Origin of the sequence: Pseudoalteromonas phenolica (assembly GCF_001444405.1) — a bacterium.
GTDB classification, from domain to species: Bacteria; Pseudomonadota; Gammaproteobacteria; order Enterobacterales; family Alteromonadaceae; genus Pseudoalteromonas; species Pseudoalteromonas phenolica.
On record NZ_CP013188.1, the window covers coordinates 346,029 to 461,371 of the forward strand.

A 115,343-nucleotide genomic window follows, 5' to 3' on the forward strand; every position below is an offset into this window, starting at 1 on the left:
TCAATATTGTCTTTGGTGCCAAGCGGGTAAGTAATGCGGCCAGTTTCAATATCGTAATTAGGTGTGTTGTCATACTCTTGGTTTGATACATCGTAATCAAAGGTAATGGTGTTTTGCTCGTTTGGCGTGAATACGAATGTGGCACCTAATTGTGTGTTGGTGTTATCAACGGTTTTACCACCACTACCAAAACCAAGTTCACGGTGATGTACTTTGCCATTAGCATCGACAGCTGGCGCAAATTCAGGATTTGACGCTTGGCGCTCGTAAATACTACCGCGTGCAGAGAAGTTAACTAGGCCTTCAATTAGCGGGCCGAAAACACTGAAATCAGTGGTAATGTCGTCACCAAATTCATCATTAGTTTGAAAGCTGCGGCCAAAATCAATGCTGCCAGTCCATTCGTTTAGCGACTTTTTAGTAATGATGTTAATGACCCCACCCATAGCATCAGCGCCATAAAGCGTAGAAGCTGGCCCTCTGATCACTTCAATACGTTCAATGGCACTTTTTGGTGGAATGTGGTTAAACGCGTTGCCACCAAAGTTGTTTGGATAAATATCACCATGGTTGTTTTGGCGTTTGCCATCAATAAGCAATAAGGTGTATTCACCGGTTAAACCACGCATGCTCACACTACCTTGACCTGTTTTGTCGCGCGTAGTACCCACATCGACACCCTCTTGATACTTAACGGCATCAAGTAGCGTGGTGTAAGACTGACCTTGAATGTCTTCAGCGGTAATCACAGAAATACTTGCTGGTGCGTCAGGTACTTTTTGCTCAAAACCCGTAGCAGTCACAACGATGCGTTCCATGTCATCTTGTTCAGCTTTAGGTGCTTGTTGAGCCAGTGCAGAAGTGCTTAATGTCGCTGCAATAAGCGAAGAAAGTGCGCAGAGTTTAAAAGGTGTGTTCATCTTGAGAGAGCCTGGTTTATTGCTATTAATGAAATTTTTTGGGTACTGTATAGACTAAATATTTCAAAGTAAAGCTTATTGATAATTATTTTCATTATCATTTTTGAATTGTTTGATGAGTAGTTAGATTGCTGTTTTAGTTGTTATTTCGAAGTTAAATAATAGAGGTGGAGTGTTAAGAAAGCTTAGGGGGGAGCCTCAAAGCTTTCATAATGTTGATTTAGATTATTTAATACACATCTTTTCGGTAAAGACCTTGCCTTTCTAATCTTGATAATACAGGTTGACCTAATATATCAAGCAACATGCTTTCAACGTCTTTTGCCATACCTTGTAAGCTGCCACAGATAAAAATCGCCGCTCCGTTATTGACCCAGTCTTTTAATTTTGCCTGTTGCGCTAACAAGGCATCTTGTACATAGCCAGAATGACATCGACCTACTCTTATGTTGCTATCAGCGGTCTGCCGAGAAAAAGCGAGATCGATTTCAGTTAAGTGCTTGGCATTAAACCACTCTGTGAGTTCTAGGTGCCAAGGTAAGTCATGCTCTGCGCAACGTTCGCCGTAAAGCAGCCAGTTTTCATGATGTTGCTTTAGTTCTCGATGTTTTAAATGGCCCCTAAGCCCAGCTAAGCCACTGCCATTTCCGATCAATATGAGCTTTTTATGCTCGTCCAATGGATTAAATTTAGGGTTCGCTCTGATTGAGAATGCTTGCGTACTGTCTAAATCTGCGTGATGGCATAGCCAACCAGAGCCGAGACCAAGCTCACCTGTTGGATGTTTTTGTTCTCGCACCAGCAGCTTTAAACTTTGCTCTTGTGGCACACTGGCAATACTGTATTCACGAACGGTATTTTCAATATGTAAACGGGCGATGTCACCGGCTTGCCATGTTAAATCACTTGGCACAGCGAGATTTATCTCAAATAAAGGGGCGCCAGGGCTATTGAGATTTACTTGCTGACGACCAGTGAGCTTGAAGTGCTGAATAGGTAGCTGAGTAGACGACAGCGTTGAACGAGGCACAGCTTCTTCAAGCAAACCCTTGCTTAGTAGGTTTGAGTACCATTCATGGATACTGTTTTCATCAAGCTTATCGACTAAAATTGGTTTAAACAAGGGGGTGCAGTGTTTGCATTGTAGTGCTTGATTGAGCATAAGGCCAAATTGACAATACTGGCCATATGCTTTGTCTCCAAGCGCAAGTACTGCGTAATTTAGATGAGCAAGTGTGCTTTTAAATGTGTCTAACTTGCCCAGAAAATGCCTGCCATTATCAGGGGCTTCGCCTTCGCCATAAGTGCTGGCGATAATTAATAAGGTATCGGCTTGTTTTAATTGTTGCTCAGTGACTTGGTTTAGCGAAATACAAATTGCTGGGTCGCCCTGACTTTTTAGTTTAACATGTAACTCACGAGCTAGTTGCTCACCAGAGCCGCTTTCACTTGCATAGGCAATGAGCGTTTTTGCATGGCGCTGTTTATGGTTTTGAAACTTTGTAACTATGACTTTGCGATAGCAAAACAGCGTAAAGACAAAATAGCCGACCAAAAGCAGGCCGGCTTGTATAAAGGGAGATGCGTTTAGCATTTTAGTCAGGTAGCACTTCTAAAACAGCAATGTAAGTGCCATTTCTTACCATCGCAGGGGCTTTGGCTTGATTATCTTCATATTCCGCTTCTAAAAAGTAACGACCAGCACCATTCCATTTTAATGTTACTATGCCTTCATCATTACTTTTTACTTTAATTTCTTCTTGCGCATTACGGAAACGAGTTCCTTCTTGAATTGCTGTAATTTCAGCACCTACAGCTGGTTTACCATCAATCAAAAATTTGAACTGTGCTGTTTCACCAGCATAAAGTTCATTTGGGTGAGTAATAGCAACCAGTTCTAAACCTTTATTCGTTGGCTCTAGTGTTTTGTGAGTGGGTGCCCCTAAAGTTACAAAGGTTTCCATACGGCGTGTATATTGGCTAATATTTAAGTCGTCAGCTTTTTTAGGCACACGCTTTTCAAATTCAGCCATTGAGAAAGCTTCACCACGCCCAGGGTACCACTTTCGTTTTCCATCGACTTTCCAGCTTGCATATAAGCCACTTGTAGACATAAACACTTTATATGTCCCTTCATCAGTTAAAGCTAAATCAAACACATGGCGGTATTTGCCTTTGTGCATATTTTCAACTTCAGTTGCTGAGCCGTCAGGTTTATTTACTTTCACTCCAGTGAATCGACCTGCATTATAATTTGAAACGAAAATATCGTTTGAAACGGCCGCATCAAAACTTACCCAGCGGTTTTCACCTGATAGCTGTGTTTCTTGTGGCACAATCCAAGCTCGGTGAGCGTTAACGTTAAAGCAGCTAGCTGCTAAGCCCGCTAACAATAGCGACTTAATAAAGGTTACTTTCATGGGGGAGGGTCCTATGGATTAATCGTGAATGAAATGGCGCCAAGCTCGGTTTTACCCGATTTGTTAAATGTTTGCGTATTTGCTTGCGGCCAATTGAACGGAATATTAATGAGCTCTCTGCCACCGACTTCGCGAGCAGCTTCAACGCGTAGGCGATATTTTCCAGCAGGTAGATCTGTTAACTTGGCTTCTGCTAGTGAAAAGTTCAGTTGGTGAGTACCAGGGCCTTGAGTTGCCCCGCTCATACCATCAATAGGTAGCTCTAAGCTTCGACCGGTTCTTCTCCACCACTGACGCATATCTTTTAGCCACTTCTCGCCTTCATTGTTGCGCATATCAACGTCGTACCAGACAGCTAAATTGCTCACTACTTTGTTTTTGCTGTTTTCAATCCAGACTGCGACGTAAGGTTTATGGTATTCCGCAACATCAAGCCTTGGGATCTCGACCGAGACATTAATATCACTCGCTAAAGTTGGTGCAGCAACGACAGCCAATAAGGCTGAGGCTATAATTTGTTTCATATTTGTTCCTTAATGTGCACTGAGTATTAAAATTAGAACTGGAAAGATCGCTCCAGCAACAACTAAAGGCCAAGTGCTTGGACGTTGATTTGCATAGCGAATAAGCAGCCATAAACCACTCAAAGAAAACACAATGCAAAGGATTGAAAAAAAGTCGATAAACCAACGCCAAGCGTCGCTGGTATTTCGTCCTTTATGTAAATCGTTAAGGTATGAGATTACTCCGCGGTCGGTGTTCTCATAGATAAGCAATCCACTTTCAAGCTCAATGGTTAACCAAGCATCACCGCCAGGTTTGGGCATGCCCAAATACACTTCGTAGTCATCCCACTCTGCATCTGTTTTTGGTGTGGCAATATTGTGTTCATTTATCAAAAACTGCCTAACTGCTTGAGGAAGAGGGCCGCTTTCTCGATTGCTCAGCGTTTGTTTAATACCCTCACTAAGCTCAACTTCTAATGTGGTTACCACTGGTGTCGCTTTGATATCAGCTGCATGATTTAGGGTGATCCCCGTTACTGAAAATAACAACATACCGACAAGGCATAATGCAGATGTGATCCAGTGCCATTGTCTGACAGTGCCAAGCAAATTTGAAAGTTTCATTATTAATTACAACGGGCTGACGACTATTTTATCCAAGGCAATTATACATATGAAATTTTAAATGAGAAGGGTTTTTATTTGCATTAATTGAAGTGGGAAAATGTACGAATCAATACTGTACAGGGGATTGCATATGAAAAGAGTTAACAGGTAACCTAGAAGGAAAATTTGCCTTCTAGGTTAAGAAAATACTGGTTACTGGCCGCTTAAACGCTTACCAAATGAAATTGCATAAGCCATTGAACGCATTTTCAGTACTGGGTCGTCACTGGCCGTAAAGCCTTGTGAAATCACATTTGGGTCAAAGTTGATTGGCGTACAAGCAACTCCGCCTGATTGTTTAAGTACTACTTTACCAAGTGCGACTTGTGTTCTGTCTGCAGGCCATTGAACTGAGGGGTCATTTACCACATCTTGCTTTTCACCAATGACAGCATTAAGCGTAAAAGATACAGTACCTTGAGTAAGTTGATTAGTGAGCTTGTCAGCTAAAAAAGCGGGCTTAAGCTGCTGGGCTTGTTCTTTTGATAGTGTTTTTACACCTAAATCAGGTGTAAGTTGCCAGCGGAATTTTACTTGCTCAGCAGCATTACCGTAAAAGAAAGTATGTAAACCAAAAAACTCGGTGTTAGCGTACGAAGCGGGTGTTTTAGCTTGTGCATTCCAAGCCACATTGCCTTGCACACTTGGATTATTCTTTATGTATTCTTGTGTTTTCTTTGGGTCGCGTTTGCCATTTTCATCGGGCAATAAGGTTGATAAAAAGCCAAAGAAGGTTTCGGGATCTTTTCCTGCAAAGACCGGGAAGTTATTACCGGTAAAAATATGTCGTGCGCCACCTGGCAAATTAATTTGCATACCCATACCACGCGTGCCAGTTGTGCGCTCGTCAGCGATTGGGTTACCGCCACCCATTGAAAATCTTAGGGTGACTGGGAGGTTTCCGTTACTTAAAAGTGGCGCATTTTTGAATAATGCAGATTGAGTATTGGGCTGAAACTCTCCAGTAGCACATACACCTGAAGCATGAGCTTTGCGAAACCCTGGGTGCTTACCGTTTAATTTTTCAAATAGCTGAATAAACTCGTTGGCAGATACGGGCTGTGAAGAAGCGATAACTTGGTTTGAAAATGTTATTCCTAAAGCGATACTAATTATGGATAAGTGTCTGAACATTAAGAGAAGTCCTCTGTCTTTTATGAAGTACAAATTATCATTAGCCCTTAATCGTTTTTAGTCTCTCAAGAGAGCGTTTAAATTAGATAATTGGTATAAATAATAGTTGTACTGTTAAAGACAGCAATTTGTTCAAAAATATTTCACAAAGAAGTAAGTATTAACTCAAAGAAAGCAATATATTATTGCTGGGAGTTGTTATTTGACTTCGGGTGAATATAGACTTTTTGTAGTGTGTCTTTGAAATGCTTGACACAATTTTTACCATGTTCTTTAGCTAGGAATAATGCTTTGTCAGCACCCGTTAGTAGGCGTTTTGCAGATATATTTTCATCCGCCATTGATGTATGTATACCTATGCTTAGTGATTGATATTCAGGCCATTTCGATTCATCATCAAAGAATAACTTACGAAGTCGTTGAGCAAATCTAACAGCATCTTTAGGCCCTAAGTTAGGACATATTATAATAAATTCGTCCCCACCCCAGCGAACAATATGATCATATTTTCTTGAATGGCTTTTTAAAAAGTTAGCCAAGAAGACCAGTGCTTTATCTCCCATTTCATGTCCATACTCATCATTGATTAATTTGAAGTTATCAAGATCGAGCAAGATCAACGTTAAGGGGTGCTGCCTATGTTTGCATTGTTGCAATTCAATTTCTAAAGTACTGTCAAATGCTCTTCTGTTAAGCAAACCTGTTAAGTGGTCGGTCGAGGCCTCGATAGCCAGTTTTTTATGTGCTGTTTTGTCTTTTATCATGCACACAGTGTGAAAGTGTTTTCCAATCAATTTATTTGCTAAGGAAATTGCGACTTCAATCTCGCCTCTATCTTTGGTTTTACACAGAAGATTTTCATGCCTTTGGGACATATCCAAAGATTGGGGTTTAGACATAAATTTCTTTCTATTATCTTGATGCGCCTCTTTCAATTCATCAGGAACGAGCTCTTCGACACTCATTTGGCAAAGCTCTTCGGAGGAGTAGCCTAAAATAGCTGATGCTGATTCATTACTACTGATAATCTTACCTTGTGAATCAATATATAAAATACCATCTGGTGATAGATTTAAGATGGTATTCAGTTGCCTTGAAGAGCGAAACTCTTTTCTTAGAAACTTGAAGGTTAATAGACTGGAGAGCAGCATCAAAGGTAATAATATGGTCAATAGAATAATATTACGTTGACTGATTTTTTTTGTTTCTTGCGCAGTTTGAGTCTTGAGCGTTTTTAGTTTAGGTAAAATAGCTAACCGTAGAGTTTCTAGTGCGGCCTGAGCTTTACTATCGTCTACTTTTACTCGCTCATCTAGTTGTAAAATATCTAGCTGCGGATTATCTCGAGCATACAGAAGCTTTTGGTAATATAGCTCGAGGGTTTCAAGAATTACGGCAATGTGTTGATGCGAAGTTGAATCTTTGAGCGTGTTTTTTAATTGAGATAATGACGTTTTACTTTTTATATAGCGCCTTTCAGCTTGCTGAAAATATTGTTGCTCTCTGCGAATAATATAATTTTTAAAGTGATGGATAAAACCAACATAACCTAAATTTCTTTCAAGCTCGGCCAATTCAATCGCATTGACAACTTTCATGGTGGCTTTACCATCCCAACTTTTTTGCAGGTCATCGGTGCTATTAATTTGTAGGATCGTAAAAACAACTAAAGACAGGTTAGCGAAAAGAGTAAGTAATATAACTAGAATAAAATTGAGATTGAGCTTTTTCATAGTCATCCATGAAGAATCGAAAAATATAAAAAGAAAGACCCACAAACCTTAGTCCACAGCCCAATTTTAGTAAAAATTACGGCTAATGAAAATTATAAAATTTGTTCTCACGTTTATTTCGAATAATTTAATGAGCCGAAAGAGAAAAGCAGGTTTCACCGAAGCTGAAACAGCTAAGCTTGAAGAAATGAGTGCAATTGCAGCGTCAAATTATAAGTATAAGGTGCTACATCGATTACCTGTCAGTGACTGAATTATTTATCTGAATAAATTAGTAATTTTAAAGACGGGTAATCGATTTAATTAATTTTAAATTTGGGTTATTTGGCGTATTTTTAGCTGGTCTTATTAACTACCCCCTCCGCAGCCCCCACCAGAACAGCCTCCAGAGTCACCACCTCCGTCGGCAGCACCGCTTGAGCCACATGAAGCAGAGCAACCTATATGTGTCGCACAATAACCCTCTTTACCGACCCCTTGGCAATTAAGTTGATACTTAAATCCATCTTCGATATCAAGCAAGGCATCTATTGCGAATAAAAGTGGTAATCGGGTAGGTTTTAGAGGAGAAATTCTTTCTTTCGCACATGCTAGTTTCCAAGCGGTCTTTATGCCTTGTTGAGCTGATTTGGGAGAAGACATGGCTTCGGCTGGATGGTGGTGTAAAAAACGGCCAAACGCTTTTTGGCAAAAGTCCTGATAGAACTTGGTAAATAAAATGAGTTCATGCCATGCCACATCAACAACCTGCGAAGGCATTGAAACAGGCTTACCTTTGGCTAATAAATTTACATGGAACCATTCTCTCAAGCCCCTTTCTACTGTTTTTAACTGATCGTCAGACAGATGCGGATAGCGGTTCTTAACCGTCTGCAAAACTTTTGTGGGTACTTTAAAATTTATTATGTGGGCTTTTCTTTTAGCTAATCGTTTTGATTTAAATTTGAATGCAGTAAATAGCAATACCAGCACTGCAATAATGCCAATTAAAATATATGCTTCCATAGCGTGTCCAGAGATTCATTATTTTTATTTATCAGCACTGTACCAGAATAGTGTACCTATTTGGCAGTATTAATTTTTGTGAGAAACCGCACAAAAAGCTGTTCTGTAAATCACCTTTCTTATATGTTTTAACTCTTATAAAAAAACGGGATGATAAAGTGGAAAGGTTATTTGTATATGGGACGCTCGCCCCGGGCAAGCCAAATGAGCATATTTTGCAGGCAGTTGAAGGTGAATGGTTGCCTGCGACTGTCAAAGGAGAACTGCATCAAGCCGGGTGGGGAGCTGAACTCGGCTTTCCTGCAATTAAACTTGATGATGCAGCTGGTGAAGTCTCAGGGCTGTTATTTTGTTCTCATACATTGAAAGAACACTGGGCCATGCTTGATGAGTTTGAGGGTGAACAATACGAACGCGTTATTGTGAATGCAACCCTTGAGAGTGGCGAGCAAGTTGAGGCATACGTTTACTCACTGGCTTCATCGAAAAGTGCGTAATTAAACCTTAAATAACGCGGCTAATAAAAACGGGCGAATCAGAGTTCGCCCATGATTTTAAGCACGTTTTAGTTTGCCTAGCTTTTTCACATAAGCTTGAAAGTCATCAAATCCACCTATGTGCTGGTCATTAATGAATATCTGCGGCACGGTTCTTCGCCCGCCGCTCAGCTCAACCATATTGTTAAATGCATCTTGGTCATCTGATACTTCAATTTCTTTGTATTGCCACTCTAATTTGGCTAGTAACGCTTTGGCTGCTTTGCAATAAGGGCAGTAGTCTTTATGAAACAATGTGATGTTGGCCATGGGGTTGGTATTTGATCCGGTTTGCTTAATTTGTGCAAGCAAGTTTAAATAGAGCCCATTCATTGCACTATGTCATAATATTCGAAAATCATGTCCGAAAGTCCAAATATATACTTAAATGACCCCGATCCTTTGAGTGTGCTGTTGAAGCGCTTGTCACTTAACGCTGAGGTGTATGTTAACGGCGATTTTTGTGGCACATGGGCCGTTGATACATCAGGTAGTCGTCGTATTCCATTTCATTTAATTGGTGATGGTGAGGCTTGGTTGCATATTAATGGTGAGGTTACGCAACTACAGAAATGGGACTTGGTGATTTTTCCGCACGATCATCAACATATCATTGCCAGCTCTGCGGATAAGCCTGATGAACAGTTAATAAACGCCCCAATGAGCAATGATGGCGCAGTAACCAATATGGTCTGTGGCTTTTTTGAATTTAAGCATGCTCAGATAAATCCGCTATTAGATGCAATGCCTGAGGTGATCCATCTACAAGCAAGTACAAATACTGATGATGCTAAAACTCGCAGGCTGATTGAAATGATGATCAACGAGTTAAAGCAGGCTAGGGTAGGATGCTATACCGTGGTTGATCAATTGGCTTATCTGCTTTTTATTGAAGTTTTACGACAACAAGTTGAAACAAGTGCATTAAATTCAGGACTATTAGCTGCGATGTTTGATACGCGAATAGGCAAGGCATTGAATGCGATTCACCAAAACCCACAACGCAATTGGCAGCTACAAGCATTGGCCGACGAAGCGCTGATGAGTCGCTCGAACTTTTCCGACAAGTTTACAAGTCTGGTTGGTTTAAGTCCTATGAAGTATTTAGTTAAATGGCGCATGGTCGAGGCATATCGTTTGCTTGTGAATACCGAGAAAAGTGTTGCCGATATAGCACAGCTCAGTGGCTATGAATCAGAAGCGGCTTTTCGTAAAGCATTTAAACAACACCAAGGTGAAGCACCGGGTGCGGTAAGAAGTGAGTCTAATAGGATTTAGCATGACAACAGTTCAAATAGCCCGTTATGTGATTACTTTTGTGTGGTTGTATCACGGTATTTTTCCAAAGCTTATACATATTGCACCACTCGAACAGCTCATGACGGGCAGCATAGGTTTTTCAGATGATATTTCTTATTTAATAACTAAGGCGGCGGGTATTGGCGAAGTGATATTTGGTTTGCTATTTTTCGTTTTTTATAAAACTAAGTTCATGAATATCTTAAATATACTCGCACTGGCTTTTTTATTACTCTCGGTTGTTATGCTTCAACCGCAATTGTTAATTGAAGCTTTTAATCCAGTGACCACAAACTTGCCAATCATGGTATTTAGCTTTGTACTCTTAAACGAAATCAAGCAAGGTAAGTTGTAAATTAAGGAAAAGATAAACATGAATAACCCAATAGAGAAGTTCAATGATTTATGGCGACAAGCATTACTGGATTCGCCTTTACAGCAGAAGAGCGCAGTTTGTGTATCGACCATAAACGCAGAAGGGTTTCCTGAAAGCCGCTTTGTAGATCTAAAACAGGTTGATGAACAAGGTTTTGTATTTTGTACTTATTATGATTCAAACAAGGGTCAAGAAATCAGTTGTAACCCAAAAGTTTCATTGACTGTATGGTGGGATCACATCGGCCAGCAAGTAAGAGTTGTCGGGCTAGCAGAACAGATCTCGGAGCAAGCTGCAATACAGTTTTGGCAGACACGTTCGCGTTCAGCACAACTAACCACATTAAGCTGCGAACAAAGCCAGCCGCTATCGTCAGAGTCAGCTTTAGTTGAGCAGTTTGATAAAACTCAACAAACATTTGAAGGGAAGGAAGTAACAAAACCTGAAAAGTGGGGAGGGTATCGTATTCGACCTGTCTCAATTGAGTTTTTAGCATTCGCAGAAAGCCGCTTACATCTTAGGACTCGTTTTACCAAAAAAAATGATGTTTGGACAAAAATGTTGCTGCAACCTTAAAGCATAAAAATGAATACCCTAGCCTAATCTAGGGTATTCAAATTACTCATTAGAAAGTAAAGCGAACTGTCACACTGTGGTGACCATCTTCTTTTACTTTAACTAATACTTTTGCACCCTCAGGAATAACAATATTAGCTGACATTTTGTTACCGCCAGCCGTAGTCAGTTCAACATCAGATTTCTTACCCTTTGCAAGTACTGTAATGTCACCTGTTACTTTTTCCGTTGGGTAAGGCTTACCATGGTCACGAAGGTATAAGCTTGCACCTGATTCTTCGCGAACAAGTTCAAACACCATTTCGTGCTCAACTTTCACTACGCCACCATGAAGGGGCTTTGTATCACCATGTGCTGATGCATTTGGTGCAAAGAACAGGGCGCTAAACGCTACGAACGCTAGTGTAATAAATGTGTTTTTCATATTTTATTTCTCTTTATGTTGATATTAAAAAGGTCTCTCCCTTCATACATAGGTAAAGGGAAGCGAGTTATTAAATAAGTTCTTTTGAGTTACTGCTCAGCCATTTTTCAGTCGGTTTTTTACCAAATTTCCAATACAGCAAAGGGGTTAACAAGGTATCTAACAAAGTCGAGCTCATAAGGCCTGAGAAAATAACAATTGCAACAGGGTGTAAAATCTCTTTACCCGGTTGATCGGCCGCCCACAACAAAGGTATTAACGCGAACGCTGTTACCATTGAGGTCATCAGAACGGGTGATAAACGCTCTTTAGCACCGCGAATAATCAAGGCTTTATCGAATGACTCGCCCTCAAAGCGAATTGAGTTTAGATAGTGGCTAATTTTTAAAATACCATTTCGTGCAGCAATGCCCGTTAGGGTAATAAACCCAACCACAGAGGCGACCGACAGCGAAGTATGGGTTAACCACATTGCAATCACTGCACCAATCAAGGCCATAGGTAAACTACACATAATAATGGTTGCAAACACCATGGATTGATAGCGCAGATAAAGTACTAAGAAGATCAGTGCAAATGACAAAACTGACAGCACAATCAATAAACGCATGGCTTGTTCTTGCGCTAAAAATTGCCCTTCTAGACTAATAAAACTGTCATCGGGTAGCTCATGCGCAGCCACGATTTCGCGAATATCTGCAAGCAGCGTTTTTACATCGACATTTTCACTGTTGGCATATAACACTAATCGACGTCGTCCATTTTCACGAAGCACCTGATTCGGGCCATCAAGCAATTGAATATCGGCAATATAGGAAACTGGAATTGCACCCGCTGGCGAATCAATTAGGGTCTTTGCAATGGCTGCAGGCGTTCGGTTTTGATCTTCTAAGCGAAGTACCAACTCAAAGCGTTTTACCCCATCTATCACATCGGTTACGCTGGTGCCTTCAGTAAGCATATTTAACTGGCGAAGCGCTGAGCCCGGTGTTAAGCCATATTTAGCTAAGTCTTCATACTTTAAACGCACACTCAACTGCGGAATAAGCACTTGCTTTTCAATGTTGATATCGACAAGACCTGGAACGCTTTCAAGTTTTTTACGCAGACTTTCTGCACTGATACGTAAGCCCTCTAAATCATCACCAAACAGCTTAATCGCAAGCTGCGCACGCACACCCGATAATAAGTGGTCGAGTCTATGCGAAATTGGCTGACCGATAGCAACTTGCCCTGGCAAAACAGACAATTTGTCACGAATTTCAGCAAGCACTTCATCGCGACTTCGTTCTGACGGGATTAAGTCGACATCTACCTCTGACGAGTGAACGCCTTCAGCGTGTTCATCTAATTCCGCGCGCCCTGTGCGTCTTCCCACTTGCGTGACTTCTGGCACTGACAGTAGTAATGATTCTGCTAAATGCCCCATTTTATTCGACTCTTCAAGCGATGTACCTGGCTCAAAAATAATACCAAGCACCAAGGAACCTTCATTAAATGCAGGTAAAAAAGCACGGGGAAATTGCGAAATACTTGCCGCCGAAAGCAGTGCTACAACACCTGTTACCGCAATCAGCTGTTTTGACTTAGGCAACGCCCAATCAATCCAAAGGCTTTGTAAGTGCTTTAATTTTACTACCAACCAACTATCGCCTTGGTGGATCACTTTGGCATTCGGTAATAAGTAGTAACACAGCACAGGGGTCACCGTCATCGACACCAATAGTGAGCCTAGGATCGCAACAATATAGGCAAGCCCTAACGGCGAGAATAATCGGCCTTCAATGCCTGGTAGCGCAAACAGTGGTAAAAATACCAAGATAACAATCGCGGTCGCGTAAACAATGCCTGAGCGCACTTCTACACTGGCTTGCCACACCACATCAAAGACAGATTTTGGTGATTGCGATTGCGCGTTTTGTTTTAAGCGCCTGAGAATATTTTCAACGTCTACTACCGAGTCATCCACTAATTCACCAATGGCAATTGCAAGACCGCCTAAGGTCATAACGTTAATGCTTTGACCAAGCCATTGAAAAATCAATACCGTCACCGCTAAAGAAAGCGGAATAGCAAACAGTGAAATCAGCGTTGTTTTTGCAGAAAGTAAAAACAAAAACAGCACGATAGTCACCATAATGGCACCGTCTCGCAGCGCTTCTGTCACATTATCAATGGATGATTTAATAAAATCTGCTTGGCGAAACAATACTTGTGGCTGAGCAATGCCTTTTGGTAAACCTGCATTGAGCTCAGCTAAAGCTGATTCAATTTGCGTAGTTAATTGCACTGTGTCGGCATTGGGTTGTTTCTGCACATTAATCACCACCGCTGGCTTGCCATTAAAGCCGCCATCACCGCGTTTTTCAGCTGCGGCATAACTCACAGAAGCAACCTGTGATAGAAGTACAGGACGGCCATCATGCCAACCAACCGCTAAGTTTTTCAGGTGTTCCACATCGAGCGTGCGGCCTTGGTGGCGAATTAAATATTCTTGATTGTTTAAATCAACAAAGCCACCACCGAAATTAGCAGCAAAGTCATTTAGCGATGCTTGCAGTGACGCTAAATCCACATTTAGTTGGCGCATGCGCATTGTATCGGGCGCAACACGGAGTTGACGCACTTCACCGCCAATTGGGATCACTTGTGATACACCAGGAATGGCTAATAAGTGTGGGCGCAAAACAAAATCGGCGTATTCACGGGCGGCCATTGCATCGGTGTCACCATCAGCATCAATGGGCAGCGCAATCAACATCACCTCACCCATAATCGACGACACAGGCCCCATTACAGACGTAATGCCAGTCGGTAGCTGCTCTGATGCTAAATCTAATCGCTCAGAGACCAACTGACGATTGCGATAAATATCGGTATCCCATTCAAACTCAATGTAAATAATGGATAAACCAATGCCAGAAGTTGAGCGAATACGGGTAACACCAGTCACTCCATTAAGTAAATTTTCAAGGGGAAAAGTCACTAATTGTTCAACTTCCTCAGGGGCCATACCTCCTGCTTCAGTTAACACAGTAACAACCGGTTTATTAAGGTTTGGAAATACATCCACTGGCAGCTTTTGACCTTGCAACACACCGTAAGCCATCATGACAAAGGCAAGCAAGAGCACAACCAAACGGTTTTTTAAGCTGCTTTTTACTAATAAATTAAACATTTATATTGCCTATCTCACTTGGTTTAACAGTGATGCACCTGTCACCACAACGCGATTATCAGCACCGAGTCCTTCAGTGACTAACACAAGCCCTGGTTCAAGATGTTGATAGCGAATTAGTTGAGGTAAAAAACGCTCTGCCGAGAGTTTTATCCACACTTGCGGCAAATTATTTTGACTCAATACAACGGCATCCGCAGGGATCACAATGCCTTGTTGCTTTTCATTAATAGGCGCTTGTAAGCTAATGTTTTGATTGATAAATAAGCTGTTTTCAGCTTGCTCTTGTGCCAACTCAAAATTAACATGCACTAAGCCATTCACAAGCTCGGGTGAAAATCCCAAATAGTTAAGTGAGATTGCTGGCTGCTCAATCACTTTTGCTGAGGTTAATTGCTGAGTAAGCGATAAATCACTGGTGCTTGCTTCAATGAGATATTGGTTTGGCGCGATTATCTCAAACAAGGCTTCACCCGCTTCAACCCATTGCCCGCGTGAAACTGTGTGGTTAATAAGCACCCCCGAGATTGGGGCAATTAATACCTCTGGTTTCTCTAGACCTTTTTGCAACGCTTGAGCCTGTTGCTTTAAGCTTAAAAGCTCAGTTTCTAGCTGCTCTAATGCTTGTTTTGAGGCTAAATCTCCAAGCTTCTTTAAACGCGCAACATCGCGATTGGTTTGCTCAATACGATTGCGGATCGCGATTAACTCACTGGTTTGACTGGCAAGTTCATAGGCGGTGTCTTGATAACGAATAAGGCCAAGCACATCGCCTGCATTCACTTTTGCACCCGTTGGATAAATACCAGTTTCAGGTGCGTCTAATCGACCATGACTACTTGATTGAATTTTTGCGTAACCATCTGGGTGCGGCTTAACAATAGCGTCTAAACGAACATGTTTTTTTACTTCTGACTCAGTAACAAATTGAGTGCGTATATTAAGTAAAGCTTGGTGCTTCATCGGCATAATAACAGAGCCATCTGCTTGTTTGCCGAGCGCACCCTCAACTTTGTTAGACTTTTGATCTAAGTGTTCACCGTTAGGGCCATGTGCACCAGGCGAGGCAAATAAACTCAGCGAGCATAAACTTAGAGATAACAATACCGCGTTTTTAAGCTTCATTATTTACGCTCCTTAGATAAACGACCAACAAACAAACCAATCACAAATACCCCAATACACAGCAAAACAATTAGCCATGGGAAGTCATGGTGATGGTCATCATGTTCGGCATTTTCATGTGTATCAGTTGTTTCAACTGCTTGGTGGTTTTCTAAATTTGCCACTAATAAATCGCCATTGTCTTCGGTCAAGATTGTCATGACGATTTCGTGTAACCCCGCTTGTTTTAGCTTCTTGAGTAGCGTTTGCTCGGTAACAATATAGGCTTGTTGCTGCGCTGAAAATTCAGCACTTGTGGCCATTTCGCCAAGCTCTAAATCGATTGATGCATCAGAAATTGGGGTATTGGTTTTAAAATCATGGAGGTAAATAACCAGTTGGTTTTCAAGCAACTCACCAGCCAATTCAAAGGTTTCGGTGAAGCTTTCAAACTTCGGATTGATTGAAGCCGCGACTTTAGTTCGCGTATCTAAATGTTCACCATTTGGGCCATGGGCACCAGGAGACGCTATCGCTTTAGTGATAAAAGCAAGCGATAACACAAGTACAACGAAGATAAAACGTGCACTAAACTGCTTTTGATGCAGTGCATAAAATGTAACAGACATAATTAATCCAAAAAAACAAAAACACTAGCCGAGCGACAAAAGTCACTGACTACGAAACGTTAATTTGAATTAAGCCCGAGGGGGAGGTGTGGTATGTTTTATAAAGGGCGGTGACCAATTATTATTAATTGATACAATTGAGCCCATTGGTTTTATTTCGGCTTTGGAATAAGGGAAAGCATCTAGAGCAACCGTTGCACAGCAATGTAAGTCTTGATTAATGTGTTTTACGGCGTCTTTAGTGAATGAAATTTCAAACTCGCTTTCGTTGTCATGATCATGACTATGCGGCTGACCTATTTCATGAAGTAATTGGTGAACATCGCCTTGAGTATGGTGCTCTTCTCCATGCGCAATACTTCCGAATACCTGAGTACTCAGAATGCAAAGCATCATTATAAGAAGAGTTAATTTACGCATTAGGCGACTGTTTTCATAAAAATTTTGCCTGATGCTAACACCGAAATTCCACAAGCTCAATTTTTAATTATTAAAAATGTCTTCGTTTTTTTGATTAGTAACTGAATCTAAAACTAATCAAATAGACAAAAAAGTCAGGCTAAGTTCCCTGAGATAAGGGCGTGTTTATCTTTGAGGTATGAGTTTTGTTCAAATCAAAGGCTTTCGATACGCGAAATGAGCAGCGCAGCATAATGGGTTATGTAAGTGGCGAATGACAAAGTAGTGGAAGCCTTTGGTTGAACTCTTCGAGCAGCGCGAGTTGAACATTTATTCGGCGTTATCGGCTAACTTACATAGAATAACTATGCTTCGCAGCCTCTGCCTTGCCTAAATATCCAACTCACAGCTGCAAAAACACACAACAAAGGTCAACACGCCCTAAGCCTGACAAACAAACTTAGCCGCTTAGCGGTTAAAGTTTGTTAGGGTCGACCTCTTCTACCTCGGGCCATTCTGAATTAGCTTCAATAATGTGCTTAGGTACGTTTTCAGCCCAAGCTTTATAAACGTCTAAGTTTTTGTTTACATATAGCTTGCCGTCAACGACTTCAAATGCCTTACCGTCGATGTCGAATTTTTTACCGAATGTCATACCGTAAGCGCAGAAGCCGCCATATTGAGGGGCGTACTTAGCTGGGTTTGTGTTAAATAAGTCTCTATTTTCAGCTGATGCGAAACGGTAAATTGCGTCGTTATATACGGCGGTAAACTTTGCGCTACCAAGAACAGGTTTACCTTCTGTGAAGTAACCAATTACATCGTGACCCGCTAAAATAACGCCATTTTGATCTGTTTCAGTATCGTGACCTGCATGGGCGATTGATGAAATACCGATTAAAGCCACGGCTATTGCAGTTTTGAAAGAAGTGAATAAAGCCATCAGATTTGCTCCAAATGTTCAAGTTGTTGATAGCTTAACCAGTGAGCAAATTTGCAGATATATCCAAACTGCCAGAATATATGTCGAAAAATCCGAATCGTTTAAACCCAGTGCTAATGGATATTAAGTGCTTTTTTAAACTTATATTTTACAGAGCGCCAATGCGTCATTGGGGTGGTGGGCGCTGACTCTATCAAACTGTCGAAGTCTATATCAGCAAAGTCTAACTCGCCGTCGTGCGCCAAAATAACAGACTTGGGCTGAAGTAATTTAATTGCCAGCAACGAATTGCGGTAACGTCGCGGATAAAACAGTGGAAATGGTGGTATTAATTTACCTTTAACTTTAACCATTAAATCAGCCACATAAACACGCTCTGATGGAATATGATAAGCGGCAATGTCTCGATCGGTGTGACCAGGAATGTGCATGACTTGCCAGTCATCAAACCCAGGTATGGTCATGCCGTCTGCGAGAAAATGGTCGGCTCGCAACTTTCTTGGGTAAAATAGATTCTGTTTTTTCTTCCCTTTTCGACCTGCAACATAAAGCGCGAGTAGCATATCAGTCCAATGCATTAACATGCCATCTAGGCCGCGATACCAGTGCCCTGGTGCATTACATGCAGCAATTTTTGCCCCTGTGGTTTTAGCAAGTTTATGTGCGCCACCTGCATGATCAGGGTGCATATGAGTCACGAGAATGACTTTTAAGTCGCCAATGGCACGATTGAGTGTTTGCGTGATAAAGCTCAGGACAATGTCATGATCTGCACGACAGCAACCATCAAGCAGCATGAGTTTATCTTGATATTCAACAAGATAAATTGTTTGTATATAACCTTCTATTTGATGAATTTTCATTAAGATACTCCCCAACGCGCTAAGCATTTTTATAACTCATCTGACCACTTTGTGCAAAATTTAGTGCTCATCTAATTCAGCATAATCTTGCTCTTTCTGTTCAGAGTGTTCAGTGACACATGAAAATGTCTGCAAAGGTCGAGTAAAGTCATGCCATAAATGGTGTTCGGTTTGCTCAAGAGAATTTGGTTGGTAATTGTTATCTAAGTTAACCCTTTTGGCGACACTGTGGTGCACCACAGGCGTTAAGCTAGAGTCGATTTTATTGTCTTTCATCACACAACAAATTCGGTCATCTAAGGTTAACCAATCAATAAAAAAAGTGCGGGTTTGTTGATGGTTGAGGCCTAACGCATTAGGAGATAGAGATAAATCGTCGTGACTGATGGTACCTTGAAGTGCATCAGGGCAAGCTTGTTTGAGACAATCGCTATCGGTGATGTCTAAAGTAAAGTGCGGTAAGTCATGCAACTGTTGCATATGTTTGAGCCAATTAATGGCATAACCAAGTGCCACATCAGCGAGGCCATCCATTTTATATCCGCCCCCAACATCTGAATGAGCACCAGCAAACCAAATTTCTGTGATCCTATTTGGATCATGGTTCATCAAGGTTGGCTGAAAGGCTTTACGCTTTTCATCAAGGCTGACTAAATGAGTGGCGTGTTTGACTAGGTTTGAAATAGTGCGGCCATGCTCAAAAACGACTGAGAATTTAGGGCGTTTGCGAGTGCTTAAGTCGGGCAGACCGATGCTGGCAACGGTATCAAATACACATAAGAATATGAAAGGGGGCATGTCGTCATTGCTAATGGCATGCTCAATCAAAGAGACAAATCGCCTTGCTAAAGCTGCGCCGCGAGAGAACCCAGTGATTAATACGATGTCACCCGTTCGATAGTGGTTTAAAAAGTCATTTCTCGCTTTATTGAGAATGTATGACACATCCCATGAATTAAACGCTAAGCCTTGATTAATAAAGCGGTTAAACCAGCCGCCATACGTACCCACTCCTTGATAGTAAAAGCAATGTGCGATGTTGTTGCGATTTGACAGACCATAGTGCTCACCATCACGGTGTAGGTTACCACCCATTAAAAAGTGCAGCTTTAAGATATTACTGATGCTGGCATCTTTTTGTTCATCATATTGTTTTGCATCTTCAGGCTCATTACCTGTGCCATCAAAATTAAAAACGATCAGCCTACTCATTCTCTTCCTTAGACAATGTATTTTTGGCAATAAAGGCTAGTAAGCGCTTTATTTCGGATTAAGTCTCTAGAGTAACCCCCACAGCATGCAAGGTCATTGCTCTCCTAGGTAGCTGATTACTATATCAATTGTCTTTTTTCATTGCACTATTTGCTTATTCATAGCTGAAATAGTTTTTATTTTTGCAATTGATTTTGCAAATTAGTCTCATTTGCATTATATTGCGTCGCGATTCAATAATAACCAATTTAGGCTCTCTTATGACAAGTCGTGTATTTAAGTTAAGCGCTCTATTCGTTGCTACTTCGGCAATTCTTTCTGGTCACGCTTTTGCGGATGATGGCAAAAAAGACATTGAGAAGATTCAAGTATTAGGCGACAAGCACAGTAACTATCTGGCAGTTGAAGCAGAAACAGCCACTAAGCTAGGTATTTCAATTAAAGAAACACCGCAATCTGTGCGAGTGGTGACGCGTGCGCTGATGGACGACTTTTCATTAGACGATGTGAATCAAGTACTAGAAACGACACCAGGTGTGTCAGTTGAGAAGATAGAAACAGACCGCACTTACTACAAAGCTCGTGGTTTCGATATAGTGAATTTTCAAGTAGATGGCTTAGGCTTACCGCAAGAGCGAGGCTCACTTCAGGGCACACTAGATACTGCGATTTATCAACGAATTGAAGTTGTGATGGGTGCAAACGGCATGATGACAGGCGCTGGTAATCCATCAGCAACAGTTAACTTTATTCGTAAACGCCCAACGGCCGATTTACGTGCTGATGTGTCAGTAACAGCAGGCTCTTGGTCAAATAAACGTGTTGAAGCAGATGTGTCAGGCAGCTTTAATGATATGGTTTCTAGCCGCGCTGTTGTGGTTAAGCAAAAACGTGATTCTTACTTAGACCGTTATGCGGTAGATCGTGAAGTATTTTATGGCATTACTGAATTTGCTTTAACAGATACAACGACATTAACGACCAGTTTAACCTATCAAAGTAATGATGCTGACAGCCCGCTTTGGGGCGCATTAGCGTTATTTGATAACAAAGGTCAACCAACAAACTATGATGTTTCTACTTCAACAGCAGCAGATTGGGCGTATTGGAACAACACCTCAAAACAAGCATTTGTTGAACTTGAGCAATATATTGGTGACGAGTGGAGTGTCATTGCACGCTATGCACATACGCAAAACGAGCAAGACTCGAATCTATTTTATGTGTATGGCACACCAGATGCAGAAACAGGCTTAGGTCTAACAGGTTATGCCAGCGATTATCAACTACGCGACAGATTAAACTTATTCGATGTGTATGCGCGCGGTAGCTTTGAGCTGTTTGGTCAAGAGCATATTGTGGCTTTTGGTGCTAGCGAAGCCGATATGTATTACTTTGATCGCTCTTTATATGATTATCAAACCGGTAATGGTTTCCCGCCAATGCCTAACATGAATGAGTGGGATGGTGTTGCGCCGGTGCCAACTTTGGTTGATGTAAACCCAGCAGCCCCGGGTTCTGATGTACACAGTGAACAAAGTTCTCAATATATATCTGCGCGTTTTTCTCTTACTGATGATTTAAAATTACTCGCTGGTCTTAGATACACAAATTGGGAAACACAAGGGTTATCATATGGCAATAATAAAGGTCGAAAAGATAGTGATACAACTCCGCATATTGGTCTAGTGTATTCAGTCAATGACGATATTAATGTATATATTTCAGACACAGATACTTTCGCGCCTCAAACCGAGACTAACGCTAATGGTTCTCAGTTAGCACCAATTATCGGTGATACACAAGAGTTAGGTGTAAAAGCAGAACTATTCGATTCGAGGTTGATGCTAAATGTAGCGTTATTCAACGCAGAGCAAGTGAACATTGCTGTTGCAGATGTGGATAATTCGACACCAGATAAAACAGTTCACAAAGCGGCTCCAGGCATTCAATCGAAAGGCTATGAAATAGAGCTAAGCGGTGAGCTTGGCTATGGCTTCAGTGCTAACCTAGGTTATACCAAAACAGACATTGATGTGTCTGACACGTTCAATGCTGGTAATGTAGAAGCACAACTTGTGAAAGATTACACACCAAAGCAGGTATTCAAGCTAGCGGTTAAACATGATGTTGAATCCATTGAAGGGTTAAGCTTTGGTATGAACATGCGCTGGCAAGATGAGATCAGCCGTATACAAAATGCCACTGAAAATTTCGTTACTAAACAAGACGCCTATGCGATTGTTAATTTTATGGCAAGCTACGAAATCAACGATCAAGTTAACCTGACCTTCAATGCCAATAATGTATTTGATGAGAAGTACATTAACTCATTGTATTGGGCACAAGGTTTCTATGGTGCACCTCGTAACTATGCATTGACTTTAAATTGGTCATTGTAAGTTTATAAAAAATTTAAGGCCGCTTATGCGGCCTTTTGTGGTTTATAACCATATGAGGGGCAATCAAAAATGAAAAAAACACTCCATTTATGGCATCACTATCTTGGATTAGTCGTCGCCATTCCACTTATCATTATTTCTTTAACAGGCAGTATTTTAGTTTTTAAAGAAGAATTCGATCATTGGTTAATGCCAGAACTTGCGGTTGTAGAGGGCGAAACAGGTAAAAGACTAAGTTATGACGAGTTAAGAGCTGAGCTAAACAACCAGCTCCAGGGTTATGAAATTGGCAGTTGGGAAGTATTTGATGATGGTATAACAGCAGATCGTGTATATGTGCTCAAGCACGGTACGAGTGAATGGTTTAAAGTCTATCTTGATCAATACCAAGGGGTTGTGCGCTCTGAGCCTGTTGCGGTCAATCATTACCTAACAGACTGGCTGCTTGATTTGCACTATAAGTTTTTGATTGGTGATACCGGGCTGTGGGTTACAGGGGTCGCATCACTCATTTTGCTTTTTATGGGCATTTCCGGGCTAATTATTTATCGCCAGTTTTGGAAAAAGTTTTTTACTCTGAGGCTAAAGGTAAAGCGCATTGCATTATTTAGCGATATTCATAAGCTAGTTGGCATTTGGTCAGCGCCTGTTTTATTGGTGATTGGTTTCACAGGGGTATATTGGAATATTTCTGAGATCATTCATCATGAGCTTGAGCATGGTGAAGAACATCAAACTGTGATAACTGAAAGACTCTACAATCACCAGCTTTCACTCGATAAAATGATTGCTGAATCAACTCAGCAAATGGGTGGGTTTAGGCCAACTTATTTACTTTTTCCATATGAGCCTGAACTTCAAGTCACATTCTTTGGAGAAGTAAGCAACACCAGTTTTGTCACCAGCGAATATGCTTCTATGGTCACCTTTAATAAGCAAACAGGTGAGCGTATGCCGAATTATGATATTCGTGAAGCGCCGTTTTTTTTAGTCGCTGTTGATAGTTTTCGTAAGCTCCACTTTGGATATTTTGCCGGCCTGCCTAGTCGGGTTATTTGGTGTCTAATTGGTTTAACGCCACTAATCTTTGCTATTACAGGCTGCTATTTGTGGCTAAAAAGAAGAAGACCAAAGAAACGTGCGATGAAAGTTGCACAACCAATTTGAGCTGGCTTGAGCCCTACACAGAAAGAGATAAAATTATAGATAAAGTAACAATTAAGCCTCTTCAATAAAGAGGCTTAATTTTTTTGGAAGGACTAATTTATCCAGAGCTCAGGTTAATTTAGGCTTGTTGAAGTGCAATAAAGGCCGGCTCTTTGCGTAAGCCACTGAAGTAAGACTCTCTATCAAGCTCTTCTTTTAGCGTGTTCGACAGAGTCAATGCTGTACGAATATCTTCAAGGGCTTCTTGAAACTGTGCCAGTTTGGATTTAGCGCAGGCTCTTTGCCAGTAGGCAAGTGCATAATTACTATCTAGCTCAATAGCTTGATTTACAAGCGATAATGCCCAAGCATCATCATTCATATCTAATAATAAATCTGCTTTGTAAGTCAGTGCTTCAACGTCATGTGGATTAATCTCTAAAATTTGGTCGTAAATATTAAGCTTTTCTTGATCGCTCTTTTCAAGACCCGCTCGCATCCAAAGTGAATGCACCATGTTGCTTTCGGATATGACTTTTTGCGCTTCAACAATCTGATTCGAACGCTCTTTAATGGTGTCTTCAAGTTGATTTAAGCGCTCTTCATATTTGGCCGTCAGCTTTTCAATACGTCGTGTCGTTGATGCTTCCATACTTTCTTTGATGTCGCGGATCGACTTCCATCCTAGCAACACCAAAATAGAAGCCGCAGCAGTAATGATGTAAAAAATAGTATTGGTGGTGTCTGCAGTATAACGAATGGCTCGATCAGATGACTCTAATTTAGCATTGACGACTTTCTCTATTAGTTCCGCGCGCGTAGCTTGTTGGTCTTGGCGCAGTTGTTTGAGTTCATCCAAAATATAGCGTTCAACGAGAGGTTTATAGAGCGGGGACTCGATTTGTTGAACGGCTTTATTTGCATCTTTTTCTGCATTCGCATTACTAAGAAACGAAATTGATGTAAGAAAAAGCATGGTTAAAAATGTACGACAATGCATGCGAGAGTGAACTCCTATGAAGGAAAAAATAAAACTAATACCAACCCTCTTAATTAGCGATCTATTTTGAGGCAAGGAAAACCGGTGATAGCATCACTTTTGTGTCCTGCTAACGCTGACGTACCTTCATCTATGTAGGCAAGGCTAAAATTTTGCTATTTAGTTATTCTCGGCAATTGTTCCTGCATTGCTCTATCTTCCGCATCCATGCAGTCGCAAATAAGAAATTTTTAACCAAGCTAGCGTCAGTTTTAGTCCCTCAAAATGATTGAGTATTATTGAAGATTAGTATAACCACACTTTAGAGCTAGTCACTCTGGTATGAGTAACATGTGCTTTCATTGTTGGTTAACAACTTAAATAAGTAACCACTGGAGATAGATTGATTATCCAGAATTCAGGTTAATTAATACTGATGGTATCAAAAGCTGTCGCGCTTTTCTTTTAAATAGTTGAAACTATTTTCAAATCTAAATAAATAGAGGCTTAAATTCTTATATTTAATATGGGGTTGGAGATTTTTTTCGGTTTTTTTAGTAAGAGCTGTAAGTATGTTTGGCAATGAAAGGGGTTCTTCTTTTACTGCCAAACACCAACAAAGTGGGCCTAACTCTTTTGAAAATCGTATACAGAACCTAAGTTCATAATTTGTGTTAATTCATCTAACGCTTGTTGTGACTCTAGCATCAAGCTTGGATCAGCCAAGTCAGCTTCTACTAAACGATCTCTATAATGCTTATTTACCCAAGTGTTCAGCGTGTTATAAAGCTTATCGGTCATTAAACAATTAGGGTTAACTGCGTTTAATTCATTTTGTGATAATGCGACTCTTAATCTCAGGCAAGCTGGACCGCCACCATTTTGCATACTCTGTTTTAAGTCCATGTAAATGACTTCGTCAATTGGGTTACTGGCTTGGCGTAGTGATGCCAAATAGCGTTCAACTGAATCAATTGCTTGGCATTCGCTAGGAGCAATTAATGCCATCCCTCCATTTGGTAAGCTTACTAATTGACTATTAAAAATATAGCTTTTAACGGCTTCATCAACACTTAAATCAGCATCGGTGACTTCAATTAAATGTAAGGGGCGTGTACCAGTGTAGTTTTGTCTTATTTGCGCGATGACTTTCTTTTGCTGATAAAAAGCTTGTTCATGGAATAAAAATACATTCTCGTTACCAATGGCAATGACATCGTTATGAAATACACCTTGATCAATTACATTTGGATTTTGTTGGATATAAAGAGTTTGTGCAGGGTCGAGTAAATGGCTTCTGGCAATTGCTTCACTGGCTTGGCGTGTTTGCCTAGCAGGGAATACCTGTGGCTTCACTTTGCTATTCATATCTTCACCATACACAAACAGGGCTAAACCTGAATGACCATAACTGTCAGCCAAGCGCGTATAGTTTGCTGCTCCTTCGTCTCCAAAAAGAGTGTGTTGTGGAAGTGGTGCATGGTGGGTAAACACGGATTCATCAGCAAAGGTGGCTTTTAAAATATTGCCAGTGGTCTTCGCCTCAATGGCACGATGGATTTTATTGTTCAAATTAGCTGGTGTGAAGTGTACTTTACCATCACCTGTGTCACTACTCGGCGAAATTGTTGCAGCGTTGGCAGTCCACATTGAAGATGCAGAATAGCAAGCTTTTAGAAATTGGGGAGCAGCTTTTGCTGCTTGTGATATAACATTTGAATCTGAACCAGAGAAACCAAGAGCACGAAGTGTTGTTAAGTCTGGTCGAGCATTTGGGGCGAGCACGCCTTGATGTATGCCCATGTGACTCAACGTTAGCATTTTTTCTAACCCTTGCAGGGCTGCTTTTTTGGGATTAGCGACTTTGTTGGCATTCGTTTTAGATGCAACGTTTCCATATGATAATCCTGCATAATTATGGGTTGGCCCTACTAGGCCATCAAAATTGACTTCTGTGTAATTCATTGTTGCCTCTTTATGGTGCAGTGCTGCACTAATACGGTGTTGTGATGATTCGGTTAGCCAGCTATTAAATTAAAAAGCTAATTATTTCAAAGTTTTATTTTTTTGATTAAATACATTTGGCTATAATCAGTTCAAGCAATGTGCCAAATGGTTATGTGGATCTGAATAAAAGCCATAAACTGAATATAATTCTATAGCCATGACTAACTAACAATAGTCAATAAGTGGAACAAATAAAGAAGGAAAAATAATGCTAGCTCAAATAAGTGCGCTACTAAATTATACAATTTTCACATTCAATGAGGAGCCTCTCACGGTTGGTGAAATATTGATTGTTCCGTTTTGGCTATTTGTGAGTTTCTGGCTAGTGCGCTTTGCGGTCAAATCAGTCGAGAAACAACTTAAAGCCAAACAACGAGACCCTAATATCATTCAATTAGTACGTAGAATAATTGTTGTTGTGTCTCTTGCTGTGATTTTTTTAACAACGTTATCTATGTTAAATGTACCTATTACAGCGTTCGCATTTTTATCTGGTGCAATTGCTATTGGCTTTGGTTTTGGTGCACAAAATATCATCAATAACTTTATCAGTGGTTGGATTTTAATCGGCGAAAAGCCTATTAGAATTGGCGACTTTCTTGAGGTTGAAGGTGTTAAAGGCATAGTTGAAGAAATAAATACCCGTTCAACTCGCATTCGCCGTGTTGATGGTGTGCATATGCTGATCCCAAACAGTAAGCTGCTTGAAAATACGGTTGTTAACTGGACACTGCGCGATCGGCTTGTTAGAGGAACCGTGAGAGTTGGTGTGGCTTATGGTTCTGATTGTGAATTGGTGGCCAAGTTAATGATCGAAGCAACAAAGGGACATGACAACGTACTTGCTGACCCTGAGCCTTCAGTCTTTTTTCTAGATTTTGGTGATAATTCTTTAGTATTTGAATCGTACTTTTGGATCAACTCGAGTGTTGAGGGGGGGCTGAGACTGGTGTCGAGTGATATTCGATTTGCCTTAGACAAAGCGTTTAAAGACGCGGGTATTGTCATTGCTTTCCCGCAAAGGGATATTCATATAGATGGTGAATTGAAAATCACGAAATAATTGATTTTCCAGCATTAAGTTTTTTAAGAATAAATAAAAAGGGCTCATAATGAGCCCTTTTGAGGATGAGGAGGTTGCCAAAAAGTGCTGGAGATTTTAATACCAGCTCTCAATAATAGACTCTAAGCTTCATACGACTGGTATTAGGCATCAGTGCAAAGTAGTTCTATTACTCTGCCTTTTCGATATATGCCAATACATCCGCTAGAGTTTTAAATGTATTGTACTCACCCGCGATCATTTCTTCATTGACGCAATCAAGTAGTTGTTTTTCATCTTTATCACCGTAAGTCTCAACACAGTATAAATACGCGTCTTTTACTTCCCATGGAGAAGCATTTTCAGACTCTGCTGCATTGACTAAGGTCATTGCAGATGCAAATAAAAAGACAACACATAAAAGGTATTTCATCGTTTTTCCTAGTGGGGTTATTTCCGATGTAAATCTATGGTGGAAACTTAAAAAAGAAAAACTAAAAAATTTTTATTTCACGACAATTATTATTTGTTTTTCAAACTTTAAATCTTCTTTTATGTTTGCTTTGTCCCTTGCTTGTTAGGGCTTACATTTTGGAGACAGTTATGATTGCGGATATTCGTCCAGGAAGTAAAAAGTTTTATGCTGAAGAGCACTTCTTTGGAGGTATTGACCGTTCTGGGTTTTTTACAATCTCAGAGGCAAATTATTTAATTCATTATGGGCATACTTTAAAAGGCCTTTATGACGGTTCGCTAATGCCAGAAACTGAAACAGAACACAAATTTGTGGCTGCATTGGAGTCTGAAGAGCCTGTTATGTTGTACGAACATAAATTATGGCAGAAGTTTTTATATGCTGTATATCGAGCTTCTCATCGTTCAAGCGCTGTGAGTAATAGTAAGGGGTCGATGAGCCCAACTGATTTCTATAATGAGATGTTCCATGATGCGTACTAGTTGTGATTCACTTAGAAATGATAAACAAGAAAGACGTGCTAAGAAGATGCGTGATGAAAAACGCAAAAAACAAAAGCGACATTACGTCGAAGCTGACAAACCAAAGTGGCGTTAAAATCACGAAATAAAATTTAAATATCTCCATTGCCCTTGATAAATGACTATTCGGATGTGGTTATTTATGCAAGGGCAATTTTTATTCGCGTTATGAAAATGTCCACGCTAATATTTTAGAAATATCTTTAACTGTAAAAAATAAAACTAATTACAACCTACTCGGAACCTGTAATGGAAAAAACCAACACCACACAACGCGTTTTTAATCTAAAATCACAGACCCAAGTGTCACTTGACGAACTTGATCAAAGCCAACCATTTTGGGTGCATTTAGATTATAGTGAAGCGCATGCGGTTGAGTGGATAGAGCAAGCTGCGTTTTTGTCTGAAACAGTAAAAGAAGCATTAATCTCTGAAGAAACACGACCTAGGGCGCAGTTTTTTGGTAGTGGTTTGTTTGTATCTTTACGCGGAATAAATCTAGCAAAATCAGCCAAACCTGAAGACATGGTATCTGTAAGACTCTACATAACTGAGAACTGTGTTGTTTCGACGGCACATCGACGTATTTTCTCAGTTTCAGAAATTGCGGCTTTGCTCAACCAAGGTGAAGGCCCAAAAACGAGCTCCCAATGGCTCGTGAGTATGATTGAGCACCTAACAGATAACATGTCTGATACGGTTCACTTTATTGACGACAAGTTAGGAGAGTATGAAGACTCAGTCTTGACGGGTGAACAAACAAGCTTTCAATCTGAGCTGGCAAATTTACGTAGACAAATTATCGCAATTCGTCGCCATTTATCTCCACAAAGAGAAGCTTTACAGTCCTTACTTCATGACAAAAATATGTTGCTAACGAGTGAATGTAAACATCAAATTCGTGAATCGTTAGACCACATAACGCGTTATATTGAAGAGTTAGATTCATGTAAAGAGCGTGCGGCTGTGTTGCAAGAAGAGATTAATGTGCGAGTTGGTCAGATCATGAATGACCGTATGTATGTGTTGTCTATTGTAGCTGCGATTTTTTTACCACTTGGTTTTTTAACCGGGTTGTTAGGTATTAATGTGGGCGGGATACCTGGCACAGATAATCCGATGGCTTTCTATATATTTAGTGGCATGTTGTTTGTTTTAGTGGTGGCGCAAGTGATTTATTTCCGCCGCAATAAATGGGTGAATTAAACGAAATAGATATATTTCCTAAATGCTGATCATCTATGGCCGATCAGCATATTACTGAATAATACTAAGGCATAGCCAAAAACAGCACCAAGCGGAGGCCCCCAATGTTTTTTGAGCTTAGACTGCGGTGCTATATCTTGGAATATTAAGTATAAGATCCCGCCAGATACAAAGAGCATGATGGCGCCTAACATGGCTTGATGTCCTGCCAACACATAATACCCAAACAATCCAGCTAAAGGGCCCAGTGGCGCCAGTAAAAACATAATCATCAAAGTGGTTTTAGTACTTTTATTTTGTTCTTTTAATTCGCGAAAAGCGTTAAAACCCTCTGGCAAATTTTGCAAACCGATCAGCAGAGCGAGCATTAAAGCGGTCGATGAGCCAGATGCGACCAAACCACCTAATGCAATTGCTTCGGGCACAAAATCTAAAGTCATACCCATTAATTGAGGCGATTCACGGCGTTTGATTCCAAGTTGTCGCTCTATAAAGAAAAAACTCAGCGCGCCTAATAACAAAATCGCAATTGCAATGAACTGACTTGGTAAATTATGCATGCCTTCAGGCACTAATACAGTCGTTACTGCGCCAAATAAAATGCCACCGCCAAATGCGATAAGAAAATGTCTCAGCTCTTTTTCTAACCAATAAGGGCGAATAGATTCGATACTTGCAATTAAGCCACCAATAGGGATGCATAATCCTGCCAGGCTAGTGAGAAGAATAATGTTTAGATATTCGGGCATATTTGCACAGCCATTTAAATAACCTATCAAAGCAAAGCTTCTTCAATATAGAAGATAAGTTCAGCTCTGTTAAGGGTTTTATTGCAAATGTTTAGCGTTACATTATATTGTTGTCGATTAACAAAATCATCGAGATAAATTGGCAAGGAGTTACTAATCTTCAGTAAGATGACCCCGTTAAAGCTCAGTGATTTATTGTTGCTACTTTTTGAGTCAACTGCTATCAATCTCGCGTTTGCGATTATGGTGGGTGAACTAAGAAATAATAAAAACAAATCAGTCCAAAGATAGCTTATTAGTGCCAATGAGGCATTGGGGCTTGAACAAGTCTGAGCATAGAAACATTCAAAACTCAAATTCGAATTCTTGGCAAACATGAGTAATGAGATCAGAACGCCCAAAAATAATTCAATAAATTTAGCCAGTGTGACGCATCATCAACTAGATTGCATGGTGGAACAAGGTTCGGGCTAGTCATTGTAAAGCGCTTATGTAACTTGATGAAAGTTGGTGCGATACTGATATCAAGTTCACCCGAAAAAGGCACTGAATTCGCTTTTTCTTTAGTTGCCATGCAGAACGGATCCAAGGTAAGTGATAACTGTGAATTGCACATACCTTAGTCTGTTGGCTTATGCCCGATCTCTACTTTTGCTGAAATTATAGGTAGTAAGTGTGCCTCAAAAGGCTTATCCCTTAATTTTCTGACATCTAAATCTTTGCAGCAATTCTCTCATTTTTAGCAGTAACGAAAAAAGGCAAGGTTAACCTTGCCTTTTGTGTAAGTTCAGGGAGATTAGAACTTATAAGTTACGTTAGCAAATACTCGACGGCCCCAAGGATCGTAAAGTGATGAGCCAGAACCATTACCAGAAACGTAGTCAGGTAGTAGCTTATCGAAGACGTTACGGAAACCTACTTCGATTGTCGCATTGTCAAGGTTGTATCGCGCAGAAATATCATGCGTGAAGTGGCTACCAATATATGAGTGTTCTTGGTCTTCTGTAGTATCACCGCGAGGCTCGCCATCAGCAGTCAAAGTGTCTTCTAAGTCAATTAGTGCTGAACGGTCAATAAAGCGTGTTGACCAAGTTACAGATAGATCATCTAAGCGGTAGTTAACACTGAAGTTACCCTGTAATTCAGGGTCACCAAGCTCACCATGCTCTCTACTAATTAGCTCTGGACGGTTTTGGAACTGATATGTGTTGAATTCTAAAGTATGACTTAGGAATAAGTTAACTCTTGCTTCACCTGGCAGGTTGAAGTCAGCAAGGTCAAGTTTATATTTCAGGTCAAAATCGATACCTTTTAATTCAAGCTTCGCTGTATTTAACTCACCTGATTCAACTTGTGTAATTTCTAAAGTGCTCGGGTCACGTGTTACTTGGCCACAGAAAGTCGGGTCAAGATCAGGACCATCTACACAGTTATCAGCTACAGTTTGTACTGAAAGACTATCGATCGCATCGGTGATCTCGATATCGTAATAGTCAATACTAAATGTTAAATCATCAATCGGGTTCATTACCAAACCAACCGTTAATGACTCTGATGATTCAACTTCAAGATTTGGGTTACCACCGCTGATAACACGCTTACTTACCGCATCATCTGGCTGGAAGTCTGTAGGAATACCCAATGCCGCACAGTTTTTAGCACGGTTTGGTTGGTCACCAATATTATCAGCATCACAAGGATCGGCAACTCGGCCAAAGCCAGGTGAACGAGGTGAGAAAGCTTCCGCAATGTTTGGGGCTCTTACTGCTTCACCATATGTACCACGAAGGCTATAGCCTTCGATTGGCGACCACATAAAGCCTGTTTTCCAAGAGTCAACTTTACCTGCATGTGAGTAATCGGCTTTACGGTATGCAGCATCTAAAGTTAGCTCGTGTGCTAAGAAAGCATCCGCTAATATAGGTAAACTTGTTTCAATAAACGTTTCAGATACATCGTACTCACCATATGTATTAGGTGTTGCAGCGTTCGCCATTGCACCTGAACGAGTTAGTTCATCAGTGATAGTTTCTGACGATTCCCAACGTTTTTCATAACCTACAGCAACGCCTACAGCGCCACCTGGCAATTCAAAAAACTCTGCTGTATCAAAAGATACTGAACCGCCAAAGTAACGTTGCTTGATAGTATCGTTACGTTGTACGTCAGCTGTTACCCAGTCTTGCGCTGCTTGCGAAGCTAAGCCATTACCGAATGGGTTGTAAGGTACACAAGCATCACGATTCACAGTTGCAGGGTTTGAGTAGCCATCAGGTTGAGCTGATGCTACGTTTGCTCTACATGCTGCTTTACCTGTTTCTGGGTCGATTACAGCATCAATCGCAGCAACATAGTTGCCTACAATTAGGTCATTTTGAGTGATACGGTCATTCTCTGTGCGACCATTTGAGTAGTAAACGTCGTAGTCGAACGGTGTTTCACTCAGCTCAAAAGCACCTTTTGCACCAAATACCATTCTAAATGTTTCACGTTTGTTATCTGCAGAACGGTTACCAATTTCGTCAAAGAATTTGTTTGCGAAAGCGGTTTCAATACCTTCAGCAGCAAAAAAGTCTTTTGTTGCTTGAGGAATGAATGGGTTCTCTGCAATATTTACTCGGTCTCTGTTGAAACGGAAGCTTGGTTGGAATTGCTGAGCAATATCAGCTCTTACATATTTCACATCAGAGTAGAAGTTTAGTTCTTCAGAAACTTCATAGTTGAAGGTAGTAGCAACAGTTACTTTTTCTCTCTGAGGAAGGAAGTTTTCATAATCAGATGGGTTGAAACAGTATTTACAGCCATCAGGGAAAGAGCCAAATGCAAAGCTGCTTGTAAGATCACGAGTAGGCATTAATTCACCCACACCATCATTAGAGAAAGTGTAGTTGTAAGGGCCTGCTAGTAAAACACCATTAGGACTAATTCGTTCTGAAGTAACATTCTTAACCCAGATACGGTCTAAAATACCATCTTCTTCACCCGTGTTTTCTGGGTTTGGAACGTGACCATCAGTATTATAATTTCTGATGTCTCTTGCCATTACTTCATCAATAACATCTTTACCAACGAAGAAAGTTACATTACCTTTGCCGTCTGAAGTCGTCGCACCAGCTAGTAAACTAGTTGTAAGGTTTCTATTACCCACACCTTCAGTCGAGTTGGAGTAACTAGCTTTAACTTCTAGACCTTCAAAGTCATCGCGTAAAACAATGTTAACAACACCTGATACAGCATCAGAACCATAGATTGCAGATGCACCACCTGTGATTACATCAACACGTTTTATTAGAGAGCTAGGGATTGTAGATAAATCGACTGTTGAGCTACCAGCAGAACCAGCTACATGTCGCTTGCCGTTTACTAGAACAAGAGTACGTGCCGTACCTAGACGACGTAAGTCGATGCTACTTGAACCTGCTGCAGAGTTGCTACCAGAGTTTGCACGGATTGTCGCAGTTGCACCAATGGCCGGAAGTTCAGATAGAACAGATGCAAGATCAGGAATACCTGCTCTTTCAATTTCTTCCCCAGTTAAAGTGATTGTTGGTGCTGGTTGAGAAAATTCATATCGCGCGATACGAGAACCAGTGACTTCTACACGTTCAATCTTACTAGCTTCATCTTTTGAATCAGCTTCATTTGCAAAAGCTGGAGCAGCAACAAAGCCAGATAAGGAGGCCGCAAGAGCTGTACTTATTGCTATATTCAATTTATTTTTTTTCATTGTTTTCCCTTTATGATTTTATTCAGCTCATTTCAAAAGCCGAAACATAATAATAAAGAAAGTAAACATTTAATAAACATTGGTTGTAAAATTGCGTTATTTGCATCAATTGTTTATTTTAAAAGTGTTAACTTTTGTACCTCTTTAGATTTTTCACAGGGTTAAGTGTAAATTTTTTGTAAAGGTATACAGTATACAGGTTGTGGGGTGGGGAACTTGTAAATAAATCAATACAAAATTTGTTTTTTAAATGTTAAAACAAAAAACTTCTTTCTAATTAAAGGGAAAAATCAAAGTAGAGAACATAGAAACAAGGTGGTAATCTGAATACTCATTAAGAAAAGGAGAAAACATGGATCCAGTTAGTCAAATTGTAGAGTTTGTATTTCAAATCGAATTCTTTCTACTACTTTTTGTGATTATTGTATTAAAAAGTAGCATCAAATTTGTACCACAAAACCGAGCTTGGATGGTTGAGCGCTTTGGTAAATATCAATCCACCAAAGAAGCGGGTTTAAACTTTATTGTCCCTTTCATAGATCGTGTCGCTGCTGATAGAAGCTTAAAAGAGCAGGCGGTCGATGTACCTTCTCAGTCAGCCATTACCAAAGACAATATCTCTTTAATTGTTGATGGTGTTTTATATTTCAGAGTACTAGATCCATATAAAGCGACTTATGGCGTTGATGACTATATTTTTGCGGTAACCCAGTTAGCGCAAACTACAATGCGTAGTGAACTGGGTAAAATGGAGCTAGACAAAACTTTTGAAGAACGTGATTTGCTCAATACCAATATTGTTGCAGCGATAAACTCTGCCTCGGAGCCTTGGGGTATTCAAGTTTTACGTTATGAAATTAAAGACATTGTGCCACCTAACTCTGTAATGGAAGCAATGGAAGCGCAAATGAAGGCTGAGCGTGTTAAGCGTGCGCAAATTTTAGAGTCTGAGGGTGATAGACAAGCTGCTATAAACGTTGCAGAAGGTAAAAAGCAAGCACAGGTTCTTGCTGCTGAAGCTGATAAAGCAGAGCAAATATTACAGGCTGAAGGTGAAGCAAAAGCAATTTTAGCCGTTGCAGAAGCGCAAGCAGATGCGCTTCGCAAAGTCGGTGAAGCGGCAAATACAGAGCAGGGTCAAAAAGCGATTCAGCTCGACTTAGCAACCAAAGCGATTAGTGCCAAAGAAGCGATTGCTAAGGAGTCATCGGTTGTGCTTTTACCAGACAGCGGCACTGACGCAAGTTCTTTGGTTGCGCAAGGTATGTCTATTATTAATTCGTTAAATCAAAAGCAAAAAGGCTAGCTTATGGCATTTTTGACAGACAATATTCCTCAAACATTGCTTATATTAGGTGTTGTGGCACTGATTATTGAAGTCGCAGTACTTGGTTTTGCCACTTTTGTATTGTTCTTTGTGGGCCTTTCATTGGTGTTTAGTGGCGCCTTGATGTATGCGGGTTTACTCGATGTAGATTGGATTACCGCCCTTTGGGTGAATGCCATCATAACTGCCGGCTTAGCAGCATTACTTTGGAAGCCGCTTAAAAGATTACAAGAAAGCCGAGAATCAACTGATGTGCACAGTGATTTTGCTGAGCTTGCTTTCACTTTAGAACAAGATGTTGATGAGCATAACGGCTATAAATATGCTTATTCAGGCATAGAGTGGTTAGTTAAGAGTAAACAACCTCTAAGCAAAGGCTGCCAAGTCAAGGTCGTGAAAAAAGAGGTCGGTGTGTTTTGGGTTGAGCAGGTTTAATTACTCATTTAAGCTTAATGCTAAAATACATAACGGGTTTAAGTTGCTCAACTTAAACCCGTTTTTTGATCTGGTAAGATGCCCTAAATAATGTCGCTATTTTTGAGTATTTGATGCATTGGGTTTCATCAATTTTTCATATTTAGCAGATCAGTCCCCCTCTAATTTCGAGCTCTCTCTATTTAACTACTTCGTCAGGCTGTAATGGCGAGTAATGTTTTTATCTGTATTGGTTGATTACACTAATTTTGCGAATTAATCGTTTATTACGTGCACAAACACATGGTGTAGTGAAGGTAAAGTCCATCATTAATGCCTAACTAAGTTGGAAAATTGATTCAGTTTTGAATAGGCAAGTTCAAGTTCGTTTGTGCCATAGAGTCATCGACAACAGCAATTGAGCGGAGTAAAAAATGTCTAACTGTAAGGAAAGTAACAATAACGACAATAGCGCTGGTTCTCGCAATCAAAAAGCCATCAAATGTTTAAAGCATATTTTTATTGATATGGTGCAAAAAGAACGCGTGGAGCAGGGGCAGTGCCCTGTTCGTCGTCCAGTATTTTTAAGAACACATGGCTGTATGCGTGGTGAAATTGAAATACATGACAATATTAGTGACGACTTAAAGCATGGTATGTTTGAACAATCTGGTACTCATCCCGTTTATGTGAGGTATTCATCAGATTTAGATGATGGTCGCCCAGATTGGAAAAGCACGATTGGTTTGGGGATCAAGATATTTGGAATAAAGGGACTAAAAGACCCATTTGATAAAGAAAATCCAGATTATGATAATGTTACTGATTTAATTTTACAAAATGTGCCTTACTTTTTTGTCGATAATGCTGAAGAGTTTTGTCAGTTCAACAAGGCAAGTTTTGAAGGTTGGGGCGAAAAATGGGTGCAGCAAAACTCTCCAGATACCGACATACTGCTAGATGAGATGGAAAAACCAATACGCTCTGTGTTTGGTACGTCTTTATGGAGTGTGATCCCGTTCAGATTAGGAAATGATAATCACTGCAAATATATTGTCAGGCCGGGTAAGTCTACATTTGCTGATGAAGTTAATACCGATGATCCAGATTTTTTAGGAAAAGATTTAGCTGCTCGGATGAAAGCAGGTAAGGCAACGCTCCATTTATATATACAAAAACGTCCGACCACAGCACAATTTGAACAAACCTATCTTGATAAGTATTTCCCGCTTGATAAAGCCAAAACGGTGTGGGATGAAACGATTGCAAAACCTGAGTTGGTTGCGACGATCACCTTGCCTAAACAAGATATTAGTAACTTAGAGCAACAGACTTATGGGGATTGGCTTGACTTCAATGTTGCTCGAGTACCTGAAGAGAATGCGCCTGTAGGCTCTATTGCAGAGGCAAGAAAAGCCATTTATGCGGCATCGGCAGCATATCGCCATGAGAAAAATGGTCAACCTAATACACAACCGAGCAGTCCTGATCAGCCAAAGATTATAAATCCATCTTGTCCATTTCCACATAAACCTAAACCAGATCCCAAGCCTGAGGCTTTAACGCCTGAGCAAATTGACCGCATTACCCAAGTGAGAATTCACCCGGGGATCGGCATTGCCCGAGTTGGCGATAGTAAAAAATTCACCATTGGCCCTGAAGTATTAGAACCTAAATTAACAAAGTTTGGTGGTACCCGTGATAAGTCAGGCGCAATTAAGCGTCAAGCAGCCCGTTTTCGTGTGTATGGATACGATGCTGATGGCAATGTGGTTGCTGAGATACAACAGTCAGATAACTCTACTATTGAATGGTCTGTGCATGTTGCGAATAGAAAAGCCCAGTGGTACGAATTTCAAGCTGCGATGGACTTGCCGCAAACAGCCAATGTGTCAGTTCCTCTCAGAAACCCAGACGTGAAGGAGCAGTATAGAAACGCGCTAGCAATAGATCCCGGAGAGTGCAAAATTCAAGGCTTGAGCATGAAAGATGCAAGCTTTGCTATGACGGGAGAGTTCCAAGGTACTGCCGTTTATTTAGGTGAATTACGAACAGATTCAGTTGGTCGCTTATTGGTTTTACCTGGTTTTGGTAAATCAGCCAGTCCTACAAATAAACCGGTTTATCGCGAAGCTGTACCGACAAGCTTTAACAATGCGGCTGGTTGGTACGATGACATAGCAGATGGCCCAGTTCATGCCAAAGTTGTGCTAGGAGATAAAGTTTTTGAAGCCGATCCAGCTTGGGTTGCTTCTGCACCACCAAATTATGGACAGAACTTGGTGGGCTGGCGCACTATGGATGATTTAATGCGTGAGGTTTGGACCAACGCAGGTATGTTAAAACAGCCAGAGAAGGTTGAATTCCAAAGAGATATTTTGCCTATTTTAACGCGGCTAAACGAACTACAATGGGTTAATAAAGGCTTTTTTGCGACCTTTGGTAAAGGTGCGCCTTATGATTTTTCTGACCAAGCATTATTAGAAAAGCTTGCAACAGCGCCATTAAGTAGTGATTACCCAGATCCATATGCAGAATTACGTCGCACTGTTTTTAACAGCTTTAGAAGTGCCAATAGTGTGGTTATTTCTGATGGTACACAAGGACCTGCAGTCAGTAGCCAAATTACACAGTGGCCAATGATTTACGGTGATCTTTATGGTGAAACTGTTAATGCTGGTGACAATGCTGCTTCGACTTACTTAAAGCTTCCAGCTTATTTTGATTATGTTTTGACGTGTTGGGTAAATGGTGAGTTTGTGAGCGACTATCAACTGAAACCAAAGTCGGAACATCAGCTTTCTAAGTTATCCCTTCAAGAGCAGCCGAAGATGCTCGACAAAGCCAATATGCACTATTGTTTAGCAGATGCGTTTCACCCAGGATGTGAATTAACTTGGCCGATGAGACATGCGTCTATGTATCGCGCACCGTATCGGATCCGAGAACGAGCTAAAGGTAAAAACGCACCTTATTATGGCACTAAATTAGATCAACAGCGGGTACTTGCTTTCGGTGGTCCACTGTATGAACAAGGACCAGGAGATTTAACTAAATGGATGGCATTGCCATGGCAAGGAGATACTGCATTTTGTCGCTCAGGCTATGACAAAGAATATGATCCGTTTATGCCAACTTACTGGCCAGCAAGGGTTCCTAACAATGTACTGACCCTATCAGATTACAACATTGTGGCAGATAAAACTCAGCCGATGGCTCTGCGTATTGCCGCATTTAGAAATCGACCAAGTTGGTTTAGGCAATTACCTGATGGGGTAGAAAATGCAATGAACTATATGGTGGCTCACTTCAATGAAATGGGGATTTTAGAGGCGAAAGACAGACCGGATGACCTTGATTGGTTGCCTGAGAAGTTATGGGTTGAAAACCTGACAGGCTCAAAACAGGCTGAACTGGATGAGGCGTATAAAGTGTTCTTGAAGAAATATGCCAAGTTAGGTGCCACCGACAAGCTACTGCAAGAAGCGGGGTGGTTTAATGAGGAGCAGCGTGATGAGTACGCAACCATAGTCAAAGGTGAATAATTGAGAAGGAAATGAATTTGTATTTTGACTGTGTAATTGCAGGTACAGGCCCCGCTGCTTGTGCCTGCGCTTTAGTGCTAAAAAAGGCGGGTCTTAATGTTGCGTTAGTCGCAAAAAAGAGTAACAAACAACCCGCCTTTTCAGTAGGTGAGTCACTTCCAGGAGCGGCTTTGCCATTACTGAATAGAATAGGTGTCTCTGATTTGTCTGAGTTGCTTACTAAGGGGCAATTTAGTCGCTGTACAGGCAATGCATCAGCATGGGGCTCGGAGCAATGGCATAAAACGGATGCCATTCAAAACCCACAAGGAGGAGGTTGGCACATTGACAGAGCTGCATTTAATCATGCACTTTTGAAATTTACTGTTTCTCAAGGCGTTACTTTACTTTATTCGCAGGTATTATCGGCAGAGTATAAGTCTTGCTGGCACGTGATGCTTACAGAGCAAACAGATGTATTGCGCTGTGATTATTTAATAGATGGCACAGGAAGGGCATCGTCGCTCGGTAAACTAATTGGTCGCAAGAAGATTCATTTAGACAAGCAAATGGCAATAGTGGCTTGGTTTGAATCTAGTGACGATGACCAAGAAAAAATGACCAGAATAAAGGCTGTCAGCGATGGCTGGTGGTACAGCGCGAGGTTGCCAAACAAATCAACAAAAGGGTTACCTATAAGGGTGGTTGCTAAATTCATGTTGCCTGAGCAATCAAAAAGCTTAAACACGCCACAAGCGTATTTGATGCAACTCAATAATAGTGGCCTTTTACCAGTAGATTTTAACGAGTCACAAATACTCAGTGGTCCTTATTTTACTGATGCCAGTGTGAGTAAATTAGATGAATTAAGTAACAATACGTTGTCATTTTTAGCGATTGGAGATGCCGCGCTAAGTCTAGATCCCCTTTCATCGCAAGGTATGTTTTTTGCACTTTATAGCGGTATTAAAGCTGGTGAACAGATTATTGAAGCAAGAGCCAATCAAATTAATCAATTCGAAAATTATGATAACGACATAAACGCGGTTTTAAATGCTAATCAAAAGGCAAGAAAACACTATTATGTGAGTGAGCATAGGTTCTCTGAAAGTGAATATTGGCAGAGCAGGGTGTTATCGTAGCTTAAAACTTGCCGACGTTTCTGTTAAGGATTAGCGCTTTGCACCAAAATGCTAATCCCTGCAGTAAACATGATGTGTAATTCTACATTGTGCTTACTCGCCTAAGTTGAAATATCTCTAAAAGAACGAACAGTGCACTAAATAAGCAAAGTTACAAAGTAAGCTCAAACTTACAGACTCATACCTTTAGACTATTTTTTTAAGTTATGTGACTCGAGCTGAGAGAGGTCAACTTACAGCCCTTGCTCAACCATTTCTTTAACTTTGACCGCTTTTTCGAAGTGATCTAATTGATGAGTGTGTATCCACCAAGTAGCGGCTTCCATCAGTTGTTCTGGGTCATCGTTTTTATTAGAAAAGAAAGCGTAAAACGACACACCGACGGTCTCTCCCTTTTTAGTTATCTTTTGTTCACATACAGATATGATTTTATCTCTTAAGCTTTGACGCATTGATAGTCCTTGTCGTTATTCTAATACCTTGCCTGAAATTAAATCTCTTGATTAATAGGGGTATAAATTTCACTGACATAGTAACTTATAGAACTATGTTTATGAAAGTAATAAGGTTTATAGAAGGTGGGAATTTTACGAAAAGTGTATGGAAATAGAAAATAACCGGCTCAACATCCTGTAAGAGCCGGTCATGACGCATTTAATTTTTATTATTATTGTTATGGCTCTGCATTTTGCAGAATGTATTTTTTAGCAAGTAATTATGAATTGATTATGGAGAAAATATGGACGAATTCATTTATAAGCCATAGAGTTACTGCAATTCCAAAACGCGATAATAAATTAGAAATCTGGATGTAAGCCATACGATGTCAGAACGGTCACAATCTATCGGGGTTAAATTAGACAATCACTTTGTGCTTGGGAAGCGTATATTTAAAGCGCCTATGAGCTATCAAGATAGTCTAATCGACGAAGCTCGTTTGATAATTATACTCAAGGGTCACTCTACTTTATTTTGCGCGGGTGAAACAATAGAGTTGCAAGCAGGTGATATTCTACTAATGCGTGCCGATAATTTTATTAATCAATGGCACAAAGATAATCAAGACAGCATCGTGGAGTTTATAGGGTTCAGGTTGACTTCTCAGCTATTAAATCAATTATATCCAAAAGGCATTTTAGGTGTTGAAAAAGGTGAACATACTTCGATTGAAGACTCTGCAATAGACCAATGTAGTGCAGTTAAGCTCTCAAGTGATCAATTAAAATGTTCGATGTTATTGGCGAATTATATTCAATCAATCGAAGCTTATATGGCCGAGGTAGAGATATTTAACAATAACTTGATACGTTTAAAGGTAATAGAGTTAATTGAGCTGGTGTTAGCACTAGATAAGACTAGAAAAGTAAAAGCACTGCTTGAGCGGTTATTTTCAGCCAATCAGCCTCAATTACAAAAAGTGGTTCAGGCACATTTGTTCACACCAGTAAAATCGTCTGAACTTGCCTTTCTTTGTCATATGAGTGAAGCGACGTTTAACCGAAAGTTTAAGCAGATTTATGGAACGAGTGCGAATAAGTACTTAATGAATAAGCGGCTCGAAAGAGCCCACCATTTGGTTATGAATAGTTCTAGGAGTCTGACAGAAATAGCACTTGAATGTGGGTTTATAGAGCAAAGTTATTTTTCTCGAGTTTTTAAACAAAAATTTGCTCAAACACCGTCAACACTCAGAAAAGATAATGAGCGAAAACTTCAAATTGATGAGTGATATTAACAAGTTTAATGCCAAAAATATCAATATATTTAGCTTCAAACAATCGTTGATTTATTAAAGTTTGGAGAATTTGCTATGTTAAAATTTGCTCAATTTTTAAGTGCTGTATTTGTGCTTGTACTAGGCTCTGCTGCAGTGACCACAATGTTTTTTCCTGAGGTGATCAATACCCCAAGCGGTTTTAATGCTGTGACGAATTATGGGTTTACCAATTTGCGAACACTTGGTGCGCCAACATTGAGTCTAGCAGTGATCACTGTCATTGCATTATGGCGTAAAGACTGGGTTTTACTTTTGCCCGCATCTCTATATTTTCTTTTTAATTTTTCAGCCAGGGTGATTTCTGTTGTCGTTGAGGGTTATGAACCTGTTATGCTGACCGGTTTACTATTCACTTTTACACTGTTTTCATTATCTCAAGTCGCACTTCACAGTTTTAGAAAATTAAGTAACCATCGGGCACTTTAGAAATACCGAATGTATGAACACACAAAGTTGTGATATTGTATCATTTTTTCAAGCGGGCTGCTTTGAGCAGCCTTCTTACTAGAGGATACGTTGTGGAACCCATAATTGTTGTTGTTGGTTTTCTTGGGGCAGGAAAAACCACGTTGTTGAAACGCTTGGTCACTGAATATAGCCAAGCGAATTGGTCACCTTTTGTCGTTTTAAATGATTATGAAAATGCCAATTTAGATGCTCAGCAGTTTTTGGATATGCTTGATGAGAAAAGTTTAAAAGCATTGAATGGGAGTTGTATTTGTTGCAGTGGTATTGGCGAGCTAAGAGAGTCGGTTAACCGAATTCCTGAGCGTGCCAATGGTATTACACTTATTGAAGCAAATGGGACAACAGATGCATGTGCGCTCATGGGATTTCTTGGCGTGGGCATTGAAGCGCGTTTTATGCCTCCGGTGCAAATTTCTGTGGTTGATGTTAAAAATTGGCAATTGAGAGATATCCATAACGAGCTAGAAGCGAATCAAATACAAGTCTCGTCGTTGATCACACTGTCCCACACTGACTCAGTAAGTGAAGAACGCTTAGGGCAAGTGAAAGAAGATATTCGAGCAATTAATCCCACTGCAGAGATCATGCTTTGTGAAGAACTAGAAATTAATACACTTCCTGAGCTGTTACCATCGAGTAATAGTGCAGAAAAGCTTGCGCATCATAAGTCACATTGGTCTTCATGTTCAGTTGATTTACCTAACTTACCAGATCCGATTTGTATCAAAGAAATCTGTGATGCGATCCCAAGCAGCGTGATCCGAATTAAGGGTTGTACAGTTTTAGGAACAGAGCCTGGTTATACTTATTTTGAACGCTGTCCGGATGGTGAAGTCTATGTCAGGCCATACCGCGGTAAGCCCACCACAGGGGCGAAGTTACTCACTGTCGGGCCTTGCAGTGATGCGTTGTTGTTAGAATCGGCAATTCACAATAGTTTAGAAGCTGCCAAATTACGACAAGCCAAATAGATTAGCTCTGACCATATAGTCGGATTGCTAGCTATTTTGTGTAGCTAGCAATGATGGTGACCTGATTGACAGAGGTTTCGAAAAACTGCTGTTTTGCTAGTTGGTAATCATCGTTATTAAAAAACGCGTCTTTACTTTGTTCATCAGAAAAGCGAATAGTGAATACTCTATTTATTTCTGTGTTTTCTTCGCTTTTCAGCACTTCAGACACTTTAAAATCATAACCAAATTCACCACCAAATCGATTGAGAATAGGCTTCATTGCAGCACGGTATTGGTCATATATTTCATCGTTACTGACTTCCAGGCCCACCAACATTTCAAACATTTTTATCCCTATATTCTTTGAATAATGAGTTCAAATTATGGTTGTAAGTAACTGTCTTTACTAGTGCATAGATGTAAGGAAATATGTGTTATGGCGTCAGTTAGTAACTGGCATAATAACGAAGGTCTGTATCATCTTGAGCTACAAACCTTCACTGCTATTGCCTAATTAGAATACACAGACCGCATCAAAGCGCGCAGTACCTGCTGATCTTTCTCGCGTTTTATTAATGCTTTTAAACGAGGCTTTAAGTCAGGGTCTTTTTTGGCTTGAGCAGCCAAAGCTTGGATCGAAGCAAGCCGTATTTCTTTAGGTTGTGATTGGCTATAACTAAATAAGTCATCAATTTGTTTATTATCGAGTTCGTTATTCCCCATCGCTTTGAGTAAAGCGGCTTTTGTGTCTTTATCGCTTTCGACACTTAATTGTTCCGTGATGTATTTCAAACTGGTTTCATTGGGCATTTTGCCAAGAGAGTCAGCGGCTTGCTGCCTGAGTTTAGGCTCATTGGCATTTAAAAAAGGTGCGATTTGATCTTGCTGTTCGGCATTACCGCTATTTCCAAGGGCTGCTAATATACTGACTTGGCGGGAAGTTTGTGAAGTCTGTTTTAACTGTTCGACTAAACGTTGCCCCATATAAGCCGAAAACTCACTTCCTGACTGATTTTTAGCAATAATACCTAATACCATCATGGCGCTATTACTTAAACGCTGTTGTTCACCAGAACTGGTTTGATTAGCAGATTCAAGTACTAAATCGACCAGTTTAGGGTCGAGTGGCTGTTCTGCATATTTTAAGCCCATCAAGCTTCTGAACCTTTGCTTTCCTTGAATTTCACTATCAAGATAAACGTCTACTAATAGCTGGTGGGCATTCGGGGAATCATTTTTACCTATCATAAGAAGCAGTCGACCTAAGGCCTTATCAGACAATACGTTAGATTTAATCACCTCTTTTAAAGCCGACAAATATTGCTCATTATCGTACAGTAACTGTGCTAATGCCTCACTGCTGAGTTGGCTGATGTCTTGTGATTTGAGTGCTGCTATAAATGCCTTGGCATCTTTCAACGGCTTAGCAGGTGGGCGAGGATAAAGAATGCTCTCGCTAAGCTGAGGCCATTTTTTAGGGTTCTCATTCAAGCTAAGCAAAAGCGCAGTGCTTGGCACTGGCGCAGGATTTAAATTGAACTGAATACGCTGTTTAACTTCTATGCTTATATCGCCTTTTTTAGTTTCGACCCGTGTGTGATTGTCTCCAATTAAGGCGTTCAACCCACAGTTATCTAACTTTAATTCGAAGCTATCAGCTAATACCTTGGGTGTTGAAAAATCTAGAAGCTGGGCACCTGGCTTGGTACTTAGATACTTTAGCTTACTGCGATTAATTTTATTTGTCTCTTGTTCAACATATTCAACTTGATATTGCCCTAAATTATCGCTCTCGGTGAGTAAAGTTGGTGTAGTTAGGTCACGTTTATAAATATGTTCAATGTGGAGGCTTTGATATATGGCAATAAGCTTTTGCTTATCCTCAGGCTTTAACTTTCCTGCAAAATGGTGGTCAGTGACTTGTTTTGTCTGACGGCTTACTTTAACCGCAAAAGGCACGCCGTAAAGGCTTGGGTTAATTTGCTGTTTATCTAAAACAATCTGTGGGTTGACTAATTGTAAGCCCAGCCAGTAATGCTTTTCGGACTTGAGTAAAGGGCGGTAAAGTAGTTGGCCTGAAAGGGTAAGTTGATTCTTGCTTGGCTGGTTCAACGTGAGCATATTAGTATCAGCTTTGGTCTCAAAATCACCCCAGAATATGCATTGTGTCATGGCTTGTACACTGCCAAAAGGCAGTATACAAAGCGATGTTAAAAGTGGTAGTAAGTTTCTTCGCATAGTTAGAACTTAAAACTGTCACTGTAGTTAATCATTTGCCATGTTTTGTCATATAAAGCGCCAGTGTTATACAGGGTTTTAGTTGCTGTTTTAGTTGGGAATGAGCAGCAGAACTTATAACCTGGATACTTTACCCAAAGGTAAAATTCACCCTCAATGGCTTTCATATGATTACTTACATCAATGCCATAGCCAATCTCTGAATCAGATAGCGCTTTACTTATGTCAACATAAGCTGTAGCCGAAAGAGTGTCTGAAATAATCAAGAAGTCGACACCGATACCGCCACTGGCAACCAATAAATCTATGCCTGCTGTTGCATATGCATCAAGGCTTGCAGTTAAAACGTCACCTCCGATACTAAATTGTAGGCCTTCATATTTAAGGTCAGTGTTGACGCCAACAGAGCCTTTGATCCCAGCTGACACTGAGACTGGAACAATGGCAATGGTAAAAGTGGTAGAAAATAGTTTTTGTTCTTCTTCCCAATCATAGCCGTAAGACTCGTCTAACGCCGATACAGTTTCAGACTCTTTTATAAGGCTGTTGCCAAGTAAAGACACATTCATTGAGTAACTTGCAGTACCGTCAGCACCATTTGCAATGCCAGATGCACCTGCTGAGAACAAATCTAAGCTGTGATCGAACATGTAAAGGTCAAAACTACCGCCAGCTGTTGCCCAAGCAAGACCGCCATTTTTAGATTGAAGCAGAACCCAAGACACGAAGCTGGGCACGATGGCTACTTTTGATTTATCACCATAGGTATTACTAAAAATCTCAAATGCCCATAAGGTGTCTGACGTAGAGACTAACCCAGAAAGACCTTGAGGCTCTTTTACGGGTGCATAACTTGGTGAGCTTGATTTGCTCGAAGTATCAACAGAGCTAGTAAGGGGGTTAGTGATATTATGTTCTTCTAACCAGCTATCGTCAGGTTGGTCGTGGTCATATAGAGAGTAAGGCACAGTAATCGTCATACGATTATTATCAAGGTTCGCTTCTTGATGCGCTGAAGATAGATCTTCTATTGTAAATGTTAACTCAAAGGTATTTTCGTCAGCGTCTTTATCATATGTTTGCTGTAACTTATCTAACAGCACACCATTAACGGCAATATCGTAAGGGAAATAATGACTTTGTTCATGATCAGCAAATTTGATTTTCATGTCGTCATGGTAACGATTTTCGCCTTCTTGCCAAAAGTGCGCGTCAAACTCGATACCTGCAACAGTTACTGTTGCAGTCACTAAAGCTTCATTGATTAAATGACCAAACTTACTGGCATCAAAATGACCAATGATGTCTGCGCGTTTATGCTCTGGGGCATTCTGCGACTCTGTTTCGCGCCTACCTGAATCAGGAAACATGGCAAAACCATCGCCAACGGTTAATGTATCAAGCGCGAAGTCATGATAAAAAGTGCTATCAATGGTTATTTGCGCAAAAGAAGCTGCATTATCAGAGAAATCTCTAGAGCCATTATCTTCAGTATTAGCTTCATTCTCAATGCTCTTTGCACTGTCTACATACGCTGCAATGACATAATCGTCAGAAGGTATCTCTTCATTAGGTAGCATGAGCTCCGCGGTAAAACTATGCTTACCATCTGAAAGCTTTTTAATATAGTGTGTGCCTAATTCATATCCTTCAGGTTCATCATGCGATGCTAATTGGTCAACTTTGTCTTTGGCAATGGCCATAAAAGTCACACCGACGTGTTCTGTGTCAAGTAGCTGGCTGCTGATACTGTAGTTAATCTTGATCGGCTGACCAGGTTGGTACTGAGTCTGATCAGGTGTATTGACTGTTTCTAACCGCACATTGGCAACCGGTTCTGGTTGCTTGAGAGATGATTCAATATTGTTATCTGAGTCACTGAAACAGCCCGTTAGCAGGCCGAGCATGCTGAAGCTAAGAAGTGTTTTGCGCATTGTTTGGTTCCTTTCTCACGTTGCATAATTATAACGAGCACAATATGGAAATATTATGGAGTCCTTTTCGATTTCGATAAATTGTTTTTCGGTTTCGAAAATAATATTTCTATATTTGCATAACTGTTTATTAAAATCTATATTTTTCATGCTCTTATGTTTTGGCATGGCACTTGATTTAACTACTGCATTACAGATTAAGAACAGTATGGAATCGAGTTATGGATGTGGTCGTAAAGCCCAAAAAAAACACCAAACGGCACCTAAGTATTTTAGCGTTTGTTTGCCTGTTACTGGGTGGATGTATTTGGTTATTTTTGCAACCAAGTCATGCAGAACAAATTCAAGCCAATGAGATTTGGTCGGCGAAGGTCGAGCAGGGCACATTAAATTTAGAAGTGTCAGGTTTTGGCCGTCTAAAGTCGAAAAAGCCGCGTTTGCTCACTGCGAAAAGTCAGGCAACGGTTGATGAAATAGTGTTAAAGCCGGGTGCTGAAGTAACCCCCGAAAGTGTTATTTTAAAGCTTTCAGATCCGAATATTACCCAATCTGTGCGCGATGCAAAGCGTGCTTACATCGACAGTCAAAACCAGCGTATTCAAACGGATATAAACCAAAAACGTGAATTGCTTGCTCAACAGGCAGAGTTAGCTCGCATTCAAGCTGATCTTGAAAGTGCTGAACTTGAAGCGAACGCACAGAGTCAATTGGTCAGCAAAGGTATCGTTTCTAATATCGACTACCAGCGTACTAAGTTGCAAGTCAGGCAGTTAACTCGACGTTTAGAGATTGAAACTGCTCGCATTACCCAGCTTGAAGCTCTACATGCTGCCAATTTAAAAATTGCCGATTCAAATATTTTGGCGCAGCAAGAGGCTTTAGGTTTAGTACAACAGCAACTCGACAGCCTAACGGTTAAAGCGGGCATTTATGGTGTGGTGCAATCGCTGAGTGTGGAACTCGGGCAAGCGGTGAATTTAGGTGAGCAATTGGCTTTAGTCGGCAGCACCACCGATCTTTATGCTTTGCTGAACGTGCCACAGTCAAAAATGCAGTCTATCCAACTGGCACAAGCGGTAATCATCAATACTCGTCGTGGAGAGATCTCAGGGGAAGTGATACGTATCGATCCGGTGATCAACAACGGTAATATTCAGGTTGAAGTGGCGTTAAACGGCGCGTTAACCGATAACGCCCGACCAGAATTAAACATAGAGGGCACAATTGCTGTGGGTCAATTAGCAAACGCTCTGTTTATTAAAAAACCCGTCAACGTGAAAGCTTTTTCAAATTCTACCTTATTTAAATTAACCGATAACGGCTCGGCGATCGCTACTCCTATTCAGTTTGGTGCGGCAACAGACGAGCAAATTCAAATACTTGCTGGCGCACAAGCGCATGAGCAGTTTATCCTTAACGATATGACTCGCTGGCAAGCACATACCCACATTGCCATTGTGAAGTAAGCCAGGCAATCGCGATATAAAAAGGAAAGACCATGAGTAATAACAAAATAAAGCTAACCAATATCACGAAAAAGTTTGTCACCAGCGAGATGGAAACCCATGCATTACGTGGCGTTGACTTAGAAATCAACGAAGGCGATTATGTGTCTATTTCTGGGCCGTCTGGCTGTGGCAAATCTACTCTGTTATCGATATTGGGATTATTAGACACCGCGTCGGACGGTGAATATATGTTAGCCGGGCACGATGTAAGTAATCTCAGTGTTAATCAAAGAGCAAGTATGCGCAATGAGCATATTGGCTTTGTATTTCAGTCATTTAATTTAATTGATGAATTGTCAGTCTTCGACAACATAGCACTGCCACTTCGCTATCGTGAAAAGGCATTATCACAAGAAGAAGTTAAACAAAAAGTAGACGCTTGCTTGGCTAAAGTTGAAATGACGCACAGAGCGGGTCATAAACCGAACCAGCTATCAGGTGGTCAGCAGCAGCGCGTTGCGATAGCGAGAGCTTTAGTAAACGACCCTGCCATATTATTGGTTGATGAGCCAACCGGTAACCTAGATTCTAAAAACGGTGATGCGGTCATGATGATGCTGGCTGAACTAAACAGGCAAGGCACCACCATTTGTATGGTAACTCACGACCCAAGATATGCAGATATGGCAAAACGCAAACTGCACCTACTTGATGGCGTTATGGCCGATGAGTTTAAGATGGAGTTGGCGGTATGAGTATCATCAAAGAAGAATTTAAACTCGCTGTCAGCAGTTTATTAAGATTACCGGGATTTAGTTTAACGGTGATCACGACCCTTGCAGTGACATTAGCTGCACTTGCGGTGGTGCTGAATATCAACTATTTGGTACTGACTAAGCCTTTGCCATATCCTAATGCCGATAAAATCGTCGTTACCGACCAAAGTGAAACCATCAATGGCGAGACGCAATACGGCTTTCAGATTTTGTCTGCGCAGTACCATATTTACCAAGACGAACAATACATCGAACAGATGGCACTCATGAGTTTGTATAGTGCAAAATTGAGAGATTTGCCCGATACACCTTATCTTGATGGTGTTCGTGTAACACCTGAGTATTTTTCGATGCTTGATGTGCCTATGCATTTGGGTCGTGCTTTTAATCAACAAGAAACCATTAATGATAAGCAAAGAGTCTTGGTATTGAGTTTTGAGGCTTGGCAAACGCACTTTGGTGCTGACCCAAAAGTGATTGGTACTTATACAACTATCGCTAATGATAAATATCAGATCATAGGTGTAACAGCGAGTCATTTTAATGCGCCAGAAGTATTTGGTAATTTTTCTATGAATGCTTGGTTTAGCTTTGACCAAGAAATTAGCCGCACTAGTAGTTGGGGAAGTATTACCGGTGGAGTAAATGGTATAGCAATCCTCAAAAATGACGTATCTCTTAAACAAGCAAATATCGCACTCGGAGATCAAATTAACCAGTTGTATCAAAGCCGTGATGATGTTGCTGCTAATACCGCAATTGGGGCACGCTTCATACCAATAAAACAGAAAATAGTCGCAGATAGTGGCGAAATGGCATTGTTGCTATTGGCAGGTGTAATTACCTTGTTATTTATTGCTGTCACTAACATTTGTAATTTATTTTTAGCTCGCGCGGTGCAAAAAAAACGCGTGATGGCCATTCAAGCGGCATTGGGGGCGAAAACACACCATATCTTTTTAGGCATGTTTAGCGAAGCGATGTTGCTATCTATACTTGCCTGTATTTTTGGCTTGCTTATTGCGGGCTGGTCTATGGTTTGGTTAGCCAGCGACTTGCAGTATATGTTTCCGCGAATGCAGCACCTGACCCTAGATCCTGTGACAATTTCGGCAAGTGTTATTGTCAGTATATTTATCAGTATCGTCATGGCGAAGCTCGCCAGTCAGCAGGTGCCTTATAAACAACTTAATCAAACATTGCAAAGCAGTGGTAAAGGTACGGGAGCACAGATATCTAGTCTCACCAGAAATGTATTGGTTGCCTTACAAGTTGGATTAGCCACAGCCTTGTTACTTGGCGCGACAACCGTGTTATCTCCTGCGATTAATAAATTGGTTAAAGATGCCGGGTTTAATACTAATAGTGTAAATTATCTTCGCGTCGATACAGGTAACTTGAGTGATGACTTCCATAACGTTGCACAACAAATCAAAAGCCAGCTTAAATCGTTACCGCAAGTTGAAGATGTTGCACTGACGCGTGCTTCACCTTTGCAAATGGGCTGGGAAAATTACTTGTACGATGAAAATAACGAAATGTTAGGTATAGTCAGTGTTAGTTTCTTTGATGAAAACTGCTTTGCTTTACTCGGTATGCCGATGCTTGAAGGACGTAGCTTTAGTTCGTTACAAGGTTCAGAAAATAGACCGCAAGAAATTATTATCAGTAAAGCACTCGCAGAGCGTTTGTTTAAGTCAGAATCTGCAATTGGAAAAACATTGCAAGCAGCACCGAATGAACCACTTACCGTTGTGGGCGTAGTTAATAATATTTATGTGCCAGACAACCGAGATAGCTATGCAGAAGAGCGTTATTACTTACCGTTTGAAGCTGGACCTCGTTTTGCGTTAACGTTTAAAAGCAATGAGATTGTTGATAAAACGCAATTACTTGAAGCCTTAAAAGAGGTTAACCCGCAACTGAGTATTGCTTACTTTGAAACCCTAGAAAATATGTTAACGACTCGACTTAGAGCTTCTAAACTAATTGCGATTTTAACGATGAGTTTAATAGTATTAGCGCTAAGTCTGGCTGCAGCGGGTATTTATGGCGTGTTGAGCTATAGCGTGCAAATGCGTCGTTACGAATTGGGTATTCACCTATCACTTGGTGCGCATACTGGGCAAGTCATCAAAATGGTATTAAAGCAAAGTATGCAGCCTGTTGTATTTGGTGTGCTTTTAGGTGGCGTGTTGGCGGGAATCGGTTATTTAATTGGCACGCGACTCCTTGCGATACAAATAACTGGGGAAATTTCAGTGCTATTACTTGCCATTCCTATTATGGTGGTGATTTCCGTATTAGCTTGTTACTTGCCGGTACGTTCTGTCGTGAGCTCAGATCCCCTAAAAGCGCTGCGTAATGAATAACCTTGAATGGGTTTTCTGAAACTTCGCAGAGCATTAACCTAGTCTTCTTAATGAGGTCTAGGTTAAACTCGTTTTAGAGCTTACGCTTTAAGCGAATAACTAAAAAAAATAATAAAATCCAAGGAGCAGTATGGGCATGCCAGCAGCAAAGCAGCATATTTTGATTGTAGAAGACAGGGCCGATGTAAGGCTCAGCCTTCGTTTTTTGCTAAACAATCATGGTTATGAGGTGTTTGAAGCTGAGAGCCCTGCTGTTGCTAGCGAGCTTTTACACTCGCACCGCATTGACCTAATTCTGCTCGATATGAACTTTGAATTTGATACCACATCGGGCGAAGAAGGTTTGGCTTTTTTGCGTGCGCAACAAAAAACAAGCTCTCCACCTATTCTGGCGATGACGGCTTGGTCGAGTGTCTCTTTGGCTGTTGAAGCTATGCAATTGGGCGCGAAAGATTTTTTTGCCAAACCTTGGGATAATCATGCGGTTGTGATGATGATGAAAAAGCATCTAGCTTTAGCACAAATTGATCATCAAAAAGCGATTTCTAAACAATCTGAATCAGCTCAGTTTGGCAAAAGCGAGACTTCATCAAATAACATTTCAAAATCAATTTTGTGGCATAGCCCACAGATGCAAAAATTAAAAGCGCAGTTAGAGCGTGTTGCTAAAACCGATGCGACGATTTTTTTGCGCGGTGAAAATGGCACGGGTAAAAGCTGTATCGCAGAATATGTGCACACTCACTCAGCGCGCACCGGCGAGTTTGTTTCGGTAAACATGGGTGCTATTCCTGAAAGCTTGTTCGAAAGCGAGTTATTTGGCCACAAAAAAGGCGCATTTACCGATGCTAAGCAAGACAGAGCGGGGCGCTTTGAACTTGCCAATAATGGTACTTTATTTTTAGATGAAGTCGCGACAATGGGGGCGAATCAACAAGCTAAACTGCTGCGGGTACTCGAGTCCAAACAGTTTGAACGAGTCGGTGATACGCTGACCCAACAGGCGAGTTGTCGCATTATCGCGGCATCTAATGCCGACTTTGAGGCCATGCTTGAAAGTGGTGAGTTTAGAACCGATTTATACTTTAGATTGAACACTATTGAGCTTACCATTCCACCTCTAAACGCACGTCCCGATGACATCGTTGTGTTGGCAAAGCATTTTATTGAATTACATGCTAAACAATATCAGTTGACTCCTTTGCCTCTAAGCAAATTAGCCGAGCAGGCTTTGCTTGATTACTCATGGCCAGGTAACGTAAGAGAGCTCAGTCATATGATGGCAAGAGCCGTTTTAATGGCTGAAGGCGACTGTATAGATGCGCAAGACCTTGAGTTTAAAACGTTGAACAATTCATCGAAAAATACTTCTTCGGAAAATGACATTCCCTTAATGACCCTTGAAGATGCTGAGAAAAAACTGCTGAAAATGGCACTTTCGCAAACTCACAGCAATGTAGAACAAGCGGGGGAATTACTTGGTATAAGCAAAAGTGCTATTTATCGTCGTTTAGAAAAATTCGGTTTATCAACTAAGTAAATTGCTAATTAAACAAGTAATGAGTCAGCACATGTTCAAATCAATGAAAAAACTCACGGAGCGGCTAGAATTACGTTCCATCGAAAGCATCCTGACTCTGTTTATTGGCAGTTGCTTACTGGCTTTGTCGGGGCTTACGGTTTTTATTCTTTGGTATAGTTCAGCCAGTGTCTTAGTGGTTTGCTCCCTATTGGTATTACTAATTTGCCCGTTTGCGCTGTTATGTTGGTATGTAAGAAGCGCTTTGCTAAACCCTTTTTATCGGTTTTCAGCTGTCCTTGAAGCGATAAGACATGAAGACTATTCACTGCGTGCCAACCCGAAGTTTAACCAAGGCGCAGTGAAATTATTGGCCGATGAAATCACCGCGATGTCGCTAGAACTGCAAAGCAGAAAATCACAATATGACCAACAAGCGGTGTTAGTACTTAGGCTCATTGAGCAACTAGCTACTCCTATTGTGGTTTTAAATAAAGCACATAAATTACATCATGCTAATGAAGCTTTTTCTAATTGGCGCAAGCAGCCATGGCAGACTCTCAGGCATACAAACGCGGACGATTTAGGCTTTACGTTAGCCGAAAATAAATGGCAATTAAGTGATGAATCTCATATCGCAAAATGGCAGTTACGACATAGTCAATTCACGATGCAAGAGCAAAGTTATCAGTTGTTAGTGCTTACTAATATTGAGCAGGTGGTGTATCACACAGAACAAATAGCTTGGCAGAAAATGACCCGCGTATTGAGTCATGAAATTAACAATTCATTGTCACCTATTAAGTCATTAGCGCAAACGCTTCAAGATATGCTTAAAGGCAATGATGACTTTGCGAATTTAGATCCGGCTTTAAAAGTTATTGTTGAGCGCAGTACCGGCTTAATGCAATTTGTAAATCGCTATGCGAATTTAAGCAAACAATTCGATGTTCATATAGCGCAATGCGAGATTGCGCCCTTGCTTCATTCGGTGAGCAATTTGTTTGATTATCCCATAGAGATTAAATGTGATGCGCCTTATGTGCTTGCTGATAAAGTATTGCTTGAGCAAGTACTGGTTAATTTAGTTAAGAACGCCATTGAAGCGAGTAAATCACATCAACCTATCGAGTTAAATGCCTACGGACAGGGCAAACAAATAGTGATTGAAATAAGAGACTCGGGGTCGGGTATTCAAAATACCGATAATTTGTTTGTGCCGTTTTATACCACCAAAGCACAAGGTAAAGGGATAGGACTTAACTTGTGCAGAAACATGATAGAGCAACAAGGTGCAAAATTAACGCTAAGCAACCGTGAAGATAAAGCAGGTGCGATTGCTCAGTGTTGGTTTAACATTTAGATATCAACGAATACCAAATAGGTTATCGTCAGAAAAGACTTTCAAGAGTTTTACTGGAGCACTTAAACCATCAATCATGTTGCCTTTGACTGCTGCATCGAGCAAATCACGTAAAATGTGATATTTACTATCGTGCTCCTCATCAAGATTGATCATATTCATGGTCCAACGAGAAAAGGTTCGACTGTTGGCAGGCTCGAGGTAAAGCACTTTTGCTTGCATATGTCTGTCGTCATTCTCAATTTTTCTGTATAAGTCTTGGATGATGTGCAAATCCCCCTCCAAGACTTGTAAAAACCATCCTCCGTTGTAAAACAAGCTTCCTGTTACTCGAAGGTTTAAGTTATTTTCTCTAGCAACTCCAAGTAGCTTTAAAAAATCAACGCTGTCGAGGTGTCTACTTGCTTTACTAAGATAAATCAGTTGATGAAGTGACATAAATAATCCCGTATTTAAGAACTATTTTTATTTATAGATTCTAACTGTTTAAAAGGCAAAGTAACGAGTTAAAGAAAGTTAGAAAAAGATGTAGAAACTTAATCGATCTTTTTTTTTGGCTTTCACGTAAAAACTGCCATGTAGAGTTTTTAGGTCTTATTTATGCAATTACCCGTTTTTCCACTTCCTGTATTTTTGCTGCCAGAAGGCGTTACCCGTCTTCGTATATTTGAGCCGAGATATAAAAAACTGGTGTCTATTGCAACAAAAGAAGATGGTTTCGCGTTAACGATTTATAAGCCAGATGCTGAGTTTGAGGTATCTGAATGGGCTGCTTGGGTTAACATTGTCGACTTCTTTGAAGAAGAAGGTATGTTGCACATTGATGTGCAAGCAAAATCGTTAGTGAAGCTCAGTAACGTTTATTTTGATGAAGATAACCTACGATTCGCAAAATGCGAACCAAAAGAACATTGGGCACAGGCGAGTTCGAATGAAAACCATATTGCACTTGCCGATAAACTCGAAGAGATTTTTTCATTACACCCAGATATCAAAAATTTATATCCTGCACCGCAGTTTGATAATCCAAATTGGGTTTGTGCGCGCTATTTAGAACTGCTGCCATTATCAATGGAGCAAAAAGAAGTGTTTGTTGATCAGTACAGTTTTGATAAAGCTCAAAATTTCTTGCACACCATAATGTTAGGTTAAACCTTTTAATTAACCTACAATAATCATTAAGATCTAAATTCATGTGATCTATATCTATTTCAATACGTATATTATACGAATTGCAATTAATGGGTTTAGTCATGGTGAGCACAGAAAATAGGAATTCCCATCTTTCGATGAGCACAACAAAACAGTCTCAAACTCCGCCTGCTGAAGTGGATGGCAAAACTTTGTCATCTTGGTTGATCAGCGTGGCGCAAGAGCGTGATAGACGTGCATTTGCAAATCTATTTAAATGGTTTTCTCCAAAAATTATTGGTTTTGGTCGTAAACAATTTAACAACCCAGTAATGGCTAATGAGTTGCTTCAAGAAACTATGACCAATGTGTGGCGTAAAGCGCACCTATACAACGTAGAAAAAGGTGCAGCCACAACTTGGATTTACACGGTTATGCGTAACATCAGTTTTGATATGCTGCGTAAAATCCAATCTAATCAAGAAGACACCATCAGTGAAGAGATCTGGCCTTTAGCTGAAGCACAAAACAGTGATGACCACATGTTTGCCGATCACTTGATGGACAAGCAACTTGCGCAATACCTTAACAAGCTGCCCGAAAATCAGAAGCAAGTTGTTCACGGCGTTTATTTCCAAGAGCTTTCACAAGAGCAATTGTCAAAGCAGCTTAATATTCCACTTGGTACTGTGAAATCACGTTTAAGACTTGCACTTACTAAACTCAAACAACACATAGGAGCAGACTATGATTAAGCACCACCCAAAACAAGAACTGCTTGAAAGTTATGTGGCTGGAGAGTTACCTGCTTCTGTAAGTATTATGATTGCTGCTCATTTAGAAATGTGTCCTAAGTGCCAAGAACAGATTACTCTGCTTACAGCCAATGCAGCAGAGAGTTGTTTTGAAAAAGAATCCTTAATGTTCGATGAGTCTGAAATTCAGTTTGATTTTGATGCTTTTATTGATGAAGTGACTGAAGACAAAAGTTTTGATGAATTTATTGAGGCTGAGCCTCAAGAAGTCACAGTAGCGGATAAGCCATACTGTTTGCCTCAAGTTTTATGCAACCTCGAGCGTTCTAATTGGATGAACCTTGGCAAGCTATCTCGTTCTCGCATCGAATTAGAAGATGGCGATCTGCGCATGAGTTTGTTACACATAGACGCTGAAGGTTCTGTACCAAATCATACTCATAATGGGTTTGAAATTACATTACTTGTTGATGGCAGTTTTGAAGATGAAATGGGCACTTACAATCGCGGTGATTTTATTTGGCTCGATGGTAAAAATACACATACGCCTGTTACTAAAGAAGGGTGTTTGTGCTTAACTGTATCTAGTGACTCGCTTCACTTTACTCAAGGAATTAGCAAATTGCTCAATCCAATAGGTAAGTTCATTTACTAGGAGATAGCTATGAATGAGTTTAATCCTGAATTTTCTTCGCCAATAAAAATTGGCATTAGCGCTTGTCTTACGGGCGATCAAGTTCGTTTTGACAAGAGCCATAAAAAATCCGATTTCTGTATGAATCAGTTAGGTCAGCATGTTGAATATGAAAAGTTCTGCCCTGAAGTGGCGGTCGGCTTGCCTATTCCGAGACCGACTATTAGACAAATTAAATATGATGATGTGATTGCGGTTTCGCGACCTGATGGTTCAATGGATGTCACAGAGAAAATGACTGAGTTTGGTCAAAAAGTGGCATCTCGCATCGATCATTTGAGTGGCTTTGTATTTATGAAAGGCAGCCCTAGCTGCGGTATGGAACGTGTAAAGGTTTATTACGAGCATGGCAAAGGCTGTGAGCACAACGGTGTCGGCTTGTTCGCTAAACAAATTCTAGACGCACACCCAAACTTACCTTGTGAGGAAAATGGCCGCTTAAACGATGCCGTGTTACGTGAAAACTTTGTCATGCGCGTATTCACTTACAAGAAATGGCAAGAGCTGGTGGCGTCGGGTTTAACCAAACACAAATTGATCGAGTTCCACAGCCAAAATAAATATTTGGTGATGAGTCATAATCTCGAAATGTATCGCAAAATCGGCAACATGTTAGGGCAGTCGAAAGCACCTTTGGAAGAACTTGCCGAGCAATACATTTCTATGTTGATGTCAGCTTTGAAAAAGCCTGCTTCACGTCGTAACCATACGAACACTTTGCAGCACTTACAGGGTTATTTCAAAAAAGTACTCGACAAAACGAAGAAAGAAGAGTTAACAGAGCAAGTCATGGCTTATCGTCAGGGCTTAGTACCACTGCTTGTACCTTTGACCTTGATTAACCATTACTTAAGAGATTACCCGAACGAGTACCTATCAAAGCAAGCGTACTTAAACCCATATCCTGCAGATTTAAAACTGAGGTATAGCCTATAATGAGTGCCCTTTATTGGATAAGGAAAGACTTTAGACTCGACGACAACCCCGCATTAATACAAGCCCTATCGCAAGGATGCAAACAGGCAATTTTCATTTCTACTCCTCACACTTGGCAACGCCATAATATTGCGCCTGTTCAGGTCGATTTTATGGCACGTCACTTGGCATGGTTTGAACAACAGCTTAACGCTCAAGGTATTGAGCTGACTGTGATATACGGCAGTGATTTTAATATTCAAATCGAGCAATTGTTAAATTTTTGCTCTGAGCATCAAATCACGCGAGTATTCGCGAACAGTCAATTAGAAATAGATGAGATTGATAGAGATAAGCAAGTTGCTGCACGTATTGAGCTGAACCTGTTCGAATCTGATGTGATGTTGCCAAAAGGGTCTGTGCGCAACAAGCAGGGCGAAATGTTTAAGGTCTACACGCCGTTCAAAAAGGCCTGGCTTCAAGCGGTTAAACAAAGTGGGTTTGATCAGAGTTATTTAGGCAATTTAGCGGCAGTTGATGTTGAGTTTGATGAGCATAAATTTAGTTTCGATTACCCTATAGTTGAGTCGTCGAAATGGCCTTTGGCAGATACTGCGCTAAGACAGGTATTGCCGCGCTTTTTAGCTGAAAAGCATGATGACTATGAACTATACAGAGACAGACCAGATTTAAAAGCAACTAGCGGTTTATCACCTTATTTAGCCATAGGTGCTATCAGTCCAAAACGTGTTTTTATTGAACTTATCAACCATGCTCCGAACGTGCTTGAAGATATGAAAGCGCCACAATTTAGCTGGTTGAATGAGTTGATTTGGCGAGAGTTTTATCGCCATCTTTTAGATGCGTTCCCTAATTTAAGTAAAAACAAAGATTTTCAAGAGAAGTTCCATGGCTTCAGATGGCCTGATCATCAAGCGAAGTTCGAACTTTGGAGTAATGCTCAAACCGGATTCCCAATCGTAGATGCTGCAATCAAACAACTTAAACAAACAGGTTGGATGCATAATCGGTTACGTATGATAGTCGCTAGCTTTTTAACGAAACATTTGCTGGTGGATTGGCGCAAAGGTGAAGCATTTTTTATGCAGCATCTTATCGATGGCGATTTGGCTGCTAATAATGGTGGTTGGCAATGGGCGGCGGGCACAGGGTGTGATGCACAACCATATTTTAGGATCTTTAACCCACTCACACAGAGTGAGAAGTTTGATCCCAACGGCGATTTTATCCGTAAGTATTTACCAGAATTAGAAAATGTGCCGACCAAACATATTCACGCACCGCAAGCTTACTTGGCTGCAACAGGTCAAAGCGATGTGTATCCCGATGCTATCGTTGATTTAAAAGAAGCAAGAAATCAGGCACTAGAATATTACAAAAGTGAGTTACCTTAAGTATGTCGAATAATGCCTTGATATCAGATTTTTTGAAGCTGTATAACCAACTAGACAAGTCGAATCTTGAACTACTCGGTGAAGTGTACGGTGACAAGATAGTGTTTGAAGATCCGCTTCACAGAATAGAAGGTTTGCCTGCGCTTACCGACTATTTCGCTAACATGTATGAAAACCTGAACCAAGGCCAATTCGTTATTCACACCTCATTCGAGCAAGACAACAAAGCCAGTGTGTATTGGGTGATGACTTTTTCACATAAAAAAATAAAACAGGGTCAGCCACTTAAAGTGAATGGTAATACTTACCTTGAGTTTGAAAACGGTAAGGTCGTCTATCACCGCGATTACTTTGATGCAGGTGAGATGATCTATCAACACCTTCCTATTTTCGGTACTGTCATTAACTTAATCAAGCGCAGGACGGCTGCATGAGTACCCAATCTAAAGTCGTCGTTATCACGGGCGCTTCTTCGGGCATTGGTGAAGCTTTGGCGCTGGAGTATGCACAACAAGGGTTCACAGTATATGCGTGTGGCAGAAATCAAGCAAAGTTAGATATTTTAAGTGAAAAATCAGCAAATATCATACCTTGTACTTTCGATTTAAATGACAAAAACGCCCTAAAAAATGCCTTGCCAAAAGACTTAGCCATTGACCATTTAATTCTCAATGCAGGTACTTGTGAATATATAGATAATCCTAAACAGTTCGATGGGGCATTGTTTGAGCGGGTTATTCAAACCAATTTAATTGCCGTAGGATATTGCTTGGAAGTTTGGCTCAAACAAATAAAGTTTGGTGGTCAAGTAGGTTTGATGAGCTCAAGTGCCGCCTACGTACCACTGACGCGCGCTGAGGCCTATGGTGCCTCAAAAGCGGGTATTACATATTTGGCTAAAACCCTCAGCATAGATCTAGAGCCGCAAGAGATTGGCATCAGTGTTATTCATCCCGGGTTTGTTAAAACGCCACTTACAGACAAAAACGACTTCGATATGCCAGGCATTATTGAAGCCGAAGATGCAGCTAAAGCCATCTTTAAAGGCATGAGCAAAAGTACATTTGACATTCATTTTCCTAAAGGCTTTACGTGGACGCTTAAAGTCTTAGCTCTTTTACCATTTAATCTTTGGCGTCCGCTGGCTAAAAGGATGATAAAAACATGAAGAGAGTTGCCATCATAGGTAGTGGTATTTCTGGTTTAACGTGCGCTTACTTGCTATCAAAAAAATACGACATCAAGTTATACGAAAAAAACAATTACATTGGTGGTCACACGGCCACTGTTGATGTCGAAGTCGATGGAAAGGAGTATGCTATCGATACTGGCTTTATTGTTTGTAATAACAAAACCTACCCAAATTTTTTAAAACTGCTTAGCCAGATTGGGGTTGGGTATAAGGACACTGAAATGAGTTTTAGTGTGCACAACGTACAATCGGGTTTAGAGTACAATGGCAATAACTTAAATTCGTTATTTGCGCAGCGCCGTAACATTTTGAACCCAAAATTTTGGGGCCTAATCAGAGAAATCCTGCGATTCAATAAGGCGTGTAAGGCGCTACATGATCAGCAAATAGCGCCTCATTTAACATTGGGCGATTTTTTAGATGAACAGCATTTTTCAGACTATTTTAGCCAGCACTACATTTTGCCAATGGGTGCAGCCATTTGGTCCACTAGTTTGCAAGAGATGCGCGACTTCGAACTACGTTTCTTTGTGCAGTTTTTCTATAACCATGGTTTGTTAAACATCAGCGACCGCCCACAATGGCATGTGATCAAAGGCGGATCTCGTGAATATGTGAAGCCTTTAACGCGTGAATTTTCAGACAAGATTTGTCTCAACAGTGATATAAGCTCTGTAACACGTAACGAAGATACTGTTGTGATAAAGCTTGCCGATGGCAGTGAAGAGTTGTTTGATGAAGTGGTATTTGCATGCCATTCAGATCAAGCCCTTTCATTATTGGCAGATGCGAACGAACAAGAGCAGCAAGTACTTGGTGCTATACCTTACAGTGAAAACCAAGTGGTGCTTCATACCGATACCAATATGCTGCCAAAGCGTCCACTTGCTTGGGCTAGCTGGAACTACCGTTTAGACAATACCAATATGCGCCCAGCTGCGGTGACCTACAATATGAATATATTGCAGGGGTTGCAAAGCGATACCACATTCTGTGTGACGTTAAATCAAACGGCCATCATAGATAAATCTAAAATATTAAGAGAATTCACCTATCACCATCCGGTGTTTAACAAGCAAAGTATGGCAGCACAGCAGCGTCGCTCTGATATCTGCGGCAAAAATCGCACCCACTTCTGTGGCGCTTACTGGTATAACGGCTTCCACGAAGATGGCGTGCGTTCGGCATTAGACGTATGTAAACGATTTGAGTGTGAGCTGTAGTTATGAACAGCGCGATTTATCAGGGCCAAGTTAGACACAGACGTTTTAGTCCGAAAAGTCATGAGTTTAACTACACTATGACGCAACTCGCGCTAGACTTAGATGAAGTTGAAGCGTTAGCAGCAACTCATTCAGTATTTAGCTTGAAAAAGTTTGCGCCTATGAGTTTTTTTCAAGCTGATTATGTAAAAAATGAACCGGGCAATTTAAAACAACGTATAGCAAGTAAAGTTTCCCAATTGGGTGGGAAATGGGATGGCGAAAAAGTCACGTTAATGGGTCAGTGCCGATGTTTCGGTTTTTATTTTAGCCCAGCAAACTTCTATTTTTGTTATCAAAATGACGGTGAATGTCGCTACATGCTGGTTGAGGTAAGCAATACGCCTTGGCTTGAGCGTCATTACTATTTGGTCGATTTACAGGGTGATATGAAAACTCAAAAAGATTTTCATGTGTCTCCATTTATGGACCTAGACATGCAATACCATTGGCGGGTTAAGCCGCCAGCAGAGCAGGTCTTGGTTCATATTGAAAACCATAAAGACCATAAGCAATTTGATGCCACGCTTGCGATGAAAAAGCGTGAAATAACAAAAAGCAGTTTGTTTAAAGCGTGGCTGTCGGCACCGCTGATGCCAATTAAAGTAGTCGCTGGCATTTATTGGCAAGCTGCTAAATTGTTTGCCAAACGTATCCCGTTTATTGCGCACCCTGAGACTAGAGGTTAATAATGGAACAGTCATCTACCAATGTCACCGCAACAACGAATCCAGAGCAACTTTCTTGGTTTGAAAATAAATGTCGTAACCTAGTCATTTCGTTACTCGATAAATTACAAAAAGCCAGTTTAGAAATAGAAGAAGCAGGGCAGATAACTCGTTTGGGTAATGTGGACGCTAAGTTATGTGGCAAGATAATAGTGCAGGATGCGTCTATGTATGTCGACTTCGTAAAAGGGGGCAGCATTGCAGCGGCAGAAGCCTACATCGCGAAAAAATGGACGACACCAAACTTAACCGAAGTTATCCAAGTATTTGCCCGTTGCCAAGAACAGCTTGATGAAATCGAGAAACAGGGCGCGTGGTTTACCCAACTGAAAAATAAGATTTTTCATCGTAAAAATGCCAATACTCAAAGCGGCTCAAAAAATAATATCTTGGCGCATTACGACCTTGGTAATGAGCTGTACACTCGGTTCCTCGACAGTACTATGATGTACTCAAGTGCTATTTATAGTGACTCGGCAACTCAGCTGCATGAAGCGCAACTCAATAAACTTAAAACAATCTGCGACAAATTAGATTTAAAGCCGACCGACCATTTAATTGAAATTGGCACTGGTTGGGGTGGCTTGGCAATTTTCGCTGCCGAGCATTATGGTTGTCAGGTTACAACGACAACGATTTCAGATGCTCAATACGAATTTGCGGTTGATAAAGTAAAAGCGAAAGGGCTTGAAGACAAGATAACTTTGCTTAAGAAAGATTACCGTTTACTCGAAGGTAAATACGACAAACTAGTTTCAATTGAAATGATAGAGGCCGTTGGCCATGAGTTTATGGCGGAGTTTTTTGCTAAATGTAATAACTTGCTTAAAGATGAAGGCTTAATGCTTGTTCAAGCGATTACCATTTTAGATTCTCGTTACGATCATTACCGAACTAATGTTGACTTTATTCAACGCTATATCTTCCCTGGAGGATGTTTGCCGTCTATTGCGGTTATGAGTAAACACGTCGCCGAGCAAACAAATATGATGCTCGATAATATTGAAGACATCGGTTTGCACTATGCCAGAACTCTGGCAGATTGGCGTAAAGGCTTTGATGCAAATTGGCAAGCGCTTACCGAGTTCGGTTTCGACGAGCAGTTTAAGCGTTTATGGCATTTTTATTTGGCATACTGCGAAGGCGCGTTTTTAGAGCGTGTAATAAGCACTCATCACTTAGTACTACGCAAGCCTAATTATCGAAACGATACCGATGAACAAATTTGCCGTTATTAACTTCTTCCTATTCCAGCTTGTATGGTTTACTTGTGCTTTGTTTACCGAACATGCAAGCTGGCTTTTGTTGCCTTTAGTTGCATTGCACTTTGCAGTATTTAAAGATCGAGCCCGAGACTTCAAACTGCTACCGATTGCCTCTGTTGGTATTGTATTTGACTTTCTAATGTTTAAGCTGGGTATTTTGACCTTCAATGAAGGCTTTTTTCCCGCTTGGTTATGTCTGCTTTGGCTGATGTTTGTACTTAGCCTTAATTATTCTTTTGATTGGATGAATAAACTCAATGTGTTTGTTAATGCCTTAATCGGTGGCATCTTTGGTCCGCTGAGTTATTTTGCTGCGGTTAAATTTGGTGCGCTGGGTATGGGCGTTGCGCAGACTCAATTTTTGTTTATTTATGCATTGGGTTGGGCGTTAATCATGCCAGTGCTGATCTATTTAAATAATAGACCGTATTACAAGTTAAGCTAAATCAACAGGAACACGTCATGCGTGTGATTTTTTTAATTTGTTTTTTATTTTCTTTTAATAGCTTTGCCTCACCAGTACAAGGCCTCACAAAGTACGGTGAGGGTCAAATGTCAGTGATGTTTTGGGATCTATATAAAGCCGAATTGTTCGGAAAAACTTCCAGTTACCAAGCCGATACACCTCCAGTCGCACTGAAAATCACTTACCTCCGAGATATAGACAAAGTAGATTTGATAGAAGCAACGTTAGATCAATGGGTTCATATTGGTTATGAAAATGAAGCTATTCCTAATTGGGTATCGCAACTTGAGCAGATCTGGCCTGACATCAAAGAAGGCAGCCAACTTACTATTCGTGTTCACCCTGATGGTACGTCAGATTTTTATGATGCGACGAGCAAAATAGGAAATATGAATGATCCGCAATTTGGTAAAGCATTTCTTGCGATTTGGCTGAGTGAAAAAACTTCGGAGCCGGAACTGCGCGCACAACTTATTGGAGAGAAAAAATGATCAGAGTGCTAACACTCATCCTAGGATTCTTGTTTTTAGTTGGATGTTCAAGCAACCACATTGATGATTACGTTGGTAAAACACCTGAACTAAAATTAGAGGAGTTTTTTCAGGGCGAACTTAAAGCTCATGGTGTGGTACTCGATAGAAGTGGTGCATTTCAGCGTAGCTTTACCGTGAAGTTGATCGGCACTTGGCAGAAAGAAAATGGCCAGCTAAAAGGCAAACTGGATGAGTGGTTTGTCTACGACGATGGTGAGAAAGACACGCGCACTTGGTTGATAACAAAAACCGCTGACGGAGAATATACAGGCACTGCAAACGATGTAATTGGCCAAGCAAATGGTCAGGCTCGCGGTAATGCTTTGTACTGGCGATATGACCTAGAAATTCAATATAAAGGTGACCCTTTGGTTGTTACCCTCGACGATTGGATGTATTTGGTGGATGAAAACCGTTTAATTAATCGCACTGAGATCATTAAGTTTGGTTTTAAAGTGGGTGAAGTGTTATTGAGTATTGAGAAGGTGTAAATCACCTTCTCATGTTTCTGCTTGCGTGAATTAGTTCTTTCGCTTCTCAAACGAACTAGAAATAACCAATAATGAAGTTATTATTATAGTAATGTCATGAAGCGGTACTGTGATTACAGGACCGAGCTTAATTGCCAATAGAGCAAATAGTATGCAAGGGATCACAGTTGCTAAGAATTGATGTTTGTAGAATCTATGACCAACTAAACTGAAATACAAAGCTGCTAGAACAGTTCCAACAAGCGCTGATATACAGTAAGTTAAACCATATTGTACAGTAAGTGTCACTTCTTGATTGTAGACGTCCAGTCCGAAGACAAGCATAGCTGCAGTCAAGCCAATTGCTATGTAATGCACTAATAATTCTTTATTCATTGTTTTCCTTATGTTTTCTTTCCTACAGAAACCCCATTAATGACCACTCAGTATGTTGGTTAATTTTGTTGCTCTGATAGTTGCTTTAGTCTCTCGGCTTCTTCTTTTATCATAGCTTGCAACTCTTGCATATTCTCCTGAACACGTGAAGCGCCAATCTGCGCACCTTGAGCCATAAGCTGAGGCATTTTCTCTACGGTTTTTTTACCTGTCGGTGTTTCGTAAAAAGCCGTTAATTCTTTTAATTCTTGAGCAGTAAACGCTTGCGAATAAATATATATGAACTCGAATTCTAAACTTTCCCAACTCATATGTTTTTGGAAAAACTTCATCATTACGGATTTGAAAGGAGCCAGAGTAGGTTGTTGCTGAATTTGTATGTCTACCATATTAGACATAGAGTCATTCATTACTTTATCCATATCCATGACTTTCATTAGTTTTGCTGCTTCAACTTCCGCCTCTGAGTTTGCGAATGAAGTGAATGAACAAGTCAATAAAACTGCAAGTAATGTTATTTTTATGGTTTTCATTTGGATGTCCTTAAAGTATTTTGCGCAAAGGCTGACCTTCACCCCGATAGAGGCTAATGGGGTTTAGTGTTACTGCATCATTTTCTTTACGCAGTCTATAGAAATTTTCGGTACATTCAAATGAAAAAGAATTATCAGCTCTTAAGATTAGGCGTTGCTTAGGCTCTTCATTAATTTGTGCATAAAATTGTTTATTTACTTCAGAAATAGCCATAACGCGCTGATCACTAAATTGGTACTTTCCAACTAGGTTTTTAGTGAAATCTTTACTAATGTTAGTGACTGGCACAGGTGATAAGTTTAATTGCTTAGCAATCATATCTAGCACTAACGGTCCGGGGTGCTTAACGTCATTGTTACTAAATGCCACAGCATAGAGGTCATTCTCTGGCAGGTAAATTGACCAAGTCATAAATCCTGGGATCCAGCCTTCGTGGTTAATGGTCTTTTTGCCGCTAATGGGGTAATTATAAAGACCAAATCCGTAAGGCGAAGTTTCTCCATTATTTAAAACAGTTGGAGTTATCATTTTTTGATAATTATGTTTAGAGATAACTTTTCCATTCACGAGCGCTTGATGCCAACGACTCATATCTTCAAGGGTTGATGTAATTGCACCTGAGGCATAAATCCAACTTCTGTCTACTTTGATAGGTGAATCATTGTGGCTTGTATAGCCTATAGTGCCAGTGTTTCCTTCACCTTGTTTAGTTACATATGAGTGATTCATTTGTAAGGGTTTAAAAATATGTGTTTTTAAATAGTCGGCATAAGTTAAGCCCGATACCACTTCTATGACTTTGCCGAGTAAGACATAACCTGTGTTTGAGTAGTTAAATACCTCGCCTGATTTGGCAATCGGAGTTTGCTTAGTGATCTCTTTGATTATGTCATCAAGACTTCTTTCTTGGTGCCAAATATTTCTAATTCTCGGGTCATTATTATAGTTTGGTAAACCGGAAGTATGGCTAAGTACACGTTCAACGGTGACTTGTGCATAGTCTTTAGGCAAACCTTCAATGAAATCTCCAAGCGTGTTAGATAATTTTAATTTATCGCGTTCAGCAAGCTGTAAAATGGCTGCGGCAGTAAATTGTTTTGATACTGAGCCAATTTGAAAAACGTCCTCAAGTTTCAGTTGTTGTTTGTTTTGTATATTTGCAAGACCAGCTACACCGCTGTAAATCACCTTTCCATATTGTTCTAACCTGACAGCTATTCCGGGATTTGAATTAGAGGTATGGCAGGCGAGAGTTTCGTTAAATGGATTTTGTTTCGCGAACGAAAGAGGAGCAAATAAAGTGGCAATGAATACAGCAGTCCTAAGCATGAGTTTTCCTGAATTGATGTGTAGTTGAAAGTTAGCCTTTGCCTCTATTGTTATTATTGCAGTAAAGAAGCACAAGATTCTTGAATTAAGCGAACTTAATCAAGTAACTAAACATGCATTACTAAGGGATTGAAGCTGAATCAATAATGAATAAGTTTAGTGCGGTACTACTGTCATTCACTCAAAAGGTGGGTTTGCAGAGTCGTAAGCATGAACATTAAACGAATAGCTTATTCAAAGAAAAGGCCTTAAACAGTGATGTTTAAGGCCTAGATAACCTGAGCTCAGATTACATAAGTTTTTGCTTAGTCTACTTTCTTAAGTAAAACTTCAACTGCTTTTTCGATTTGTTTATCACGACCTTGCTCAACTGATTGAGGGTCATTCTTAACAAGGTGATCCGGCATGGTTTGGTTGTTTTCTAGGTACTCACCCTTGGTGTTCTTAATGCCCACTTGTGGCACACCCGCGCGGAAATCGCCTGAAATCCCCATTTCCCACCAAACAGCCGTCATTGTACCTGGTACCGGCATACCCACCATTTCACCTAAATCCAATTGATCGTAAGTGTAAGAGAATGCGTGGGCATCACTGTAGTTACCTTCGTTAATAAGTAGCACAGATGGCTTGTTCCATTGATCGAGCGGATCGCCGTGATACTGACGACCGCGAACATGCATGGTGAAGTACTCTTCGCCACTCAGTAGTTTTGCAAGATCGTTGTGTAACCAGCCGCCGCCATTAAAGCGAGTGTCAACAACAATGGCTTTCTTATCAAAATGTTTACCTAATAGACGAGAGTACACGGCTCTAAAGCTTGGATCGTTCATGCCACGCACATGCACATAGCCAAGTTGACCGCCCGATAATTCTTCTACCAGAGCTTCTCTTGATAACACCCAGCGATCGTACAGTAAGTTATTAACAGTGCGGCTGTTTGTTGGTTTGATGACTTCATCAAAAAGCGCACCATCAACATCTGCAAAAGTGAAACGTACACGTTGGCCCGCAGTGTGGTTTAATAACTTGAATAAGTTTTGTGACTCACTTAATTCAACGCCGTTTACAGCTTTAAGCGTTACTCCAGGTTTTACCTTGCTGCTGGCTTTATCAAATGGACCTTTAGCCAATACCTCTTCAACCATAAATGGGTTTACATCATTGAAAAACAAACCTAAACGGCCAGTAGTATCATCCGTTGGTTTTCGTGCAGGGCGATAAGATGAACCAATATGTGATGCATTTAGCTCGCCAGTCATTTCAGCAAATAGGTTCGCGAAGTCACGGCCATGGCCCACTGATGCCACTTTGGCACGGTAAGATTGACCAACTTGGTCCCAGTCGATGCCGTGGTAATCATCTCGATAGAATTTATCATCAATGATGCGCCAGCTGTGATCGAACATAAATTCACGCTCTTTAGCTGCTTGTAGTTGCATCACAGGCTTGGTCGAAATTGGCTTAAGCGCAATTTTGTTGCCTACTTTACCTTGACGTAGCGTGCCGTCGGCAAGAATAACAATGTTCTTTTCATCTTTGCTAAACGTCATGCTTGCTCTGCGTGCATTTAGTTTTGCAACCAACTCTGTTTTTCTATCGCGAATTGAATGACGCCATAAATCATAGCCTTTTTCAAAACGTGCAAAGTAGTAAAGTGCTTTGGTGTCTTTAGTTAAATATGCTTGGCCAAGATCAGATGCATGAACAGTCAGGCGCGCTGTGCGTTGTTCGATGTTATCCCACTCAATCTCAAGTTTTTCAGCTTTGTCTTCAGTGCCCTTATCGTCTTGCTTTTCTGCTTTTGAGGCTTTTTTCTCAAGCTCTTTATGCAGTGCATATTCTTCTTTAGAGAATCTAAAACGGTCATAGCTGTCTTGCGTTAAGAAAGCGGCCATAACGTCGAATTCTCTGCCCCAACTACCGTGATCACGTTGGCCATAACGGGCACTGGCCCAAAGCACAGCTTCACCATCGGTATGCCAAGAAGGTGAGGTATCGTTATAACCCGATAAACTGATATCGCGAGGTTGTTGTGAACCGTCTGATGGGAAAACGCCGATATTCGTCACAAACAGTCGACTTCTTGGTGCGAAATCCGCAGTCATCCAATAACTATCTGGTGCCCATGCAAAGGTGATATCGCCATCTGCATATGAGTAGTTATGTTCCTTACCCAGTGCAATGTTTACTTTTTTCGATTCACGATCGATAACCTGAATTTCATCTCGAGCAGATAAAAACGCAATTTTTTTACCATCTGGTGAGTAAATTGGTTGGAAGCTATCCGTATCTACTTGGTGAACTACTTCTTCTTTTAATTTTGTCGCCGCAAAGAAATAAGGCTCAGACTCATCGGCAATCGACGTTTCGTATAAGCCCCAGCTATTGCCTCGTTCGGCAGCGTATAAAAGCGTTCTGCCATCTTTATGGAATGACACAGAACGTTCTTGTTGCGGCGTATTGGTGATTGCGCGAGTCGTACCGAACTCTGTGCTAGCAACAAACACTTCCCCACGCGCCACAAATGCCACTTCTTTACCATCTGGCGAGACAGAATATTCGGTGATTTTGCCACCTAGCATGGTTGTCATCATATCGTCTTCTTGCACGTCATTTGCGATATTGATCTTCACGTGCTTAGGCTTGCCACCTTTTGACGTGTAAATACTGCCATGGTGTGCAAATGCTAATGTACCATTGTCACTGATAGATAAGCTGCGAACAGGAAATTGCTCAAAATCAGTGATTTGCTTTTTGTTGTCGCCATCTAAATCAGCGCGCCATACGTTAAATGCGCCCGACTTTTCTTCAGACGTATAATAGTAAGTATTATTATTAGCCCAAACCGGGTTGTGGTCGCCGCCCTCAAAAGTTGTCAGTTGGGTATGCTCACCTGACACTAAATCTTGTAGCCAAACATCACGGGCAAACGCAGATACATCGTGCTTTCTAAACTCGTTTTCGTAAGCTTTTTCATCACGATAAAGTACTTTCTTGCCATCAGGTGAAAACTTTAATTCAGATGCTGGAATGGTTGATAGCATCTTAGGGGTGCCGCCGTTTAATGACACCGTATAGCTTTCAGTTAATCGTGCAGTAGGAAAAATCGTAGAGTCTTTAGAATCTTGGCGTGCTGATGTGAAAAGTACCGCTTTGTCATTTTTTGCAAAATCTTGAGGAACATCATTGGCTGAATGGTAAGTCAGACGTTTAGCTTTACCGCCCGATGATGGCATGAGGTAGACATCTAAATTGCCATTTCTATCGCTTGCAAAGGCGATATGCTTGCCATCATTAGACCAAACAGGGTGACCATCCCAATCGCTATGCAGGGTTAAAGGGCGGGCAGTACCACCTTTGGCTGGTACGGTATAAATATCACCTTTATAAGAGAAAGCTATTTGCTTACCGTCTGGTGAAATGCTGCTGTGTAGAAACCACTCTTCACTTTTAGAGGCATGTGCTTGAGCAGTTAAAACAGCTAATGCACAAAGTGTGTATTTGGCTGATGGCATTGTTGTTGTCCTTTTCGTTATTTTTTCTATTTTATTTGCGTGTTACATAGTAACAACTCACTTAGACAAAGTATCAAAACAATAGACAAATGGGCTTTAAAATACGTCAAAATCGTATTTTTAAAACTTTATTAATAAATAGTGAACTTAGGTTTTATTTTGTGCGTAATATCGAAATCGATTCTGGGCAAGTTAAACATCAAAAGGTGTTGGTTTGAAATTGAGTAAGTTAGAAAAATATTTTTTTGTAGATAAAGTAATTTATCACTCTCTAGATCTCGCGTTATATAACGTGAGTGCGGTTATTGATGGTAAAGAGTTTATGATAACCGATGAAAAAGGTCAGAGATTAAAAAGCCATAATTTTATTTCACTACAAAAGCAATTAAGAAATGTCAAAGCTAAAACTCAAGTTATGAGGCATACCAGCGCCTATGATGAAATGGTGGGAGGCCCAAGCAAATCTGATAACGCACTTGAGGTGCCAATAGGCGATAATCAACTTTATTGAAAAGCATCTAGGACCCCTTACTTTCAAGTCGCGCATTTTCAGAATGTTAAATGTCGTTAACTTCTGCAATATTCTCTTTATTTCTTCCAAGTGTTCCGAACTCCAATTGTTTAATTTTCTTTAAATAAATTTAAAACTTTCTGATCGTTTAGAAATTTCCACCCGTAACTCTGTATGAACTTTAAACACAAGAGGAATGTAGAGGTGGTTAAATCAATCAAACTTGGGGCAGCATTGAGTCTTTCATTGTTGCTAGCAGGCTGTAATGACGATGACAATAAAATAGAAATACAGCCTCCTGTTCAAGAACCCAATTCGGTTTATGACGTGGCAGTTGCGAGTGGAGATTTCAAAACCTTGGTTTCATTATTAGAAGCCACAAACTTGGGCGACACACTCGACAATACTGACGCTACTTTTACCGTTTTTGCTCCGACTGATGCGGCTTTCGCAGCATTAGGTCAAGAAACTTTGGACGCATTAGCGCAAGACCCAGACAAACTTAGTAGCATTCTTACTTATCATGTTTTGGGGAATAAAGTTGCAGCCGAAGCCGCGTTATCAAGTGCAGGCAACACGGTTGAAACAGTAAATGGCGCTAATATCGCATTATCACTTTCGGGTGATGACCTGCTTATCAACACCAGTACCGTTACTGCGACAGACGTTATGGCTGACAATGGTGTGATACATGTTATCGATGCAGTGCTCATGCCACCTGCGCCAACTGAATCAAATGCAAACATTGTAGAGACTGCAAAAGCTGCGGGTAACTTTGAAACTTTAATTGCAGCGCTTGAACGTACAGGATTAGACAGTGTATTGTCTGATGATTCAAGTACATTCACAGTATTTGCACCAACTGACGCAGCTTTCGCAGCAGTGGGCGACAAATTAATAAATACTTTACTGGCAAACCCTGATGTACTTTCTGACATTTTAAAACAACATGTCTTACCAATAAATGCAGATTCAGTGACAGCCATGTCTTTAAATGGTAAATCAGCAAAAACGGTATTAGAAAATGAGTTGTCTATTTCTATTAATACTGAAACAGACTCTTTAATGTTTGGCGGCGCTAAAATCGTGACGAAAGATATAGTTACGACGAACGGTACTATACACGTTATTGACAGTGTAATTGTTGGAGACATCTCACTACCACAAAGTTATGGCACAATTGCAGACGTAGCTTCTGAAAATGGCAGCTTCGATACGCTTGTGTCTTTACTTACAGCTACAGGACTAGACAGCGAAGTGTCAGATCCAACAAAAACATTTACTGTTTTTGCTCCCACAGATGATGCATTCGCAGCGCTAGGTCAAGAAACATTGAATGCTTTGCAAAATGACCCTGAAACACTAAAAGATATTCTACTTTTTCATGTTATTGCTGAACAAAAAATCATGTCAGACGTAGCAATATCAGTTGCAAATAGCGAAGAAAGTTTAATTGAGATGGCCAACGGTTCAAATGCTGCGTTATCAACAACAGGCTCTACACTATTTATAAATGATGCGGCCATATCAGCGGCTAATGTAATGGCAGATAACGGTATAATTCATGTTCTAGACAAAGTAATTATGCCATTGAAAGAAACGGGCGATCTCAACAAAACGGTAGCTCAAGTTGCTACAGAAACAGAAAGCCTATCCACCTTAGTGACGGCATTGAGTGCTGCAGATTTAGTTGGTGCGCTAAATAACCCTAGCGATAAACTAACTGTATTCGCACCGACTAATGCGGCATTTAAAAAGATCCCTGCAGACTCACTTAATGCATTACTTGCTGATAAAGATGCCCTAAGTGCAGTATTGAAGCAGCATGTGTTAAATTCTCGAGTGAATAGTTTAAATGCTTTTGCAGCTAATGGTGTTGAGGTTGAAACGCTTCAGGGCAATAAACTATCAGTCAATTTAGTGAATTTTGCAGGTGTATCTAACACAGATAACGACATAGTCACTTACAGCAAGAACACTGGTACATTAGTGTCTGCCGCTGGATCTGCAATGGCAGGAAAAACACTCTATGTTTTCGACGGTGATTTAGAGAATTCAATGAGCCAATGTGTAGACACATGTGCAACAAATTGGCCACCAGTTACAGCAACAGCAGATGGCATTGAAAATGTACCAGGTTTATCTCTAGTAGAGAGAGCTGATGGTTCAATGCAAGTTGCTTATTTGGGTCGTCCTTTATACACCTTTATCCAAGACGAGGCCTTAGGTGATATGAAAGGTGATGGTGTAAATGACGTTTGGTGGGCTGTTAAATTACCAACATCAGGCCTTCAAATCGAAGGTTCAAATGTCACAACCACAGATATTTATACTTCAAACGGCGTGGTACATTTAATTGATACTGTGATCACTGAAGTTAAGTAAACATTCACGAAACTATAAGCGCCTTGCATATGGAACTATGGGGGCGCTTTTTTGTATCTACGTATTGTTACAGTGATGAATAAATTATTTCTGTGTTTTTAGAAGAAGAGTGAAAAAACGGTCAGATTATTTTACTTGATAGGAAACTTACTCAATACTCTGATAATTTCTTGCTCTGAGATAGGTTTTGCAATGAAGTCATCCATTCCGATTGAAAAACACTTTTCTTTGTCTTCATCAAATGTGTTCGCTGTCATTGCTACTATGCTAGGTCTTTGATTTTTATATCTCAATATAATTTCTTTAGTCGCATCATGGCCGTTCATTACAGGCATTTGTATGTCCATGAAAATAAATGTGTAATGCTTTTGTTCTAATTTATCTAACGCGACTTGCCCGTTTTCTGCGATATCGTATTTATAACCAAGTTTTTCTAGTAATAGGCCTGCGACTTTCTGATTAATTAAGTTATCTTCAACTATTAATATTGTGTGAGGTTGTAACTCTGAGATTGTCGCTTTTTTCTGAGGTGTACTGCTTGATGTGGCCGTCATCTTATCATCAGCTACTTTCTTCAATGGCAGTATGACGTCAAATTTAGTCCCTTTACCAAGTTTGCTATGAACTTTAATGTCACCATTCATTGCTTTTGCTAACTTTGATGAAATAGCTAAACCTAAACCTGTGCCGCCGTATTCCCGAGTTGTTGACCCATCACCCTGAATGAAAGGCTCAAACAACCAAGTTTGTGCATCTTCAGTCATGCCGATTCCCGTATCTTCAACTTCTATCTTTAATTCAAAATTATTATTCTTTAGCGATTGACCAGTTACAGCGATAGATACACTGCCATTTTTCGTAAACTTAACAGCATTATTAAGTAAATTATGTAAGAGTTGCTTTATTCTTAATACATCTCCGATTAGCTGTGCAGGCAAATCAGGTTGAATACGTTTAGATAAGGAAAGATTTTTAAAACTTATTTCATGTTCTAATTCAGACGTCATACTCTGAATTAGTTTTTCAAGTGAGAAGGGACTCGAAAGTAACTTAATGTTATTCGTTTCTAGCTTGCTATATTCTAGAACATCGGTGACAACTGTGAGTAAGTTTTCAGTACTCTGATGTATTGTGTCTAACATTTCTTTCTGATTTGATTCAAGTTGAGTGCTTTGTAACAACTGAACGAGATTTAAAATGCCATTCATTGGTGTTTTTAGTTCATGAGACATATTGGCTAAAAACTCTGACTTGAGCTGGTTAGAACGTAACAATACTTGAGCTTCATTTTTTAATTTTAGCCTTTTATGTTCTTCAGCTTTAGTGATCAATAGTCGTTTTACCGCTGCGCTAAAAAGCTCAATGATAATAAGGGAGGAAGAATTAAAAGCATGACCTTGCTGCAAAAAAACAAGAGTATGAGTTTTGTCTTGTTCAAGGGGCAGTACCTGATAAATAAGGTAATACTGAACTTTGTTGATGAGCACAACGGTATTGTTTTTAAGTTCTTTTATTGGCAATAATTCAATAGTTTCTTTTAGGTGTCGATCATCTTCACCATATAAACAGTCTATATGTTCTTCATTGTCTATCATGAGACAATAATCAAAGTTTAACGTCCAAAGTAATTTATTGACGGCATTGAGTAAGATTTTTTGAGACGACAGATCTGCATGCATACTATCGTCAGCAAGATTACTGGTAAGTTCAATTAAAGAAGATAGTTGGTAAGAGTCAATTACACTGCCATTCATAATTACATTACTACGTTATCTTTAAGTAAGTTAGCAAATTCTTCGTCAACTACGAGCATCATACCTTGCGCCAATGTGTTTGAATAATTAACGACACTGGCTAAAGACATGAGTTCAAATACTTGGTTTTTTGTAAGACCACTATTTAGTAAATTTCTATGATCTTGTTCAGTTACCAATGCACTGTTTGTTGCCATTTTAACGGCAAAATCTATAGACACTTTTACACGTTTTGGATTTAGGTCTGAAGACTTTTGTAAAACCTGATTAATCGTTTCATCATCAATATTTAGGTAGCGACACATAGCACAATGAATTGAAGTGCAATAAGCACACTCACGTTCGTTAGAAATAGCGATAAACACCAGCTCTTTTAGCGCACGAGGTAATTCGCCTATTAGTAGTACATTTTTGAACAGGGACCATGTGGTTGATAAAATATGAGGGTTATAATTACCTAGAACTTTAAAATAATCGACTAACCCCTCATTGCCTAAATGTTCAAATATATCGTCATAAATTGCTTTAACTTCATTATTTGAGTCGGCATATTCCAAGGTATTGTAAAGCCCCATGTCAAAGCACTCCTTTTCGAAATGATAATTTAAAATTAGCACTAACATTAAGGGTAGTCCTTTTTCATCATATAAAAAGTCTTTAAGGCAAATTTTTGTTATTAAAAAGCAAAACCTTATTCCAATTTTCAGAACGTTTTGAAATGGGAAATTATATGATTGGAAGTTAATTTTGCGAGGTAAGTAAAATTTGTTCGAAAACACCTAAAAATGTAAGGTGGTTGAAAGCACGCTCAATCGAGTTAAGTTGCTCTTTTGAAATAGATGCTTTACTAAATGCAAAATAAACAGGTGCTTGGTTAACGATGACTGGGTGTATGAATACATCTTTAGGCGTTAATTGGTGTCTAATTTCATACTCTATATTTAGCTGTTCTTCTAGAAAGCCAAAAATCCTGCCTTTAGTTAATAGAGAGAGTTTCGTATCGTTATTAGGCACTTTAAAGAAGTATTTATCAGGAGTGCTTAAAGATTGGGTGAATCTGGTAAATGACTCCCCATAATAGGCGCCTTCTTGTATTCCAAGCGGCAAAGATATGTTTAAAACGTCGGACAACGAAGTGAGTATGATAGAGGGATTCGCTTTACTGACTATTCTGATTTTTTCAATACGTTGAGGGCCGATAAAATGTGCGAATTGCGTGCGTTTTTCGGTTTTGCTTACACTCAGCATTACATCGAGTTTTCCCATTTCTAGCATTTTTAAAGCTCGCCCCCAGGGAACAGGTATAAACCGATAAGTGCAGCCAGCTTGGTTGAGTAAAGCCTTAGTGATCTCAATATCAATACCTTGCCACTGCATGTTTTCATCGCGATATGATTGTGCAGCGTAATCTTCAACACGTACAACAAGTTCGCAACTCAAGACATTGATGCTAAATAAAAATAGTGCAAAAGCGAAGAGCTGTCTTAACATGGTTTGTGCAGTTTACTGAGCGCATCTATTTATTTTAGTTGAGTCGCGTCTTTATTGCTCTTTTATTGCTAATTTTTTAATGTCACCTTCAATGCTTTCCATTTTAGCAATCAGTAAACTGCCATCCGGTTTAATATCATAATGCCAAATGAGTGATCCCGACTTCTTTAATTCAGGGGCATTGGACTTTTGCATATCAAATTGCCAAATATAGTCTTGTTTTGACCATTGACTAAGCCAGTACATTGATTGGTTTTGAAACCTTACATCTCGAAAATGGTTAGCTTGTTGCTTGGAAAGCGTTGTTAATACATTAATATTGTTTAAGTTATCTAAAGTTGTCGTGGTCAGTAGCTGTTGCTCTTTTAATATTAGCCACTGCTGGGTTTGATGATGGAAACCAATAAAGTCATTTTTGAGCTGCGTCTTGCTAGTAATACGACCCGTGAGATCATAGGTGTAAATATTTTCACCATCAGAGCCCCATACTTGTTTGTTGTTTATCCAGCCTGCATTTTTTAAGGTGAGGGGAAGGTTAGATGAAAATTGTTTTGTCGTGCGGTTTCTATCATATAAAACAATATGGTTATCACGGTTAGAAAGTAACAGGCTGTTATCGGGTGACCAATTTAAGATCCCAACATATTCATGACCTTGGTGAAATGAGAGCTGTCGTATCTTATCATTCGCGTGTAAGTAAACCTCACATACACCAGTGCGGCGAGACATAAATGCGGTTTCTCCGAGTAAGTTACTGACGGGTAAATAGTCAATACTTGAGCTTGAGAAAATCGGTAAATCATCGTTATCTTTTATATTAACCTGCCAACTTTCAGCAGCTGCAAAGATATCCCCATGCTTATCTATCGAAAGGGTAGAGAAGATCCCTTGAGTTGAGCGCATCACACTATATTGTTGTTGATCCCAGTGCGTCGCGATGAGGTTATGGTACTTACTTTCATCGTTTGTGATGATGGTTTGTTGTTTTGTGTCAAAAGTGGCTAACCAAATTGGGTATGGCCAAGAGAGATGAATGTTACCGTCTAAGGTAATTAATTTTGAATGATAATTAACTTGTTTTACGAGGTAGAAAGTTTGGTTTTCCCAAGCTTTGAGTGCTTTTATTAATTTTTCGCCTTTGTTGAGTGGCACGGGTATCTTTACAAATTGACGGGTGCTTAAGCGATACAAAAAACCTTCGCTGTTATCCCAATGATGCACGACGAGGGTTAATTCGTCATCTGATTGCCAAAGTGGGGCTTCAATACGGTCACATGAGACCGCTTTCGTTTCATGTAACTGTTTGCCATTACTGCTAATAATTTTTAAAACACATTTATCTTCAATGTACTGCCAAAATGCCACAAGGTCTTTATTGGGATGCCAACTTGGATGTGCTACTCGAGTGTTAAAGCTATGCTCATAGAGCTGATTGCCTAATTTATTCGCTATAACAAGCTGATTAAATTGGCTGACATAAGCAATTAAATCCTGTTCGAAATGTGCTGCAATATCAAACTCTAACCCCAGCTCATAACTGATGTCTTCTACTTTGTATTCTGGAGGGGTAAGTAATTGAGGTTTATGGTTAAAAAAAGCAATAGCACTGAAGCACGCAATAAAAAATATAGAGAACATACCTATGTAAAGCGGGTTTCTGATGAGGTGGCCGACATTAAATAAAAAAGAGTTAGTGTTTGTGGGCGTTGTTGATTCGTCGTTTTTAAGCTTGGGTCCAATCGCAGTAGATAGCAACCTCGCTTCTGCGATAAACATATAACCTTTTTTAGGTATTGTTTTTATATATTTAGGTGTTCTAGGTATATCTTGTAATACCTTACGAAGTTTGGCTAATAACTGATAAAGACTATTGGCTTCTACAATGGTATCTGGCCAGAGCTTATCGTTTAGAAAGCCTTGCGATAATGTTTTGCCTTGTTGTTTTATAAATAGTTCAAGAAGTCTGGCGACTTGAGGTTCCAGCTTTTGTGTATGTTGGGTTTTACTACAGAGCAATTCATCTGTTTCGGGATAAAACACCCAAGTGTCAAACTGATGTCCCTGTGACGAAGATGGCATAAAACGCTTACCGCAGTTATTAAATTAGTCTTATAGGCGAACGTTATCTTTTATAAGATAAAAGTCAATGTTTATAAGGCTTTCATGAGTGTTATTCAGAAAAATTTCAGGTTTTTCTAGCTTGAGTTTTGTTGCAATGAACGCATCGAAATTCAGTTGGATGTAGTTATGAAAATTTCACAGGTAGCAAATGCGGTAGCCTTTAGCACAATTATAATCACGCCATCGGTTATGGCTGAAACAATCGTACTTGATGGCAAATTAGATGAACCGCAATGGCAGCAAGCAACAGCATTTAATACTTTTTACAAAGTCGTGCCCGCCACGCTCGAGCAAACAAAGAAGCAAGTTAATGCCAAAGTCTACAGTAATGAAAAAGGCATTTACGTTGGCATTATTAATTATCAAAGTGCTGAGACGCGTAAAAAACAATTCAATATTAAAGATAACTTTATGCAAGGCGAGTTCAATCGTATTTATCTCGACTTTGGCGGTGATGGTAGTAGTGGTTATTTATTTGCAACAACGCTTGGTGGCGGCACGCAAGATGCGGTACTCACGCCGCAACTAACAACTGACTACGATTGGGACGGAGACTGGCAAAGCCAGTACTTTGAGCATGACGATTACTGGTCAACCGAGGTGTTTATTCCTTGGCACACTGTATCCTTCCATCATTCAGCAGGTGAAAATGGTCTGTCAGAGGTGGGAGTTTCTATTCAGCTTTATGATATTGCTAATAATTTTATTTATGCAAGTCAAAAACAAACGATTAGCAATAGTGACTTTTATTTAGCAATGCCCAAGGTATCTGCTGAGATCCCAAACCAGCAGCAGCTGGCGTTTATACCTTATATTACTCAGCAAAACGATTTATCAGACCGACAAGGTGATAAGGGGCAAACTGATGTGGGCTTTGATTTAATTTATAAACCTGCGCACCATCAGAAGCTGAGCGTATCTGTTAACCCAGACTTCGGTCAAGTTGACAGTGACGATGTAAATATTAACTACAGTGCAGTTGAAACACTGAGAACCGATAAACGCCCATTTTTCACCCAAGATATCAGCGTATTTAACGTTCAAGCGGAGCAAAATACCAAGCTGATACATACCCGCCGAATAGGTGCAGGGAGTGATGATGGTAGTGAAAATATCACTCCAATTGATGCAGCCGTACGATTTGTTCATCAAGGAGAACAATTACAACTAGGTGCATTTGCTGTTGAAGAGTCGAATTTAGACACTGACGCAGGCAAATCATTTTATGCGGCAAGGGCGAAATATCGACAAAATAATTGGCAAACCGGCTTGCTAACCACCCACGTTAAGCGCCCATACCTTGATAGAAGCGCCAGCACATTGGCTTGGGATAGTCAGTATCAAAGTGCAACTTGGTCATTACAAGGGGCGTTACTGCTTAGCCAAATTGATACAGATGCTGAAATAAATACCACACAAACTGGTAACGGCCTGAGCTTAAACTTGGGCTACCAGTTTTCGCCAAATACTAAAATCACGAATCGTTACTTAAAACTAAACGACCAGTTCGACAACCGAGACATGGGGTATTTAGTCAGAAACGACTGGCAATATGCTCAATCTGAGTTTGAGCATTCGGTCAATTACTCGAATGATTGGGTTACACGTGTTAAGCATGTAGTAAAGCTCAGCCATGAAAGTAATGGCGCGTCTCAAAGATTACCCGCTTGGCAAACGTACTCTAGCCAATTTATGTTAACGACAGGGGCGCAGTTTAATTTAACTTTTGATTACTTAACTCAAGGTGAGCAAGATAATCTGGGCTTTAACACTACTGCATTCACCCAGCCTTCGTCACAAGGTGTCAGGCTATTTTACCAAAGCCCATATGTGGGAGATTTCAGCTGGGCGGCTAGCTTTGAATATGATAAAGAAGGCTTCGATTCAACGTCAACCCAATATGCGGTGGACTTAACTTGGATGCCCCATGCGAATTGGAGCATAAAGTGGAATAACTACTTAAGAACTGGTGAAGGTTGGCTGGTGGCCAATCAGCAAAATGTGATTAGTGAATACGACAGAGACTATTTTGCCTCAAATATCATCGTAAATGGCTTGATCACCGATAAACTAGAATGGTCTAGTTCAATACAAGTCGCTTTTTTAGATGCCAAAGCTCAGCAAACTTTCGCAGTGCAAGAGCAAGGCGATTTGATTAAGCAAGACATTGATACCAGCTTTGAAGATAACCGCTTAACTGCCCAGTTTAAATTGCGTTATCGTATGGGACCCTTCTCAGATGTGTTTTTTGTTTACCGCAGAGGCAGCGTCGATAGCGCCAGTTATGACCGTGATTCAATTGGTCAAAACAGTTATGGCAATCGAACCAGTACACTTTGGACGAACCCTATTGAAGACAGTGTAACGTTTAAGGTTCGATATTTATTCTGATTGTGATTAAAAAATTAGTTAACATATCAAAGGGGCAAAACGCCCCTTGTTTAGCATAAAATAGAGACGTCTCCTCGGTTACTTGATTATGGCCTCTAAAAGAGGTCATGATTATTCAACGTCTTTTATTAAGTATTTAAAAGAAAATGGTTATTGGTAAGTGAAATTATGAGTGGATCCTTTTAATTTTCTTCATGTATGTGCAATATAACTATTGCATCCGTATTAGGCTGGGCCTTGGTTATTTTGTTTGTATTTTGGGTGCTGGCAATGTGGTTGGTGAGCCGTTGAAAACCAGCCGTTCTGAAGCTAGGGTGTAATGCTGGCATGTCAACCGACTGAATTGTCTACTGGTATATAACATTGTGTAACCATTGTTGTTTGTGGAGATTAAAGCACTATGAAAAAATAAACTATTGGGGTATTTATGACTTTAGGTTCATTTATATCTTTTCTGATAATGTTTTTACTCGGGAAGGAGGCAATTGACTCTATTCCTTTAATTATCAAAGTTCTGCTTTTTGGGGGCTTTATTGTTGGTATGATTTTAACGGGAAGATATATAAAGTTCTGAGGAATTAAAAGAAAATAAACAAGATACCTACCTTAAATTTGAACAATTCATTTGAAACTCCACCCAATTTAGTACAGCTATTTTGTAGAATCTTACTCAGCCTCAAGATAACCAATTGATGTCAAATCACTCAGTGAATCATGAGCCCGCTCATAGCTAAAGACTTGGTTTTGTATATCTTAGCTTGAGTTAATAATAAAATTATTAGGTGCGCCCTTTTAATCTTCTTCCTAGAGGTTTTATTATGTTCAGAGAAGCTCTTAGGTTTATTGTTCGAAAGTAGTTTAGGAAATTGAATGAAGACTTTACTCTTACTATTTGTTTTATTTACACCAATAAGTTTAGCTTTTGATATAAATGTAAATATTCCTTCTAAAGGGTTTTGCAAAAAATTAGAGGAAGCAGGTGCGCTTTATCAGAAAGAGCAAGACATAAATAGACCAGAACTTGATGAACTATTTAATAGTCAATTGAATTCAATGGGTAGTTGCTTATTTAAGAAAGGAAAGAAAAAAGAGGCCATTGAATTTTGGTTGCTAGCGTCTTCTTTCGGCTCTGATTATGGCTCCGAGTTGGCAGGAAACTACTTAGCTAATGAAGCGAGCAATGTGAGAGATTTGCTTTCAGGCTTGTCTATACTTCGCCAGCTTGGAGCTAAAAAAACCAAAGCATTGAATCGTTATAGGATTCAATACGCTTTAGCAATTCTTAAAGGTGAATTTGTTAATTACAATATTCGGATTGCGTTATTAAATCTATATGAAGCGATGCAAAATGGTTCTGCTGAGGCTGCATATTTAATCGCCTATTTTAAATCTACAAATGTATTTCCAGATAAAAATGACAAATACTCAGAGGAATATTGGATAAAAATAGGTGATAAGCTTGTTGGTTCAAAATCTTATCAGAGATTTATAGAGGACGCGTTTTTGAGTGATTTATATGGCGCTTCCTTGATAAAAATAAGAGATAGTAAAGAAACCCAAAAGAAGTAGAATAAAAAACAACCGCCTTACAGCTATTAGGGGCCTAATATATACCTAAGCTTCATTCTCGATGAATATGTATTCTGAAAAAGTAATGCTGACTATTGCTTCATATCAAAAAAGTCTTCATTAGAATGGGGATGTTAAGCTTAAAGCAAGTTTTTCTAGGTGACGTATGTCAAAGATAATTATCGTTTTTATCAGCACTTTTTTTGCACTTAATGTTAAAGCAAAAACTTGAATGCTACTATTGAAGCGCTTATACGAAAAATCGCTTTAAGAAGAAAACAAATGAGGTTGTTCGTATGCTTTTTAACCTAAAATAATAAAAGCTTAAACTCTTCATTGATTGAGTCAACTTGGTAGGTTGAAGAATTTAATGCTCACCCGTTTTATGACTTACATTGGTTTTATATAGCATCAATTAAAAAAACGACTAAAAGCCGATTTATGCCCAGAACTAGTTCTATATAAACGCTTAGAAATATCGATAAAATTTGTAGAGTAAAACAATGAAAAAAATAATATTGGCTCTGATTTTTATATGTGGCTTCAATGCCACAGCTTCAGAGGTAAGCTTAGGCCATTGCAATGTTTTTATACCTGATACTTTTAACTTGTCTATCAGAGATGATGGACAGAATTTAAACTTTCTAAAGACAGAATATATTGATTATTTAGGTCATAAAATACTAAATTCGGAGGAGGTAAATATATACAAAAACATGCCAATTTACGATGGTCTAATTAAAAGTGCTAGTATTTTGTTTGAAATGAATAATAAAAAATACAAAGGGATTGTTTTTAAAATCCCATTTGATAGCGATAAAGACTTCGGTATTTTGGTTTTTTCGTTTGAAATAAATGGAGATTGGATAGAATTTATAGAAGTTAATGGTCATGATGTTAGTTTGTATATGAATGATTGCTTAAGTGACGAAGACACTAAAAGGATAGAAGCTATTAAAACAGTCCGACATGAGACCTTCAACCTGAGTGATTAAAAAACTCTATAGTTTGGAGTTATTATGGACGTCCATTCAATTCAGCCATTTTAAAAGTCGCAATCTTTTTAAAGTAGGTAAAAATGAGATCTATTATTTTTTAAGATGTTTGTCTCTATAAGTGCTTGGGGCTTAAGTTTAAAAGAGATAGAGGCAGATATCTTCGGTTCTAAAAAGCTTGATAAAATTCAAGTTATAAAAAAGCTAAATGATGCTGGTAAAGAAGACAAAAACTTAATGTTTTACTTGCTTGGTATTGTTCATGGCTATGGACTTTATGGTAATGAGATTAACTTAAAAAAAGCTGAAGAGTACTTACTGTTATTAGTTAAGTTAGACTATAAAGATGTCAATTATTTTCTGGGTACATTACTTTCAAGATCTTCAGATCCTCAAAAGGTAAGGTAGGCTTCTGTTTACCTGATAAATTCATCAGCCAAAGGTGATTTTGATGCCTTATACAACCTGTATAGTTTATACAGTGAAGGCTTCTATACAGATAAAAGCACATTAAGTAACTTGCTCAAATCTAATCTCTATCGAGGTGATAAAGATATAGTTATTCAGTTTGGTAAAGTAATGCTTGATATTTATTTAGAAAAACCTGACAAACAGAAAATGTTAAGTGTATTAAGTTCAATAGAAAACATTGATCTTACAGGATATGAAGGGCAGTATTATAACCTTTTGTCAGGGTACTATGGATTTACAACGTCTCCACTATTTGATGAAAGTAAAAGTAATAATTACTTATTTAAATCACATGAACATGGCTATGCTGCTGCAACGAAGCTGCTAGTTGGAATGGAGCTGTTGGATCAAAAATAAGGCAAAAGATAAAATTTAGGGTAGACATAAATTTTTGCTGGAATTTAATTAGGACACCACCTTGAAGCCCTCGCATTTATGCTGAGGTCTATATGTGTATGCTCGTATCTCGAAAGCTTTTACCTAAATAGAGTTTTATATACATATTCGACTCTCGTTACACTTGTATTGGTGACATCAATTGCTAGCATGTATAGAACCTGACAGGTTGCCAGCTTCTATACATTTATTCTCAATAAACCAACAAATTGAATAGTTATCTAATCAAATGCCACTTGGTTTGGCGACCAGCCAAGTACCAGACTGATTTACCATCAAATACCGCATCTTGTTCTAGTTTGATTTGGATCCATTGATTATTCCATTCAGGTAGCTGCATTTTCACATTACCTTCAATGGCATACACAGTATCTGGATATAATTTCCAATCACCTTGGACTGGGGTAGGACCTTGATTATCCCACATGCCAATGGTTGGGCCCGGTGCGTGGCCAACAAAGCCCAGCGGGTGAGTGTAAGTGCTGCTAATAATGTTCTCAGCTTCACTTTGCTTAATGGTGTTGGCTAAGATCTGATTACCCGTTAAACCTGTTTTGAAATTACGGGTGAGAATATCTTGCCAATGATTGCCCAATTTCAGGGCCGATTTTAAGCCTTTTGGCACATCGGTTTCGTTGAGTTTTAAGACGTAGCCCATCTCTTGCGTGTCAGTACACTGGTTCAAATAGCAAATACCTACATCGGTGTGAATGATATCTCCCGGTAAGATTACACGGTTATATTCACCTAAAAACGGGGCGTTTTTGTTAACTTTATCGCCTTGGCGTTGAATATTCACATAAGGTTGGAACCACGGTCTGAGCTGAAGCGCTTCAAAACGCTCTCTCAAATACCAAGCGACATCATCAGTGGTAGTCACTCCTGGAGTAATGACTTTATTAGAAAAAGCTTCAGCAATAACGCCACGAGCAAGAGTGACTGCAGTAGGGTAAACTTGTAGTTCTTTTTCGCTGCGGGTTTCAAGCCAACGGATCACCAAGTCTTCTGCACTGACTAAACGCTTTTGGTACTTCTTAGGTAAATTCTCAAGTAGCTTATTATGTAAACCTACACTTAAGCCGTCAGCAAGCGCCCAATCTTCACTAATGTTAATACCGATACGTTTCGGATCTCGCTCAGCAATGACTTCAGCTAAACGTTGCCACTGTTGTGCTTTGCTACCGCCTTCCCAGACAGTTGGATATAAATCGCCGATTGGATAGCGGCTGACACTGAACCGCTCGACACTGCCATCTGGTTGTTTTGAAAAAACGAGCAGTGTGGTGCGTCGGGCAGCAAAAGTGGGTTGTGGCACCAAGGTATAAAATAATTTGTCTTCACCGTATTCGCGATTGATCACCAGCCACATATCAAGATCGGCTTCTTGCATCAGCTTTGGCAGCAAATTGTCGAGTCTGTCTGTAACCATCTCATTGATTGGCGCGACACGCTCTTTAAATGACAATACATCGGGTAAGGTGTTTATTTCGCGCCCTTGAGCGGCTTCTGTTGCGCCTAATTGACCACTCACTCCTGAAAGAGCGAGCATTAAAGCAAGTTTTTTAAACATAGCGTCGGCTTCTTCTAAAATTAAATATCTAATTTGATGGTATGTAAGGCGTAATTTTGCTGCAAGTTAGTTTCGTTAAGAGGCGTGTTTTTAGCGTTTATTAAACTGGAACACTTCATTAAAAATTCTAGAAATTGAGGCTTATTTGAAGCCTCGAATTGAATTTACATTTTGAAAGCTGAGTTTCCTTTGCAAATAACTGATGGCCAATAAAATCAGGGTGTTGAGTTTTTGATACTCATCAAACGATAACCTGAAAAGCAAGATACGCCAGCAAAAAACCATAAAATACCAGCAATAATAGAAAATGCAGTCACTTGTTCGGGAAAGAGCATACTCAAAGGCAAAGTGGCGATCCCTCTAAGTGTACAAATTACTGAAATGGTAATGATGGCTGGTTTTAACATCGGCATTTTTCTGATCACCCCAGCGCCAGACAAACAAAAAATGGCGGTTGCAACAAATAGCAGTGATACCAAAGTTGTTTCTAAGGCTGCACGCCAAGGTGCTGATTTAGAGAGTTCAATGAGAGCTTCAGGTGCCATTTGTGCACGATAACACTCTGGACCTAGCATAATACAAGACATATGAGACAGAGCTGTGAAAAGGGCAAGTACTGCGACGCTTATCAGCAAAATTGCCCCTGAAGAGTTTTTTTTCATTTTAAGGCTAGTTCCTTTTATCATAAATGATAATTAAGACACAGGCTAAATGTAAGCGTCTCAATGTCATGACAGTTCAATACTCTGTGGTGTCTTCGTTTTAGATTTAAAAGCTTCAATTAAAGGCATAACCCCATCTTCTTTGCCTAAAATCAATAGCAGCAATAACAGCCCTCCAGGTAACAAGATAAGTTTCAGGATTGGCCCTAGTACATAGCTGTAAAAGCCAATAAAAGGTAAAAAAATACATGCGCCAATAATGCGAAAAAATAAGTCCATTGTAATCTCCAAATAAAATTGAGCGTGCTCATAATAATATTGAGCGCGCTCAATTATCAATAAAAACTTGGCATTTTTTTACAAAATTGCTTTAATGCTGCGTGCATTAAGGAGGTAGGGTGTCAAAACGAGAGCAAACAAGATCGCGGATCTTATCGGCTGCATGGCAGCTTTTCACTGAAAATGGCTATGAGAAAACGAGTACTAGAGATATTTCGTCAGCGGCAGGCGTTGCAACGGGTACAGTTTTTAGTCACTTCCCAAATAAGCTAGATTTACTCAAATCAGGTCTTGAAACCAAATTAAATAATTTGTTGATTGAGACGGCTAAGTCTGACGCTTCAACAACACCCGTTGATAGACTTCTACATTTTGCATCAGCTTTGTATCCGTTTTACTTATCTCAACGAGAGTTTAGTAAAGTCTTATTTAAAGAAATTTTATGGCAAAGTCAGTCACTTGACCCACAGTTGAATGCTTTTAAACACCAACTGGTTTTTGGAAATGAGCAAAAGTTGGCGTATGCAGATGTGCTAATGGACGTGTATTTTATGACATTGCTGGCTGGGTTAAATGATAACTCTGAGGATGAGGAGTCTCTCATTACAAAGTTAGAAGAAAAGCTTAAATTTATTTCTACAAGGTAACTGAGTGCGCCCCTTTTATATAAGAGACGCGAGTTAGTCTATATCTTTAAATAACAGCTATTAAAAACGCTTAAAGATCTAAATATCAAGACACTAGATCTTAAAAAACTGCACAGATTGATACCCACTGTTGGTGATGTGTATTTCTAATGGTTCATTGTTTAATACTGACTTTTTGATACCCAAACTAAGCATTTGAAGATCTTTGAGCACCTCAGGTGCTACGTCACCACCTTTATAAACGGGAAACTTCGCAACCCAAACGCCTGCTTTATTTTTCTTTAAGAGCATCACTTCACCTTGTAAGCCCTCATACACTTTTTGATCTATCAGATATTGGTGAACTTGTTCAGCAATTGGCTTATCAACGCTTGAAGTTTCATACACAAAAGACGCATTACCATGCTGTAAATTACTAAAATTATTACTTAATACAATCGCACCGACTACAAATACTATAATTGATATAAATACAAGAATGGTTTTAATCACGTTATTAACCTAATAAAAAGCTGATAAATATCTATTTTAAATGATTACCAAGTATTGGCTATAAATTGGAGACTAACCCACTAAATTCAATGCTGAATGAACAGCATTGAAAGTATAGGTGTTAAGTTGCTTAACCATAAAAGTGAGTCTTTAAACTTTAAATTTACTGATGTCTTTCTCTAATTCATTGGAGATGTTTTTCAGATTTTGACTGGTTTGCGCATTTTCAGAGGCACTGTTGGCCACGCTCTTGATGCTGGTTGTGATTTGGTTGATATTTTCAGCGACTTCATTCGCAACGGTTGTTTGCTCCTCGGTAGAAGTCGATATGACAATATTCAGATCTGCAATTTCCGAGATTGCTGAGGTTATCTTTTGAATTGACTCGGCTGACCCCGCAGCGATGGAAACGCTTTTCTCTGTTTGATTTGCAGCTTGCTCCATACTGTCAACAGTGCGCTTTGAGGCATCTTGCAGTGATACAATCATTTCGCTGATTTGCTCAGTTGCTTTTTGTGTGTTGTGCGCCAACTGTCTCACCTCATCAGCAACAACGGCAAAACCTCGACCGGACTCTCCGGCTCGGGCGGCTTCAATAGCAGCGTTTAACGCTAGCAAGTTAGTTTGCTCGGCAACACTTTGAATGATCTGGACGACGCTGTTAATTTCGTTAGTTTTACCACTTAATAAGTCTATATCGCTTTTAGTTTGGTTGAGTAGTTCATGCAACTGATTAATGGCTTGGATATTGTCCTGAACACTGTGCAATCCTGCTTGAGCTAGCGCATCCGATTCATTGGCTTTTTGTGAAGTGGTAACCGCGGTATCGGCAACGCCTTTTATAGCTGCACTCATTTGAGTAATAGCGGTAGCTAACATGGTTGTTTGTTGCTCTTGTTGTTCCGTACTGTTGGCAATAGACAAGCTGTTTTCAGATAGTCCCTCAGTTTGAGAGCGCAAGTTAATAACAAGACTGAGCAGCTCAGTTATCAATGCATTAAAGTGAGACAGCATGGTATTCACGCTTGAAGCGGTTTGCGCAAATTCATCATCGCCATTTTCATTAACACGCATAGTGAGATCTGTGTTGTTTGCAATACTTGCCATTACTTGATTTATGTTATTTAACGGTAGTGTTATTGAGCGATTTATGGCAACTGCTAAGAAAATTACAATAATAAACAGAATGATGCACACAGTGACTAAAATCATTTTCTCTTTTTGATAATCTGCAGCGGCTTGATCTGAAAATTGTTGAGAAGTATTAAGCTGAAGATCAATGAGTGCATTCAAGCTTGAACTAAAGGGGTCAAATGTATCATAGAGTTCTTTGACGAACTGTTGTGAAGATGCCGATAAAGCTTTGTCAGACCTCAATAAAGATTTATATTTTTCTACTTGTGCCTTTACATTATCAAATAGTGCTTCACTATTTCTGATTAGCCTAGATTCTTCAGGCGTCAATTCTGTTTGAAGATAAGCACTCCACTGAGAAGATGCTAGGCTTTCAGCATCACTTATCGAGTCTAATAATTCAGATTTAGACATTAATCCTGCATTATACTTATGCAGGTTGTCCACGATACTAACTGCGTAGTTATCAGATACGACCTTGATTTGTTTAAGAGGAACAACTCTGTCGTTGTTAATACTCTGAATTCCAGCCACCAAATTACCAGTGAGAATAAGTGTAACAGCAGCGAGTAAGAGAAAGGCGATGCAAGGAAGAGCAACAAGCAAAATTAAACGTGATCTGACAGAAAGTTGGTTTAAGTACATCTTTTTACATCCAAACTTATTTATTCAATAAGTATTATTGAGTTTTAAAAAATTTCTACATATTTTTTATTTTAAATTTTTTATTTTTCATACTTATTGCAAGAAAATCTTCATCTTGCTTTTTAGCTGAGTAAATAAGAAAAATGATAAAAGCTAATCCCTCGGAGTATCCTGAAACTTTATGAGCGCCATTGAAACTGGCTGCTCTAAATAGTTACTGGCGATAACCCTGCAAATTACATTGTTTTTTGATATGCCTTTTGGAGCGTGACTTCAATAGTCGCTTTTAAAAGGCATTATCCTTTCAACTGGTTTATCACTATTTTAATAGTGCCGAAAAATGTGTGATTTGTTGCTTGGGTAGAGTAAATGATTTACTGCAATCTAAATGTAAAAGCTCTGTCATGTGGATATCGAAATAGTGGAAAACTTTCTCGAAGAAACCAGCAAAAACAGGACAGACATCTTTGCTGGCAGAAGTCGTCAATACAAATCCTTGTTTATCTTTAAGCCCTTTACCTATGTGTTTAATCTCCGGGTTTTCAGTCAGCTCAGTGATACGGTCAATTAAGCGCTTCATATTAGAAGTGACACCATGCCAATAAACCGGAGATGCAAAAACAATATTGTCTGCCCATGCTAATGCGTCAGCAATATCATAAAAATCATCCCGACTATAGAAGTTGTGATAATTATAATCGGCATAATTATGTGAGTCTAAGTTGAAGTAGCGTGTATGTGTTTCATCAAGTTGTGACCTTACAGCCTGAGTGAGTTGATATGTGTTACCTGTTTGATTTGCGCTTGAGAAAAGTATGATTGTGTTAGCCATTATAGACCGTCCTTTTGGATTGAATGGCATGAAGCTTAAAATCTCAACTTAACTTGAGGTAAAGCTTTTTATTACTTTTTGTCAGCTTGGTATGAAGTTTGAGTTTTATATAAGAACTAAAAATGAAACTTAACAGTTCAAAAGGTGATCAAAATGGCGAAATTATTCGGAGTTTATTGTGCATCTGGGCTGACGCAACAACATGATTTTATTATTGAAAAATTTAAGTTAGAAGAAAAAAATCATGTTGATGGTCAGTTTAATTCAGTTCATGAAAGCACTCTATTTATGGCGACGCTCGACTATCAAACTTTTGGACCTAGCGCTTTTTTGCAAACAAGTTCGCAATTTGCAACGCTTATAGGCCACCCGCTTTTGTCTTCCGATAGAGTGAGAGACTTAGATACCCTAAATAAAAATTATACCGATAACATGTTGAAATCATGTGAAGGTGCATTTTGTATGGCTCGATATAACAATCAAACAAACTGTTTGGATATTGCAACAGATGCACTTGGGATCCGTCCTTTCTATTATATGAGTTTCGAAGGGGCATTCATCTTTAGTACACAGTTTAGTTTGTTAAAAGAGCTTGGTATTGCCCTTACTTGTAACAAAGAAGGTATGATGGAGTATGCGACATTGGGTTATTACCTGTTTGATCATACGCATTATGAAGAGATTGCGTGTATTCAGCCTGGTCATCGCGTGCAAGCATCAAGTTTAGGAGTAAGAAAAACTCAATATTTTGATTGGTGCGCACTGGCTAAGGTAGGAGAATATTATGAAGGTGCTTTAGAGGGATTAAAGCAAGACTTAGATAATAACGTTGATAAATATTTGGGTAATGATAAACATGTTTTAACCACGCTTTCCGGTGGCCTTGACTCAAGACTTATCGCTTGTTTATTGAAACGTAGAAATTTAAATATTTCCGCTTTAAATTTTTCTGAGAGTAAAACACAAGACTTATATTGTGCTCAAGCTTTTGCTGATAGCCAAAATATTAATCTTGATGTCATCAAGATTAAGGACACGCAAGCGAAAACAGTTGAAGATAGGTTGGGCAAACATTGGCGAAATGGTACTCATCCTGATTATTATCGTGTAACTCGTCCTGGGCTATCATGGTCAGGGAATGGCGGTAGTGTCGGGCTAGGTGTTATTTATTATTCAGAAAAAGTGTATCAAGCAGCTTTAACTCGAGATGTTGAACATTTAGCCGATGCATATCTATCTCAACAGTTCGCTTACATACCTAAATCGATTATCCGCGGCGCTGAAGGAATGCAAAAGACGCTTAAATCTAACGTAATACGTTCATTGCAAAAGTTTGGTGATTTGCCTTTAGACAAGGCATATTATCTGTTTTTACTGCTCAATGAGCAACATCATCACTTAGCGATCCCATTTGATAAAGTTGATGATTACCAAATGGATTTTTGTTTACCTTTTCACTCATGGAAAGTATTGCGTCATGTGTTATCTCAGCCTATTTCAAGAGTCAGAAAGCACCGTTTTTATCATGACTTTTTACAGTATGCATTTCCAGAAGCTTTGAGTGCACCTTGGCAAGCTTACCCTGAACATCTTCCATGTACCTTGCCGACAGAAGGTGATGATCAATGGCACATGAAGCGACCTAACCAATTTAGTCCAACTAAAGTATATGGGCTTTTATTTAGTTTAATGTTCAGTCAACACAAACGTGTCATAAATATTCCGTCCTTTAGTGCTTTTGCTGTGCTGCATAGTTTGGGTTTAAAGGTATACAACGATAAGTTGAAAATGGTGGAGAATATTTTGAAATGGTAACTGTATTATACCAACTCTCAAGAATACTGAATCATTTTGAGGGACTAAAGCTGCGGCTAACCGCGTTAATACTCCTCATTTAGAACAACTAAATAGCAAAATTTTCGCCTTGCCTACAGGGATGTAGGGACCTCGGAAATAGCAGGATGCATGAGCGGTGTTAACGACAAACTTTCCTGGCCTCAAAATAGATCACTTAATTAAGAGGGTTGGTATGAGAACTATCATGAAATTTTAAAAAATAGCGCATTTGCCCTAATCTGGATTAACGCGCCATGGTGGATTTAATCTATTTTCGCCAGCCCAATAGAGTTTGATCTTATTGTTTGATGGGTCATACAGCACGGCTTCACGCCATAAGTAACGCTCATCGGTTGGCAGTTGCTCGAATTTAATGCCTTTCACTTGCAACTCGGCAACCCACTCATCTAATTGTTCATGCTCAAAATAAATAGTGGTGCCATTATTAAAGCCATACTCTTCCAAAGACAGAGAAAAAGTTGCTTCACCTTCAGGGCACATGAACCTTGCATAGTGTGGGGTGTCGACTATCAATTTAAAGCCAAGCGTTTGGTAAAATTCTACGGCCATAGGCATATTCTTAACTGGCAGCGTAACCTGATTTAAATTCACAGGGTATTCCTTTTGATAGTAGCTATTACCTCATGCTACACCGAGAGTTATTCTTGAGCCAGTTTTGCTTGTTGCAAGAAGGATTTATACAACTGTTGTACATTCACTTTGGCATTGAGCTTTGCGGCGATAAGATATAATCCTGCCAGTTTACGATGAATAAATAGTGCGTCGATGGGTGGAGAGTGCCATTTAGATTTATCGGTACTCATTTCAAGCCCTTTGTCGCGGATCTGTTTTGCTAAAGGGCTCTTAGCAAAGTCATATGCTTTGTCCTGTCTTAGGGGTTCACAAGCCAGCATAAAGATATCAATTACTTTGTGTTTATACTCCAAATCTATTTCTGAATCGAAGTAACCAATTTGTTCAGCGGCTGAAGCAATTAAATTACGGTTTTCAGATAGGGCACCCGAAAAAAGCGCAAAATAACCATTACAGACGGTCTGTGGAAGCACACGGGTTGCGCCAAAGTCCAATAATACTACTTTGCCGGTATCGGGCTGATAAAGATAATTACCAAAATTAGGGTCTGTTTGCACAGTATTAAATTTTAAAAGCTCGAAGAAAAATAAATAGATTAAATCGCTAGCAAGGGTGTTACGTTGTTCTTGAGGCAAAGACACGCAGGCTTCTAAATCGATACCTTCGACAAATTCCATGCTAAGAATATGCTCGGTGGTTAAATCGTTAATTACCTTGGGTATTTTAAATTGCTCAAAGCTTGCAAGGTTCTTTTGATAGTGCTGTAGATGGCGAGCTTCAAGTTGATAATCAGATTCATCTAAAAGCTGTTGTTTTGCCTCAGAAATGAGCGGCGCTATATCAATATGCTTGGGTAATAAGCCGCTCATTTTTAGAAGGCTGGCAAGATTATCGACATCGCTTTCTATGCTTTTTGCGATCCCCGGATATTGGATTTTTACAGCCAATTTTTGACCATTTTCAAGTGTGGCTTTGTGAACTTGGCCAATAGAAGCAGCGGCAAAGGGTTTTAGCTCAATATGAGAAAATTTATCGAGCCAATGAACTCCCCAATGCGACTTAAGTACGCCGACTAACTGCTTATGGGGCATAGCATGACCTTCTGATCTCAGTCTTGCTAATAATTTACTTAATTCGGGAGGTAACACTTCACCCGAGTCCATTGATAAAAGTTGCCCCAATTTCATTGCCGCGCCTCTTAATTGCGCGAACTGCTCTGCTAGGTTCTCGATATTTTTAGGGGAGAGGATCAACGACTGTTTATCGAGCTTTTCACCTTTAGCGACGGACTTTGCTCCGTCTAACAGCACGTTACCCGCGACCTTTGAGGCAAGCAAGCCAAATTTACTGAGCCGTGATAAACGAGAAGTGGGGACTGATTTACTTTTATCCATACAAATTTTTAGTGCTTTAAAGTGCTAAACTTCTGTAACTACGATGTGTAGATAGTTTCAGATCGTTCTATTCATATGATGCTAGCGTAAAAATTGTGTTTTATCTTGTCGAGTATAGATGACTTCATCCAGTACGAGCGGTTTGGCAAACCCAGACACGCCTTCGTGTGCTAGAAGCCATTGTTTTCGCTCAACGCCTCCAGCGTAACCAGTTAACGTGCCCGATGCGCCAATAACTCGGTGACAGGGCACAATTAGAGTTATTGGATTCCTGCCGTTTGCACCACCGACGGCGCGCACGGCTTTTGGGTTATTAAGGCGCTCTGCGAGCTGTAAATATGAGTAAGTGTGGCCAAATGGAATATCACACAACGCTTGCCAGACCGATTTTTGAAACTCTGTGCCAACAGGGTCTAGGGGAAGATCGAAATTTTGGCGAGTGCCTGCAAAGTATTCTTCAAGTTGCGCAATGCACTGGGTAATGAGTTTTGACGGTACAACAGACTCTTTATGTTCGCCACAGAAAATAAGCTGACATATTCCTTTATCGGTTGCTTTTATTTCTATCGTGCCAAGCGGGCTTTCGAAGTAATCACAATACATCATAGTTTGTCCCATAGTTGAAAAGTAAGGTAGCTACGCCATGGTGCGGCTTTTTCGGAGTCAAAATCAGCATGTGCTTTTAGTGCTTTAATTACCCCTAGATCAGTAGCTAGGAATATATCTGGGTCACTTAAACCGCGCATTTTGGCATAATTTGCAGTCCAAGGGCCAATGCCTTTAAGTGCCAGCCAGTTATCTGGATTTTGTGCTTCAATGGGTTGGTTTTGAGCAAATTGAGCAAATCTTGTAATAGTTTGTTTGCGACTTTCAGGCATTTTAAAAAATGCTAAGTCGCTTTGCGCAATGGCTCCGGGCGCCGGGAAGTACAGCACATTTTCACCGTTCGATTCTTGGTTGTTGGCTTCTTTTTCGCCCAAGGTTTCGACCAGTTTTATCACTAAGTTTTTGGCTGCAGTTACTGATATTTGTTGACCTAAAATAGCGCGCATACCTGCTTCGAACACATCCCAAATACCAGGCAAGCGCAACCCTGAGCTGATCAATGTATTTGTGCCAAGCGCGTCAGTTAAGTCTTGCTCTATTTGCACGAGTTCGGCGTCTAAATCGAGCACACGGCGAATATTACTGACCACAGGCTTGAGAACACGATTGTCTTCTAGGCTTATCTCGACCAAAAATTGATGTTTTTCAGCTTGATGGTGAGCGGTGAATTGCCCTTTAACATCTTTATGAATAAAGCTGCGACCATAAAAGTTATCGCCAATCCACTCTAGCCCAGGAATGAGTCTGGCAGATAAAAAACGCTGCATCTTTTGCCAATCAAATGGTGGGCGATAAGATAATTTTAAAGTCAGTTTTGCATTATTTTTGTTCGTCTGTTTACGCATTTGAGTCGGAGTAAGTTTAAGTTGTTGTTTGAAGCAGTCGTTAAAACGGCGAATGCTCTCAAAGCCACTGGCGAGCGCAATTTCGGTAATGGGTAAACTGGTTTGATGCAGCAGCTTTTTGGCAAACAAGCATTGTTGATAGAGTGCATAGGTTTTGGGGGAAACACCTATTTTCTCTTTAAATAATTTTCTTAAATATCGATCACTGACACCTAACCGTGTGGCGAGGTCGATGATGGACCCTTCTTGCAGTGCACCTTCGTCAATTAAGCGAACGGCGCGAGTTAATGTTGCGCCATTTCCCTGCCAAGCTGCAGAACTAGGCGCACTGTCTGGTCGGCAGCGTAAGCATGGACGATAACCTGCTTCAGCTGCTTGCACGGCATTTTTAAAATATTCTACATTTTCTTCTTTTGGCGGCGATGCTGGGCAAATAGTCCTGCAAAAAATGCCAGTTGTTTTTACCGCAATGAAGAACTTCCCATCGAAACGGGGATCTCTTGAAAAGCGGGCTTTTTGACAGGTTTCTAAGCTGAGCATAGCAGCTCCAATTAACTCTTAATATGTTCATTATATGTGGAAAGTGCCAGACTACTAGCCAAAATCGGCACTGAATGTAAAACCAACTTTCACAGGTCATCTAAAATTACTTAGGCGGAGTATTATATTAGGGGCTTACATATTTTGAGGTGGCATTTGAAGGTTATTTACATGTTCGTGTTTTTATTATTTGTATTTTCTCAATTCAGTTTGTCCACACAGCTCGTATATGCTCAAGCAGATTTTATAGGGCTTTCAAAACTCAATGAGTCGCAGAAAACGAAAGTAAAAAGCTGGATAAATTATGGTTTAGAAGCAACGCAAAAAACGCTCGGGCCTTTAAAGCAAAAAGCTGTGCCAATTTATCTTGAACCACAATATTTTGCCTTTGAAGCGGTGCCTTGGGCTGAAGTCATTCGCGGTTCTCAAGATGGAGTAGAGTTGCAGTTCAGTCGCTATGCAAGTCTAAAACAGTTAAAAAATGATTGGACGCTTTATCATGAGCTAGCGCATTTGTATCACCCATTATTAAACTATAAAGACTTTTGGATAAGTGAGGGGTTGGCGACTTTTTTGCAAAATCAAATCATGAAAGACAGCGGGGTTATCACGCACGAGAATATGATGATGCGTATCAAAGCTGGGCTTGAAAGGGGTAAGGCTAATACTTATCGCTTGTCATATCTTAAAGACGCACGTTTGAGTAGCGTAGCCAGTAATATGTGGCAACTTAACGCTCAACAGCGAGTATATTGGAGTGGTGTGGCATTTTTTATTGAAGCGCAATACAAATTAAAACAGCAAAACGCTCAGTTTAACTCTATTGTGGAGCTTATCAATGCGTATCAGGCATGTTGTAAAATGTCGCAACAGCAATCGGGGAAAGACTTTTTAAGGTCTCTCGATAAACTTTCTAAAACGGCTATATTTACAAATTTATACTTTAAATACAGTGTATTGAAAGAGTTTCCGGTAATCTCTAAACAGCAACTTAATCAGATTTGAATTCCTTCAATCGACTAAAGTCTAGTGTCCTTTAACGTCAGCGTAAACTAGCGTGAGAGTCTAAAGACCATAAATTAACCAAGGTTATTTGGCGAAATTAAAGGCACTATTATGACAACAACAAACACACACTATCAGTCTTTTTATCAAGACTTTCTTAATGACCCAGAGGCATTTTGGCTTAAGCAAGCTCAAAAATTGAACTGGTTTACACAGCCTACTCAAGGTGTCAGCCAATGCGATGAGCAACTTGACCACTGGTTTGCCGATGGAGAGCTGAACACCTGTTATTTGGCACTCGATCATCATATTGAACAGGGCAGAGGCGAGCAGTTGGCGCTTATTTATGACTCGCCGGTTACAGAACAAAAACGCACATATACTTATAATCAACTACATGAAGCTGTCAGCTTGTTTGCTGGTGGCTTAAAAAATCTAGGTGTTGAAGCAGGTGATCGTGTAGTTATCTACATGCCGATGGTCCCGGAAGCGACTATCGCCATGTTAGCTTGCGCACGAGTTGGTGCGGTGCACTCAGTGGTGTTCGGTGGTTTTGCCCCGCGTGAACTCGCTATACGCATTGATGATGCTAAACCTAAACTTGTGCTCACTGCATCTTGTGGGGTTGAACCCAGTCGCATTATTGAATACAAGCCGATGCTAGACGAAGCGCTTGAGCTTGCTGAGCATAAAGTAGAACATTGTGTGGTTTTTCAAAGGCCACAAATTAAAGCGCAATTACAAGCTAAGCGAGATTTGGATTGGCAAGCGATACTTGAAAAAGCACAACCGACTGATGCTCTACCACTTCCTGCAACTCACCCGCTTTATATTCTTTACACTTCTGGAACAACAGGCACTCCAAAAGGTGTATTACGTGAACAAGGTGGTCATGCGGTTGCACTTAATTACAGTATGCAAACAGTGTATGGCATGCAGCCAGGACAAGTATTTTGGGCCGCCTCTGACATAGGTTGGGTCGTCGGTCATTCTTATATTGTTTATGGGCCACTAATTTATGGCTGCACCACAGTATTATACGAAGGTAAACCGGTATTCACTCCAGATGCAGGCGCATTTTGGCGAGTGGTAGAAGAATATAAAGTCAATGCGTTGTTTAGTGCGCCGACAGCTTTCAGAGCGATCAAAAAGCAAGATCCCGAGGCAGAATTGTTAGCAAAATACAATGTGTCTAGTTTAGAGAAGCTATTCTTGGCAGGTGAACGGTTAGACCCAGCGACGTATGAATGGCTGCAAGAAAAAACGGGCCTACCAGTTATTGACCACTGGTGGCAAACAGAAACAGGGTGGCCGATTGCATGTAACCCTGTCGGCATTGAAATGTTGCCGACCAAAGCAGGGAGTTCTACTGTACCTGTGCCTGGTTATCAGGTTCATATTCTTGATATGGATGGCAGTCAATGTAAAGCAAATGAGCAAGGTGTGGTTGCCGTTAAATTGCCACTTCCTCCAGGGTGCTTAACAACTATCTGGGGCAATGCCGAACGCTTTAAACAAAGCTACCTTTCTCAATATGATGGCTATTATTTATCTGGTGACGGTGGATACATAGATGATGATGGTTACTTGTTCATTATGGGGCGGACCGATGACGTAATTAACGTGGCGGGTCATCGTTTATCGACTGGGGAAATGGAAGAAGTCGTTGCAGCACACCCTAGCGTAGCAGAATGTGCTGTCTTTGCGAGTAAAGATAGTTTGAAGGGGCAAGTACCTATTGCGATGGTAGTTACTAAAGAGGGTTGCGCTAAAGAAGATATTGAAATTGCAAATGAAATTCGGTCTTCTATCCGCGCTAAAATTGGTGCGATTGCCTGTCTTCAAACTATTCAAGTAGTAGAGCGGCTACCTAAAACTCGATCGGGTAAAATATTGCGAAAAAACCTTCGACAGCTAGTTGATGGTGAACAGATAAAAGTGCCATCTACGATTGAAGACCCTTCGGTCATTGATGAGATAAAAGCTCGATGGATTTCTCTAAATAGCTAATAAGTTATGTTTTTAAAAGAGGTTTTAATAACCTCTTTTTTGCGTCTACTTAGATCATGGTCAATACTTAGTCAAAATAACCTCGTGCTCATTGACTATGATTAATTCTTTAACCGTTCAATCTAGACTCATTTTACTCGCATGTGTGCCTATTATTTTGTTCATAGGTGCGACGCTTTTTACGTTAAAAGAAGTCAAAATTATCGTTCATGATTTGGATGAGTTATACGACCTTCGTGTCATTCCAATGCAAGAAATCAAAGTCGTGTCTGACGATTATGCCGTCATCATAGTTGACACATTCCATAAGCTCAGAGGTGGTGCTGTATCTAAAGAGCAAGCCATAGCAGATATTTTAAAGGCACAAGAGGTTGCCAGAAAAAATTGGCAATTATATTTAAAGAATGTAACGAGTACAGAAGAGAAAAGGCTTATTAGCCTTGCTGAGCAACAAAGAGAAAAAGTAGATCAATTGATTGCGATATATCTATCAGAGATTAGAGAGAACACTTTTAGTGCTAAAGATTATTCTTTTTTTGTCAAAGAGACTTACAGTACTTTTGATCCACTCAGTGAAAGTTTTGGCGATCTGATTAATTATCAGGTAAAGCAAGCTCAACTTTTAAAAATAGAAGGGGATGAAGAAGCCGAAAAAGTGGAGTTTTCGCTTATTACTTTGTCGATTGTTATTGTCTTTACAATGTTGTCAGTGGGTTTCTTAATCTACAGAAGTATAAATACACCTTTAACAAAAATGGGAAAAACCATAGAACAAGTTGTCAGAGACACAGATTTAACAATACGAGTTGAAGAAAACGGCAGTGATGAATTCAGTAAAATAGCGATTGATTTTAATATGATGATGGATAAATTCCAAACCATGTTAAGTCAAATTTCATCTGCCATTAACTCTTTGTCTGGCTTATCTTCTCAAGTAGCAAGCTCTGGTGATCAAATGGCTTCTTCAGCCCTAGAGCAAGAGCAACAAACAGCAATGATAGCGCAAGCAATTACTGAAATGAGCTCTGCGATTGCTGAAGTATCAGAAAATGCATCTCGTACAGCTACATATGCTGAAGACGCAGAAAACTTATCGATTGAAGGTCAAAAAACCATTGAACAAAGTATTCAAGCAATTCATGAACTTGCTGAGCTTGTGGTCAATAATGCAAAATTGATTAATGAACTTAATAATCAAACTACAGAGATAAACCAAGTTGTAATGATGATCCAAGGCGTTGCAGAGCAAACGAATTTGTTAGCCCTCAATGCTGCGATTGAAGCTGCTAGGGCTGGGGAATCTGGAAGAGGGTTTGCGGTTGTTGCAGATGAAGTAAGAACGTTGGCTCATAATACTCAGAAAGCGACAGAAAATATAAAGGACATGATCAGTAAATTACAAACTCAGGCCAATAATGCGGCTTCAGCTATGTCAGATGCTGAAGTCAGAGCGTCGAGAAGTGTAGAAATGGCTGAGCATTCGTCTCAGAAGATTCAAGCAATTAGTAGCTCAGTGAGTGAAATCGCATCTATGAATATTCAAGTTTCAACGGCCACCGAAGAACAAACGTCTGTAACAAGTGAAATGTCCAGCTCTATTGAAGGCTTTAATTTGAGCATTAATGAAATATCAACCAGTGCACAAAACAACTCCGTGTCAGGAAAAGAGTTATTAGATATGGCGGAGCGGTTAAATCACGAAATTAAACAATTCAAAGTTTAGGAGGTAAAAGTTGTTGTTTTGTGGCAACAGGTAGAATGTAGGCTATTTGAACGGGCAGGTTATTGCCTATGTTTGTTATTTTTAAGTCTTTTTTAAGTGTTAAATTGGTATTTTTGTATGGCACAAAGTTTGCTTTTTAAATTATGAACGCAAATTTTAGCTCATTTATCTTTTCAGGACTAAGGAAGGCAATGAAAGTTCATACTACGGTAAATACTTATCAAAGCTTTAACAAAGCACACTTTGGGTCACAAGAAGACAGTTTAAATAAACATGCATCATTTGCTAATTTGCTACATGATGTTGGTAAACCTAATGAATATCAACCTGAATCAGCGGTTGGTGTCTTAACTAAAAATTTGCCTCTTTCAGAACAAGCGAAGCACCTTTATAACACTGCTAGAGAAAAAGCCTCTGAGCGGGTTGACGATACTTTGAGTGATAGAGAACGCGCTCTTGAAACTTATAAAGAGACCATGATAGAGATTGTGGAAATGCCGTTTGATGTGGAAATATCACCATCAGAAATCAATGAGGCACTTATTTTCAATAACTTAGGTATAAATTATCTAGATTATAAAGAGTTAAAAGTACGCATGGAAATGCTATCTTTGGCCGAACAAGATATTGATGAAGATTCAGCATTACACCGCTCTGATAAAGAAAAGTTAAGAAATATGACCGCCGATTTGAGAGCACAATTACAGTTGCAAATAGACGACTTACTGGCTGGCAAAGAAAAGCAAGATGAAGAAAACCAGAGGCTTAATTTTAGCAATCAAATCAATACACAATTTGAAGATCTAGGTCTAAATGATATAGATAAATTTGATTTGTTAAAACGAATGGTGTGATTATGTCGTGCTTCAGGATTATTGATCTGAAGCACGTAATTATATTAAATCACTTCTAAGTATCGACGTTCTACCTCGGCCCAATTAATCACATTAAAGAAAGCGTTAATATACTCAGGGCGACGGTTTTGGTATTTTAAATAGTAAGCGTGTTCCCATACATCTAAGCCCAATATTGGTATTAAGTTATCCATTAACGGACTGTCTTGGTTAAGTGAGCTCGTAACCTGCAATTCACCTTGCTCGTTTACCACGAGCCATGCCCAGCCGCTACCAAAACGTGTGAGAGCAGCTTTGATGAAAAGTTCTTTGAAAGTTTCAAAGCTACCAAATGCCTTATTAATGTCATCGGCCAGTTTCCCTGTTTGTAGTTGCCCGCCGTCTTCAGACATCACTTCCCAAAATAAGCTATGGTTATGATGACCACCAACATGATCTCTTACAGCACCTTGTAACGAGGCTGGCAATGTTTTGATATTTCTTAACAACCATTCGTCACTTTTATCTGAGAACTCTGTTTCAGCAAGCGCTTCGTTTGCTTTATTTACATAAGTTTGATGATGTAGGGTATGGTGAATTTCCATTGTTTTTGTATCAATGTGTGGCTCTAAGGCGTCGTATTGATAATTCAGTTTTGGCAGTGTGAATGGCATTTAAGCACTCCTTCGGTTGTGGATAGATATATTAGTGATAAGTCATCGATGTGACGGAATATGGGTCTGAAATTTCTTCTAGTTTATTAAGTAAGCTTGGTGATTGAGTCAGGTGCTTTCTAATTGCAAATGAATGATGCTGTAGTTGAGATAGGTGTTTGGAAAATAAATAATGGTTTTCATCTTGGGTCGTACTAAGCAAGCAGTGAGCGCAGTCACAAACGACGTTATATCCTTCAATCAAAAAGTCACATGCGATTTCATGCTTTCCTTGGGCCATTGATGAGTCGACTAAATTCAAATACGACACAACTAAAGCTGGTACAAATTGGTCAACAACCCAAGAAGTAGGAGGTGGGGTATTTGAGGTGATAAAGCCACCTATATCAGCCAGATGTCCTAAGCAATCTTGATACAACTTATCAGCAGTAACATAGCGATTATTTTCAAACGCTGTATTACCCTCACAAATTGTATTTTGCCAAGTAAGCATCGTTTCTTGTATGAGTGTTTTTTTGTTATCCATAATGAAAAAAAGATCAAATATAAATAGAAATAATTACCATTTATATTTGATCTTTTTCGATGTGATGTCAAAACGAAATTACTTTTAGGGCTTAATTTTTCAGGTAAACTTGAAATTAGGCGATAAATCCCAATTAATTTGATTATGCATTAATCAATATGTTTGGAAGTTAAAATGGATTTTTTAACCATAGGGTTAGGTGTTTTAATTATTTTGTTACTTGCTATATTGGGAAGGAAGGCGACAAAATGGGCAAAAAAAATGCCTAAGGGCGCCTATTTATTTATGGCGTTAATGCCACTGATTTCTTTGTTTCCAATACCTCCTCCAGCATTTAAAAATGTTGCTAAAGCGAAGCAAGAGCAACCCAAGCGAAAAGAGGATAATGGAGACGATAAATAACTTAATCGTTTTAAAACCTAGTCACTAAAATGTAATGGCTCAAAAGAGCCTTGTTGCTTAATAGATAACATCGTGTCTTCTAAGTGGGCCAGCATATTATCATAAACTAAATTACCCATTGAAATACGTTTTACACCGAGTTGTTTCAGTTGTTCAAAACCAGCAAGTTTTGGCATACACATTACATTGAGAGGCAAAGAGCTGTGAGCGACGATTTTGGCGATATCGTCAGGAGCCGTTAAGCAGGGTAGAAAGATACCATCAGCCCCTACAGTTTCGTATAGACGAATACGGTCGATTGTTTCAGGTAAAGCTGTCTCCGCATCAACAATATATGTATCTGAGCGCACGTTGATGAACATTTCTATATTTGCATCATTCAATAGCGTTTTGATTTGCGAAAGGTTCTTTGTGAAAACATGCTTATCGACTAATGTTCTGCGGCCATCTATTAAGTGGCTATCTTCGATATTAATACCAACTACCTTTAAGTCGGCAAGTTTTGCAATGTTATCGACAACCTCTTGTGGCGTGTCAGCATAGCCGGATTCAATATCTACAGTGAGTGGCAAGGGTGTTACTTCTGATATTTGTTTCACTACCGTCAATAATGTTTCAAAATCGGTGTTTTGACCATCCGTTTTACCTTGTGACGTCGCAATGGCGGCACTTGATGTACCTACTGCTTGATAACCAAGCTTCTCAGCAATGATGGCGCTCGCGGCATCCCAAACATTACAAAGAATTAAAGGATCTCTTTGGTGATGTAGTTCTCTAAACATAATACTTTCCTCGTACGGGTTGAGTTATTTAACGGGGTAGATATTAAAGAGAGAAGAATGCCTTTACTCGACGATTTCGGAACTGAATGTTCATATTGTTTATGGCGTTTAGCTACGCTCTTTTGTTACACATCAATTTTATCAATCTTACTAATCGGAAAATTTACACTTTACCTCAAGTTAACTTGAGCTTTTAAAGTGGCCTCATCAAATCAGCAAACAAGAAAGTAATCAAAGGATGAAGACAATGAAGCAAACAACAATAATCGAAAGAATCACGCAACTTTTTAACGCAACCATGGCTAATAAGTAAGGAGCGCATTATGTATTTAGAACATGTAAATTTAGTTGTCAGTAATATCGAAAGTTCACTAAAGTTTTATCAAGCGGCATTTCCACATTGGTTTATTCGCAGTAAAGGGACGGGGGAATGGTACGGCAAACAGCGCACTTGGGTGCATTTTGGAGATGACTATCATTATCTAGCCTTGAGCGACCATGGTGAGGGGGACAACCGTAAGTTAGAAGGGCACCAAGTGGGGCTTGCACACTTTGCTTATGTTGTTAAAAACATCGAGGCACTAGCAAAGAGAATGCTAGCGGCAGGGTTTGATATAGATAAAATAGGTACTGACCACCCATTTAGAAAAAACATGTATTTTATCGACCCTGATGGCTTTGAAGTCGAGTTTGTTGAATATTTATCTGATTTACCAAATGAAAGGAATTCAGATTAAAATATTCAGAGGTATTTCGATAATGTCGAAAGCATTTGTTTTTTATCAACGGGTTTTGCTATCACATCGTCAAAACCTGTTGATTTATAGATGACGATGTCTTCAGTAGATACGTTTGCAGTGAGTGCAATAACGACTAAATCAGATCTTATGGTTTTTATATGTTTCGTTGCTTCAATGCCATCCATGACTGGCATTTGAATATCCATCAAAACTAAATCGATATGCTCATGAAGTATATCGAGCGCTTCTTGTCCATTCTCAGCTAAAGTGATTTGAACTTGGGTTTCAGCAAGCATTGCATTAGCAATCATTTGATTCATCTTATTATCTTCTACAAGTAAAATATGTGAATTGCTAAACTTTATTATTGTGTCTGCATTTTGCTCAGGGGGCTCTTTCGAAGTGGATTTCTCAGAGGGAATAGTAACGGTAAATTCAGATCCAACAGCAAGCCAGCTTCGCACACTTATCTGGCCTCCCATAAGTTCAATTAATGATTTAGTTATGGACATTCCTAAACCAGTTCCGCCGTACTTTCGGGTTGTTGTGATGTCAGCTTGTTCGAATCGATTAAATAGTTTACCAATGTCACTTTCTGACATACCAATACCGGTATCTTTTATTGTAAATTTTAATCTACTCGATTGAGCGTCATATTCTGAAATGAATGAAACACAGCCAGTTTGAGTAAACTTAAGTGCGTTCGACACTATATTATTTAATACTTGGTAAATTCGAACAGGATCACCTTGCCAATGAGCATGTGCGATGTGGCTTTTGAAATCGAAACTGAGCCCTTTTTTTTCTGCTTGCGTGCTCATTTCGAGTCGAATATTCTCGAGCAGTTCACTAAGATCAAATTTAACAGACTCAATATCTAGCTTACCCGCTTCTATTTTAGAAAAATCTAAAATATCGTTTATGATTACCATTAAATTCTTTGAGCAACTTATTGCACTGTGGACATACTGATGCGCTGTCGGGGGTAAGTTTAAATCTCTAAGTAGCTGAAGGTTTCCATATAACCCATGCATTGGCGTTCTAATTTCGTGACTGGTATTTGCCAAAAAAGCACTTTTTGCTATATTTGCAGACTGAGCATCTTTGACTGCTTGTTTTAATTTTCTTTTTTGTTCAACCTCCACAGATATATCTCTAATAACAGCAATAAAGTGTAATTCGCCCTCTAAATCAAGTTTTGTTACTGCAACATCTAATGGAAATACATTGTTATTTTTTTTAATGCCAGAGAGCTTTACTTTATGGTCAGGGGCTTTTTGATGGGACAAGACATCTTCAAAAGCAGAAATAATGTTTGCGTGTTGTGAGCATGCCATTATTTGATTGCAGTTTATTTTCAACGCTTCTTCTTTAGGTATTTTAAACATTAATTCGGCACTGGCTGAAAAAAGCTTAATTTTGCTAAATCGATCTACCACCACGATAGCATCATTTAAGCTACTAAGAATGGCTGCTTGTTGTTTTTCTGTGATCTCGACATGCTTCTCGGCTCTATCTACGGAGTGTTTTAATTGCGCAAATAAATACTTTTCATTCAAAAGGGCAAACCAGAGTGCAACACCGTAGGCTAAAAGACGTAGCAAGTGCCATCCCCACCATGATAGATCCCACAAAAATGATTGCTGAAACATGATGGCTGCAAGGCCAAACATAGAGCAATGCAAAATAAAAAGGAGGTCGTCTGTTTTTTTGTCTTGTCTATAACTGTAATACAGTTTTACTGATGCAATTAGTAAACAGGTGCCACCGACGGTATTGAGCATGATTGCAAAGGTTGAGAATCGGCCATCTATCACCATTTCTGGAACAAGTTGTGGGTAAATAAATGAAAATGCGGCGAGCAAAATGGCAATACAAAGTACTAGATAAACAAACGTGCTTTTAAGCCTTGTTTGTATAAATGATGGTAAAACAACCAAAAGAAAGAAAATGCCACCAAAAAAAGTTGCTATGGAATGAAACCATACAAACAATTTACCAGGCTCAACTAAGGCATGTGATATGTCTAAAATTCCCATAGCGCCTATTGCAGCAGCAATAGGAATATTAAAGCTGGTACCTCGCTTGTTTTTCTCTAAATTCAGTAATAAGAAACATACAAAAATAGCAATAGCACCGCCAAATACCTCAATGGCACTATGAAAAGGAACATGCTGCCAGCGCCATTGTGAAAAAGAAGATTTAGCTAAGAAAAATGTGACTGCATGAATAAAGCCGCTGACAACAATGGCAATATAAATGGAGCGATTGAGCCCCTGTGGACTAGATTGCTGAGACATAAAATCTCGCCTAAGTAAGTGTTCATTGTTTTAAAAATAATGCCCTACATACTAGGTTAGACGGTTTTAACTGCTTAGCAAATGAACGCTTTAGATGAACTTTTTAATCTTTTCGGCGATTATTTGGATCTGCTCAAGTTCACTTTTAACTTGTGCATGTGCTTTTAATCCATGAAGAGAGCCGGGAATTACATGAAAATGGAAATGAGGTACGGTTTGACCAGCGGCATTGCCATTATGCTGTACAATCGAAGTCCCTTGTACATTTAAGGCTTGTTCAACAGCTTTACCGACTTTCTGTACTGTTTTCATACATGCTAGCGCTGCTTGATCTGTTAGGTCATAAATAGTTGTGGCAGCTTGTTTTGGAATAACCAAAGCATGTCCCTCTTTTTGTGGCATGATGTCCATAAAAGCGAGCGTATAGTCATCTTCAAAAATTTTAATGCAAGGCGCTTCGCCTTTGAGAATTTTTGCGAAGATATTATTAGCTTGGTACTGGTCGTTCATTGTTGCCTCGGTTATGTCACGGGGTTGTAATCTTGCTGTTTTTATCATGGAAATACTTAGAATTTATTACAAGTAGATGCGGTAAATGGATCACCAGACTTTGAGAAGCAATATAAACCATCCAGTTAATGTATCTGACTTGTGGATAAAATCCTTCACCTTGATTACCGTAAATCCAAAAGTTGCCAATAATTGCATCGGCCACCGCTGCTAAAATAAAGCCCATGCCGACCAGGAGTTCGCTTTTAGATGCTTCAAACCCACCGCAAGATAAGATAAAGGCAAGGCCAGTAAAACCCACAACGCCAATCAGCATGGCATAAATACCTGTGCTAATTGTGATAAACCAACCCGTGTTAGGAAGATGCATCATAACCATGGAGATCATACCTACCACACAGCCAGCGATCACAGGGTATCTGATAAAGCGTTTATCTTTGGTGTTTAATTCGATGGCGCGAATACCTGCGAGCAAAAGTAGGGTATAGCCCGGCAAGAAAAAATAAATAGAATCGGCTAAATAGTCATGCTTGATGGCGCTTTCATATCGATAAAAGGTTTCAGGAAGATTGAAATTGGTAACATCACCTAATAAGCATAAGAAAAGGCTACCAAAACTGAGTAAAGCAATTTGTTTATGTGCAGGGTATTGAGTGATAGCGATGGTTTTTCGATAAATAAGCCAGCTATTTGTTAATAATGCGAATAGGATGAGACTTTCACAAATTAATATTTGATTTCTTTCAGCGCCTTCAATAGACCAAAAGCCTAATAATGCGCCTATGGAGTCAACCAAAGCAATTAAGATAATACTTACAGATAAGTAGATTAAGTTATGTTCCTTCATTATTTTAACTATTGTTTTTTCTTATCTTTATAGGTTTGAGAATCTTTGCCTAGTTACTTTCCCCCAATATGGGTCTGAAAAGGAGTCTTCGCTAAACTGACCTACTTGATAACAACGCAAAGTTTCTTGCCAGAATAGCGTGGCATAATCTGCGCCTGTAATTTGCTTGATTTGCCAATGGCCCTTGAATAAATCAAATAATTTGTGACTAAACTGCATGCCAAGTTTCTGTTTTCTGAAATAAGGCACGATGTAAAACTCACATACCTCAAATTCATATTCACTATTTTGCGATATTGCGGCAATGCCTGCAGGTACGTTATCAACATAACAAACAAAGCCAAAAGTGGACTCATTTAATTGTGTATCTAAAGGGAAAATGCCATTTTCATCGGGTGCTTTTCCCACAATCTTTGAAAATTCAGCTTCATACGCCTGAGCCAAATTAAGATAAATATGTTTAGTATCAGTGAAGACTTGTTTGACAGTTAGGTTCATAAATAAGCTTTTAGATTGGGGACTATGCTAATTTACCAATTAGTTCGTTTAACAAATTTTTTAGTTGTTTAGCTTTTTCAATATCGATTTGACTATTTTCAAGTAATTGCATTGGAATACAAGCAACTTTGTTTTTTAATGCATGTCCTTTTTCCGTCAGTTTTATGATCACTTTACGCTCATCAAATTCACTTCTTGCTCTTTCTACTAATTTGGCAGTCTGCATTCTTTTTAGTAGCGGTGTCAAAGTGTTACTGCTGAGCATGGCTTTATCACCGATGTCACTCACCGTTAAGCCATCTTGCTCCCAGAGGATCAACAAAACAATATATTGCGGATAAGTCAGGCCATGGGCTTCAAGCAAAGGCTGGTAAAGACGCGTTACCAGCCTAGATGCGGCATAAAGCGGAAAGCACAACTGATTTTCTAATTTAAGTAAATCATCGTTTTGCATTTTTGCACTCACTACAGCAGTTTTTCAATCTTATTTGCAATTGCTTGCGGTTTGGTCACTGGTGCAAAGCGGCTTTCAACCTCACCATGACGATTGATCAAAAACTTTGTGAAATTCCATTTAATGTTTTTGCCAAAGAAGCCAGTCTTCTTCGACTTTAAATATTGAAAAACTGGATGCGCGTTCTCACCATTTACATCGACTTTTTCGCTAATCAAAAAGTCTACGCCATAGTTAATTAAGCACCCTTGCTGAATGGTGCCGGCATCTCCCGGTTCTTGATTGCCAAATTGATTACAAGGAAAGCCAATGATCACAAGCCCTTTGTTTGCGTATTCTTCGTGAAGTTTTTGTAAGCCTTCGTACTGATAAGTAAAGCCACATTCACTCGCGGTATTAACAATTAACACTACCTTATCTTTAAAGTCAGAGAAGTTGATTGGTTTGCCTTGTAAGCTTGTCGCTTTCAAATCATAAAACATAAACTAAGCACCTTTTTATTTTGAATCGTGCAAAACTATATCGTGCGCGATTCAAAAGGTCAAATGTTAATCTGTTAATGATATTTTGTAGTCTAGTGCTAAGTGATCACTACCAGGCAGTGAATGAGTTTTGAATTGAGTAACTTTAATCGAATTACTTGTTAAACAATGATCGATAGGCAGGCCTGTTAACCACCCATAAGGATGTAAATACTTATGGGCATGCCAAGATGCATACATACCAGTTTGTTGATAGCAAGGAGTCAGCAAGTGATGACGTGGAAAATGATTTGACCAAGGTGTGGTATTAAAGTCACCTGCCACAAGAACATGTTTACTTTTAGTAAATTCCACTAAAGGTTGTACACTGCTCAATAACACGTTGCGTTTTTGCCATTTATCAAGGTTACGTGGTGAGGGTGGGTGCAATAAAATAAGGTCGAGATTTTGTTTTGGCAATTGCAAAGTCAAGGTAATAACAGTGCCTTTCCTTGGTAAGATCTTGTGCTTTTTTATATTGATAAGTGGGTATTTACTAATTACTCCCATGCCATCAGGAAAGCCATCGTAATCACCATCACCAAACTTATAACGTTTACCTGTTATTTCAAGAAATAGCGGCTTTTGCTCTTGGTTAAATTCGTAAAAAAGATATAAGTCGGCATTGAGTGAGTTTAGTTCTTCAACGGCAGTTCTTAGCACTGGGTTGAAGTAACTTAAGTTTGCCTGAACGATGTGCAGCTTGAGGGGCTCGTTTAAAGACTCGGTTTCTAGAGGTTGTGCCTTACTAAACAACCAAAGGTGGTTACTGGCAAACAGTAGGATTGAAACAGCTGCGGATATCGCGCCGATTTTTACCGACTTTAGCAGCAAGGGAATGCTTAAAAACAGCGCTAATAACAAGAAGTGAAGTTGAAAGTTACTCAGTAAATCGAACAGATAATAGTCGCTGCTAAATGCCATTGATGGCAGCAAGATAAGCGTGAGTAAAATCAGCTCGATTAGCAGTAAAATTAACAACAATGCATCACCAAATTTTAAATTAATTTAGCTAAATTTTAGTCTAGGTGACACAAAAATGAGAAGTTTTGAAGTTTAATATGAAAGACCACTCTTGATTGAACTAGCTTGCTCGGTTATCAATCCACTCACTCATTACCACATGGGTTTTTATCTTCACAAAATCAGGCTGAGCGTCAAGATGTTCACGAATTTCGTGTAAGCGCTGCATAGATTCTGCTTGAACAAATACCAATAAATCCATATCACCCGTGATCCCACGGCAGGTAACCACTTCTGGAATAGCCTGAAATAAAGGCACGACTTCAGAGCAACGCGCGCATTGGTGTTGTATTTCAAAATAAGCAGACACTCCCACTTTTTGGGACTCGCTAAGCAGCACTTGATAGCCTTTAATTACACCATTTTGTTCGAGTTTTTTAATTCTTTCGGTCACGGCAGAGCGAGATAGGCTTACAGTATCGGCAATGGCAGAGACGCTTTGACGCGCATTCTTTTTTAATTCTGCAATGATCTGTTTGTCGAATTTATCCACTTTAGAGGTCTTTTTGTTGTCCAAAACAGGTTCAGATTTTACACGCCCCACATTTATATGAAAGCGGATAACTTCTGGTTATTCAAAATTATTGCAGTCTTTTCACATTGGTTTAATTAGCATAGAAAAAACTAATTTACATTTTCGCAGAGTTTGTTGTGTAAACTGAGATTAAAAGTATTGGCGAGGGTTAAAATTTAAGGCTTAGAAACGTGGTGATATTTATTTGATCCCAAAAAACTCAACAGTGTTGTTACATTTTTGGTTCTTTGGTGCTATTAATTAACCCTGATAAGGCAATTTTTAGATTAAGCCATGGGGTATATCAATTTTATGTTTGTTACTTTTATTGCGCATGTAAGTGCTTAGTTGTTTTTATGCAAAATAAAAAGACTAATTTGGCCAGCCAAAACCTCTGCAACGACTTATACTCGCGCTCTAAAATAGGGCCTCTTTTTTACGTATTATCTACCCTTATTACAGGCTTCTTAGCTGATTATTATGCTTCATTATCAATGCCGTTTATTGCAGCAATGTTCGTATTAGTAATTACAGCAATTGCAAGATTAATGGCTCGTCCGCCGCAAAACACAAAAGATTCACGAGATGCATTTATAAAAAAGCACTGGCTGCTCGTTTTTTGTTGTGTGGTGACTTGGTCAATCTTTTTTAGCTGGACAGTCTATGAGTTGGGTTTAAGCTCAGCGTTTATATTTGGGTTAGTTAGTACGATTAACTTTTCTACTGCGATTGCGCATCAATTTAGCCCGCATTTAAAAAGGGCTCTGTTTTGTAGTTTGCTGTGTTTATTACCCACATTGGTCGTGATTATTCTGTTTCAACCATCTCTGCATGTCGCTGCGTTAGCGCTTGCGCTTTATATCCCTTATTTATTACTCACTGCGAAAAATAGCCATAAAGAGTACTTCGAGCATTTGAATAACAAATTGCAACTTGAAGCTGCGCTTCTAGAAGTTGAACTCTTGTCTATTACTGATGGATTAACTGGGTTATATAATCGCAGAGAGTTTAATAACCAACTTGGTCGGGCGTTTGCCACTAGCAACCGAACAAAACAAGCTGTGAGCTTAATATTATGTGATATTGATGACTTTAAAAAAATTAATGACAGTTATAGCCATACAGCAGGCGATGACTGCCTAATACATGTTGCTAAAGTGCTCAAAAATGTGTTCTCTCGGGAGACGGATATTATTGCGCGCGTTGGTGGGGAGGAGTTTGCAATAATAGTACTCAGTGATAGCGAAAATTCAGCCATGAAAAGTGCAGAGAACTTTCAGCAACTTTTAAGCGCTTCAGTGTGTTCTACCCAAGGACATGAAATCTCTTTAACAGCCAGTATTGGGGTCGTGTGTTATCAAGCCCAGACAAGTATTAAGCCACACCAGCTTTACGATTTAGCAGATTCAGCCATGTATAGAGCAAAAAATAAAGGCAAAAATAGAGTTGAATACACCACGCTTTAGTGGGAGAAAGCTGCGCATATCGATGAATGAAAAAATTGGCAAAACGGTCATGACCTTATAAAATGCGCGCAGCTGAACACGTGCGCGCGAGTCAATTCTTTATACCATTTTCAAAAAAGATTAAGACCAAATACCTCTTTTACATCAAACAAAACCTGTTGCGTTTTTTGGTCGGCGATGGCGCTACCTCTTTTTAAAATATCAATTAATTGCGCTTTGTCATCAAGATATATGGAACGCCTTTCTCGAATTGGTGAAATGAGTGTTTGCAAGCAATCTTCTAAAATCTTTTTGGTTGTTCCGTCACCTAATCCACCTTGCTG

General features: G+C 39.8%; 110 protein-coding genes (2 of these 110 cut by a window edge). 53 read left to right on the forward strand and 57 right to left on the reverse strand.

Annotated features, from left to right (window positions below):
• The 7 genes from PP2015_RS18715 to PP2015_RS18745 all read right to left on the reverse strand — a co-directional run.
• Positions 1 to 920, reverse strand: the start of a protein-coding gene (locus PP2015_RS18715) for a TonB-dependent receptor domain-containing protein (protein WP_058032022.1). The gene continues 1,465 nt to the left of window position 1, outside the view; only the first 920 of its 2,385 coding nucleotides appear in the window; the start codon lies at positions 918 to 920; its stop codon lies off the left edge, out of view.
• A 229-nt stretch (positions 921 to 1,149) separates the two neighbouring features.
• Positions 1,150 to 2,514 (reverse strand): sulfite reductase subunit alpha, encoded by a 1,365-nt coding sequence (locus PP2015_RS18720; protein WP_058032023.1) that lies wholly within the window; start codon positions 2,512 to 2,514, stop codon positions 1,150 to 1,152.
• A gap of 1 nt (position 2,515) precedes the next feature.
• The gene (locus tag PP2015_RS18725; RefSeq protein ID WP_058032024.1) at positions 2,516 to 3,340 is read right to left on the reverse strand and encodes a DUF4198 domain-containing protein; all 825 of its coding nucleotides are present in this window, start codon (positions 3,338 to 3,340) and stop codon (positions 2,516 to 2,518) included.
• An 11-nt stretch (positions 3,341 to 3,351) separates the two neighbouring features.
• Positions 3,352 to 3,864, reverse strand: a complete 513-nt coding sequence (locus tag PP2015_RS18730) for a DUF2271 domain-containing protein (protein ID WP_058032025.1) — start codon at positions 3,862 to 3,864, stop codon at positions 3,352 to 3,354.
• Positions 3,865 to 3,873: 9 nt separating this feature from the next.
• Complete coding sequence (locus tag PP2015_RS18735) at positions 3,874 to 4,470, reverse strand: PepSY-associated TM helix domain-containing protein (RefSeq protein WP_058032026.1); 597 nt, start codon at positions 4,468 to 4,470, stop codon at positions 3,874 to 3,876.
• A 195-nt stretch (positions 4,471 to 4,665) separates the two neighbouring features.
• On the reverse strand, positions 4,666 to 5,646 hold the full coding sequence (locus PP2015_RS18740; RefSeq protein ID WP_058032027.1) for a catalase family peroxidase: 981 nt from the start codon (positions 5,644 to 5,646) through the stop codon (positions 4,666 to 4,668).
• Positions 5,647 to 5,828: 182 nt separating this feature from the next.
• Positions 5,829 to 7,379: a sensor domain-containing diguanylate cyclase gene (locus tag PP2015_RS18745; protein WP_058032028.1), complete on the reverse strand. Its 1,551-nt coding sequence runs from the start codon at positions 7,377 to 7,379 to the stop codon at positions 5,829 to 5,831.
• 130 nt (positions 7,380 to 7,509) lie between these two features.
• Here PP2015_RS18745 and PP2015_RS22140 point away from each other — a divergent pair, with 130 nt between their 5' ends.
• Entirely contained in the window at positions 7,510 to 7,632 is a 123-nt protein-coding gene (locus tag PP2015_RS22140) for a hypothetical protein (RefSeq protein ID WP_257720526.1), read from the forward strand.
• A gap of 95 nt (positions 7,633 to 7,727) precedes the next feature.
• On the opposite strand, the gene PP2015_RS18750 is transcribed toward PP2015_RS22140, so the two are convergent.
• Positions 7,728 to 8,384 carry a glycine-rich domain-containing protein gene (locus tag PP2015_RS18750; RefSeq protein WP_058032029.1) on the reverse strand — a complete coding sequence of 219 codons (657 nt, stop codon included), beginning with the start codon at positions 8,382 to 8,384 and terminating at the stop codon, positions 7,728 to 7,730.
• A gap of 158 nt (positions 8,385 to 8,542) precedes the next feature.
• Here PP2015_RS18750 and PP2015_RS18755 point away from each other — a divergent pair, with 158 nt between their 5' ends.
• Entirely contained in the window at positions 8,543 to 8,881 is a 339-nt protein-coding gene (locus tag PP2015_RS18755; protein ID WP_058032030.1) for a gamma-glutamylcyclotransferase family protein, read from the forward strand.
• A 57-nt stretch (positions 8,882 to 8,938) separates the two neighbouring features.
• Here PP2015_RS18755 and grxC read toward each other — a convergent pair whose 3' ends face one another.
• Positions 8,939 to 9,253 carry a glutaredoxin 3 gene (gene grxC / locus PP2015_RS18760; RefSeq protein WP_227009276.1) on the reverse strand — a complete coding sequence of 105 codons (315 nt, stop codon included), beginning with the start codon at positions 9,251 to 9,253 and terminating at the stop codon, positions 8,939 to 8,941.
• Positions 9,254 to 9,280: 27 nt separating this feature from the next.
• Here grxC and PP2015_RS18765 point away from each other — a divergent pair, with 27 nt between their 5' ends.
• The 3 genes from PP2015_RS18765 to pdxH are packed head-to-tail and all read left to right on the forward strand — an operon-like array spanning position 9,281 to position 11,171.
• Positions 9,281 to 10,198, forward strand: coding sequence for an AraC family transcriptional regulator (locus PP2015_RS18765; RefSeq protein ID WP_083496684.1), 918 nt, complete (start codon positions 9,281 to 9,283; stop codon positions 10,196 to 10,198).
• Position 10,199: 1 nt separating this feature from the next.
• Positions 10,200 to 10,574, forward strand: coding sequence for a DoxX-like family protein (locus PP2015_RS18770; protein ID WP_058032032.1), 375 nt, complete (start codon positions 10,200 to 10,202; stop codon positions 10,572 to 10,574).
• Between the two features lie 18 nt (positions 10,575 to 10,592).
• A complete protein-coding gene (pdxH, locus tag PP2015_RS18775) occupies positions 10,593 to 11,171 on the forward strand; it encodes a pyridoxamine 5'-phosphate oxidase (RefSeq protein WP_058032033.1) in 579 nt (192 codons plus the stop codon).
• Between the two features lie 49 nt (positions 11,172 to 11,220).
• Here the strand turns inward: pdxH and PP2015_RS18780 are convergent, their stop codons facing one another.
• From PP2015_RS18780 to PP2015_RS18815, 8 genes are all read right to left on the reverse strand, one after another.
• Positions 11,221 to 11,595, reverse strand: a complete 375-nt coding sequence (locus PP2015_RS18780) for a hypothetical protein (protein WP_058032034.1) — start codon at positions 11,593 to 11,595, stop codon at positions 11,221 to 11,223.
• Between the two features lie 70 nt (positions 11,596 to 11,665).
• Positions 11,666 to 14,773, reverse strand: coding sequence for an efflux RND transporter permease subunit (locus PP2015_RS18785; RefSeq protein ID WP_058032035.1), 3,108 nt, complete (start codon positions 14,771 to 14,773; stop codon positions 11,666 to 11,668).
• Positions 14,774 to 14,782: 9 nt separating this feature from the next.
• Complete coding sequence (locus PP2015_RS18790) at positions 14,783 to 15,898, reverse strand: efflux RND transporter periplasmic adaptor subunit (RefSeq protein WP_058032036.1); 1,116 nt, start codon at positions 15,896 to 15,898, stop codon at positions 14,783 to 14,785.
• Entirely contained in the window at positions 15,898 to 16,506 is a 609-nt protein-coding gene (locus PP2015_RS18795) for a hypothetical protein (protein WP_058032037.1), read from the reverse strand. Before PP2015_RS18795 ends, PP2015_RS18790 begins: the two co-directional genes overlap by 1 nt.
• Positions 16,507 to 16,575: 69 nt before the next feature.
• Entirely contained in the window at positions 16,576 to 16,926 is a 351-nt protein-coding gene (locus PP2015_RS18800; RefSeq protein WP_058032038.1) for a hypothetical protein, read from the reverse strand.
• Between the two features lie 454 nt (positions 16,927 to 17,380).
• On the reverse strand, positions 17,381 to 17,851 hold the full coding sequence (locus tag PP2015_RS18805; RefSeq protein ID WP_405127378.1) for a YHS domain-containing (seleno)protein: 471 nt from the start codon (positions 17,849 to 17,851) through the stop codon (positions 17,381 to 17,383).
• 110 nt (positions 17,852 to 17,961) lie between these two features.
• Positions 17,962 to 18,711 (reverse strand): MBL fold metallo-hydrolase, encoded by a 750-nt coding sequence (locus tag PP2015_RS18810; RefSeq protein WP_058032040.1) that lies wholly within the window; start codon positions 18,709 to 18,711, stop codon positions 17,962 to 17,964.
• Between the two features lie 60 nt (positions 18,712 to 18,771).
• Positions 18,772 to 19,923 (reverse strand): phospholipase effector Tle1 domain-containing protein, encoded by a 1,152-nt coding sequence (locus PP2015_RS18815; protein WP_058032041.1) that lies wholly within the window; start codon positions 19,921 to 19,923, stop codon positions 18,772 to 18,774.
• 260 nt (positions 19,924 to 20,183) lie between these two features.
• Between PP2015_RS18815 and PP2015_RS18820 the strand changes: the two genes are divergently transcribed.
• Together PP2015_RS18820 and PP2015_RS18825 are read left to right on the forward strand one after the other, a co-directional pair.
• Positions 20,184 to 22,325: a TonB-dependent siderophore receptor gene (locus PP2015_RS18820; RefSeq protein WP_058032042.1), complete on the forward strand. Its 2,142-nt coding sequence runs from the start codon at positions 20,184 to 20,186 to the stop codon at positions 22,323 to 22,325.
• Between the two features lie 69 nt (positions 22,326 to 22,394).
• Positions 22,395 to 23,492 (forward strand): PepSY-associated TM helix domain-containing protein, encoded by a 1,098-nt coding sequence (locus PP2015_RS18825; RefSeq protein ID WP_058032043.1) that lies wholly within the window; start codon positions 22,395 to 22,397, stop codon positions 23,490 to 23,492.
• A gap of 118 nt (positions 23,493 to 23,610) precedes the next feature.
• Here PP2015_RS18825 and PP2015_RS18830 read toward each other — a convergent pair whose 3' ends face one another.
• The gene (locus PP2015_RS18830; protein WP_058032044.1) at positions 23,611 to 24,471 is read right to left on the reverse strand and encodes a tetratricopeptide repeat protein; all 861 of its coding nucleotides are present in this window, start codon (positions 24,469 to 24,471) and stop codon (positions 23,611 to 23,613) included.
• Positions 24,472 to 25,077: 606 nt separating this feature from the next.
• Positions 25,078 to 26,415 carry an N-succinylarginine dihydrolase gene (gene astB, locus PP2015_RS18835; protein ID WP_058032045.1) on the reverse strand — a complete coding sequence of 446 codons (1,338 nt, stop codon included), beginning with the start codon at positions 26,413 to 26,415 and terminating at the stop codon, positions 25,078 to 25,080.
• 250 nt (positions 26,416 to 26,665) lie between these two features.
• Here astB and PP2015_RS18840 point away from each other — a divergent pair, with 250 nt between their 5' ends.
• Positions 26,666 to 27,520, forward strand: coding sequence for a mechanosensitive ion channel family protein (locus PP2015_RS18840; RefSeq protein ID WP_058032046.1), 855 nt, complete (start codon positions 26,666 to 26,668; stop codon positions 27,518 to 27,520).
• 169 nt (positions 27,521 to 27,689) lie between these two features.
• Here PP2015_RS18840 and PP2015_RS18845 read toward each other — a convergent pair whose 3' ends face one another.
• Positions 27,690 to 27,932, reverse strand: a complete 243-nt coding sequence (locus tag PP2015_RS18845) for a hypothetical protein (RefSeq protein WP_058032047.1) — start codon at positions 27,930 to 27,932, stop codon at positions 27,690 to 27,692.
• A 170-nt stretch (positions 27,933 to 28,102) separates the two neighbouring features.
• Between PP2015_RS18845 and maoP the strand changes: the two genes are divergently transcribed.
• From maoP to PP2015_RS18855, 3 genes are all read left to right on the forward strand, one after another.
• Complete coding sequence (gene maoP / locus PP2015_RS18850) at positions 28,103 to 28,456, forward strand: DUF413 domain-containing protein (RefSeq protein WP_058032048.1); 354 nt, start codon at positions 28,103 to 28,105, stop codon at positions 28,454 to 28,456.
• On the forward strand, positions 28,443 to 28,571 hold the full coding sequence (locus PP2015_RS22145) for a hypothetical protein (protein WP_257720527.1): 129 nt from the start codon (positions 28,443 to 28,445) through the stop codon (positions 28,569 to 28,571). The genes maoP and PP2015_RS22145 overlap by 14 nt, the downstream gene beginning before the upstream one ends.
• Positions 28,572 to 28,744: 173 nt before the next feature.
• Positions 28,745 to 29,701 carry a zinc transporter ZntB gene (locus PP2015_RS18855; RefSeq protein ID WP_058032049.1) on the forward strand — a complete coding sequence of 319 codons (957 nt, stop codon included), beginning with the start codon at positions 28,745 to 28,747 and terminating at the stop codon, positions 29,699 to 29,701.
• A gap of 29 nt (positions 29,702 to 29,730) precedes the next feature.
• Here the strand turns inward: PP2015_RS18855 and PP2015_RS18860 are convergent, their stop codons facing one another.
• Positions 29,731 to 30,450 carry a ZIP family metal transporter gene (locus PP2015_RS18860; RefSeq protein WP_058032050.1) on the reverse strand — a complete coding sequence of 240 codons (720 nt, stop codon included), beginning with the start codon at positions 30,448 to 30,450 and terminating at the stop codon, positions 29,731 to 29,733.
• Between the two features lie 446 nt (positions 30,451 to 30,896).
• Here PP2015_RS18860 and PP2015_RS22185 point away from each other — a divergent pair, with 446 nt between their 5' ends.
• Positions 30,897 to 31,073 carry an ATP-binding protein gene (locus tag PP2015_RS22185; protein WP_083496685.1) on the forward strand — a complete coding sequence of 59 codons (177 nt, stop codon included), beginning with the start codon at positions 30,897 to 30,899 and terminating at the stop codon, positions 31,071 to 31,073.
• 173 nt (positions 31,074 to 31,246) lie between these two features.
• On the opposite strand, the gene PP2015_RS18870 is transcribed toward PP2015_RS22185, so the two are convergent.
• Positions 31,247 to 34,177: a TonB-dependent receptor domain-containing protein gene (locus tag PP2015_RS18870; protein ID WP_058032052.1), complete on the reverse strand. Its 2,931-nt coding sequence runs from the start codon at positions 34,175 to 34,177 to the stop codon at positions 31,247 to 31,249.
• A 352-nt stretch (positions 34,178 to 34,529) separates the two neighbouring features.
• Here PP2015_RS18870 and PP2015_RS18875 point away from each other — a divergent pair, with 352 nt between their 5' ends.
• The 4 genes from PP2015_RS18875 to PP2015_RS18890 all read left to right on the forward strand — a co-directional run bounded on the left by PP2015_RS18875 (position 34,530) and on the right by PP2015_RS18890 (position 40,584).
• Positions 34,530 to 35,483: an SPFH domain-containing protein gene (locus PP2015_RS18875; RefSeq protein WP_058032053.1), complete on the forward strand. Its 954-nt coding sequence runs from the start codon at positions 34,530 to 34,532 to the stop codon at positions 35,481 to 35,483.
• 3 nt (positions 35,484 to 35,486) lie between these two features.
• Positions 35,487 to 35,939, forward strand: a complete 453-nt coding sequence (locus PP2015_RS18880; protein WP_058032054.1) for an NfeD family protein — start codon at positions 35,487 to 35,489, stop codon at positions 35,937 to 35,939.
• Between the two features lie 413 nt (positions 35,940 to 36,352).
• Positions 36,353 to 39,463 (forward strand): LodA/GoxA family CTQ-dependent oxidase, encoded by a 3,111-nt coding sequence (locus PP2015_RS21970; protein ID WP_058032055.1) that lies wholly within the window; start codon positions 36,353 to 36,355, stop codon positions 39,461 to 39,463.
• Between the two features lie 11 nt (positions 39,464 to 39,474).
• The gene (locus PP2015_RS18890; RefSeq protein WP_083496686.1) at positions 39,475 to 40,584 is read left to right on the forward strand and encodes an NAD(P)/FAD-dependent oxidoreductase; all 1,110 of its coding nucleotides are present in this window, start codon (positions 39,475 to 39,477) and stop codon (positions 40,582 to 40,584) included.
• A 233-nt stretch (positions 40,585 to 40,817) separates the two neighbouring features.
• Here the strand turns inward: PP2015_RS18890 and PP2015_RS18895 are convergent, their stop codons facing one another.
• The gene (locus tag PP2015_RS18895; protein ID WP_058032057.1) at positions 40,818 to 41,036 is read right to left on the reverse strand and encodes a DUF6500 family protein; all 219 of its coding nucleotides are present in this window, start codon (positions 41,034 to 41,036) and stop codon (positions 40,818 to 40,820) included.
• A gap of 371 nt (positions 41,037 to 41,407) precedes the next feature.
• Here PP2015_RS18895 and PP2015_RS18900 point away from each other — a divergent pair, with 371 nt between their 5' ends.
• The 3 genes from PP2015_RS18900 to PP2015_RS18910 all read left to right on the forward strand — a co-directional run bounded on the left by PP2015_RS18900 (position 41,408) and on the right by PP2015_RS18910 (position 43,800).
• Positions 41,408 to 42,313, forward strand: a complete 906-nt coding sequence (locus tag PP2015_RS18900; protein WP_058032058.1) for an AraC family transcriptional regulator — start codon at positions 41,408 to 41,410, stop codon at positions 42,311 to 42,313.
• Between the two features lie 81 nt (positions 42,314 to 42,394).
• Positions 42,395 to 42,787, forward strand: a complete 393-nt coding sequence (locus PP2015_RS18905) for a hypothetical protein (RefSeq protein WP_058032059.1) — start codon at positions 42,395 to 42,397, stop codon at positions 42,785 to 42,787.
• Between the two features lie 92 nt (positions 42,788 to 42,879).
• Positions 42,880 to 43,800 (forward strand): GTP-binding protein, encoded by a 921-nt coding sequence (locus PP2015_RS18910; protein WP_058032060.1) that lies wholly within the window; start codon positions 42,880 to 42,882, stop codon positions 43,798 to 43,800.
• A 31-nt stretch (positions 43,801 to 43,831) separates the two neighbouring features.
• On the opposite strand, the gene PP2015_RS18915 is transcribed toward PP2015_RS18910, so the two are convergent.
• The 3 genes from PP2015_RS18915 to PP2015_RS18925 form a co-directional block, all read right to left on the reverse strand.
• On the reverse strand, positions 43,832 to 44,128 hold the full coding sequence (locus PP2015_RS18915; RefSeq protein WP_058032061.1) for a DUF1330 domain-containing protein: 297 nt from the start codon (positions 44,126 to 44,128) through the stop codon (positions 43,832 to 43,834).
• A 164-nt stretch (positions 44,129 to 44,292) separates the two neighbouring features.
• Positions 44,293 to 46,020, reverse strand: a complete 1,728-nt coding sequence (locus tag PP2015_RS18920; RefSeq protein ID WP_058032062.1) for a HEAT repeat domain-containing protein — start codon at positions 46,018 to 46,020, stop codon at positions 44,293 to 44,295.
• 2 nt (positions 46,021 to 46,022) lie between these two features.
• Positions 46,023 to 47,954, reverse strand: a complete 1,932-nt coding sequence (locus PP2015_RS18925) for a hypothetical protein (RefSeq protein WP_058032063.1) — start codon at positions 47,952 to 47,954, stop codon at positions 46,023 to 46,025.
• Positions 47,955 to 48,175: 221 nt separating this feature from the next.
• On the opposite strand from PP2015_RS18925, the gene PP2015_RS18930 reads away from it, so the two are divergent.
• From PP2015_RS18930 to PP2015_RS18950, 5 genes are all read left to right on the forward strand, one after another.
• Positions 48,176 to 49,420: an HlyD family secretion protein gene (locus PP2015_RS18930; protein WP_058032064.1), complete on the forward strand. Its 1,245-nt coding sequence runs from the start codon at positions 48,176 to 48,178 to the stop codon at positions 49,418 to 49,420.
• Positions 49,421 to 49,452: 32 nt separating this feature from the next.
• Positions 49,453 to 50,157, forward strand: a complete 705-nt coding sequence (locus tag PP2015_RS18935; RefSeq protein ID WP_058032065.1) for an ABC transporter ATP-binding protein — start codon at positions 49,453 to 49,455, stop codon at positions 50,155 to 50,157.
• A complete protein-coding gene (locus PP2015_RS18940) occupies positions 50,154 to 52,550 on the forward strand; it encodes an ABC transporter permease (RefSeq protein WP_227009277.1) in 2,397 nt (798 codons plus the stop codon). The genes PP2015_RS18935 and PP2015_RS18940 overlap by 4 nt, the downstream gene beginning before the upstream one ends.
• A gap of 130 nt (positions 52,551 to 52,680) precedes the next feature.
• Positions 52,681 to 54,090 (forward strand): sigma-54-dependent transcriptional regulator, encoded by a 1,410-nt coding sequence (locus PP2015_RS18945; protein ID WP_319593344.1) that lies wholly within the window; start codon positions 52,681 to 52,683, stop codon positions 54,088 to 54,090.
• A 43-nt stretch (positions 54,091 to 54,133) separates the two neighbouring features.
• On the forward strand, positions 54,134 to 55,432 hold the full coding sequence (locus tag PP2015_RS18950) for a sensor histidine kinase (RefSeq protein WP_161568547.1): 1,299 nt from the start codon (positions 54,134 to 54,136) through the stop codon (positions 55,430 to 55,432).
• A 3-nt stretch (positions 55,433 to 55,435) separates the two neighbouring features.
• Here the strand turns inward: PP2015_RS18950 and PP2015_RS18955 are convergent, their stop codons facing one another.
• Entirely contained in the window at positions 55,436 to 55,870 is a 435-nt protein-coding gene (locus PP2015_RS18955) for a BLUF domain-containing protein (RefSeq protein ID WP_058032067.1), read from the reverse strand.
• A 162-nt stretch (positions 55,871 to 56,032) separates the two neighbouring features.
• Here PP2015_RS18955 and PP2015_RS18960 point away from each other — a divergent pair, with 162 nt between their 5' ends.
• The 13 genes from PP2015_RS18960 (at position 56,033) to PP2015_RS19020 (ending at position 66,279) form a co-directional block, all read left to right on the forward strand.
• Complete coding sequence (locus PP2015_RS18960; RefSeq protein WP_058032068.1) at positions 56,033 to 56,584, forward strand: LON peptidase substrate-binding domain-containing protein; 552 nt, start codon at positions 56,033 to 56,035, stop codon at positions 56,582 to 56,584.
• Between the two features lie 137 nt (positions 56,585 to 56,721).
• Positions 56,722 to 57,318: a sigma-70 family RNA polymerase sigma factor gene (locus tag PP2015_RS18965; protein WP_128724312.1), complete on the forward strand. Its 597-nt coding sequence runs from the start codon at positions 56,722 to 56,724 to the stop codon at positions 57,316 to 57,318.
• Positions 57,311 to 57,973 carry a ChrR family anti-sigma-E factor gene (locus tag PP2015_RS18970; protein WP_058032069.1) on the forward strand — a complete coding sequence of 221 codons (663 nt, stop codon included), beginning with the start codon at positions 57,311 to 57,313 and terminating at the stop codon, positions 57,971 to 57,973. Before PP2015_RS18965 ends, PP2015_RS18970 begins: the two co-directional genes overlap by 8 nt.
• 9 nt (positions 57,974 to 57,982) lie before the next feature.
• Positions 57,983 to 58,948 (forward strand): YbgA family protein, encoded by a 966-nt coding sequence (locus PP2015_RS18975; protein ID WP_058032070.1) that lies wholly within the window; start codon positions 57,983 to 57,985, stop codon positions 58,946 to 58,948.
• Positions 58,948 to 60,342 carry a deoxyribodipyrimidine photo-lyase gene (gene phrB, locus PP2015_RS18980; RefSeq protein ID WP_058032071.1) on the forward strand — a complete coding sequence of 465 codons (1,395 nt, stop codon included), beginning with the start codon at positions 58,948 to 58,950 and terminating at the stop codon, positions 60,340 to 60,342. Before PP2015_RS18975 ends, phrB begins: the two co-directional genes overlap by 1 nt.
• A gap of 2 nt (positions 60,343 to 60,344) precedes the next feature.
• The gene (locus PP2015_RS18985) at positions 60,345 to 60,776 is read left to right on the forward strand and encodes a nuclear transport factor 2 family protein (protein ID WP_058032072.1); all 432 of its coding nucleotides are present in this window, start codon (positions 60,345 to 60,347) and stop codon (positions 60,774 to 60,776) included.
• Positions 60,773 to 61,510 carry an SDR family NAD(P)-dependent oxidoreductase gene (locus PP2015_RS18990; protein ID WP_058032073.1) on the forward strand — a complete coding sequence of 246 codons (738 nt, stop codon included), beginning with the start codon at positions 60,773 to 60,775 and terminating at the stop codon, positions 61,508 to 61,510. The genes PP2015_RS18985 and PP2015_RS18990 overlap by 4 nt, the downstream gene beginning before the upstream one ends.
• Positions 61,507 to 62,757, forward strand: coding sequence for an NAD(P)/FAD-dependent oxidoreductase (locus tag PP2015_RS18995; RefSeq protein WP_058032074.1), 1,251 nt, complete (start codon positions 61,507 to 61,509; stop codon positions 62,755 to 62,757). Before PP2015_RS18990 ends, PP2015_RS18995 begins: the two co-directional genes overlap by 4 nt.
• A gap of 2 nt (positions 62,758 to 62,759) precedes the next feature.
• Complete coding sequence (locus PP2015_RS19000; RefSeq protein WP_058032075.1) at positions 62,760 to 63,485, forward strand: DUF1365 domain-containing protein; 726 nt, start codon at positions 62,760 to 62,762, stop codon at positions 63,483 to 63,485.
• Positions 63,486 to 63,487: 2 nt separating this feature from the next.
• Positions 63,488 to 64,762, forward strand: a complete 1,275-nt coding sequence (locus PP2015_RS19005; RefSeq protein WP_058032076.1) for an SAM-dependent methyltransferase — start codon at positions 63,488 to 63,490, stop codon at positions 64,760 to 64,762.
• Positions 64,740 to 65,234, forward strand: coding sequence for a DUF2878 domain-containing protein (locus tag PP2015_RS19010; RefSeq protein ID WP_058032077.1), 495 nt, complete (start codon positions 64,740 to 64,742; stop codon positions 65,232 to 65,234). Before PP2015_RS19005 ends, PP2015_RS19010 begins: the two co-directional genes overlap by 23 nt.
• A gap of 17 nt (positions 65,235 to 65,251) precedes the next feature.
• Positions 65,252 to 65,746 (forward strand): chalcone isomerase family protein, encoded by a 495-nt coding sequence (locus tag PP2015_RS19015; RefSeq protein WP_058032078.1) that lies wholly within the window; start codon positions 65,252 to 65,254, stop codon positions 65,744 to 65,746.
• A complete protein-coding gene (locus tag PP2015_RS19020; RefSeq protein WP_058032079.1) occupies positions 65,743 to 66,279 on the forward strand; it encodes a DUF3833 domain-containing protein in 537 nt (178 codons plus the stop codon). The genes PP2015_RS19015 and PP2015_RS19020 overlap by 4 nt, the downstream gene beginning before the upstream one ends.
• A 30-nt stretch (positions 66,280 to 66,309) precedes the next feature.
• Here the strand turns inward: PP2015_RS19020 and PP2015_RS19025 are convergent, their stop codons facing one another.
• The 4 genes from PP2015_RS19025 to PP2015_RS19040 all read right to left on the reverse strand — a co-directional run bounded on the left by PP2015_RS19025 (position 66,310) and on the right by PP2015_RS19040 (position 72,032).
• Positions 66,310 to 66,654: a hypothetical protein gene (locus tag PP2015_RS19025; protein WP_058032080.1), complete on the reverse strand. Its 345-nt coding sequence runs from the start codon at positions 66,652 to 66,654 to the stop codon at positions 66,310 to 66,312.
• 59 nt (positions 66,655 to 66,713) lie between these two features.
• The gene (locus tag PP2015_RS19030) at positions 66,714 to 67,187 is read right to left on the reverse strand and encodes a DUF2059 domain-containing protein (protein ID WP_058032081.1); all 474 of its coding nucleotides are present in this window, start codon (positions 67,185 to 67,187) and stop codon (positions 66,714 to 66,716) included.
• A gap of 10 nt (positions 67,188 to 67,197) precedes the next feature.
• Positions 67,198 to 68,517, reverse strand: coding sequence for a serine hydrolase domain-containing protein (locus tag PP2015_RS19035; RefSeq protein ID WP_083496688.1), 1,320 nt, complete (start codon positions 68,515 to 68,517; stop codon positions 67,198 to 67,200).
• Positions 68,518 to 68,822: 305 nt separating this feature from the next.
• On the reverse strand, positions 68,823 to 72,032 hold the full coding sequence (locus PP2015_RS19040; protein ID WP_058032083.1) for a S41 family peptidase: 3,210 nt from the start codon (positions 72,030 to 72,032) through the stop codon (positions 68,823 to 68,825).
• Between the two features lie 220 nt (positions 72,033 to 72,252).
• On the opposite strand from PP2015_RS19040, the gene PP2015_RS19045 reads away from it, so the two are divergent.
• Both PP2015_RS19045 and PP2015_RS19050 read left to right on the forward strand, forming a co-directional pair.
• Complete coding sequence (locus tag PP2015_RS19045; RefSeq protein ID WP_237113214.1) at positions 72,253 to 72,543, forward strand: DUF6482 family protein; 291 nt, start codon at positions 72,253 to 72,255, stop codon at positions 72,541 to 72,543.
• A 204-nt stretch (positions 72,544 to 72,747) separates the two neighbouring features.
• Complete coding sequence (locus PP2015_RS19050) at positions 72,748 to 74,928, forward strand: fasciclin domain-containing protein (protein ID WP_058032085.1); 2,181 nt, start codon at positions 72,748 to 72,750, stop codon at positions 74,926 to 74,928.
• A 131-nt stretch (positions 74,929 to 75,059) separates the two neighbouring features.
• On the opposite strand, the gene PP2015_RS19055 is transcribed toward PP2015_RS19050, so the two are convergent.
• From PP2015_RS19055 to PP2015_RS19070, 4 genes are all read right to left on the reverse strand, one after another.
• Positions 75,060 to 76,682, reverse strand: coding sequence for an ATP-binding protein (locus PP2015_RS19055; protein WP_058032086.1), 1,623 nt, complete (start codon positions 76,680 to 76,682; stop codon positions 75,060 to 75,062).
• A gap of 2 nt (positions 76,683 to 76,684) precedes the next feature.
• A complete protein-coding gene (locus tag PP2015_RS19060) occupies positions 76,685 to 77,257 on the reverse strand; it encodes a carboxymuconolactone decarboxylase family protein (RefSeq protein ID WP_058032087.1) in 573 nt (190 codons plus the stop codon).
• A 166-nt stretch (positions 77,258 to 77,423) separates the two neighbouring features.
• Positions 77,424 to 78,173 (reverse strand): substrate-binding periplasmic protein, encoded by a 750-nt coding sequence (locus PP2015_RS19065; RefSeq protein WP_058032088.1) that lies wholly within the window; start codon positions 78,171 to 78,173, stop codon positions 77,424 to 77,426.
• A gap of 51 nt (positions 78,174 to 78,224) precedes the next feature.
• Positions 78,225 to 80,252 carry a transcriptional regulator gene (locus PP2015_RS19070; RefSeq protein ID WP_058032089.1) on the reverse strand — a complete coding sequence of 676 codons (2,028 nt, stop codon included), beginning with the start codon at positions 80,250 to 80,252 and terminating at the stop codon, positions 78,225 to 78,227.
• Positions 80,253 to 80,420: 168 nt separating this feature from the next.
• Between PP2015_RS19070 and PP2015_RS19075 the strand changes: the two genes are divergently transcribed.
• The 5 genes from PP2015_RS19075 to PP2015_RS19095 all read left to right on the forward strand — a co-directional run bounded on the left by PP2015_RS19075 (position 80,421) and on the right by PP2015_RS19095 (position 86,077).
• The gene (locus tag PP2015_RS19075; RefSeq protein WP_058032090.1) at positions 80,421 to 82,685 is read left to right on the forward strand and encodes a DUF5916 domain-containing protein; all 2,265 of its coding nucleotides are present in this window, start codon (positions 80,421 to 80,423) and stop codon (positions 82,683 to 82,685) included.
• Positions 82,686 to 83,555: 870 nt separating this feature from the next.
• Positions 83,556 to 84,254: a hypothetical protein gene (locus tag PP2015_RS19080; RefSeq protein ID WP_058032091.1), complete on the forward strand. Its 699-nt coding sequence runs from the start codon at positions 83,556 to 83,558 to the stop codon at positions 84,252 to 84,254.
• A 503-nt stretch (positions 84,255 to 84,757) separates the two neighbouring features.
• Positions 84,758 to 85,249: a hypothetical protein gene (locus tag PP2015_RS19085; RefSeq protein ID WP_058032092.1), complete on the forward strand. Its 492-nt coding sequence runs from the start codon at positions 84,758 to 84,760 to the stop codon at positions 85,247 to 85,249.
• A gap of 105 nt (positions 85,250 to 85,354) precedes the next feature.
• Complete coding sequence (locus PP2015_RS19090) at positions 85,355 to 85,657, forward strand: hypothetical protein (protein ID WP_058032093.1); 303 nt, start codon at positions 85,355 to 85,357, stop codon at positions 85,655 to 85,657.
• Between the two features lie 171 nt (positions 85,658 to 85,828).
• Positions 85,829 to 86,077 carry a hypothetical protein gene (locus PP2015_RS19095; protein ID WP_128724303.1) on the forward strand — a complete coding sequence of 83 codons (249 nt, stop codon included), beginning with the start codon at positions 85,829 to 85,831 and terminating at the stop codon, positions 86,075 to 86,077.
• Positions 86,078 to 86,333: 256 nt separating this feature from the next.
• Here the strand turns inward: PP2015_RS19095 and PP2015_RS19100 are convergent, their stop codons facing one another.
• The 3 genes from PP2015_RS19100 to PP2015_RS19110 form a co-directional block, all read right to left on the reverse strand.
• Complete coding sequence (locus tag PP2015_RS19100; protein WP_058032095.1) at positions 86,334 to 87,686, reverse strand: M24 family metallopeptidase; 1,353 nt, start codon at positions 87,684 to 87,686, stop codon at positions 86,334 to 86,336.
• Between the two features lie 215 nt (positions 87,687 to 87,901).
• A complete protein-coding gene (locus tag PP2015_RS19105) occupies positions 87,902 to 88,348 on the reverse strand; it encodes a hypothetical protein (protein WP_058032096.1) in 447 nt (148 codons plus the stop codon).
• Between the two features lie 66 nt (positions 88,349 to 88,414).
• Entirely contained in the window at positions 88,415 to 88,627 is a 213-nt protein-coding gene (locus PP2015_RS19110; RefSeq protein ID WP_058032097.1) for a hypothetical protein, read from the reverse strand.
• A 119-nt stretch (positions 88,628 to 88,746) separates the two neighbouring features.
• Between PP2015_RS19110 and PP2015_RS19115 the strand changes: the two genes are divergently transcribed.
• Positions 88,747 to 89,274, forward strand: coding sequence for a TetR/AcrR family transcriptional regulator (locus PP2015_RS19115; protein WP_058032098.1), 528 nt, complete (start codon positions 88,747 to 88,749; stop codon positions 89,272 to 89,274).
• Between the two features lie 93 nt (positions 89,275 to 89,367).
• On the opposite strand, the gene PP2015_RS19120 is transcribed toward PP2015_RS19115, so the two are convergent.
• The 3 genes from PP2015_RS19120 to PP2015_RS19130 form a co-directional block, all read right to left on the reverse strand.
• Positions 89,368 to 89,766: a hypothetical protein gene (locus PP2015_RS19120; protein ID WP_058032099.1), complete on the reverse strand. Its 399-nt coding sequence runs from the start codon at positions 89,764 to 89,766 to the stop codon at positions 89,368 to 89,370.
• A 150-nt stretch (positions 89,767 to 89,916) separates the two neighbouring features.
• A complete protein-coding gene (locus tag PP2015_RS19125; protein ID WP_058032100.1) occupies positions 89,917 to 91,545 on the reverse strand; it encodes a methyl-accepting chemotaxis protein in 1,629 nt (542 codons plus the stop codon).
• Between the two features lie 319 nt (positions 91,546 to 91,864).
• Positions 91,865 to 92,377, reverse strand: coding sequence for a flavodoxin family protein (locus PP2015_RS19130; RefSeq protein ID WP_058032101.1), 513 nt, complete (start codon positions 92,375 to 92,377; stop codon positions 91,865 to 91,867).
• 153 nt (positions 92,378 to 92,530) lie between these two features.
• On the opposite strand from PP2015_RS19130, the gene PP2015_RS19135 reads away from it, so the two are divergent.
• Entirely contained in the window at positions 92,531 to 94,192 is a 1,662-nt protein-coding gene (locus PP2015_RS19135; RefSeq protein WP_058032102.1) for an asparagine synthase-related protein, read from the forward strand.
• Positions 94,193 to 94,447: 255 nt separating this feature from the next.
• Here the strand turns inward: PP2015_RS19135 and PP2015_RS19140 are convergent, their stop codons facing one another.
• From PP2015_RS19140 to PP2015_RS19155, 4 genes are all read right to left on the reverse strand, one after another.
• Positions 94,448 to 94,825 carry a VOC family protein gene (locus PP2015_RS19140; protein WP_058032103.1) on the reverse strand — a complete coding sequence of 126 codons (378 nt, stop codon included), beginning with the start codon at positions 94,823 to 94,825 and terminating at the stop codon, positions 94,448 to 94,450.
• A gap of 47 nt (positions 94,826 to 94,872) precedes the next feature.
• Complete coding sequence (locus PP2015_RS19145) at positions 94,873 to 96,201, reverse strand: ABC1 kinase family protein (protein ID WP_058032104.1); 1,329 nt, start codon at positions 96,199 to 96,201, stop codon at positions 94,873 to 94,875.
• Between the two features lie 81 nt (positions 96,202 to 96,282).
• Positions 96,283 to 96,804 carry a methylated-DNA--[protein]-cysteine S-methyltransferase gene (locus PP2015_RS19150; protein ID WP_058032558.1) on the reverse strand — a complete coding sequence of 174 codons (522 nt, stop codon included), beginning with the start codon at positions 96,802 to 96,804 and terminating at the stop codon, positions 96,283 to 96,285.
• On the reverse strand, positions 96,804 to 98,192 hold the full coding sequence (locus tag PP2015_RS19155) for a DNA-3-methyladenine glycosylase 2 family protein (RefSeq protein WP_058032105.1): 1,389 nt from the start codon (positions 98,190 to 98,192) through the stop codon (positions 96,804 to 96,806). The genes PP2015_RS19150 and PP2015_RS19155 overlap by 1 nt, the downstream gene beginning before the upstream one ends.
• 171 nt (positions 98,193 to 98,363) lie before the next feature.
• Here PP2015_RS19155 and PP2015_RS19160 point away from each other — a divergent pair, with 171 nt between their 5' ends.
• From PP2015_RS19160 to PP2015_RS19175, 4 genes are all read left to right on the forward strand, one after another.
• Positions 98,364 to 99,197 carry a hypothetical protein gene (locus PP2015_RS19160; protein ID WP_058032106.1) on the forward strand — a complete coding sequence of 278 codons (834 nt, stop codon included), beginning with the start codon at positions 98,364 to 98,366 and terminating at the stop codon, positions 99,195 to 99,197.
• 111 nt (positions 99,198 to 99,308) lie between these two features.
• Entirely contained in the window at positions 99,309 to 101,207 is a 1,899-nt protein-coding gene (locus PP2015_RS19165; RefSeq protein ID WP_058032107.1) for a propionyl-CoA synthetase, read from the forward strand.
• A 97-nt stretch (positions 101,208 to 101,304) separates the two neighbouring features.
• Positions 101,305 to 102,930 carry a methyl-accepting chemotaxis protein gene (locus PP2015_RS19170; protein WP_058032108.1) on the forward strand — a complete coding sequence of 542 codons (1,626 nt, stop codon included), beginning with the start codon at positions 101,305 to 101,307 and terminating at the stop codon, positions 102,928 to 102,930.
• A gap of 191 nt (positions 102,931 to 103,121) precedes the next feature.
• Positions 103,122 to 103,784: a hypothetical protein gene (locus tag PP2015_RS19175; protein ID WP_058032109.1), complete on the forward strand. Its 663-nt coding sequence runs from the start codon at positions 103,122 to 103,124 to the stop codon at positions 103,782 to 103,784.
• Positions 103,785 to 103,828: 44 nt separating this feature from the next.
• Here the strand turns inward: PP2015_RS19175 and PP2015_RS19180 are convergent, their stop codons facing one another.
• Together PP2015_RS19180 and PP2015_RS19185 are read right to left on the reverse strand one after the other, a co-directional pair.
• A complete protein-coding gene (locus tag PP2015_RS19180) occupies positions 103,829 to 104,437 on the reverse strand; it encodes a superoxide dismutase (RefSeq protein WP_058032110.1) in 609 nt (202 codons plus the stop codon).
• A gap of 31 nt (positions 104,438 to 104,468) precedes the next feature.
• A complete protein-coding gene (locus PP2015_RS19185) occupies positions 104,469 to 104,963 on the reverse strand; it encodes a hypothetical protein (protein WP_058032111.1) in 495 nt (164 codons plus the stop codon).
• A 174-nt stretch (positions 104,964 to 105,137) separates the two neighbouring features.
• Here PP2015_RS19185 and PP2015_RS19190 point away from each other — a divergent pair, with 174 nt between their 5' ends.
• Complete coding sequence (locus PP2015_RS19190) at positions 105,138 to 105,365, forward strand: hypothetical protein (RefSeq protein WP_058032112.1); 228 nt, start codon at positions 105,138 to 105,140, stop codon at positions 105,363 to 105,365.
• A 17-nt stretch (positions 105,366 to 105,382) separates the two neighbouring features.
• Here PP2015_RS19190 and PP2015_RS19195 read toward each other — a convergent pair whose 3' ends face one another.
• Positions 105,383 to 106,147, reverse strand: a complete 765-nt coding sequence (locus tag PP2015_RS19195; RefSeq protein WP_058032113.1) for an isocitrate lyase/PEP mutase family protein — start codon at positions 106,145 to 106,147, stop codon at positions 105,383 to 105,385.
• Positions 106,148 to 106,470: 323 nt separating this feature from the next.
• On the opposite strand from PP2015_RS19195, the gene PP2015_RS19200 reads away from it, so the two are divergent.
• Positions 106,471 to 106,884 carry a VOC family protein gene (locus PP2015_RS19200; protein WP_058032114.1) on the forward strand — a complete coding sequence of 138 codons (414 nt, stop codon included), beginning with the start codon at positions 106,471 to 106,473 and terminating at the stop codon, positions 106,882 to 106,884.
• Positions 106,885 to 106,889: 5 nt separating this feature from the next.
• Here PP2015_RS19200 and PP2015_RS19205 read toward each other — a convergent pair whose 3' ends face one another.
• The 8 genes from PP2015_RS19205 to PP2015_RS19240 all read right to left on the reverse strand — a co-directional run bounded on the left by PP2015_RS19205 (position 106,890) and on the right by PP2015_RS19240 (position 113,533).
• Positions 106,890 to 109,187: an ATP-binding protein gene (locus tag PP2015_RS19205; RefSeq protein WP_058032115.1), complete on the reverse strand. Its 2,298-nt coding sequence runs from the start codon at positions 109,185 to 109,187 to the stop codon at positions 106,890 to 106,892.
• A gap of 90 nt (positions 109,188 to 109,277) precedes the next feature.
• Positions 109,278 to 109,745: an HIT family protein gene (locus PP2015_RS19210; RefSeq protein ID WP_227009278.1), complete on the reverse strand. Its 468-nt coding sequence runs from the start codon at positions 109,743 to 109,745 to the stop codon at positions 109,278 to 109,280.
• A complete protein-coding gene (locus PP2015_RS19215; protein WP_058032117.1) occupies positions 109,714 to 110,544 on the reverse strand; it encodes a hypothetical protein in 831 nt (276 codons plus the stop codon). Before PP2015_RS19215 ends, PP2015_RS19210 begins: the two co-directional genes overlap by 32 nt.
• 27 nt (positions 110,545 to 110,571) lie before the next feature.
• Entirely contained in the window at positions 110,572 to 111,042 is a 471-nt protein-coding gene (locus PP2015_RS19220; RefSeq protein WP_058032118.1) for a GNAT family N-acetyltransferase, read from the reverse strand.
• 22 nt (positions 111,043 to 111,064) lie between these two features.
• A complete protein-coding gene (locus PP2015_RS19225; protein WP_058032119.1) occupies positions 111,065 to 111,496 on the reverse strand; it encodes a MarR family winged helix-turn-helix transcriptional regulator in 432 nt (143 codons plus the stop codon).
• Between the two features lie 11 nt (positions 111,497 to 111,507).
• Entirely contained in the window at positions 111,508 to 111,978 is a 471-nt protein-coding gene (locus tag PP2015_RS19230; RefSeq protein WP_058032120.1) for a glutathione peroxidase, read from the reverse strand.
• Positions 111,979 to 112,044: 66 nt separating this feature from the next.
• Positions 112,045 to 113,001 carry an endonuclease/exonuclease/phosphatase family protein gene (locus PP2015_RS19235; protein WP_058032121.1) on the reverse strand — a complete coding sequence of 319 codons (957 nt, stop codon included), beginning with the start codon at positions 112,999 to 113,001 and terminating at the stop codon, positions 112,045 to 112,047.
• Positions 113,002 to 113,101: 100 nt separating this feature from the next.
• On the reverse strand, positions 113,102 to 113,533 hold the full coding sequence (locus PP2015_RS19240) for an Lrp/AsnC family transcriptional regulator (protein ID WP_058032122.1): 432 nt from the start codon (positions 113,531 to 113,533) through the stop codon (positions 113,102 to 113,104).
• Positions 113,534 to 113,910: 377 nt separating this feature from the next.
• Here PP2015_RS19240 and PP2015_RS19245 point away from each other — a divergent pair, with 377 nt between their 5' ends.
• Complete coding sequence (locus PP2015_RS19245) at positions 113,911 to 115,020, forward strand: diguanylate cyclase (protein ID WP_058032123.1); 1,110 nt, start codon at positions 113,911 to 113,913, stop codon at positions 115,018 to 115,020.
• Positions 115,021 to 115,130: 110 nt separating this feature from the next.
• Here PP2015_RS19245 and trpS read toward each other — a convergent pair whose 3' ends face one another.
• A protein-coding gene (gene trpS, locus PP2015_RS19250; protein ID WP_058032124.1) for a tryptophan--tRNA ligase crosses the window boundary here: on the reverse strand, positions 115,131 to 115,343 show its final stretch. Its footprint extends 807 nt past the window's final position; the window shows 213 of its 1,020 coding nt (coding positions 808-1,020); the start codon falls outside the window, past its right edge; it ends in the stop codon at positions 115,131 to 115,133.

Excerpts from the sequence above, each read along its gene's own strand:
- PP2015_RS18720 (WP_058032023.1), bottom strand. The coding sequence starts at position 2,514 with ATGCTAAACGCATCTCCCTTTATACAAGCCGGCCTGCTTTTGGTCGGC.
- PP2015_RS18725 (WP_058032024.1), bottom strand. The coding sequence starts at position 3,340 with ATGAAAGTAACCTTTATTAAGTCGCTATTGTTAGCGGGCTTAGCAGCT.
- PP2015_RS18730 (WP_058032025.1), bottom strand. The coding sequence starts at position 3,864 with ATGAAACAAATTATAGCCTCAGCCTTATTGGCTGTCGTTGCTGCACCA.
- PP2015_RS18735 (WP_058032026.1), bottom strand. The coding sequence starts at position 4,470 with ATGAAACTTTCAAATTTGCTTGGCACTGTCAGACAATGGCACTGGATC.
- PP2015_RS18740 (WP_058032027.1), bottom strand. The coding sequence starts at position 5,646 with ATGTTCAGACACTTATCCATAATTAGTATCGCTTTAGGAATAACATTT.
- PP2015_RS18745 (WP_058032028.1), bottom strand. The coding sequence starts at position 7,379 with ATGAAAAAGCTCAATCTCAATTTTATTCTAGTTATATTACTTACTCTT.
- PP2015_RS22140 (WP_257720526.1), top strand. The coding sequence starts at position 7,510 with ATGAGCCGAAAGAGAAAAGCAGGTTTCACCGAAGCTGAAACAGCTAAG.
- PP2015_RS18750 (WP_058032029.1), bottom strand. The coding sequence starts at position 8,384 with ATGGAAGCATATATTTTAATTGGCATTATTGCAGTGCTGGTATTGCTA.
- grxC (WP_227009276.1), bottom strand. The coding sequence starts at position 9,253 with ATGAATGGGCTCTATTTAAACTTGCTTGCACAAATTAAGCAAACCGGA.
- PP2015_RS18765 (WP_083496684.1), top strand. The coding sequence starts at position 9,281 with ATGTCCGAAAGTCCAAATATATACTTAAATGACCCCGATCCTTTGAGT.
- PP2015_RS18770 (WP_058032032.1), top strand. The coding sequence starts at position 10,200 with ATGACAACAGTTCAAATAGCCCGTTATGTGATTACTTTTGTGTGGTTG.
- pdxH (WP_058032033.1), top strand. The coding sequence starts at position 10,593 with ATGAATAACCCAATAGAGAAGTTCAATGATTTATGGCGACAAGCATTA.
- PP2015_RS18780 (WP_058032034.1), bottom strand. The coding sequence starts at position 11,595 with ATGAAAAACACATTTATTACACTAGCGTTCGTAGCGTTTAGCGCCCTG.
- PP2015_RS18785 (WP_058032035.1), bottom strand. The coding sequence starts at position 14,773 with ATGTTTAATTTATTAGTAAAAAGCAGCTTAAAAAACCGTTTGGTTGTG.
- PP2015_RS18790 (WP_058032036.1), bottom strand. The coding sequence starts at position 15,898 with ATGAAGCTTAAAAACGCGGTATTGTTATCTCTAAGTTTATGCTCGCTG.
- PP2015_RS18795 (WP_058032037.1), bottom strand. The coding sequence starts at position 16,506 with ATGTCTGTTACATTTTATGCACTGCATCAAAAGCAGTTTAGTGCACGT.
- PP2015_RS18800 (WP_058032038.1), bottom strand. The coding sequence starts at position 16,926 with ATGCGTAAATTAACTCTTCTTATAATGATGCTTTGCATTCTGAGTACT.
- PP2015_RS18810 (WP_058032040.1), bottom strand. The coding sequence starts at position 18,711 with ATGAAAATTCATCAAATAGAAGGTTATATACAAACAATTTATCTTGTT.
- PP2015_RS18815 (WP_058032041.1), bottom strand. The coding sequence starts at position 19,923 with ATGAGTAGGCTGATCGTTTTTAATTTTGATGGCACAGGTAATGAGCCT.
- PP2015_RS18820 (WP_058032042.1), top strand. The coding sequence starts at position 20,184 with ATGACAAGTCGTGTATTTAAGTTAAGCGCTCTATTCGTTGCTACTTCG.
- PP2015_RS18825 (WP_058032043.1), top strand. The coding sequence starts at position 22,395 with ATGAAAAAAACACTCCATTTATGGCATCACTATCTTGGATTAGTCGTC.
- PP2015_RS18830 (WP_058032044.1), bottom strand. The coding sequence starts at position 24,471 with ATGCATTGTCGTACATTTTTAACCATGCTTTTTCTTACATCAATTTCG.
- astB (WP_058032045.1), bottom strand. The coding sequence starts at position 26,415 with ATGAATTACACAGAAGTCAATTTTGATGGCCTAGTAGGGCCAACCCAT.
- PP2015_RS18840 (WP_058032046.1), top strand. The coding sequence starts at position 26,666 with ATGCTAGCTCAAATAAGTGCGCTACTAAATTATACAATTTTCACATTC.
- PP2015_RS18845 (WP_058032047.1), bottom strand. The coding sequence starts at position 27,932 with ATGAAATACCTTTTATGTGTTGTCTTTTTATTTGCATCTGCAATGACC.
- maoP (WP_058032048.1), top strand. The coding sequence starts at position 28,103 with ATGATTGCGGATATTCGTCCAGGAAGTAAAAAGTTTTATGCTGAAGAG.
- PP2015_RS22145 (WP_257720527.1), top strand. The coding sequence starts at position 28,443 with ATGATGCGTACTAGTTGTGATTCACTTAGAAATGATAAACAAGAAAGA.
- PP2015_RS18855 (WP_058032049.1), top strand. The coding sequence starts at position 28,745 with ATGGAAAAAACCAACACCACACAACGCGTTTTTAATCTAAAATCACAG.
- PP2015_RS18860 (WP_058032050.1), bottom strand. The coding sequence starts at position 30,450 with ATGCCCGAATATCTAAACATTATTCTTCTCACTAGCCTGGCAGGATTA.
- PP2015_RS18870 (WP_058032052.1), bottom strand. The coding sequence starts at position 34,177 with ATGAAAAAAAATAAATTGAATATAGCAATAAGTACAGCTCTTGCGGCC.
- PP2015_RS18875 (WP_058032053.1), top strand. The coding sequence starts at position 34,530 with ATGGATCCAGTTAGTCAAATTGTAGAGTTTGTATTTCAAATCGAATTC.
- PP2015_RS18880 (WP_058032054.1), top strand. The coding sequence starts at position 35,487 with ATGGCATTTTTGACAGACAATATTCCTCAAACATTGCTTATATTAGGT.
- PP2015_RS21970 (WP_058032055.1), top strand. The coding sequence starts at position 36,353 with ATGTCTAACTGTAAGGAAAGTAACAATAACGACAATAGCGCTGGTTCT.
- PP2015_RS18890 (WP_083496686.1), top strand. The coding sequence starts at position 39,475 with ATGAATTTGTATTTTGACTGTGTAATTGCAGGTACAGGCCCCGCTGCT.
- PP2015_RS18895 (WP_058032057.1), bottom strand. The coding sequence starts at position 41,036 with ATGCGTCAAAGCTTAAGAGATAAAATCATATCTGTATGTGAACAAAAG.
- PP2015_RS18900 (WP_058032058.1), top strand. The coding sequence starts at position 41,408 with ATGTCAGAACGGTCACAATCTATCGGGGTTAAATTAGACAATCACTTT.
- PP2015_RS18905 (WP_058032059.1), top strand. The coding sequence starts at position 42,395 with ATGTTAAAATTTGCTCAATTTTTAAGTGCTGTATTTGTGCTTGTACTA.
- PP2015_RS18915 (WP_058032061.1), bottom strand. The coding sequence starts at position 44,128 with ATGTTTGAAATGTTGGTGGGCCTGGAAGTCAGTAACGATGAAATATAT.
- PP2015_RS18920 (WP_058032062.1), bottom strand. The coding sequence starts at position 46,020 with ATGCGAAGAAACTTACTACCACTTTTAACATCGCTTTGTATACTGCCT.
- PP2015_RS18925 (WP_058032063.1), bottom strand. The coding sequence starts at position 47,954 with ATGCGCAAAACACTTCTTAGCTTCAGCATGCTCGGCCTGCTAACGGGC.
- PP2015_RS18930 (WP_058032064.1), top strand. The coding sequence starts at position 48,176 with ATGGATGTGGTCGTAAAGCCCAAAAAAAACACCAAACGGCACCTAAGT.
- PP2015_RS18935 (WP_058032065.1), top strand. The coding sequence starts at position 49,453 with ATGAGTAATAACAAAATAAAGCTAACCAATATCACGAAAAAGTTTGTC.
- PP2015_RS18940 (WP_227009277.1), top strand. The coding sequence starts at position 50,154 with ATGAGTATCATCAAAGAAGAATTTAAACTCGCTGTCAGCAGTTTATTA.
- PP2015_RS18945 (WP_319593344.1), top strand. The coding sequence starts at position 52,681 with ATGGGCATGCCAGCAGCAAAGCAGCATATTTTGATTGTAGAAGACAGG.
- PP2015_RS18950 (WP_161568547.1), top strand. The coding sequence starts at position 54,134 with ATGAAAAAACTCACGGAGCGGCTAGAATTACGTTCCATCGAAAGCATC.
- PP2015_RS18955 (WP_058032067.1), bottom strand. The coding sequence starts at position 55,870 with ATGTCACTTCATCAACTGATTTATCTTAGTAAAGCAAGTAGACACCTC.
- PP2015_RS18960 (WP_058032068.1), top strand. The coding sequence starts at position 56,033 with ATGCAATTACCCGTTTTTCCACTTCCTGTATTTTTGCTGCCAGAAGGC.
- PP2015_RS18965 (WP_128724312.1), top strand. The coding sequence starts at position 56,722 with ATGAGCACAACAAAACAGTCTCAAACTCCGCCTGCTGAAGTGGATGGC.
- PP2015_RS18970 (WP_058032069.1), top strand. The coding sequence starts at position 57,311 with ATGATTAAGCACCACCCAAAACAAGAACTGCTTGAAAGTTATGTGGCT.
- PP2015_RS18975 (WP_058032070.1), top strand. The coding sequence starts at position 57,983 with ATGAATGAGTTTAATCCTGAATTTTCTTCGCCAATAAAAATTGGCATT.
- phrB (WP_058032071.1), top strand. The coding sequence starts at position 58,948 with ATGAGTGCCCTTTATTGGATAAGGAAAGACTTTAGACTCGACGACAAC.
- PP2015_RS18985 (WP_058032072.1), top strand. The coding sequence starts at position 60,345 with ATGTCGAATAATGCCTTGATATCAGATTTTTTGAAGCTGTATAACCAA.
- PP2015_RS18990 (WP_058032073.1), top strand. The coding sequence starts at position 60,773 with ATGAGTACCCAATCTAAAGTCGTCGTTATCACGGGCGCTTCTTCGGGC.
- PP2015_RS18995 (WP_058032074.1), top strand. The coding sequence starts at position 61,507 with ATGAAGAGAGTTGCCATCATAGGTAGTGGTATTTCTGGTTTAACGTGC.
- PP2015_RS19000 (WP_058032075.1), top strand. The coding sequence starts at position 62,760 with ATGAACAGCGCGATTTATCAGGGCCAAGTTAGACACAGACGTTTTAGT.
- PP2015_RS19005 (WP_058032076.1), top strand. The coding sequence starts at position 63,488 with ATGGAACAGTCATCTACCAATGTCACCGCAACAACGAATCCAGAGCAA.
- PP2015_RS19010 (WP_058032077.1), top strand. The coding sequence starts at position 64,740 with ATGAACAAATTTGCCGTTATTAACTTCTTCCTATTCCAGCTTGTATGG.
- PP2015_RS19015 (WP_058032078.1), top strand. The coding sequence starts at position 65,252 with ATGCGTGTGATTTTTTTAATTTGTTTTTTATTTTCTTTTAATAGCTTT.
- PP2015_RS19020 (WP_058032079.1), top strand. The coding sequence starts at position 65,743 with ATGATCAGAGTGCTAACACTCATCCTAGGATTCTTGTTTTTAGTTGGA.
- PP2015_RS19025 (WP_058032080.1), bottom strand. The coding sequence starts at position 66,654 with ATGAATAAAGAATTATTAGTGCATTACATAGCAATTGGCTTGACTGCA.
- PP2015_RS19030 (WP_058032081.1), bottom strand. The coding sequence starts at position 67,187 with ATGAAAACCATAAAAATAACATTACTTGCAGTTTTATTGACTTGTTCA.
- PP2015_RS19035 (WP_083496688.1), bottom strand. The coding sequence starts at position 68,517 with ATGCTTAGGACTGCTGTATTCATTGCCACTTTATTTGCTCCTCTTTCG.
- PP2015_RS19040 (WP_058032083.1), bottom strand. The coding sequence starts at position 72,032 with ATGCCATCAGCCAAATACACACTTTGTGCATTAGCTGTTTTAACTGCT.
- PP2015_RS19055 (WP_058032086.1), bottom strand. The coding sequence starts at position 76,682 with ATGAATGGCAGTGTAATTGACTCTTACCAACTATCTTCTTTAATTGAA.
- PP2015_RS19060 (WP_058032087.1), bottom strand. The coding sequence starts at position 77,257 with ATGGGGCTTTACAATACCTTGGAATATGCCGACTCAAATAATGAAGTT.
- PP2015_RS19065 (WP_058032088.1), bottom strand. The coding sequence starts at position 78,173 with ATGTTAAGACAGCTCTTCGCTTTTGCACTATTTTTATTTAGCATCAAT.
- PP2015_RS19070 (WP_058032089.1), bottom strand. The coding sequence starts at position 80,252 with ATGCCATCTTCGTCACAGGGACATCAGTTTGACACTTGGGTGTTTTAT.
- PP2015_RS19075 (WP_058032090.1), top strand. The coding sequence starts at position 80,421 with ATGAAAATTTCACAGGTAGCAAATGCGGTAGCCTTTAGCACAATTATA.
- PP2015_RS19080 (WP_058032091.1), top strand. The coding sequence starts at position 83,556 with ATGAAGACTTTACTCTTACTATTTGTTTTATTTACACCAATAAGTTTA.
- PP2015_RS19085 (WP_058032092.1), top strand. The coding sequence starts at position 84,758 with ATGAAAAAAATAATATTGGCTCTGATTTTTATATGTGGCTTCAATGCC.
- PP2015_RS19090 (WP_058032093.1), top strand. The coding sequence starts at position 85,355 with ATGTTTGTCTCTATAAGTGCTTGGGGCTTAAGTTTAAAAGAGATAGAG.
- PP2015_RS19095 (WP_128724303.1), top strand. The coding sequence starts at position 85,829 with ATGCTTGATATTTATTTAGAAAAACCTGACAAACAGAAAATGTTAAGT.
- PP2015_RS19100 (WP_058032095.1), bottom strand. The coding sequence starts at position 87,686 with ATGTTTAAAAAACTTGCTTTAATGCTCGCTCTTTCAGGAGTGAGTGGT.
- PP2015_RS19105 (WP_058032096.1), bottom strand. The coding sequence starts at position 88,348 with ATGAAAAAAAACTCTTCAGGGGCAATTTTGCTGATAAGCGTCGCAGTA.
- PP2015_RS19110 (WP_058032097.1), bottom strand. The coding sequence starts at position 88,627 with ATGGACTTATTTTTTCGCATTATTGGCGCATGTATTTTTTTACCTTTT.
- PP2015_RS19125 (WP_058032100.1), bottom strand. The coding sequence starts at position 91,545 with ATGTACTTAAACCAACTTTCTGTCAGATCACGTTTAATTTTGCTTGTT.
- PP2015_RS19130 (WP_058032101.1), bottom strand. The coding sequence starts at position 92,377 with ATGGCTAACACAATCATACTTTTCTCAAGCGCAAATCAAACAGGTAAC.
- PP2015_RS19135 (WP_058032102.1), top strand. The coding sequence starts at position 92,531 with ATGGCGAAATTATTCGGAGTTTATTGTGCATCTGGGCTGACGCAACAA.
- PP2015_RS19145 (WP_058032104.1), bottom strand. The coding sequence starts at position 96,201 with ATGGATAAAAGTAAATCAGTCCCCACTTCTCGTTTATCACGGCTCAGT.
- PP2015_RS19150 (WP_058032558.1), bottom strand. The coding sequence starts at position 96,804 with ATGTATTGTGATTACTTCGAAAGCCCGCTTGGCACGATAGAAATAAAA.
- PP2015_RS19155 (WP_058032105.1), bottom strand. The coding sequence starts at position 98,192 with ATGCTCAGCTTAGAAACCTGTCAAAAAGCCCGCTTTTCAAGAGATCCC.
- PP2015_RS19160 (WP_058032106.1), top strand. The coding sequence starts at position 98,364 with ATGTTCGTGTTTTTATTATTTGTATTTTCTCAATTCAGTTTGTCCACA.
- PP2015_RS19165 (WP_058032107.1), top strand. The coding sequence starts at position 99,309 with ATGACAACAACAAACACACACTATCAGTCTTTTTATCAAGACTTTCTT.
- PP2015_RS19170 (WP_058032108.1), top strand. The coding sequence starts at position 101,305 with ATGATTAATTCTTTAACCGTTCAATCTAGACTCATTTTACTCGCATGT.
- PP2015_RS19175 (WP_058032109.1), top strand. The coding sequence starts at position 103,122 with ATGAAAGTTCATACTACGGTAAATACTTATCAAAGCTTTAACAAAGCA.
- PP2015_RS19180 (WP_058032110.1), bottom strand. The coding sequence starts at position 104,437 with ATGCCATTCACACTGCCAAAACTGAATTATCAATACGACGCCTTAGAG.
- PP2015_RS19185 (WP_058032111.1), bottom strand. The coding sequence starts at position 104,963 with ATGGATAACAAAAAAACACTCATACAAGAAACGATGCTTACTTGGCAA.
- PP2015_RS19190 (WP_058032112.1), top strand. The coding sequence starts at position 105,138 with ATGGATTTTTTAACCATAGGGTTAGGTGTTTTAATTATTTTGTTACTT.
- PP2015_RS19195 (WP_058032113.1), bottom strand. The coding sequence starts at position 106,147 with ATGTTTAGAGAACTACATCACCAAAGAGATCCTTTAATTCTTTGTAAT.
- PP2015_RS19200 (WP_058032114.1), top strand. The coding sequence starts at position 106,471 with ATGTATTTAGAACATGTAAATTTAGTTGTCAGTAATATCGAAAGTTCA.
- PP2015_RS19205 (WP_058032115.1), bottom strand. The coding sequence starts at position 109,187 with ATGTCTCAGCAATCTAGTCCACAGGGGCTCAATCGCTCCATTTATATT.
- PP2015_RS19210 (WP_227009278.1), bottom strand. The coding sequence starts at position 109,745 with ATGATAAAAACAGCAAGATTACAACCCCGTGACATAACCGAGGCAACA.
- PP2015_RS19215 (WP_058032117.1), bottom strand. The coding sequence starts at position 110,544 with ATGAAGGAACATAACTTAATCTACTTATCTGTAAGTATTATCTTAATT.
- PP2015_RS19220 (WP_058032118.1), bottom strand. The coding sequence starts at position 111,042 with ATGAACCTAACTGTCAAACAAGTCTTCACTGATACTAAACATATTTAT.
- PP2015_RS19225 (WP_058032119.1), bottom strand. The coding sequence starts at position 111,496 with ATGCAAAACGATGATTTACTTAAATTAGAAAATCAGTTGTGCTTTCCG.
- PP2015_RS19230 (WP_058032120.1), bottom strand. The coding sequence starts at position 111,978 with ATGTTTTATGATTTGAAAGCGACAAGCTTACAAGGCAAACCAATCAAC.
- PP2015_RS19245 (WP_058032123.1), top strand. The coding sequence starts at position 113,911 with ATGCAAAATAAAAAGACTAATTTGGCCAGCCAAAACCTCTGCAACGAC.